Genomic DNA, 113557 nt, shown 5'->3' with positions numbered 1-113557 from the left:
CGGAACGTCAAGGCCCTGGCGGTCGCCGGCCGGCTGGCGATCATCGGGCTGCAGGGCGGCGTGAAGGCCGAGCTCAACCTCGCCGCCCTGATCTCCAAGCGCGCCGCGATCACCGGCACCGGACTGCGGGCCCGCCCGGTGAGCGAGAAGTCGGCCATCGTCGCCGCCGTCCGGGAGCACGTCTGGCCGCTGATCGGCAACGGCCAGGTCCGCCCGATCGTGGACCGCACCCTGCCGATGGCGGAGGCCGCCGAGGCGCACCGTGTCCTGGACGCGAGCAGCCACTTCGGCAAGGTCATCCTGGCCGTCTGAGGGCCCGCCGCCCGTCGCTTCCGGGGGCCCGAGCGCCCCTCGCCCCTCCCCGTGCCGGCCGGTCCCCCGGCGGACCGGCCCGAGATGCCGCGGTTCACCCGCCGTGTGACGCTGGGCACGTCACTCGACGGCTCGGCACGGGAGGGGCACCGTGGTCGCTCCAGGATTCCGTACGCGCATCGCCACAAGTCTGCTGGTGGTCGCCGCCGCCCTGCCCGTCTCCATGATTGCCGGCCCTGCGCTGGCCGTGGACCACAAGGCCACCCCGGCCGCCCGCCCCGACGAGTCCCTCGACGCCTACACGGCGGACCTCCCCCTGTCCGCGGAGCGTCTGGCGCGGCTGTACCCCGACCTTCCCGGCCTGCCCGACCGGCTGCCGGACCTTCCCGGCACCGACGGCCTCCGGGACCTGCCGGACCGCCTGCTCCGCCTCACCGGCGCCCTGTCCGGCTTCGCGCACCATCACGCCGGCGCGTTCCCCCACGTCCCGCGGCACCCGCACCGGCATCACCCGTTCGGTCCCTCCTTCCTCTGGCGCGCGGACCCCTTCCCGGACCCCGACGACAGCGTGCTGGACGACTACGCGGACGCGGACACCTCCGAGCCGTCCGAGGCGCCGAGCCCCCCGGCCACGGACCCCGTACAGCTGCCGCCCAGCCGCCCCGCGCCGAGGCCGCACCACAGCGCTCCCTCGGCCGCGCCGAAGCCGCACCGGGCCCCGCCCGACACGGCGCCGCCGTCCCCCTCGCTTCCCCGCGATCTCGCAGAAGGCCCCGCCCCGAGTCCGCATGGGCAGGCGCCGTCGCCCGCTCCCCGGCCGAAGCCCGACAGCACCGTGGCCGGTCCGGATCCGGCGGCCGGCCCCTACGCCCTCGACGCTCCGGGGGCCCGGGTCGAGCGGGTGCTCCCGATGGGGGCCGGGATGGCGCTCACCGGCCTGGGGCTCGCCTTCCTCGGCCTTCGGCTGCGCCGTCGCTGAGGCCCGTTTCACGTGAAACGAAGAGCCGGTGTTTCACGTGAAACGAGCGGAGGGCGCGGTTTCCCGTGAAACAGCCGGGATTGAGCCCGGATTCAGCCCAGACTCTGCGGTTTCACGTGAAACAACACGCGGTGAAGACCGGGGTCCCAGCAGGCGCCCCCTTCGGAAGCGCCGCGATGATCCGCTGTTCCTGAAAGGGTGGATCACCTTCTGACAGGGGCACCACCGTTCTGGAGTTGCCGTACGAGAGAATGGCGGCATGGATATGCCGATGAACGAACGGTCGCAGGAGAACCAGCACGTCCTGGTAGTCGGCCCGGACGGCATGGCGCTCGGCAGCGCCGGCTCCGGTGGCGGGGACGAGGGCGAGGAGCCCCGTGAGATTCCGGTGACGGACATGGTCGAACAGCCTGCGAAGGTCATGCGCATCGGCAGCATGATCAAGCAGCTGCTGGAAGAGGTGAAGGCCGCCCCCCTCGACGAGGCGAGCCGGGTGCGCCTCAAGGAGATCCACGCCAGCTCGGTCAAGGAGCTGGAGGACGGGCTGGCGCCCGAGCTGGTCGAGGAGCTGGAGCGGCTCTCGCTGCCCTTCACCGATGAGTCGGTGCCGACCGAGGCCGAGCTGCGGATCGCCCAGGCCCAGCTGGTCGGCTGGCTGGAGGGGCTTTTCCACGGTATCCAGACCGCGCTCTTCGCCCAGCAGATGGCCGCCCGGGCCCAGCTGGAGCAGATGCGCCGCGCACTGCCGCCCGGCGCCCCCATGGAGGGCCACCCGGAGCAGCCTGGTGACGGCGGCGCCCGCTCGGGCCCGTACCTCTGATCGTGGCGCAACGCCCGTAACGGCCGGAGGGGCCGGCACGCGAACTGCGTGCCGGCCCCTCCGCTGTCAGGGCGTCGCTGACTTCAGTTGCCGTGGCCCGACGAGATGGTCAGCTCGATGGTGTCGTTGCTGCGGGGGTCCCACCAGCTGACGGCCGCCGGGGTCTGATCCGTCACGGAGTTCTTGGCCCAGAGCGCGTTGTTCTCTTCCCTGACGATCTTGTATCGCCAGCCGGCGGCCCTGATGCACGCCTCGACCGACTCCAGGTTCTTGAACTTGAAGTCGGGGAAGAGGACCTTGCCCTTCTGGGAGTAGCTCGGCGTCGGGTTGGTGCACTCGGTGCTCTGGATCGTCGCCGTCTTGTCCTCCGGCCGCACGCTGGCGGTGGGCGACGGGGAGTAGGAGTACGTCGGGCCGCCGCTGCCGCCACCGTCGTCGCTCCCGGCGCTCAGACCGATCCCGATCGCGATCGCGGTCACCACGATCACGCCCACCACCGCCGAGACGATGATCACCGGGCCGTTGTTCTTCCGCGGCCGGGCCGGCGGCATCGAGCCCGTCACCGGCGCGGGCGGCCCGGGGAAGGTCGGCGGCGGGGCCTGGAAGCCGCCGCCGGCGAACGGCGCGGGCGTGGGCGCCGGGCCCGGTGCGGGCGTCGGGTAGGCGTTGTTCACCGGCGGCGGCGTCGAGGGGCCGAAGGCCGCCTGCGTCGGCTGGTACGGCTGCTGGACGTTCGGCGGCGCCGGGGTCTGCGGGTTGCCGGAGGCGGTGGGGAACACCGCGGAGGAGACCGAGGCGCCGCTGGTGCGGGCCCGCGGCCCCTCGCTGATGATCAGCGGCGTCGCCCCGGACTGCCCGGACCCGGCGATCCGCAGGCACTCGTCCCGCATCGCCTCGGCGGTGGGGAACCGTTCGTTGGGGTTCTTCTTCAGCGCGCGGGCCACCAGCGCGTCCACCGCCGGCGGCAGCGAGCGGTTGATGCTCGACGGGACCGGCGGCTCTTCCTGGACGTGGGCGTAGGCGATGGCCAGCGGGGAGTCCGCGTCGAACGGCAGCTGACCGGTGAGCAGCTCGAAGAGCATGATGCCGACCGAGTACAGGTCGGAGCGGGCGTCCACACCGCGGCCCAGCGCCTGCTCGGGCGAGAGGTACTGCGGGGTGCCGACGACCATGCCGGTCTGCGTCATCGAGGTCACGCCGGACTGCATGGCGCGTGCGATGCCGAAGTCCATGACCTTGACGACGTTGCGCTTGGTCATCATGACGTTGCCGGGCTTGATGTCCCGGTGGACCAGGCCCATCTCGTGGCTCGCCTCCAGGGCGGCGAGCACGTCGGCGGTGATTTTCAGCGCCTTTTCCGTCGGCATCGCGCCGTGCTGGGCGATGTCGCCGTCGAGCACGGAACGCAGCGGCTGGCCGGAGACGTACTCCATGATGATGTACGGCACCATGCCGCCGTCGAGTTCGTCCTCGCCGGAGTCGAAGACCGAGACGATGTTGGTGTGCGTGAGCTTCGCCACTGACTGCGCCTCGCGCCGGAAGCGCTCGCGGAACGCCTGCTCGCGGCCCAGCTCGGTGTGCAGTGTCTTGATCGCGACCTCGCGGTCCAGCACCGAGTCGTAGGCGAGGTGCACCGACGCCATGCCGCCGGCACCAAGAAGATCACGAAGCTGGTAACGTCCACCGCCGACCGAACGGCCCTCGAATTGGCCCTGAGCGCCGTCCTGGCTCATCGTTCCGCTTCCCCCTGGGCGTACAGCCCTATGTCCAGCGATCAAAATCCAGATTTCCGCAGCCAAGTCTGCCCCAGGCCGCGGACACGTCAAGCCGTGTGCCCGTTCCGTGACCAGATGTGCAAGATCCGGTCACGGCCGTCAGGGTTCCGCACTCCCGGTCACCCCGGGTGAACTTGCGACTCTTGGTAAGAGGAAGGTTTGATGGCCGGTCCACCACGGACCGGTGGGTGCCGCAGAACCTGTAGCGTGCTCTAGCGAAGACCGAGACCTTACCGCTGTAACGCGGATCGATTCGACGGCGAGGACCGATGGCACCGACGCAGAGCCCCCAGGGGCCGTCCGATCCTGACGCCAACAGCTCCAGTGTCCCGGACGCACCGGAGATGTGGGGCAACGGCGGGCTGGTCGGTGACGGCCGCTACCGGCTGACGCGCCGGCTGGGTCGGGGCGGCATGGCGGAGGTGTTCGCCGCCGAGGACGTGCGCCTGGGCCGCACCGTCGCCGTGAAGCTGCTGCGCGCCGACCTCGCCGAGGACCCGGTGTCCAAGGCCCGCTTCACCCGCGAGGCACAGTCCGTGGCCGGTCTGAACCACCACGCGGTGGTCGCCGTCTACGACTCGGGCGAGGACTTCGTCGGCGGCAACACCGTGCCGTACATCGTGATGGAGCTGGTCGAGGGCCACACCATCCGCGATCTGCTGCTGAACGCCGAGGCCCCGCCGCCGGACCAGGCGCTGATCATCGTCTCCGGGGTGCTGGAGGCGCTGGCCTACAGCCACCAGCACGGCATCGTGCACCGGGACATCAAGCCCGCGAACGTGATCATCACCAACAGCGGCGCCGTGAAGGTGATGGACTTCGGCATCGCCCGCGCCCTGCACGGCGCGCAGTCGACCATGACGCAGACCGGCATGGTCATGGGCACCCCGCAGTACCTCTCCCCGGAGCAGGCGCTCGGCAAGACCGTCGACACCCGCTCCGACCTCTACGCCACCGGCTGCCTGCTGTACGAACTCCTCGCGCAGCGGCCGCCATTCACCGGCGAGACCCCGCTCTCGGTCGTCTACCAGCACGTCCAGGACATGCCGGTGCCGCCCTCCCAGGTCGCCGATGCGGTGCCGCCGGAGCTGGACGGCCTGGTCATGCGGTCGCTGGCCAAGGACCCCGACGACCGCTTCCAGACCGCCGAGGAGATGCGCGGCCTGGTCCAGTACTCGCTGCAGATGCTGCACGAGCAGGGCGGCCACACCGGCACCTGGAACACCGGCCCGGTCGCGCTGCCCGAGGGCGGGCACACGATGGCCCTGCGCGGCGGGGTCGCCGAGACCACCGCGCTCTCCCACCCCGACGCCGGGCAGACCACGGCGCAGCCGATGCTGACGCCCGGTGTGCGGGACGACGACGGCGGTTTCGAGGGCGGATACCGCCAGGCCAAGGGCGGCCGCGGCAAGGTGTGGCTGATCGCCGTGCTGGCGCTGATCGCGATCGGCGTGGGCGTGGCCTTCGCGCTGCAGAACAAGACCGGCCCCGAGCACCGGCCCAAGACACCGGTCTCGCAGTCCCCCTCGCCGTCGAAGTCCGACGAGACCACCGAGCCGCCGACCGACGAGCCGACCACCCCGGAGACCTACCCGGGCGGCAGCAGCGGCGGCGGGAACACCTACACCCGCCGGCCGAGCCACGAGCCCAGCACCCCGCCGTCGTCCGAGCCGCCCAGCTCGCAGCCGCCGACCTCGCAGCCGCCGACCGGCTCCACCGGTGGCAAGACCGACGGCGGCACCACCGACGGCGGGACGACGGGCGGCGGGACGACCGACGGCGGCACCACCGACGGGGGCACCACCGACGGCGGCACCACCAACGGCGGGACCAACACCGGCGGTACGAACACGGGCGGTACGAACACCGGCGGCACGTCCACCGGCTCCAACACCGGTGGCAGCACGCCGCTGGGCGGCGCGACCGGAGGCTGACCGGAAGCCCGCGGGCGGGGCCGGAGCCTCGCCCGCGTCAGCCGGTGAACGCCCTCCGCACGGCGGGGTAGGTGCGGGTCCACCACACCGCCAGCGCGGCCGCCGCGGGGAACTGCGGATCGGTGCGCCGGTCGCCGAGCCGGTAGCGCCAGGCGAGCATCCAGAAGTCGTTCAGCCGCTCCCACCAGACCCGGTGCACGGCCGCGGCCAGCTCCTCGGCACCGGCTCCGCACACCCCGCGGTAGGCGCTCGCGTACGCGGCGACCTTCGCCAGGTCCAGCGTCCCGCAGGGGCGGACGAAGAAGATCGCGGCGGCGCGTACCGCCTCCTCGGCGCGGGGCTGGACGCCCAGCCGGTCCCAGTCGACGATCGCGGCCGGCTCGGAGCCGCGGTAGAGCACGTTCAGCGGATGGAAGTCGCCGTGCACCCAGCCCGCCGCGGGCTCGGCGCCAGGTGCCGGGCGGCGGTGCGCCTGCCGCTCCAGCAGGGCCCGGCGCTCCAGGAGGCGGTGCTCGGCGAGCTCATCGAAGCTGGTGCGCGGCCGGGCGCCGCGGGCCAGCGCCAGCAGTTCGTCGATCGTCTCGAAGGTCCGCTCGGGGTCGGCGGCGGTGTCCGTGCCAGGTGGCCGCGGCGGCGCCGGCTCGTCGGCCATGACCCGCTCCAACGTGGTGTGGACGCGCCCGAGCAGGGCGCCCAGCCGCCGGGACTGACCGGTGGTCAGCTCCCCGCCGGTCCGGTGCCGCCCCTCGATCCAGGGGTGCAGGGCGTAGCAGCGGCCGTCCAGCACGGTGAAGGTCCGGCCGCCGGCCCCGGTGACGGGCGGGACGACCGGCAGGCCGAGGCCGGCGAGGCGGCGGGTGGCGCGGTGCTGGCGGGCGAGGGCGGTGCGGTCGCCGTCGAGGTGGTGTTTGAGGAAGTAGCGGCCGCGGGTGGTGGCGAGGAAGTAGCCGTGGTTGAGCAGTCCCTCGGCGACGGGCTCGCAGGACAGCGGTGCCCCGGCGCTGTCGTAGTGGCGCAGCAGGGATCCGAGGGTGTCGCGGTCGGGCGTCGTCGCCGACCGGACTACAGATGAGCGCAGCACGCGCCAGATGTTAGATCAACGTCGCCCAGTGGAGCGGGTGTCCCGGAAAGCCTTACAGAGGGTGTGCATATCCGAAGACCGGGACATCCGTGAGGTGATGCAGCGTCACGAACTCCGGCTCGATCCGCAGGAAGACCGGGTCGTACGGCTCCCCGTCGGCCAGCCGTGGGGTGCGGCCGAACAGCGCCCGCTCGGCCGGGGTGGGCTCGATGACCCGGGCGGTGCCGGTGAACTGCACGGACCAGGTGTCCTGGGCACCGCAGTTGACGTTGTCCGCCTCGTACGCGACGACGCTGCCGTCCAGCGCCCGGTGGTAGTCGTAGCCGCGGTGCAGCCGCAGGATGACGCGGTCGTCGACGACGAGGTGCCGGGTGACGGTGGTGAAGGGGAGTGCCCGCCGGCTGGCCGACACCCGGCCGTAGGGGGTCCTGCTCAGCAGCTCGATGGCGCGGAAGACGTCGGTGGGCATGGACACACCCTGCCCGTTCGGCGCGGCGCCGGATAGGGACGGCCGCCCCCCGGTGGGTGGGACGTTGGTCCCTGTCCTGCCGCGGAACAACCACCTCCACGGCCGGGACCAGGGGTTTTCCGTCGTGTCAGCGCCTTTCGGCCTGCATGCGGGCGACATAGGCGGCGGCCTGCGAACGGCGTTCCATGCCGAGCTTGGAAAGCAGGCTGGAGACGTAATTCTTGATCGTCTTTTCGGCGAGATGGAGTCGTTCGCCGATGACGCGGTTGGTCAGTCCCTCGCCGATCAGATCGAGGATCTTGCGTTCCTGCTCGGTGAGGCCGGCCAGCCGGTCGTCGCCCTTCGCGGCGTTGCCGTCGCGGAGCCGTTCCAGGACCCGGGCGGTGGCCACCGGGTCGAGCAGCGACTTCCCGGCCGCCACGTCGCGGACCGCGGAGAGCAGTTCGCTGCCCCGGATCGCCTTGAGGACATAACCGGACGCACCGGCCATGATCGCGTCGAACAGGGCCTCGTCATCGGCGAACGAGGTGAGCATCAGGCATTTGATGTCCTCGTTCTGCGAGCGGATCTCGCGGCACACCTCGACGCCGCTGCCGTCCGGGAGCCGGACGTCCAGTACGGCCACGTCCGGACGCGTCGCAGGGATCCTGACCAGGGCATCGGCCGCGGTGCCGGCCTCGCCGACGACCTCGATGTCCTCCTCGACCGACAGCATTTCGTGGACGCCCCGCCGTACCACTTCGTGGTCATCGAGCAGGAAAACAGTGATTTTTCCGTCTTCGCGCACCTCTCCAGTCTCACACATCAACTCTTCCCGTGCTCCAGGTCACCGATATAACGTGCCGTTGTCCCGGCGGCCTGCAACGCTGTGACCAGGAGTTGTTCCCAGCCTTCGCGTTTTACTTGGAAATCCAAGCAAAATCGCAGGTCAGCGCCATTTCCACTTCGGCTTTGACAATGGGTAACGTGCAATGAGCAGGCCACTCCGGGGCGCTTTGTTCCACCCGGATCCGGCCGCGTTCGCACACACCCCGTGCGCCGTATCGGATACCGGGTGAGCCGCAAACGGCCACCGGCGGACCCCGGGGGCCGGACAGACGGAGGAGCAGCACGTGACCGTGGAAGGCACTGCCGAGCGGAAAACCGCCCGCGGCGGCAGCAAGCGCACCACCGCCAAAAAGGCGTCGCCGGCGAAAAAGGAGACGCAGTCCAGGGCCAGGAACAGCGCCCGGCCGGACCAGGCGGAGCAGGACGAGCTCGTACAACTGCTGACCCCGGAAGGGAAGCGGGTCGAGCACCCGGAATACGCGATCGATCTTTCTCCCGAGGAACTGCGCGGGCTTTACCGCGACATGGTGCTGACCCGGCGGTTCGACGCCGAGGCCACCACTCTCCAGCGCCAGGGAGAACTGGGCCTGTGGGCCTCGCTGCTCGGCCAGGAAGCCGCCCAGATCGGCTCGGGCCGTGCGCTGCGCGACGACGACTACGTCTTCCCCACCTACCGGGAGCACGGCGTGGCCTGGTGCCGCGGCGTCGACCCGACGAACCTGCTGGGGATGTTCCGCGGTGTCAACAACGGCGGTTGGGACCCCAACAGCAACAACTTCCACCTCTACACCATCGTCATCGGCTCGCAGACGCTGCACGCGACCGGTTACGCGATGGGCGTGCAGAAGGACGGCGCGGATTCCGCGGTCATCGCGTATTTCGGCGACGGCGCCTCCAGCCAGGGCGATGTCGCCGAGTCCTTCACCTTCTCCGCGGTCTACAACGCCCCGGTCGTCTTCTTCTGCCAGAACAACCAGTGGGCGATTTCCGAGCCCACCGAGAAGCAGACCCGCGTCCCCCTCTACCAGCGCGCCCAGGGCTTCGGCTTCCCCGGCGTACGGGTCGACGGCAACGACGTCCTGGCCTGCCTGGCGGTGACCAAGGCGGCGCTGGAGCGGGCGCGCACGGGCCAAGGCCCCACGCTCGTCGAGGCGTTCACCTACCGCATGGGCGCCCACACCACCTCCGACGACCCGACGCGCTACCGCGCCGACGAGGAGCGGCTGGCCTGGGAGGCCAAGGACCCGATCCTGCGGCTGCGGAAGTACCTGGAGGCCGAGGGGATCGCCGACGACGCGTTCCTCGCGGCGATCGACGAGGAGAGCGAGACCCTGGGCAAGCGGGTCCGCGACGCGGTACGGGCGATGCCCGACCCGGACCATCTGGCGATCTTCGAGAACGTCTACGCCGACGGGCACGCGCTCGTCGACGAGGAGCGCGCGCAGTTCGCCGCCTACCAGGCGTCCTTCGCCGACGCCGACGCCGCCGCGGAGGGGAACTGACCATGGCCGTCCACGAGAAGATCACCATCGCCAAGGCGATCAACGCATCGCTGCGGGCCTCCATGGAGGCCGACCCCAAGGTCCTCGTCATGGGCGAGGACGTCGGCAAGCTCGGCGGCGTCTTCCGGGTCACCGACGGGCTCCAGAAGGACTTCGGCGAGGACCGGGTGATCGACACCCCGCTCGCCGAGTCCGGCATCGTCGGTACCGCGATCGGTCTGGCCCTGCGCGGCTACCGCCCGGTCGTGGAGATCCAGTTCGACGGTTTCGTCTTCCCCGCCTACGACCAGATCGTCACGCAGCTCGCGAAGATGCACGCGCGGGCGCTCGGCAAGGTCAAGATGCCGGTCGTCATCCGCATCCCGTACGGGGGCGGCATCGGCGCCGTCGAGCACCACTCCGAGTCCCCGGAGTCGCTGTTCGCGCATGTCGCGGGCCTCAAGATCGTCACGCCCTCGAACTCCTCCGACGCCTACTGGATGCTCCAGCAGGCCATCGCCGGCGACGACCCGGTCATCTACTTCGAGCCCAAGCGCCGCTACCACGACAAGTCGCGGCTGGACACCGAGTCGATCCCGGACCCGCTGCACAGGGCCCGGGTCACCCGGACCGGTTCCGATCTCACGCTGGTCGGCTACGGCCCGATGGTGAAGGTCTGCGAGGACGTTGCCAAGGTCGCCGCCGAGGAGGGCAAGTCGGTCGAGGTCGTCGACCTGCGCTCGATCTCCCCGATCGACTTCGACACCGTGCAGTCCTCGGTCGAGAAGACCGGCCGGCTGGTCGTGGTCCACGAGGCGCCGGTCTTCTTCGGCTCCGGTGCGGAGATCGCGGCCCGGATCACCGAGCGCTGCTTCTACCACCTGGAGGCACCCGTGCTGCGGGTCGGCGGCTTCCACGCCCCCTACCCGCCGTCCAGGCTGGAGGACGAGTACCTTCCGGGGCTGGACCGGGTGCTCGACGCCGTTGACCGCGCGCTGGCGTACTGAGGGCTGAGGAGAGTCGTGACCATGACTGCAGGGACCGCCGGCGCCGCGAACACGCAGCGCATCCGCGAGTTCAAGATGCCCGACGTGGGCGAGGGGCTCACCGAGGCCGAGATCCTCAAGTGGTACGTCCAGCCCGGTGACACCGTCACCGACGGCCAGGTCGTGTGCGAGGTCGAGACCGCCAAGGCCGCCGTCGAACTCCCCATCCCCTACGACGGGGTGGTGCACACGCTGAACTTCGACGAGGGCACCACCGTCGACGTCGGCACCGTGATCATCTCGGTCGACACCGACCCCGGCGCCGGGCCCGTCCAGGTGCCGCCCGCGGAGGCCGCGGAGGCCGCGGCGACCGCCGCGGACGCCGAGGAGGACGCCGAGCCGCAGGGCCGGCAGGCGGTGCTGGTCGGCTACGGCGCCGCGCCGTCCTCGACCAAGCGCCGGGCGCGCAGGCCGCAGCCGGTGCCCGCACAGCCGGAGCCGGTGACCACCGGGCTCCAGGCGGAGCTGAACGGGCGGACCGCGCCGGCGCCGGCCGCCACCCCGGTCGCCGTTCCGGCGCCGCCCGTGGTGCCCGCCGCCTCGGCCCCGGTCGGCGAACGCCCGCTGGCCAAGCCCCCGGTCCGCAAGCTCGCCAAGGACCTGGGCATCGACCTGGCGACGGTCGCCCCGACCGGGCCGGGCGGCGTCATCACCCGTGACGACGTCCACGCGGCCGCCGCACCGGCCGAGGCGCCGGCCGTCGCCCCCGCCGCACCCGAGGCGGGCGTCCCGGCGGCGGCCCCCGTCGTCGCCTTCGACGCCGCCCGCGAGCGCCGGGTACCGGTCAAGGGCGTGCGCAAGGCCACCGCCCAGGCGATGGTCGCCAGCGCCTTCACCGCGCCGCACGTCACGGAGTTCATCACCGTCGACGTGACCCGCACGATGAAGCTCGTCCAGGAGCTGAAGCAGGACCCGGACCTGGCCGGGCTGCGGATCAACCCGCTGCTGCTGGTCGCCAAGGCGTTCCTGGTCGCCATCAGGCGGCACCCGGAGGTCAACGCCGCCTGGGACGAGGCGAATCAGGAGATCGTCTACAAGGACTACATCAACCTCGGCATCGCCGCGGCCACCCCGCGCGGGCTGATCGTCCCGAACATCAAGGACGCGGGCGTCAAGACGCTTCCGCAACTCGCCACCGAGCTGGCCGAGTTGGTGGCGACGGCCCGCGAGGGCAAGACCTCTCCGGCAGCGATGGCCGGTGGCACGGTCACCATCACCAACGTCGGCGTCTTCGGCGTCGACACCGGTACGCCGATCCTCAACCCGGGGGAGTCGGCCATCCTCGCCTTCGGCGCGATCAAGCTCCAGCCGTGGGTCCACAAGGGCAAGGTCAAGCCGCGCCAGGTCACCACCCTCGCGCTCTCCTTCGATCACCGTCTGATCGACGGCGAGTTGGGCTCCAAGCTGCTCGCGGACATCGCGGCGGTCCTGGAGCGGCCCAAGCGGCTGATCACCTGGGCGTGAGCCGCCGGGACTGACCGGCCGGGCCGAGCCCGTCACGGCAGCGGGGGCGGTGTTTCACGTGAAACGGTCGGTGCGTTTCACGTGAAACACCGCCCCTTGTCGTTGCTCAGCCCCGGACGAGCTCGACCGCGCGGCTGAAGTGCGCCAGCGGGCCGGTCGGTGCGGACGGGTCGGCCTGTGCGGCGGCGCTACGGGTCAGTGCGGCGCCCGCCCAGACCGCGGCGACGATCAGGGCCAGCACGGCGGCATTGCGGGCGCGGCGGCCGGTGTGCGTCCTGGACTGCATGGTCAACTCCCCTTGTGCGGTAGGCCGTATCGGCTCCGTGCCTCCATTCACCCACGGATTCCGGCCCGTTCCGTACGCGTCAGGTACGGACTCGCGTACACCTTGAGTCGGACCCGGGATCCCCCTCGGGTCCCCCTGCCGACCGGGGCGGGCGCCGGACGGGAATGGGTTTGCCGCCGCGGCCCCGGCTGTTTACGGTCGGCGGAATGAACAGTCACACGGTCATCCGGCGCTACCGCGACGCAGATCAGGACGCGGTGTGCGACCTGTGGTCCAGGGCGTCGCAGCAGGCGCATCCGTTCATCGAGGGGGAAGGCGAAGGGGAGCGGGCCCGGCTCCTCCGCGAGGTGTATCTCGCCCGCGCGGAGAACTGGGTCGCCGAGCGCGACGGGGTCGTCACCGGACTGCTCGGGCTGCTGGGTGTCGGCGGTGGCGGTGACCGCGCCGTCGAGATCGGCGGGCTGTTCGTGGCGCCCGAGGCGCAGGGCGGTGGCATCGGCCGGGAACTGTTGGAGCACGCGGCCGCGCGGTACGGCGCGCTGACCCTGGAGGTCTTCGAGGAGAACGCCCGTGCCCGGCGGTTCTACGCGCACCTGGGCTTCACCGAGGGTGGGCGGCGGATCGACGACCGGACCGGGCACCCGCTGCTCACCATGGAGCGCGAGGCGCCGCTGCGGTCGGTCTCCTGGCTGCATGTGCGCGCCGGACGGCTGCTGAGCGTGCGGACGCGGGGCAACGACACCTTCTACCTCCCCGGCGGCAAGTACGAGCCGGGGGAGACCGCGCGCCAGGCGCTCTCCCGGGAGCTCTCCGAGGAACTCGGGCTGCGGATCGCCGCCGAAGAACTGTCGGAGGCGTTCGTCGTCCACGACGTCGCGCACGGCAAGAACGGCCGCCGGCTCCACATGACCTGCTTCACCGGCGGCCCCCAGGACATCGAGCCGGCGCCCGGCCGGGAGATCGCCGAGTACGCGTGGTTCGACCGCGCGGAGTCCTTCGAGCGCTGCGCGCCCGCCCATCGCCAGGTCGTGGACCGCCTGGTCGCGCAGGGGCGGATGACGGCCTGAACACAGGGCGGCCGGTGGCTCGATGTGAGCCCCAGCCGCCTCCATAACGCCCCTACCAGGACAAACACCCCTGAGATCGTCCGCATCGCGGAATGGTGTACCGCCCACCGATCTGTTGTATCTATCCTGTGTGCATGCCCTCAGCGCCCACGCCCGCCGCCCCCACAAGGGAGACCGGCACCGCTTCCGCCAAACAGCCGCCAGCCGCCGAGCGGGTCTACACCCACATCAAGGACGCCGTCCTGGAGCGCCGCTACGAGGGCGGGATGCTGCTCACCGAAGGGGAGCTCGCCGAGGCCGTGGGGGTCTCCCGCACCCCCGTGCGCGAGGCCCTGCTGCGACTGGAGGTCGAAGGGCTGATCAGGCTCTACCCGAAGAAGGGCGCGCTGGTCCTGCCGGTCTCCGCGCAGGAGATCGCCGACGTCGTCGAGACCCGGCTGCTGGTGGAGAAGCACGCGGCGGCCAAGGCCGTGCCCGCCACCGAGGCGCTGGTCGGCGAGCTGGCCGAGCTGGTGGAGACCATGCGCGAGCAGGCCGCGGCGGGCGACCTGGCCGCCGTGTCGGTCACCGACCGCGCCTTCCACGCCGCCATCGTGCGCAGCGCCGGCAACCAGATCCTCGACCGCCTCTACGAGCAACTGCGCGACCGACAGCTGCGGATGGGCGTCGCGGTGATGCACGCCCACCCCGACCGGATCGCCAAGAACATCGCCGAGCACACCGAAATCCTGGAGGCGCTGCGGGCCGGTGACGCCGAGGCCGCCACCGACGCCGTGCAGCGGCACGTCAGCTGGGTCCGCAATCTCGCGCAGGGGGACGAGCGATGAGTGGCAGTGCCGACGGCGTCGCCGGCAGCAGCAGTTCCATCGGCGGCGGCACAGGCTCCGGCGGCGCCCGGCTGCTGCCCTCGGACCCGCCCGGCGGCCGGAAGGCGATGGCCGTCTGGGGCATCGGCGTCGCGGTCTACTTCGTCGCGATCACCTACCGCACCAGCCTCGGCGTGGCCGGCCTGGACGCCGCGCACCGCTTCCACATCAACGCCTCCGCGCTCTCCACCTTCTCCATCCTCCAGCTGCTGGTCTACGCGGGGATGCAGATACCCGTCGGTCTGCTGGTCGACCGGCTGGGCGCGAAGAAGGTCCTGGCGCTGGGCGTGATCCTGTACACGGCCGGGCAGTTCGGCTTCGCGTTCTCGGACTCGTACGCCATGGCGCTCGGCTCACGGGCGCTGCTGGGCTGCGGCGACGCGATGACGTTCATCAGCGTGCTGCGGCTGGGCTCCCGGTGGTTCCCGGCCCGCCGTGGCCCGATGATCGCGCAGATCGCCGCCCTGGTCGGGATGGCGGGCAACCTCATCTCCACGCTCGTCCTGGCCCGGCTGCTGCACACCTTCGGCTGGACGACGACCTTCGCCGGCAGCGCCCTTGGCGGGATCGCCGTGCTGGTCCTGCTGCTGCTCTTCCTCAAGGACCACCCGGAGGGCTTCGCCCCGCCGGCCGCGCCCCGCGAGCACGGCGGCGCGGCGTTCGTCCGCCGGCAGATCACCGACGCCTGGCGCGAGCCCGGCACCCGGCTGGGCATGTGGGTGCACTTCACCACGCAGTTTCCGGCGATGGTCTTCCTGCTGCTGTGGGGCCTGCCGTTCCTCGTGGAGGCCCAGGGCCTCTCCCGTGGCACGGCCGGCGAGCTGCTGACCCTCGTCGTGCTCTCCAACATGGCCGTGGGCCTGGTCTACGGGCAGGTCATCGCCCGCCACCACCCGGCCCGTATGCCGCTGGCGCTGGGCACTGTCGTGGCGACCGCCCTGCTGTGGGCGCTCACCCTGAGCTGGCCCGCCGCGCACGCGCCCATGGCGCTGCTGATCGTGCTCTGCGCGGTGCTGGGCGCCTGCGGCCCCGCTTCGATGATCGGCTTCGACTTCGCCCGGCCGGCCAACCCGCCGGAGCGCCAGGGCACCGCGTCCGGCATCGTCAACATGGGCGGTTTCACCGCCTCGATGACCACCCTGCTCGCCGTCGGCGTCCTCCTCGACGCCACCGGCGACAACTACCGGATCGCCTTCGCCTCGGTCTTCGTGCTGGAGGCGCTCGGCGTCACCCAGATCCTGCGGCTGCGCAGCCGGGCGGCCCGGCGCGAGCGGGAGCGGCTGGTCGTCAGCAGGGTCGAGGCTGTGCACGTCCCGGCCTGAGAGCGGCCGGTGCCCATGCCGCCTCCGGCGCATGCGCCTCGGGGCGGCACCCCGGCATCGGTATCGGCGTCGACATCGGCGAAGACTGTCGGCATCGGCGAAGGCTTCGGTTTCACGTGAAACAGCGATCCGGTCGGCTACGGCGTCACCGCGAAGTTGTCGAGGATGGCCTGGGCCAGCTCCCGGTCACCGTCGATCTTGATCTGCTCGGCGACGGCAGCCGGCCGGACCCGGCCGCAGGCCAGCTGGTGGAAGGCGTCCCAGTCCATCGCCAGCGTCACCGTCGGCCCCAGTGAGACGCTGCCGTCGACGGTGGCCTTGCCCTCGTCGTCGACCCGCACGGTGCGCATGAACTCCATCGAGCCGCTGATGTCGAAGACCACCGCCGAACGGGCCGGCGCCTTGGCCCGGTTGGTGACGATGCCGGGCAGGACCCGTACCAGCAGATCGCGGGTCACCAGCGCGCCGGGCGAGTCGAGGTTGCCGGGCTTGCCGAGCGCACGGCGCAGGTCCTGCTCGTGTGCCCAGACGTCGAACGCCCGCTGTTCCAGGACGAATTCGAGGGGGCGCTCCTCGCCGAGCGGACTGCGCACCACGCTGTCCGGCTGGCGGGTCTCGTTCCGCAGCTGCCGGGAACGCCGGATGACGGTGTATTCGAGCTCGCTGAGCATCTCCGGCGCGGTGTGGTGCCGGCGGACGTCGACCTGGACCTCCATCCGGCGGGCCGATTCGGTGCGCACGTGGTAGAGATCGCGCGGCAGCGTGTGGATCGGCCGGGGGTCGCCCAGCATCTCGCATTCCAGGCCGATGACATGGGAGACGATGTCGCGTACGGACCAACCTGGGAGGTCCGTCGCCCTGTTCCACTCCCCCTCGACGAGCGGTGTCACCAGCTCGGTTATCGCTTCTATGGAGTGAGTCCAGGCATCGATGGAGGACTGAAGGCTGGGATGGACGGTCACGGGACCCCTCGAACGGTTCGTACGCGGGCTGCTGTCTGGCAGTTAAGTTACGCTGCGCACGGGCACCCCGGCAGTGCTTTCGGGTGACCATCGTAGGTGGATGTTCGACGGCGGGGCCGCTCGAAAGCGTTGCCGGTGGTACTGTGCGCGATTCGCCGCTCCCGACGGGCGCTGAGCCGGCGGTACCGGCCAATTCCCGCCCGTTCCGGTGGATTTGACCGGTAGGTCGTGCTCTTCCTCAGTCGTCCTCCCGTTCCCGCTCGGCCATCCGGATCACGGACACCGCCACGGCGATCAGCAGCGCCGGGTCCGCGTCGTCCCGGATGACGTTGACCCCGTAGGTGTCGCGGACGGTCAGCCAGCGCCGGGAGATCTCGGCGAGCAGCTCGCCGTCGTACTCGATCGCGAACTCCCGGTCCAGGAGCTTGCCGCTGACGTCCAGTTCGGTGCCGTCGACCAGCTCGACGCGGTAGTGGTGGCGCAGCAGGGACAGCCGCTTGCGCTTGATCGTGGCCAGCGGCTGGTCGTCCCGCTCGATGGTCATCGTGTCGCGGATGCTGAACATCTTCTTGCGGATGGTGATCAGGACCCGCCGCTCGGTGTCCTTGAGCTCGAAGGTCTCCCGCAGCCGCAGCGCCTTCCCGTCCACCAGGAAGGCGTGCCGGCCGTGATCGTCGTCGACCCAGTAGTCCTCACCGATGCCGAAGATCCGGTCGTGCACGAAGTACTTGCGGGAGCGGGAGGAGTGCTCCCCGTGGGATTGCAGCATGGGTGACGTGTTCCCCATGCCCCCTGCGGAATGCGTGCGCACCGGAGTGACGTTGAATGTCCACATGGCTTCACGTGCGCGCGTCCGGGCCCCCGAGCTGACCGGCAAGGGCGGCTGGCTCAACACCGGCGGAAACGACCTCACCCTGTCCGACCTGCGAGGACGCATTGTCATCCTCGATTTCTGGACGTTCTGCTGTGTGAACTGTCTGCACGTTCTGGACGAGCTGCGGGAGCTGGAGGAGCGCCACCGCGACTCGGTCGTGATCATCGGCGTGCACTCTCCGAAGTTCGTCCACGAGGCCGAGCACCAGGCCGTCGTCGACGCCGTCGAGCGGTACGGCGTCGAGCACCCCGTCCTGGACGACCCCGAGCTGGCCACGTGGAAGCAGTACGCGGTGCGGGCCTGGCCGACGCTGGTGGTGATCGACCCCGAGGGCTATGTCGTGGCCCAGCACGCGGGCGAGGGCCACGCGCACGCCATCGAGAGCCTCGTCGAGGAGCTGATCGCCGAGCACGGCGCGAAGGGCACGCTGCGGCGCGGCGACGGCCCCTACGTACCGCCGGAGCCGGCCGCCACCGACCTCCGCTTCCCCGGCAAGGCGGTGCGACTGCCCGGCGGCACCTTCCTGGTCTCCGACACCACCCGGCACCAGCTGGTGGAGCTGGCGGCCGACGGCGAGCGGGTGCTGCGCCGGATCGGCAGCGGCGAGCGCGGGCTGGGCCCGGACTCCTTCAACGAACCGCAGGGTCTGGCGCTGCTGCCCGACGGCAGGGTCGCCGTCGCGGACACCGTCAACCACGCCATCCGGGTCCTCGACCCCGCGACCGGAGCCCTGGAGACGGTGGCCGGCACCGGGCGGCAGTGGTGGCAGGGTTCGCCGACCTCCGGCCCGGCGCGCGAGGTGGACCTCTCCTCGCCGTGGGATCTCGCCTGGTGGCAGGACCGGCTGTGGATCGCGATGGCCGGCGTCCACCAGATCTGGACCTACGACCCGGCCGACGGCACGGTGGCGGTGGCCGCCGGCACCACCAACGAGGGCCTGGTCGACGGCCCCGCCGCGGAGGCGTGGTTCGCCCAGCCCTCCGGGCTCGCGGCGGGCGGCGACCGGCTGTGGATCGCCGACTCCGAGACCAGCGCGGTCCGCTGGATCGAGCGGGCGGCGAACGGCGACCCGGACGCCCCGGCCGACGGCCATGTGGTCCGCACGGCCGTCGGCACCGGACTCTTCGACTTCGGGCACCGCGACGGCGCCGCCGAGCAGGCCCTGCTCCAGCACCCGCTGGGCGTGACCGCGCTGCCCGACGGCTCGGTCGCCGTCGCCGACACCTACAACCACGCGCTGCGCCGCTACGACCCGGCGAGCGGCGAGGTGACGACGCTCGCGACCGATCTGCGGGAGCCCTCCGCGGCGGTCTTGGCCGACGGCGACATCGTGGTGGTGGAGTCCGCTCGGCACCGGCTGACCCGTCTTCGCCTTCCCGAGGAGGCGGTCCGCGTCGAGTCGGTGGCCCACCGCACCCAGCGCGCCGCCACCGACATCGCCCCTGGCACGCTCCGGCTGGACGTGGTCTTCCAGGCCCCGGCCGGCCAGAAGCTCGACACCCGCTACGGGCCCTCGACGCGGCTGCTGGTCAGCGCCACACCGCCGGAACTCCTCGCCGAGGGGGCGGGCGCGGGCACCGATCTGGCGCGGGACCTGGTCCTCGCGGACGGGGTGACCGAGGGCGTGCTGCATGTCTCGGCGATGGCCGCGTCCTGCGACGACGCTCCGGACATCGAGTACCCGGCCTGCCATGTGCACCAGCAGGACTGGGGCGTCCCGGTCCGGATCACCGCGGACGGCGAGGCCCGCCTGGGTCTCGTGCTGGCGGGGCTGGACGCCGAGTAGCCCCGGCCGAGGCAGCGTCCGACGACTGCGAACGGCCGGCGTACGGGCGGGAGTTATCCGACGCCGGCTTCCAGCTTGGCGCCGGAGAGGCTGCTGTTCCAGTTGGTGACCTTGCTCTGCCCGACGGAGATCGTGTCGTGCTTCGCCACGAAGTCGTAGACCACGGGCTCGTCGGTGGTCGGGGACTCCGAGGAGCGGCGCATGAACTGGACGGCCACGTTCTTCTGCTGGGTGCCCCGGGCCGCGGGGCTGGTGATCGGGATGACCGCGTAGGCGGTGCTGTGCGGGCGGAGGGTCACGACGTGGCCCGAACCCGGCTTCACCATCGGCAGCGGCGTCTTCGCCTGGTTGAACGACAGCAGCGGCGCGTTGTAGAGCGTGCAGCTCAGCGTGCTGGAGGAGTTCCGGTACCGCACGGTCACATACCCCTTGGGCCCCGCCTGCTGGCTGAAGTCGAGCCGGGAGGTGGTGAGGTTGCAGTTGGGCACATGGCGGTTGGCCGCCGCGCCCGCGCCCACTCCCGCCGCGGCGCCACCACCGATGATCTTGCGCTTCTTGCTCTTGGAGGACGAGGACGACGAGCTCTTCTTCGACTTCGACGAGGTGTTGTTGCAGCCTGTCAGGGCGAGCGAGCCGGCCAGGCCGAGCGCGAGCGCGGCGTACGCGGCAGAGCGGCGGCGGGTGCGTCGTGCGGTCATGGAAGGTTCCCCCAGAGAGGTACTGCGGACAGCGGGGCGGCTACGTCATGGCACGGCCACGATAGCGACCGCCGCCGGGAAGGCCAGGGCCGGTCCGTTCCGCACGGCCCAGCGCTCGTCTTTCCCCGACGCCGCCCGCCAAACCCGGCCTTCAGCGGTTTCCGCAGTGGGGCAGCGGGTCGTCGAGCTGTTCCGGCCGGACGCGGATGCCCGGCAGCCAGGCCGGACCGCTGCCGTGCTCGACCCGGAACCAGATGCTGCTGTGCCCGCCCACCTCGTCGGTGACGGTGATCCCGTCGGCGATCTTGCAGACGGCGTGCAGCAGGTCACCGTGCCAGACGTGGCCCACGACGTTGGGCCGCCGGTAGGGCGCATAGGGATCGCGCGCCAGCCCGAGCGCGCAGTAGTCGGTACGGCTCTGCCGGCAGACCCGTTCGACGTTGTTCACGGTGACCTGGGCGGGGCCGGTCGCCGGGCCCGGGCTCGCCGCGGACGGGCCCCGGCCGTCGCCGCCCCCGTCCGCCCGGCCTTCGGGACCGGAGCCGGTCAGCGCCAGGGCGGCGAACGCGGCCCCGGCGAGGACGGCGGCGGTACCGAGCCCGGCGAGCATCAGGCGCAGCCGGCGCCGCCGGGGCGGGCGGTCCCCGGGTTCCGCGCCGACCGGTTCGGCCTGTTCCGGCGGCTCTTCGGCATCTTGTCCCGCCGCGGTGCGTGGCGTCGCGGCGGGCGCCGGCGCGTCGTCCGCCGCCTCCTGGGCCCGGTGCAGCAGCTCCACCAGCGTGGGCAGCCGGTCCTCGCCGGTGAAGGAGAGCTTGCACCACTGCACCAGCAGCCGTTCGTCGGGCAGGCTCTGCCCGCGCAGATACCGCGAGAGGGACGAGCGGCTGGCCGGGAGCCGTCCCGCCAACTCCTGGAGGCTGTGACCCAGTTCGCCGTGCATCCGGCGGAGCGCGGAGACGAAGTCGCGTACGGGGCCGGAGAGTTCGGCGGGGAGCGGGGCCAGTGGTTTGCGGCGGATGTTCGTGGCGTGGTTCTCATGGCCAGGCACGTCTCGCATTCCAGCACAGTGGCCATGCGCGTGCGAGGGGCACTTCCGCTCCCCTGTGACGGAAGTGCCCCTCGTTACCGGATCCGGAACGAACACGGACCGTTCGGTGACGTTTCACGTGAAACAGCGCGCCGCCCGCTCCGCGGATTCCGTGGCCCGGACCCGCCGGAAGGACCGGCCGCCGTCCACGTCGTTCAGTCGCCGAACGCCACGGGCCGGTAGGGCTTGAACTCGCTGTCGCCGCCCGGCAGTCCGTAGGTCAGGCTCCGGTGGTCGGTGCCATGGTCGCCGCGCTGTTCGAAGGCGGTGTACGAGGAGTGCGCGGCGTTGTTCCACTTCTCGAAGATGACGACATGCCGGTTGTTGTTGTCGCCCGTGGCGTCGATGAGCAGGTCCCCGCCCCGCAGCCCGCCGAGCGATACGGGCCGGGTGAGGTTGCGGTCGGTGGCCAGCCCCACGGTGTTGGTGCCCGGCGCCGGCAGCTTGAGGGCCATCGACACATAGCCGGAGCAGTCCTGCCGGTAGCCGTCCTTCCAGACCTTGGCCTGGCTGTACGGGACCTGCGCGCCGTTGTCGGCGGTCAGCCAGGTGGCGGCGCGCGCCAGCATCTCCTGGCGCGAGGTGCCCGGCTGCTGCGGCGGCGGACCGCCCTGGACGGGTATCCCCGGCAGCCGGTCCTGCGGTATGTCCACCGCGACCACGGTGAGGAAGCCGCTGAACGGTCGGGTGAGGTGGGCCATGAAGGTCGAGAAGGCGCTGCCCTCGCACACCCGGTGGCCGGTGTCGACCTGGTAGTCGGCGGTGATCCGGTCCCGTCCTGGCCCGGCGGTGTCGATCATCCCGACGGAGGGGGAGTGCGTGTCGGTGGTGGTGTGCACCACCCAACGGGTGCCCCAGGTAGGGAAGTCGGCGGCCGCGGCCTGCTGGGCCCCGGGCGTGGCGCCGTGCGCGACCCCGGCGATCCCGCCGGCGGCGAGACCGGCCGCGGCGGCCACCGGAACCACCCGGCGCAGCAGGGTCCGACGGGCCGCGGCCCCTCCGGGCTTCACGGAGTTTGTCCCTTCCCCTGCTTGCGTGGTGCCGTGTTCTTCCATGCCCGGTGCCCTCCGCGCCCTCGGTTCCTGTGCCGCTGGCGTGATCGGCTCGCGGCGACGGAGACCATGGTGGGGCGGTCTGCGGCCGGGCGGCCGCCATTCTCCGCACCGTGGGACGTACTTCCTCTCCCGAAAGCCTTTGACCTGCGGAAATGTGCTGGAGGGCGGGCGATTTCGGGACACCGGCAAGGGCCGCGTGGGACATGACGGGACAGCGCCGGCAGGAGAAAGGGCGCCCGCGGGGGAGTTGCGGGCGCCCTGCTTCGGGGGACCGCCGTCGGGCGGCGGTCCGGATTACCAGGAGGCGGCGGTGCTCGGGTCCGTCTGCCAGTACGAGACCCGCGCGTTGTCGTCGAGGTACGCCGAGCCGCCGGGCAGCGCCACCGTCGCCGGGCCGCCGACGCTCCCCTGGCCGTCCCGGCCGGCGAGGTAGACGGACAGCGAGGTCGCCTTGCGGCCGTGCTCGCCCCCGTCGGCGCCGGACAGCAGCACCCCGGCGTAGCCGGACTCCCCCGGCGCCAGGGTGACCACCGCCTGCGGCTTGCTGTCCGGCATCTCGGCCAGCGGCGCCTGGGCGTCGTCGAACCGCAGGTAGGGGTAGGCGTAGAGATCGCAGGTGGCGCCGGAGGTGTTGGTCGCCTGCAGCAGCAGATGGTTGATCGGGCGGGTCAGCGGCTTCGCCACGATGCGGATCCTGGCGGCGTCGCAGGCGGTCCGCCGGGCACCGGAGCCCTGGCCCTTGCCGGCGCCGGGCCGGCCCGCACCGCCCGTGGAGGCGTGCTTTCCGCCGCCGGCCGCGCTCTCGGTGACGACGGTGCCGCCCTTGCCCGCCGAACCGCCGTCACCCTTCTCCGCCGAGCCGCCGTCGCCCTTCCCGGCGTGCGCATTGTTGGCCGCCGGGTCCTCGGAGTCCTGCGGAGCCGGGTTGAACGGCTTGGCGTCGCTGGTCTTGAGCGGGTTGTCCTGGCCGCAGGCGGTGAGGGTGAGCGCGGCGAGGGCGGTCAGCCCGGCCGCGGCGAGCCGCAGCGTACGACGGCGGGCCGTGCGGGCGGGACGGGCGGCGGTGGCGTCGGTGCGTGGCATATCCGGTCTCCCCCGGTCGGCGGAGGCTGGGGAGCGCTCCGCGGTCCGGCCCGGTGTGGTCGGCCCGGCCCGGTCTGTCCTGTGGTCTGTCACAAGACTGCCGAGCGCCGCTGCCGTCCGACTAACGCCTGCCTAACGCCCGCCCCGGGCGGTGGCGGCGCTCAGCCGGCCCCACCGCCCGGGCCACCGGGCTCCGTTCCGTCGCCGCTCTCCCCCCGACGTGCGCCGTCCCCGCCCTCGTCCCGGGCGAACAGCTGGGTCAGGGTGCTGATGGTGTAGACATCGGTGGCCTCCTCGTCCACCAGGTGCATATCCGCGAGCCGTTCGAGCGCATCCTGGGTGCGTTCCTGGTCGTACCCGGCGAGCGCCGCGGCCGCCGACGCGTTGAGATGGCCATCGGGACTGTTCGCCAACGTCCGGAGCAGCCGCGCGTCGTCCGCGGACAGCCGGGCGACGGACATCCGCAGCGCCGCCGCGATCCCGGTGTCCTCCGCCGACAGCAGCGCCAGTCGCCGCCGCTCGTCGCGCAGCGCCGAGGCCAGCCTGGCCAGCCGCCAGCGCGGTCGGGCGGTCAGCTGCGCGGCCGCGGCCCGCAGCGCCAGCGGCAACCCGTCGCACAGGTCCACCAGTTCCCGGGCCGCGGCCGGGTCCTCCGCGACCCGCTCCGACCCGAGCATGGCCCCGAGCAGCGCCACGCCCTCCTCGTGGCCGAGGGCCTGGAGGCCCACCGGCCGGGCACAGTCCGTGGCCACCAGTCCGTCCAGCCGGCTGCGGCTGGTGACGACCGTGGCGCAGTGCGGGCCACCGGGCAGCAGCGGCCGCACCTGCGCCGAACTCCGTGCGTTGTCCAGCACGACCAGCAGCCGGCGGTCGGCTACCAGCGAGCGGAACAGCGCCGAGGCGGCCTGGGCGGAGTTGGGCACCCGCTCCGGCGGTGTCCCGAGCGCCTGCAGGAAGTCGCGCAGGACCTCGGCCGGTGCCGCCTCGTCGCCCTCGCCGAAGCCGCGCAGATCGGCGAAGAGCTGCCCGTCGGGGAAGGCACCCGCGTGCAGATGCGCCCACTGCACGGCGCAGGCGGTTTTGCCGACCCCGGCGGGGCCCGCGACCACCGCCAGCGGGCTCTCCCCGGTCGTACGGTCCGCCAACGCCTCGGTCAGGGCGTTCAGTTGGCCCTCGCGTCCCAGGAAGCGGGCGGGGGGCCGGGGCAGCAGCCGCGGTGCCGTACCGGCCTTGCCGCGGACGGGCTCCGCCCCCGTCGCCGTGCCCGACCGCCCTTCATCGGCGGACGGCGCGTCGCTGCGATGTTTCACGTGAAACGCGGGCTCGTCGGCCGGAGCGCCCTTGCCGCCGCGTGCCGGCTCCGCGGGCTTCCGGCCCCGGTCCGTGGCCTCCGCCCGCAGGATCTCCTCGTACGCCGCACGCAGCCGCTCACCCGGATCGACGCCCAGCTCCTCGCTGAGCAGCCGCCGGGTGCGGTGGTACCACTCCAGCGCGTCGGACTGCCGTCCCGTCCGGAACAGCGCCCGCATCAGCGCGGCGATCAGTCCCTCCCGCAGCGGGTGGTTGACGGCCGCGGAGTACAGCAGGGCCGCGGCCTGTTCCTGCTCGCCGAGCGCGCCGTAGGCCCGGGCGAGCGCCTCGACCGCGGAGAGCCGGCGCTCCTCCAGAGCGTGCGCGGCGGCCGCGAAGGGCGGGCTGGTGACCGTGCCGGTCAGCGCGGGCCCGCGCCACAGCCCCAGCGCCTCGCGCAGCAGCGGCACCGCATCGCCCGGTGCGGCCTCCGGACGGGCCAGCGCGACCAGCTCACCGAACCGGTGGGCGTCGATCAGCTCCTCCGGAAGCCGCAGCAGATAGGCCGAGCCGTGGGTGGCCAGCTCGATGCCGTACGCCTCTGCGCCGCCCGCGGCCAGCGTGGCGCGCAGCCGCGAGACATGTCCCTGCACGACCGTGCGGGCGTGCTCGGGTGGTTCGTCCTCCCACAAGGAGTCGATCAACTGCTCCAGTGGGACGGTCGTGTTGGGCTGCAGAAGCAGCAGTGCCAGCACACTGCGCCGTTTCGCGGGCCCGAGCGGCAGCTCCCCGGAACCGCTCGTCACGGAGATCGGGCCGAGCAGCGAGAATTCCAACTCAGCTCTCCAGGAAGGCCGTCAGGGCGTTCGCCAACAGGTACGGGTCCTGGGCGCCGCACAGTTCGCGGGCCGAGTGCATGGACAGGATCGCGACGCCGATGTCCACGGTCTGGATGCCGTGCCGGGCGGCGGTGATCGGGCCGATCGTGGTGCCGCACGGCATCGAGTTGTGCGACACGAAGGACTGCCACGGCACACCGGCCCGTTCGCAGGCCGCGGCGAACACCGCCCGGCCGCTGCCATCGGTGGCGTACCGCTGGTTGACGTTGACCTTGAGGATCGGCCCGCCGTTGGGCATCGGGTGGTGTCCCGGCTCGTGCCGGTCGCTGTAGTTGGGGTGCACGGCGTGCCCGGTGTCCGACGACAGGCAGATGGTGCCGGCGAAGGCCCGCGCCCGGTCCTCGTAGGTGCCGCCGCGGGCGAAGACCGAACGCTCCAGCACCGTGCCGAGCAGCGGGCCGTCCGCGCCGGTGTCCGACTGGCTGCCGTTCTCCTCGTGGTCGAAGGCGGCGAGGACCGGGATGCTGGTGAGCCGGCTGCCGGCGGTGGCCGCGGCGGCGAGCGCGGCCGTACCGGCGTGCACGGACAGCAGGTTGTCCATCCGTGGCCCGGCGACCAGTTCGCGGTCGCGGCCGAGATAGGCGGGTGGTTCCACGCTGTGCACCATCAGATCCCAGCCCTTGATCTCCGTGGCCGGGACGCCGATCTCCTCCGCGATGAACGCGATCAGATCGCCCTCGGCGACCTCGCCCAGCCCCCAGATCGGCGTCATATGGCGCTGCTTGTCGAGTTTGAGACCGTCGGTGTTCACCGACCGGTCCAGGTGCACGGCCAACTGCGGCACCCGCAGCAGCGGCCGGTCCACGTTGACCAGCCGGTTGCCGCCGCCGCTCAGCGTCACCCGGCCGCTGAGCCCCAGGTCGCGGTCGAGCCAGGTGTTGAGGAGCGTCCCGCCGTAGATCTCGACGGCGATCTGCCGCCAGCCGCGGGAACCGGTGTCCGGGATCGGTTTGACGCGGAGGTTGGGAGAGTCGGTGTGCGCCCCGACGATGCGGTACGGGGTCGCAGGCGTTGCGCCCTCGGGCACGTACCAGGCGATGATCGCGCCGCCGCGCAGCACATAGCGTCCGCCGCTCCGGTCGTCCCAGGCATCGGTCTCCGCCACCTGCCGGAAGCCGGCCTTCTCCAGCCGCTCCGCCGCGTTCGCCACCGCGTGGTACGGCGACGGGCTGGCGGCGAGGAAGGACATCAGGTCGTCGGTGTGGCCGCGGTCGAAGCGGGCGGAGTTGGTCATGGATTCAGCATAAGGAGCCAACTCCGCTCTTCCGCGTGCCCATGGGGGGCGACTCCATTGCCTTCCGGCCACGATTTCCCCAACGCGGAGCGGATGTGCCGCCGGAGCGCGCGATTCCCCGTCCCACTCGGCCGCACGCGCCTCGCCGGACTCGTCCGCCTCGGTCGCCCCGGCACGACGGCGCCCGCCTCCCCGGGGGAAGAGAGGCGGGCACCTTCAGTGTGGGCAGTGATTCTGAGAGGTTTGTGAGAACGCCGTGACGGTCCGGGAACAGCTCCCGGACCGTCAGGACTCAGCGGAGGCTCAGAACGCGGCCTCGTCGAGCTCCATCAGGGACTGGTCGATGGACTCGGCCAGCGTGCGCTGGAGCGCCACGCCCGGCAGGACGTTCTGCGCGAAGAACTTCGCCGCGGCGATCTTGCCCTCGTAGAACGGCTTGTCCTTCGACGACGCGTCGGCCAGCTTCGCGGCGGCCACCGCGGCGCCCTTCAGGAGCAGGTAGCCGACGACGACGTCACCGGAGGCCATCAGGAGGCGGGTGGTGTTCAGACCGACCTTGTAGATGGACTTGACGTCCTGCTCCGTGGCGGCGAGATCGGTCAGCATGGCGCCGACGATCGCCTCCAGGGCCTCGGCGGCCTTGGCCAGCTCACCGCGGGCCTGCTCCAGTTCGGCGCCGCCCTCGCCGTCGGCCAGGAACGCCTTGATGGTCCCGGCCAGCTCGGTCAGCGCGGCGCCCTGGTTGCGGACGATCTTCCGGAAGAAGAAGTCCTGGCCCTGGATGGCGGTGGTGCCCTCGTAGAGGGTGTCGATCTTGGAGTCCCGGATGTACTGCTCGATCGGGTACTCCTGGAGGTAGCCGGAGCCGCCGAAGGTCTGCAGCGACTGGGCCAGCTGCTCGTAGGACCGCTCCGAGCCGTAGCCCTTGACGATCGGCAGCAGGAGGTCGTTCAGCGCGTGCGCGGCGGAGGCGTCCTCGCCCGCGGCCTCCTTGACGAGGATCTCGTCCTGGACGGTGGCGGTGTAGAGCACCAGGGCGCGCATGCCCTCGGCGTACGCCTTCTGCGTCATCAGGGAGCGGCGCACGTCGGGGTGGTGGGTGATGGTGACGCGCGGGGCGGCCTTGTCCGTGAACGCCGCCAGGTCCGCGCCCTGCACGCGCTCCTTGGCGTACTCCAGGGCGTTGAGGTAGCCGGTCGAGAGGGTGGCTATGGCCTTGGTGCCGACCATCATCCGCGCGAACTCGATGATCCGGAACATCTGGCGGATGCCGTCGTGCTTCTCGCCGATGAGCCAGCCCTTGGCGGGGTGGCGGTCGCCGAAGGTCATCTCGCAGGTGTTGGACGCCTTCAGGCCCATCTTGTGCTCGACGTTGGTGGCGTAGACGCCGTTGCGCTCGCCCAGCTCACCGGTCTCGAAGTCGAACTCGTACTTCGGCACGAGGAAGAGGGAGAGGCCCTTGGTGCCGGGGCCGTGGCCCTCGGGGCGGGCGAGGACGTAGTGGAGGATGTTCTCCGCCATGTCGTGCTCACCGGAGGTGATGAAGCGCTTCACACCCTCGATGTGCCAGGAGCCGTCCTCCTGCTTGACCGCCTTGGTGCGGCCGGCGCCCACGTCCGAACCCGCGTCGGGCTCGGTCAGCACCATGGTGGAGCCCCAGCCCTTCTCCGTGGCGACCTTGGCGATGTGCTTCTGCTGCTCCGTGCCCTCCTCGAAGAGCACGCCCGCAAAGGCCGGGCCGGAGGCGTACATCCACACGGCGGGGTTCGAGCCCAGGATGGACTCGGCGAAGGCCCACAGCAGGGAACGCGGCGTCGTGGTGCCGCCGATCTCCTCCGGGATGCCCAGCCGCCACCACTCGGCGTCCATGTACGCCTGGTAGCTCTTCTTGAAGGTGTCCGGCACCGGCGCGGTGTTGGTGTCCGGGTCGAAGACCGGGGGGTTCCGGTCGGCGTCGGCGTAGGAATCGGCCAGCTCGTTCTCCGAGAGACGGGCGATCTCGGAGAGCACGCTCTTGGCGGTGTCGACGTCCATCTCCGCGAACGGTCCGGTGCCGTACACGCTGTCACGGCCGAACACCTCGAAGAGGTTGAACTCGATGTCGCGGAGATTCGACTTGTAGTGCCCCATGGGTACGGCTCCGTAAGGGTTCGGGAGGGCCTCTGTACGAGGAAGACCTCGACGCGAGGAAGGGACCTCGATACGCAATACCAGCAAGTAGCTCCGATGATGCTACCCACCGGTAATAAGAAGCAACCCCTTACGGCCGATCTGTGACGAGCGTCCCCCCGCACCGGCCCGAATCAGTACGCTGTGGCGCATGTACGGCTACGACCAGAACGCGGGTGCCGGCCAGCAGTACGGAGCGCCGCCCCCGCCGCAGCAACCGGCCCCCGGGGGCTACGGCGAGCAGCCGCTGTATCCCGAGCCGTCCCCGCCCTCGCTCGCCGACGCGGTGCGGGCCTTCACGACCGGTTCGATGTCGGCCGAGGACTTCCAGGGCATCTTCTCGACCTCCAAGGTCTACTGCCCGCGCGGTGACAACCCCGGCTTCCTGGCGCTGCACAACACCCAGCAGCCGGTGATCCCGATGTTCACCTCGCTCAAGGAGCTGCGCCGGTACGCGGGCAAGGAGTCCAAGTACTTCGTGATCACCGGTGCCGAGGTGCTCGACCTGCTGCCGACCGGCTACGGCTTCGTCCTCGACATGGAGGGCGACCACCGGATGGTCTTCGACGCCAAGGCCGTGGAGCAGATGGTCGACTTCGCGATGCGCCGGATGTACGGCTAGCCGCCCTTGCGTCACGCCGGCTGGCGGTGACTACGGGGTGAGCCGCCGCGTCCGCCCCTCTCCTCGCCGGCTCGCCCTTTCTTCCTCTTCCTCTCGCTGACCTGCGGGCATGTCCGTCGGGTCGATACGGGAATGCCGCACGCCTTGCCAGTTGTTCAGCTTTCAACTAACTTGTTTGAAGCGCGAACGACCGAGGAGGCCGTCATGCCCGCTGTGACCGTAGAGAATCCGCTGACCCTGCCGAGGGCGGCCGCACCCGCCGGGGCGCGCACCCGGCCCGTGCTGGCCGTCACCACCGCCCCGAGCGGCTTCGAGGGCGAGGGCTTCCCGGTGCGTCGCGCCTTCGCCGGGATCGCCTACAAGTACCTCGACCCGTTCATCATGATGGATCAGATGGGCGAGGTGGAGTACGCGCCCGGAGAGCCCAAGGGCACGCCCTGGCACCCGCACCGCGGCTTCGAGACCGTGACGTATCTGATCGACGGCACGTTCGTGCACCGTGACTCCCACGGCGGCGGCGGGGTCATCAACGACGGCGACACCCAGTGGATGACGGCGGGCTCCGGCCTGCTGCACATCGAGGCGCCGCCGGAGTCGCTGGTCATGTCGGGCGGCCTCTTCCACGGCCTCCAGCTGTGGGTGAACCTCCCGAAGAGCGACAAGATGATGGCGCCGCGCTACCAGGACATCGGCGGCGGCAGGGTCAAGCTGCTGACCTCCGCCGACGGCGGTGCGCTGCTGCGGCTGATCGCCGGCGACCTCGACGGCCACCAGGGGCCGGGCATCACCCACACACCCATCACGATGGCGCATGTGACGGTGAACCCGGGGGCCGAGGTGACGCTGCCCTGGCGCGCGGACTTCAACGGTCTCGCCTACGCCCTGGCCGGAAGCGGCACGGCCGGCGCTGAGGGCCGCCCGTTCCACATGGGGCAGGCGGTCGTTTTCGGCGAGGGGGACGCCCTCACGATCCGGGCCGACGAGAGTCAGGAGTCGCGCAGCCCGAACTTCGAGGTGGTGCTGCTGGGTGGGCTCCCGATCCGTGAGCCGATGATGCACTACGGCCCGTTCGTGATGAACACCCACGCCGAACTGGCCCAAGCCTTCGAGGACTTCCAGGCCGGCCGGCTGGGAACGATTCCCGCCGACGCGCTTTGAGCGGCCGCCGAAGGCGGGATCGCGGGGGCGGTGTTTCACGTGAAACACCGCCCCCGCACCCATGTTTCACGTGAAACACCGCGGTGGGGGCCGAGCCTCGAACCGTGAGGAGAGCCTGCAATACCCGTCAACAGCCGCTCTGCCGTGGTGGACTGTCCGGGTGCGAAACGACTCGGATCAAGACCGGAGCGGCGCCGAGCCCGGCCGGCCGCCGCACCCCCCGCTGCTCCCGATCGAGGCCCGCCGTGCCGCGGCGTGGTGCGCGGCCGGGCTGCTGGTCGCGGCGGTGGTGGCCCTCGGGGTGTGGCTCTGCGTCGAGCTGAGCGCCGCGGTCACACCCGTCCTGCTGGCGCTGCTCGGCAGCGGGCTGCTCGGTCCGGTGTACCGGCGGCTGGTGAAGATGCGGTTCAACCGTTCACTGGCGGCCGGGCTGACCTGCGCCCTGCTGGTGATCGTGGTCGGTGGCGCCGGCTACGTCGTGGTCAGCGCCCTGGTCGACACCGGGGACCAGATCGTCACCTCGCTCAAGAGCGCGGCGGAGGACCTGACCAAGCACTTCGGCGTGGCCGGGAACTCGCTCAGCGATCTCGCCACGAACGCCAAGACGCTGGTCACCAAGTTCGGCAGCACCGCGGCCTCCGGACTGCTGGCCGGAGTCAGCATCGTGGGGCAGTTCATCGCCGCGGCGGTGCTGGCCCTGCTGCTGACGTTCTTCTTCCTGCGCGACTCGGACAAGGCGGTCCGCGCGCTGCACGACTGGGCGCCGCGCAACTCGGCCCCGCAGCTGGAACGGATGGCCCGCCGCGGCTTCCAGTCCATCGAGGGCTTCATGCGCGGCACCACCTTCATTGCGCTGATCGACGCCGTCTGCATCACCGTCGGCCTGCTCGTCCTGCAGGTCCCCGGGGCGCTCGGCCTGGGTGCGCTGGTCTTCGTCGGCGCCTACATCCCCTACCTCGGCGCCTTCATCTCGGGCGCGGTGGCGATCCTGGTGGCGTTCGCGGACCGGGGCCTTGTGATCGCGCTCTGGGCGCTCGGGGTGGTCCTCGCCGTCCAGGTGCTGGAGGGCCACGTCCTCCAGCCGATGATCCAGAGCCGTACGGTGCAGATGCACCCGGCGGTCGTCATGCTGGCGATCACCGCCGGTGCGAGCGTCGCCGGGATCCTCGGCATGCTGCTGTCCGTCCCGCTCACCGCGGCCGTCTCCGGCGTCCTGCACGAACTGCGCAAGCACTACGCGGCCGGCTCGGATACGGACTCCTCGGGGCCCGGCGACGCCGCGCCGGGCGGCTCCCCCGCCGCCCCGGCATCCTCGTAGAGCTCGAACCACGTCGACTTCCCGTCCCCGCGCGGGTCCACGCCCCATGTCCCGGCCAGCAGTTCCAGCAGCACCAGCCCCCGCCCGGAGGACGCCAGCTCACCGGGTCGGCGGCGGTGCGGCAGTTCGTCGCTGCCGTCGGCGACCTCGACCCGGAGACGCCGGGAACCGTGCTCACCGGCGACCTCGGCCACCAGCAGTGCGTCCCCGTCGGTGTGCGTCAGCACATTGGTGACGATCTCGGAGACCAGCAGCGCCGCGGAGTCCACCTGGTCCGGGTCGCGCCAGTCGTGCAGCACGTCGCGGATCTGGCGGCGGGCCGCGGCGATCCGCTCGGGCTCCGCCTGGGCGACGGAGAACACGGTGCGCCGCCCGGGCCGCGGTGTCGGCCGGTCCCCGGCGTCCACGCCGCAGCCGGCGCTCTCGCGGGAGAGCAGCAGCAGTGCGATGTCGTCCTCGCGGCGATCCACCAGCGGTCCGGTGGTGTGGTGCGACGACGGGCCGTGCACCGCCTGGACCAGGGCGTCGGCCAGCTGCTCCAGGCTTTCCCCGGGTCCCTCGTCCGTGCCGGTGGCGTGCGTCTCGAAGACCTCGCGCAGCCGTCCCCAGCCGGTCTCCAGGTCGTGCCCGCCGGTCTCGATCAGCCCGTCGGTGCACACCAGCATCGTCTCGCCCGGCTCCAGCACGATCCGGGTGGTGGGGTAGTCGCTGTCCGGGTCGATGCCCAGGGGCAGCCCGCCCGACGTGGGCCGGACGATCACCGCGCCGTCGGCCATCCGGATCGCCGGATCGGGGTGGCCGGCCCGTGCCACGTCCAGCAGCCCGGTGGCCGGGTCCACCTCGATGTAGAGGCAGGTCGCGAAGCGCTGGTCCTCGCCCTTGCCGTGGAACTCGGTCTCGTTGATGCCGGCCAGGAAACGGGAGGCCCGGGAGAGCACCGCGTCGGGGTGGTGGCCCTCGGAGGCATAGGCGCGCAGCGCGATCCGCAACTGCCCCATCAGGCCCGCGGCCCGTACGTCATGCCCCTGGACATCCCCGATGACCAGCGCGATCCGCCCGGACGGCAGCGGGATCATGTCGTACCAGTCCCCGCCGACCTCCAGCCCGCCACCGGTCGGCACATAGCGGGCCGCGACTGCCATCCCGGGGATGTCCGGCTGCACCGTCGGCATCATGCTCCGCTGGAGCCCCACGGCCAGCTCGTGCTGCGATTCCTGCACCCCGGCCCTGGCCAGCGCCTGGGCCAGCATCCGGGCGACGGTGGTCAGTACCGAGCGCTCGTCCGGGGTGAAGGCGACCGGTTCGGCGAACCCGGCCATCCATGCGCCGATCGTCCGGCCCGCGTTCACCAGCGGCAGATATGCCCAGGACGTGTACGCGAAGCGGGCGGCCAGGGGCCAGGTGGCCGGGTAGCGGCGCTGGTATTCCTCCCGGGCGGGCAGGTAGATGGCCCGTCCGGTGCGCACCACCTCGGCGGCCGGGTAGTCGGTCTCCAGCAGCATCTCGGAGTACGGCAGCCCGTCGTCCGGGAGGTGGCCGTGGTGGCCGATCACCGTGAGCCGGTCGCCCTGGATGCCGAAGACCGCCAGCCCGTCCGGCATGAAGCCCGGCATGGAGAGCCCGGCCGCGACCCGCAGCACCTCGGCCGTGGACCGCGCCTCGGCCAGCGCCCGGCCCGCGTCCAGCAGGAACGCCTCCCGCGAGCGCCGCCAGTCGCCGGTGACCGGGGCCCGTGCCGCCGAGGTGCCGGGCTGGGGCGCGGCCACCTCCTGGACCGTGCCGACCAGCTCGAAGTCGCCGTTGACGATCCGGGGCCGGGAGCGGGAGCGGACGGTGCGCAGCACCTGCCCGCGCTCGTCCACAATGCGCAGCCGGGCCTCGGCGAGCGTCCCCTCGGAGACCGCGAGCTGCACGACACCGTTGACCTCGGCGAAGTCGACGGGATGAAAACGGGAGCGCACCGCGGCCTCGGTGAGGACGGCCGGCTCGGCGGGAAGGCCCAGCAGCCGGGCCGCTTCGGCGTCGAGGCTCACCCGGCCGGATGTGTTGTCCCAGCGCCACAGGCCGGTCGCGACGGCGGCCAGGAGATCCTTGGTGCGCATTGCATCACTTTAGGTGGGTTTGACGTGACCCGACCAGCATGCCGGGCGTGACCATCGTCGCAGCCCGAGGGCCCGCTTTCACGCCGAGGCGACGCTGATGGGTATATGTCAACCAGCTCGTCGGGCCCGGGCGGTAACCTGGAGCGGTTATGCCACTCCTGGGGTGGCCTTTCGGGTGAGCCACAAGGCGATCGATCGGGCGCGCGAGCCTGCTATCTCCCTTTCCCGCCCGTCAGCTCCCCACCTCGACTCGCGACGACTTGGATGAGCGATGCATCGGTACCGGTCCCATAACTGCGGCGAGCTCCGAGCCGCGGACGTCGACACCGACGTCCGTCTCAGCGGCTGGCTGCACAATCGACGTGACCTGGGCGGCATCCTCTTCATCGATCTGCGCGACCACTACGGCCTCGTGCAGCTCGTCGCCCGTCCCGGCACGCCGGCCAACGAGGTCCTCGGCTCGCTGACCAAGGAGACCGTCGTCCGCGTCGACGGCAAGGTCAGCGCCCGCGGCGCGGACAACGTCAACCCCGACCTGCCGACCGGCGAGATCGAGATCGAGGTCACCGAGGTCGAGGTCCTCGGTGCCGCCGAGCAGATCCCGTTCACCATCAACGCCGAGGACGGCGTCAACGAGGAGAAGCGCCTGGAGTACCGCTTCCTCGACCTGCGCCGCGAGCGCATGCACCGCAACATCATGCTGCGCACGGCCGTGATCTCCGCGATCCGGCACAAGATGGTGGCCCTCGGCTTCAACGAGATGGCGACCCCGATCCTGTCCGCGACCTCCCCCGAGGGCGCCCGCGACTTCCTGGTCCCGTCCCGTCTGCACGCCGGCAGGTTCTACGCGCTGCCGCAGGCCCCGCAGCAGTTCAAGCAGCTGCTGATGATCGCCGGCTTCGACCGCTACTTCCAGATCGCGCCCTGCTTCCGTGACGAGGACGCCCGCGCGGACCGCTCGCCGGGCGAGTTCTACCAGCTCGACATCGAGATGAGCTTCGTCGAGCAGGAGGACGTCTTCCGGCCCGTCGAGAAGCTGATGACCGAGCTCTTCACCGAGTTCGGCGACGGCCGCACGGTCACCTCCCCCTTCCCGCGCATCCCGTTCCGCGAGGCGATGCTCAAGTACGGCTCCGACAAGCCGGACCTGCGCGCCGAGCTGGAACTGGTCGATGTCTCCGACGTCTTCGCGCAGTCCGGCTTCAAGGCGTTCGCCGGCAAGCACGTCCGCGCGCTGGCCGTGCCGGACACCGCCGACCAGCCGCGGAAGTTCTTCGACCAGCTGGGCGAGTTCGCCGTCGCCCAGGGTGCCAAGGGCCTGGCCTGGGTCCGCGTCGGCGAGGAGAACGCGCTCGCCGGCCCGATCGCCAAGTTCCTCACCGACGATGACGTCAAGGCGCTGGTCGCGGCCCTCGACCTGAAGCCCGGTCACGCCGTCTTCTTCGGCGCCGGCGACTTCGACGAGGTCTCCAAGATCATGGGCGCGGTGCGCGTCGAGGCCGCCAAGCGCGCCGGCCACTTCGTCGAGAACGAGTTCCGCTTCTGCTGGATCGTCGACTTCCCGATGTTCGAGCGCGACGCGGACACCGGCAAGATCGAGTTCTCCCACAACCCGTTCTCCATGCCGCAGGGCGGCCTGGAAGCGCTGCAGACCAAGGACCCGCTGGACATCCTCGCCTGGCAGTACGACATCGTCTGCAACGGCACCGAGCTGTCCTCCGGCGCCATCCGGAACCACGAGCCGGACGTCATGTACAAGGCGTTCGAGATCGCCGGTTACGACAAGGAGACCGTCGAGGCCGAGTTCGGCGGCATGCTCCGCGCCTTCAAGTTCGGCGCCCCGCCGCACGGCGGCATCGCCCCGGGCGTCGACCGGATCGTGATGCTGCTGGCCGACGAGCCCAACATCCGCGAGACCATCGCCTTCCCGCTCAACGGCAACGCCCAGGACCTGCTGATGGGCGCCCCGTCCGAGGTCGACGAGGCCCGCCTGAAGGAACTGCACCTGAGCATCCGCACCGGCCCGGCGAAGCCGACGCCGTACAAGCCGACCAAGTAGCACGGCAGGCAGGGCCCGGGATCGCAGGCGCGGTCCCGGGCCCTCGCGCATTCTGCGCTGGGGCACCTCCTCGGCCCTCAAGGGCCTTGGGGGACTTCGCCCACCGGTCCCACGACGAGGGCGCCCCCGGACCGACCGGTCCAGGGGCGCCCTCGTGCGGTTTTCAGGTGTGCGCGGCGGGCCTCAGCCCTCGTCGCCGCCGAACCGCTCGCGGTACGCCGCCAGGTCGTCCTCGGTGATCTTGGCGAAGAGCACCGGCGGCACCGTGAACGGCGTCCCGGCGGGCACGGACGCCAGCGCCCTGGCCTCCTCCTGCGAGACCCACGCGGCGGTGTCGCCTTCCAGCGCGAACGCGCCCCGCATGGCCTTCGCCGACGCCGGGATGAACGGCTCGGAGACCACCGCGTAGAGGTGGATGAGGTTCATCGCGGTCCGCAGCGTCAGCGCCGCCGCGTCCTTGTCCGTCTTGATCTCCAGCCAGGGGGCCTTCTCCTCCAGGTAGGAGTTGCCCGCGCTCCACAGGGCGCGCAGCGAGGCCGCCGCCTTGCGGAACTGCAGCGCCTCCATGTGGCCCTCGTACTCCGCGAGCAGCCCGGCGATCTCCTCGCCCAGCTTCTGCTCGGCGGCCCCGGCCTCGGCGCCGGCCGGCACCTCGTCGCCGAACCGCTTCCGCGAGAACGAGAGCACCCGGTTGACGAAGTTGCCGAGGGTGTCGGCCAGGTCCTTGTTGACCGAGGACGAGAACAGCTCCCAGGTGAAGGAGGTGTCGTCGGACTCCGGGGCGTGCGCCATCAGGAAGTAGCGCCAGTAGTCGGCCGGCAGCAGCTCCAGTGCCGCATCGGTGAAGATGCCGCGCTGCTGCGACGTGGAGAACTTCCCGCCGTAGTAGTTGAGCCAGTTGAACGCCTTGAGGAAGTCGACCTTCTTCCACGGCTCGCGGGTGCCCAGCTGGGTCGCCGGGAACATCACGCTGTGGAAAGGCACGTTGTCCTTGGCCATGAACTCCGTGTAGCGGACGTCGTCGGCCTCGTACCACCAGGACTTCCAGTCGCGCTCCTCCGGCGCCTGGTCCGCCCACTCCTTCGTCGAGCCGATGTACTCGATCGGGGCGTCGAACCACACATAGAAGACCTTGCCCTCGGCGGCCAGCTCCGGCCACACATCGGCCGGCACCGGCACGCCCCAGTCCAGGTCGCGGGTGATCGCCCGGTCCTGGAGGCCCTCGGTCAGCCACTTGTGGGCGATGGACGACGCCAGGGTCGGCCACTCCTTGCTGCCGTTGCCCTCCAGCCAGCCCTCGACCTCGTGCTGGAGCTTCGCCTGGAGCAGGAAGAGGTGCTTGGTCTCGCGCACCTCCAGATCACCACTGCCGCTGATCGCCGAGCGGGCGTCGATCAGGTCCGTCGGGTCCAGGACGCGGGTGCAGTTCTCGCACTGGTCGCCGCGGGCCTTGTCGTAGCCGCAGTGCGGGCAGGTGCCGACGATGTAGCGGTCGGGCAGGAAGCGGCCGTCGGCGTTGGAGTAGACCTGGCGGACGGCGCGCTCTTCGATGAAGCCGTTCTCGTGCAGCTTGCGCGCGAAGTGCTGGGTCAGCTCGACGTTCTCCCGCGACGAGCTCCGGCCGAAGTGGTCGAACTGCAAACCGAAGCCGTCGTAGATCGCCTTCTGCTTGTCGTGCTGTTCGGCGCAGAACGTGGCGACGGACTGGCCCGCGTCCTTCGCCGCCAGCTCGGCGGGCGTGCCGTGCTCGTCGGTCGCGCAGATGTAGAGGACGTCGTGACCGCGCTGCCGCAGGTACCGGGCGTAGACATCGGCCGGGAGCATGGACCCCACCATGTTGCCCAGGTGCTTGATCCCGTTGATGTACGGAAGGGCGCTGGTGATGAGGTGTCGAGCCATTGCCGGCTGCTCCCAAGTCGCTACGGTGAGTGATGATTTGCTTTACGCAACGTCAATATCGTACTGGACAGGGTAGGTCGCCCCGCCCGAGTATTTTCGGGCCCCGGGGCGGCCTGCGGGCGGCGGCTCGCCCGCTCTGTTTCACGTGAAACGTGCCCTGCGCCCTTCTCGTCCCTCGCCGCGCGCCTGGCCTGTGCTTCCGCTCTGTTTCACGTGAAACCGTCCCTGCCGGGAGGCGCGCAGAAAAGCAGGCCGCGGCCGGACTCGATCGGTCCGGCCGCGGCCTTGGGGTACGAGGCGAAGTGGCTCAGCTGTCCTTGAGGACCTTGGCGGCGCGGGCCTCGGCCAGCCACTCGGGGAACTCGACCATCAGCTGCTGGTAGAGCTCGTCGTGGGAGAGGCCGCGGGGGTCGCGACCGGCGTGGAAGAAGCCGGCGTTGTCGACGGCGCGCTTCTCCGGGACGGTCAGGTCGTCGAGCTTGCGGAGGAAGTCGAAGCCCTTGGCGTCGGGGTCGCCGAAGCCGATGAACTGCCAGAAGATCGGCAGGTCGGCCGCCTCGCACAGGGCCCGCTCTGCGGCCGGCTTGGAGGTCGGCGCGCCGTCGGTCTGGAAGATGACGAAGGCGGGGTGGGCGGAGCCCGACGCCTTGTAGTGCTTGACGACGGCCTCGATGGCCCAGTGGTAGTTGGTGCGGCCCATGTGACCGAGGCCGGAGTGCAGCTCCTCGATGCGGCCCTCATGGTTGGCGAGGTCCAGGTCGGCGGTGCCGTCCACATCGGTGGAGAAGAACACGACCGGGACGGTGGCCTTGTCGTCGAGGTGAGCGGAGAGGGCCAGGGCCTGCTCGGCGAGGTGCTGGACCGTGCCGTCCTTGTAGTAGTTGCGCATCGAGCCGGAGCGGTCGAGAACGAGGTAGACGGTGGCGCGCTGGTCGGTGAGCTGGTGCTTCTCCAGCGTGGCCCGTGCGGCGTCGTAGAGGGGGAGAAGGGCCGGGGCGGTGGCTGCGACCGGGTTGGTCGCGCGGGGAGCGGGGGCCTCGCTCGTCTCGGCGGTCTCGGCGGTCTCGGCGGTCTCGGCGGCCTCCGCGGCCTCGGCGACCGGAGCCGGTTCGGGGGCCGGTGCGGGCGCTGCCTCGTCGTCGGAGCCGGCGACTTCTGCCGTGTTGGGGACGGGGTTGTCGAATGCCTGGCTGACCAGGTCGGCGGCGCAGGAGGAGGTCGCCGGTTCGGTGCCGGCAGGGGCCTCGACTTCGGCTTCGGGCTCCGACGCGGTCTCGTCCTTGGCCGCGGGCCGGCCGTCGAGCCCCTCGGAGGCGGCCGCCTCGTCCTTCTCGTCCTTCTCTTCCTTGCGCGTTTCCTCGTGGGCCGCCGTGCCCTGGTCCTTCGCGGTCTCCGGGCCCTCGTCGGCGGCCTTCGTGCCGGCGCTCTCGTCGGCGTCCTCGGGGCGGGCCACGTCGGTGTCGGTCGTCGGGTTCGTCGCCTCAGGGGCGGGCGCGGTCTCGTCCCGTACCGGGGTCTCGGCCCGTGCGGGCGCCTCCTCCTTCGCCGTGGGCTCCGGTGAGCGCTCAACCGGGCCGCCCTGTGCGGGCACCGAAGCCGTGGCCGGAGCCGGCACGGGCGTCGGTTCGGCGTGCTCGGCGGGTGCCGTGCGGGCGGCCGGGACCTCGGCTTCGGGGGCCGCGGTGGCCGGTGCCGGGGTGGCTTCCTCGCGAGCCTCCGGGATGGTTGCCGATTCCGGCTTGTCGGCGCTCTTCCGGGCCGCCTTGGAGCGACCGAAAGCGTTGCGCAGCAGACTCCGAATGCCCATCGGCTGACCTCTCTTGCGTGTGGTGGGTGCGGCGAATGTCCGTGAAGCGCGGACATGTCCCTGACCAGGACGGATACGTAAGAGTAGCGGTCGGCACCGGCTTGATCGTGGGAACCCGCGCCTCGCATGGTGGGCCATACGGGGATGTTGAGCGGGGATCTGGTTTCGGGTGGCGCGTCGCCGGACCGGAAAGGGACGGCCGGTCGGCGGAAATGGTGCGCGCGGTCTTTACGGAAAAGCCCGATTGATCGCCGGAAAAGAGGGCGGTGTGACCGTTTGTATGGCGGGGCTTGGCCCCATACCGGGTGGGGAAGTTGCGTATGGGGTGCCCAAAGTGACGGATAGCGAAATTGTCGGGGATGTCGCTCCAGGGATGCGGTCCTGAGTCTCTTCAATGTCAACTGATGAGACACCGAGGCAAGTTCGGATCGGTGTGCAGGGTGGCGGCAGTGTCGTCGAGGCCAACCCCCGGGCTGATGAGGACGTCTTGTCGCCAGTTGTTCATCGGCGCTTCGTTTCACGTGAAACATCCGCGTGGTTCCGTCGGTTGTGACGGACCCTCCGGCCCCTCCCGCGTGCATCACGTGGGGGAAACGAACAGGCAAGAGCTCGGTAAGAAGTAAGTCGCGCAGGTATCCGATTCACGGATGCGCCCGTCTTCTCCGGTGACCATTGTCCTGAGCCGCCCGTTGTGCCTCGGGGGGCGGCCGGTGAGAAGGCAAGAACCCTTTCGAGGGTGACGGGAGATGTGGGCGCATGGGGCTGACCAGTCAGTCGCTCGAAATCACGGTGATCGTGCTGGCGGTGGTCTGCGTTGCCGCGACGGTCTGGCTCTGGCCCCGGCTGGCGCGCAACGGGTGGCGCCACGTGCTGGGGAGGTTGGTGGCCATCCTGGTCACCCAGGTGTCGATCGTGTCCGCGCTGGCACTCGCCGTGAACGCGAACTTCGAGTTCTACGGCAACTGGGACGAATTGCTGGGCAACAACGACCAGGCCCCGGCGTCGGTGAGCCAGGGTGACGGGCAGTACGCCACGGTCGGCAACATCAAGGGCGGACTGATCCAGCCCGCCGGCCCCCAGGGGCTCGACCGGGTGACCGGACTGCCGAAGGGCCCGGCCGACAAGGTGGGCAAGGTCGAGTCCGTACGGATCATCGGCCGCCGTACCCGGGCCATCAACCCGGGCTTCGTGTATCTGCCACCGCAGTACTTCCAGCAGCAGTTCCACCGGCAGCGGTTCCCCGTCATGGTCGTCATCAGCGGCTACCCGGGCGGCATCATGAACCTCGCGCAGCATCTCCAGATCCCGCAGAACGCGGGCCGGTTGATCTCGCAGGGCAAGATGCAGCCGACCGTGATCGTGATGGTGCGGCCGACGATCGCGCCGCCGCGCGACACCGAGTGTGTGGACGTGCCGGGCGGCCCGCAGGCCGAGACGTTCTTCACCAAGGACCTGCCGGACGCCATGAAGTCGGCCTACCGGGTGGGCCATGACCCCAGCGCCTGGGGCGCGTTCGGATACTCGTCCGGCGGCACCTGCTCACTCCAGCTGGCGATGCGCAACCCGAATGCGTACACCTCGGCGGTCTCCCTCTCCGGCGACTACTCGATCAAGGACGACCTCACCACCGGCAGCCTCTTCGGCCCCGGTCCGGCCGGTGCCCAGCGTCAGCGCGAGCACGATCTGCTGTGGCGGATGGAGAACCTGCCCGCGCCGCAGATCTCCGCGCTGGTGGCCAGCAGCCGCCAGGGCGAGTCGGACTACGGCGACACCATGAAGTTCCTCCACGCGGCGAAGTCGCCGATGCGGGTCGACTCGATCATCCTGCCCCGCGGCAGCCACCAGTTCGGGACCTGGCGGCGGGAGGTCGTACCGGCCCTGGAGTGGCAGAGCCAGCAGCTGACCTTCCCGCAGGACACCGAGCCGAACAAGCCGGCGCCGGGTCCGACGAAGGGCGCGTCCAAGGGTCAGGCGCCCGCCGACGAGCGGTCCCACAAGCGGGTGGAGGCCGAGCGCCCTCAGGGCTGAGACGCGCGCCGTAAGGGTGGAAGCACGGGGAAGGGGGCACCGGACCGATCCGGTGCCCCCTTCCCCGTACGACCGCTTCCCCGGGTGACGACGCCGTTCCGGTCGCCGGCCGGCTTCGCCCGCGCCCGACGGTCCGGCTCACGGCCGGTAGACCATCCCCGGCTCCGGCTTCGCCGGGGAGAGCAGCTGGGACACGGTGACGACCGTGTAGCCGCGCTTCTTGAGCTCCTTGAGGATGCCGGGGACGGCCGGCACGGTGCCCTTGTAGATGTCGTGCAGCAGGATGACGCCGTCGCGCTCGGTCTGGTCGAGCACCCGCTTGGTGATCAGGGCCGAGTCGGTGGTCTCGTAGTCCTTGGCGGTCACGCTCCACAGGACCTGGGCCAGGCCGAGCTCCTTGCTGATCCGGGAGACCTCGCGGTCGGTCCTGCCCTGCGGCGGCCGCATCAGGGTGGGCGTCTTGCCGGTGATCCTGTGGACCTCGTCCTGGACGCGGGACAGCTCGCGCTTGACCTCGTCCGGCTTGATGTCCGTGAGGATCTGGTGGGACCAGGTGTGGTTGGCCAGCTCATGGCCCTCGGCGTCGATCCGCTTCACCTCGGCGGGGCGCTCGGCGATGTGGTTCTTGCCGAGCATGAAGAACGTGGCATGGGCCTTGTTCTCCTTGAGGATGTCCAGCAGCCGGTTGGTGTTCTCGCTCGGGCCCGCGTCGAAGGTCAGCGCCACGCACTTGGCCTTGCGGCAGTCGACGGCACCGCTGCCCGCCTCGCCGGCCTTGGCGTCCTTGGCCTTGACGTCGGCCGCCGGTGCGTCGGCCCGTGCGTCGGCCGGAGCGGTGACGTCGTACGAGGCGCAGCCGCTGAGCGCCAGGGCCAGGGACGCGGCCGTGAGCAGCCCGGCTATGGATGAGCGGCGGGCCGCGGATATCTGCTTCGGCATCTGAGGTCTTTCCTGTTCGCTGTGGCTGGCTGGCTGCTGTGGCGTTCTCGGCGGTTCTTCCTCGGCCCCCTTCGCTCGGGGTGCCGCCCGGGAGCGTCCGCGGCCGGAATTCCGGGCCTGGCGCAGCGGACGCGGACCAGCTCATGACCGGCGCGCCGACCGTCTGCCGAACGGACGCCAGAGACTATACACATGACGTACACACTGTGTGTATAGAGGGTGGGGTCCCGTGAGGCGGCGACAGCCCGATCGGGTGCGCCCGGCGCGACACCCCGCCGCGCCCGCGGTGGACTGTTGCTGTGACCGCCCCGCCGGACGACTGCCTGGCCCACAACGACTGGATCTGCGGCGACTACCTGAGCACCCGCCGCCAGATCCTGCTCGACGCGGTCGGCCAGCACGTGCAGCTGACGGTGGTCTCGGTGGGGCTCGGGCTGGTGATCGCCTTCCCGCTGGCCCTGCTGGCCCGCCGCCGGCGCTGGACGCTCGGGCCGGTGCTCGGCCTGACCACCGTCGTCTACACGATTCCGTCGCTGGCGATGTTCTCGCTGCTGCTGCCGGTCTACGGGCTCTCCGCCACCCTCGTCGTGGTCGGCCTCGCCCTCTACTCCCTCACCCTGCTGGTCCGGAACATCCTCGCCGGACTGGACGGCGTCCCGGCCGGCGCCAAGGAGGCCGCCCGCGGCATGGGCTACGGCCCGATGCGGCAACTGCTGACCGTGGAACTGCCGCTGGCGGTGCCCGCCGCCATGGCCGGTCTGCGCATCGCCACGGTCTCCGCGGTCGCCCTGACCACCGTCGGCGCGATCGTCGGGTACGGCGGATTGGGCAACCTCATCTACGCGGGCATGAACGCCTACTTCAAGGCGCAGGTGCTCACCGCGTCCGTCCTCTGCGTGCTCATCGCGGTCGCCTTCGACCTGCTGCTGCTCGGCGTGGAACGGCTGCTCACCCCGTGGCGGCGGGCGGGGCGGAGCCCGCGGCCGGCCCGCCGGAGCAGACCGCTCGCCGCCTCCGGACGGCGGACATGAGCACCCCCGCCGCGGTCTGGGCCTGGCTGACCACCGCCGCCAACTGGTCCGGCGAGAACGGCATCTGGCACCGGCTCGCCCAGCACGCCGCGCTCACCTTCGCCTGCCTGGTCCTCAGCGCCCTGATCGCCCTGCCGATCGCGCTCACCCTGGGCCACCTGGGCCGCGGTGGCGCGCTCGCGGTCAACCTGGCCAACGTCGGCCGGGCGGTGCCGACCTTCGCGGTCCTCGTCCTGCTCCTGCTGACCCCGATCGGGCGGAACGGCCAGTGGCCGACGGTCATCGCGCTGGTGCTGTTCGCCGTGCCGCCGCTGCTGACCAACGCCTATGTCGGCATGCGCGAGGTGGACCAGGACGTGGTCCGGGCCGCCCGGGGCATGGGGATGACCGGGACGCAACTGGTGTGGCGGGTGGAGGCGCCGCTCGCTCTGCCGCTGGTGCTGACCGGGGTGCGGATCGCCGCCGTGCAGCTCGTCGCCACCGCCACACTGGCCGCGCTGGTGGGCGGCGGCGGACTCGGCCGCATCATCACCGCCGGCTTCAACCTCGCCAGCACCCCGCAGGTGGTGGCCGGTGCGGTGGTGGTCGCGGTGTTCGCGCTGCTCATGGAGGCGGTGTTCGAGCTGGTGCAGCGGTTCGCGCCGGCCCGGGCGCGCGGGCGGCACCGGTGAGGGCGCGCCGCACGGCTCCGCTGCGCGCGGTCCGTGGCGCACCGGGCGCACTTGCCGTCCTGGCCGCGCTGACCGGCCTCGTCTCGTGCACCGGCGGGCCCTCGCTGGAGCACCGCGGTGCGGTCACCGCCTCGCCCGGCGACAGCCGCGACCTCGCCATCGGCTCGGCCGGCTTCACCGAGAGCGAGCTGCTCGCCCAGATGTACGCGGCGCTGCTCCGCCGGGCCGGCTACCGCACCCGCGTCCTCACCGTCGGCAACCGCGAGCTGTACGAACCCGCGCTGGAGGCCGGCCAGATCGACGTCGTCCCGGAATTCGCCGCCACCTTCGCGGACTGGCTCAACGCCAAGGAGCACGGCCCCGAGGCCGCCCCAGTCGCCTCCCCCGACCTGACCACCACCATGGCCGCACTGCGCCGGCTCGCCGCCCCGCGCGGCCTGACCGTGCTCCCGGCGGGCCGGGCCGTCGACCAGAACGCCTTCGCGGTGCGCGCCTCCTACGCCGCCGAACACCGGCTGCGCACCCTCAGCGACCTTGGCCGCGCCGGGCTCCCGGTGCGGCTGGCGGCGGGCGACGAGTGCGTCCAGCGGCCGTTCTGCGCACCGGGACTGCGGAAGACGTACGGCATCGACGTCACCGCCGTGGACCCCAAGGGCGTCGGCACCACGCCCGCGAAACAGGCCGTCCAGAACGGCCAGGACCAGATGGTGCTGACCACCAGCACGGACGCCACACTCGACCAGTTCGGACTGGTGGTCCTCGCCGACGACCGGAAACTCCAGAACGCCGACTACGTCGTCCCCGTCGTCAACCGCGCCAGGGCCGGAGGCGCCCGCCCGGCCGCCGCACTGGACCGCCTCAACCGCGTACTGACCACCGAAGACCTGGCCCACCTCAACGAACAGGTCGACAGCTGGCGCCGGCTCGCCTCGGACGTGGCCCACAACTACCTCGTGTCCAAGGGGCTGTTGAAGAAGAGCTGACGACGCCCGAGCGACGTTTCACGTGAAACACCGCTCCCTCGGCGTCGTTTCACGTGAAACACCACGCCCGCGCCCTGTGTCCCGCCTCATTCCGTCGGGACCGAATCCACCTCCGGCCGCCCCCGCGACACGTCCCGCTGCTCCGGCGCGATGGTGCGGCGCAGCGCCTCGTGCAGAGCCGTCGGGGTCAGCACGCCCAGAAACCGCCGGCCGTCCAGGACCGCGATCCAGCCGGCGTCGTGCTTGAGCATCTCGCTGAACGCCGCCTTGAGGGTCCCGGCCGCCGGGATCCACGCCTCCATCCGCCGGGCGTGGTCGGCAACGGTCCCCCCTGCGCCCGCCAGGCTCTCGGTGCCCACCCAGCCGTGCAGCGCTCCGTCGGCGTCCAGCACCACCGCCCAGCGCGCGCCCTCGGCCCGCAGCCGGGACACCGCGTCCGCGGCCGGCTCGGCGAGCCGGGCGAACGGCGGACGCTCCAGGTCCTCGCGGTCGATGGGGGTGACCGAGAGCTGCTTCAACGCCCGGTCTGCGCCGACGAATTCGGCGACATAGGGAGTGGCGGGGGCGCCGAGCACCCGCGCCGGGGTGTCGAACTGCTCGATCCGGCCGGCACCGTAGACCGCGATCCGGTCGCCGAGCCGGATGGCCTCCTCGATGTCGTGGGTGACCAGCAGCACCGTCTTGTGCATGGTGGCCTGGAGCCGCAGGAACTCCGTCTGGAGGCGGTCCCGGACGACCGGGTCAACGGCACCGAAGGGCTCGTCCATCAGCAGCACCGGTGGATCGGCCGCCAGCGCCCGGGCCACCCCGACCCGCTGGCGCTGCCCGCCGGACAACTGGTCGGGATAGCGCGAACCGTAGACGCCGGGGTCCAGGCCGACCAGGTCCAGGAGTTCGGCGGCCCGCTCGCGCGCCCTGGCCTTCTTCCAACCGGTCAGGAACGGCACGGTCGCGGTGTTGTCGAGGACGGTGCGGTGAGGGAAGAGGCCGGTCTGCTGGATGACATAGCCGATCCGGCGGCGGAGCCGGACCGGATCGACACCGGAGACATCCGCGCCGTCGACGAGGATCCGGCCGCTGGTGGGGTCGATGAGCCGGTTCACCATCATCATGGTCGTCGTCTTGCCGCACCCGGACGGTCCGACGAGGGTGATCAGCTCACCCTCGTCGACCTCGAAGGACAGATCGTCGACGGCGGTGGTCCCGTCGGGGTAGCGCTTGGTGACCGACTCGAACCGGATCATTGCGCCATTGAATCCCGCGGCCCCGCACCGGTCCCGTCATGCGGGCAATCGAGTGGGGAAAGTGAACGGCGACGGGGGCCGTACGAGTTGCTTCCGGGGCACCTCCTCCCGTCCTGCCGCGCCGGGCCCGACCGCCGTGCTTACGATCCACCCGGCCGCCTCCTCGAAAGGGTGGAAGGAAACGCCACATGAGAGCCGTAGCAGTCAACGCCTTCGGTGCAGACCCGCAGCTCATGGAGTTGCCGCAGCCTGAACCGGGGCCCGGCGAGGTCCTGGTGCGGCTGGCCGCCGCCGGGCTCAACCCCGTGGACTGGAAGCTCGCCGACGGCGCGTTCGGGGATGCCGTCCAGGCAGCCTTTCCCCTGGTTCTGGGCACGGACGGGGCGGGCGAAGTGGTCGCGGTCGGCAGCGGCATCCGGCGGTTCACCGTGGGCGACCCGGTGTTCGGCCAGTTCCAGCTCCCGGAGCGGGGCGGTGGTTCGTACGCCGAGTTCGCCGTGGCCAAGGAGGATGCCGTCGCGCTGGCCGCCCGCAGCGTCACCTATGCGACCTCAGCTGCCGTGCCCACGGCCGGGATGACCGCGTACAACCTGGTGGAGGAGACCCGGATCGGCGAGGGCCGGCGGGTGCTGATCGTCGGCGCGACCGGCGGGGTCGGCACCTTCGTCACCCAGCTCGCGGCCGGCCGCGGCGCCGAGGTGATCGCCACCGCCCGCCCGTCCAAGGCGGAGTTGATGCGCACGCTGGGCGCCGCGGAGACCGTCGACCACACCGCGGGCCCGGTCGCGGACCAGGTGCTGTCCGCCCACTCGGACGGGGTGGACGTGCTGATCGACATGACCAGCGACGCCAAGGGGTTCGTCGAGCTGACCCGGACCGTACGGGACGGCGGGGTGGCGGTCTCGTTGATCGGCTCGGCCGATGCCGATGTGCTCACCGAGCACAATCTGCGCGGCTTCAACTTCGTCAATCGCCCCTCCCCGCAGCTCCTGGAGATCCTCGCGGGGCACCTCGACGCGGGCCGCCTCACCGTCCTCGTGGGCCTCGAAGTCCCGCTGGAGGAGGCCCCGGAGGCGCTGGCGGCCAGCCGCACCGGGCGGGCGCAGGGGAAGACCGTCCTGGCGATCTGAGCACGGCCCGCCTCGGCCACCGGGCGGGCCGTTGCCATGGGCCGCCGGCCCGCTGTGCGGGGCATGCCCGCCAGGTCCGCTCCGAGTCGCTACCGGCGCGGCCGGCCGCCGACGGCGCGGTACCGACGGTCCGCGGCCGACCGGCGGCGCAGGCGGTCCGCGGCCGGCGGACCCGCCGCGGCGAGGGCGGCGGTGGCGGCCGCGGCGCCGATCGCCGTCCACACACCGGAGCGCAAGGGGGCGGTCAGGGCGGCCGTGTAGGCGTCGGCGGCCGGACGGGAGACCGCGGCGGGCAGCGCGTCCAGGAGCCGGCTGCGGACCGACGCCAGGGCCGCCGCCAGAAGGGCACAGGCCACCGCGCAGCCGGCCGCGGTGCGGATCAGCGCCCGCCGCCGGCGTCGGCTCAGCAGCAGGCCGCCCAGGAGGCAGAGCGCGGAGGCGGGCGGCAGCAGCAGCGCTCCGCGGCGCGCAGCCTGGAAGCCGGCCCGGAGCCGGGGCACCTCGGGGGACTTCAGCAGGACGATCGAGACGCCGGTGGGCGGCACCTTGCGGACGATGTCGAGGCCCAGCCCGTTGCCGGACAACTGGTGCCGGACCTGCTCGATGACAGGGGAGAGGTCGAGGGTGACGGGGGCGTCGCCGGATGCCGCCAGCGTGCCGTCCAGGGCCCGGTGGGCGGTGCGGTGCACCCCGGTCCAGACGGTGGGGAAGGTCCGGCCGGTGACGACCTGACGGACCTGTTTGTCGACGAACTCGCGGATGCCACGGCTGAACTTCCGCCGCAGCGCGGGTCGTTCGGCGCGGGGGACCGCCTTGAGCAGGCCGTCGAGCCGGACATGGGGCATCACGCCGTTGGTGACGTCGTCGACGATGGCTTTCTGGACGGCGGGGTCCCGGGCGAGCGGGGCGACGGCGGCCACATAGCGGTCGGTGTCGGTGAGTTCGGTGCGGGCCCAGACGGTGACGAGGCTCAGCGGCAGCAGCAGCGTTCCGAGTACCAGCAGTGCTGCACCGGCCGGCGGGCGGCCGCGGCGCCTGCGTCGGGGCGGGCAGCGTGCCGGCGCCGGCCGGCCGTCTGCGCGTGCGGGTGCACTCGCTGACATGCGTCCCGGTCCCTCCTGAAAGCGGCGATGGCTGCCACGCTCCAGGCAAGTCGGTACGGCGGCCGGGCGCGAGCGGGGCCGGTTCCAACGGGTGACCGGCGGCCCGGCGGCGGGCGGGTCAGTGGCGGTGCGGGCCCGGCCGGTGCACGGGGCCGTGGGAGTCGTCGCAGTGGCCGCCGGAGGGCTGTTCGGGACCGGGACCGGGGCCGAGCGTCAGCACCTCGTCCTCGTCCTGTTCGCCGAGGTGGTCGACCTGGAGGGTGGCATGGGTGATGCCGTACTCGCCGCGCAGCAGCTCCTGGAGGTTGCGGCGGACCTTGTGGCAGTCGCCGCCCGGCGCGACCAGGATGTGCGCGGACAGCGCGGGCTGCCCCGAGGTGATCTGCCAGATGTGCAGGTCGTGCACCTCGACGACCTGGTCGGCGGCGACGAGATGGTCGCCCAGTGCGTCCGGGTCGATCCCGGCGGGCGCGGCCTCCATGAAGATCCGCCCGGACTCCCGCACCAACCCCGTACCGGCCTTCAGCATCAGCGCGACGACGACGAGCGAGGCGATCGCGTCGGCCCGCTCGAAGCCCGTGGTCAGCACGATGAAGCCGGAGATCGCGGTGGCGATGAAGCCGAACAGATCGGTGAGGATGTGCTGGTAGGCGCCCTCGACGTTCAGGCTGGAGCGGTTCGCCTTCGACAGGAACCAGGTGCAGATCAGATTGATCACGACACCGGACAGCGCGGTGATCACCACCAGCCCGCCGGTGACCGCGGGCGGGGAGATCAGTCGCTGCACCGCCTCGTAGGCCAGCCAGACGGAGAGCACCAGCAGCGTGATGCCGTTGGCCTGCGCGGAGAGGATCTCGGCGCGCTTGAGGCCGTAGGTGTAGCCGCCCCGCGCGGGCTTCGCGGCCAGCCGCATCGCGACCAGGGCCAGCACGATCGAGACCGCGTCGGTGAGCATATGGGCGGCGTCCGAGATCAGCGCCAGCGACTGGGCCAGGACACCGATGACGACCTCGACCGCCATGTAGGCGGTGAGCAGGATGAGCGCGGCCCGCAGCCAGCGCCGGTCGGCGTCCGGGGACACGGCATGGGTGTGGTTGTGCGCATGGCTGTGCCCACTGTGGGCGTGCTCGGTCATGGGCGCGCTCCTTTCCGGCTCCACCTTGCTCCTCGCAGCGAAGCAAACCGCACTTCGGCAAAAGATCCAAAGGCTGCACCGGTGACCGTTGTCATTACCGTCCAACGGGCTATCGCGCCTGGTCAGAGAGGTGCGGGTGCGAAGCGTACGGACCGGATCGGCCGGGCCAGTCGGGCCGGTCGGGCGCCCCACCCGTCGTTTCACGTGAAACGACGGGTTTCACGTGGAACAGGGCCGGGTGCCCGACGTCCTCAGGCGGCCCGTGGTGAGCGGGTGAGGAAAGTGGGCAGCGCGCGGATCCCCCTCGCGCGCTGCCCGGTCAATGGCCGTACCGCCGGGGTACGGCAGTCCGAAGTCCCGCGGGACCTTGTCGAGGCACTCGCCGGCGGTGTCGCCCAGGGTGTCGGCGGCGATGTGCTCGGCCGGGTGGTGCACGCCGTACAGCGGCTGCCCCGGACAGTAATAGCAACCAGGCGCAAACCATGCGCAAGAGGGCCGGGGCGGGCGCACCGGGACGTGCCGGGGCACGCGGCCCTCCCCGGGACCCGGGGCCGCACGGCCGGTCAGTAGAGTTCGGCACCCGTCCCCCGGACGCTCCGACCTCCGTTTCGTCCCTTCGCGCCCCGAGGTGCCCGCCGTGACTCCCCCGCTTCCGCTCTCCGTCGTAGGTATCGGGGCCGACGGCTGGGACGGGCTGTCGCCGGCCGCGCGGCGGGAGCTGGGCGCGGCCGAGGTGCTGATCGGCGGGGCACGGCAGTTGGCGCTGCTGCCCGCGGAGTGCGTGGGCGAACGGGTGCCGTGGCCCTCGCCCCTGCGACCGGCCGTGCCCGGGCTGCTCGCCGCGCACGCCGGACGGCGGGTGTGTGTGCTGGCCAGTGGGGACCCGATGTTCCACGGGATCGGGCGGACGCTGACCGAGGTGATGGCGGCGGACGCCGCGGTGCGGCGGCCGCTGCGGGTGGTACCGCATCCGTCCTCCGTGGCGTACGCCTGCGCCCGGCTGGGCTGGGCCGTTGAGGACACCGAGGTCGTCACGCTCGTCGGGCGGCCCGCGGAGAACCTGGTGCGGGCGCTGTACGACAGGCGGCGGGTGCTGGTGCTGTCGGCCGGCGCCGGGACGCCCGCCGAGGTGGCGGGGCTGCTGCGGGACCGCGGCTTCGGGCCGAGCCGGATGCGGGTACTGGAACAACTCGGCGGCGCACGCGAGCGGATCGCCGAGGGCACCGCGGCGGGCTGGGACGTGCCGCCCGGCGACCCGCTCAACGTGATCGCGCTGGACTGCGTCCGGGCGCCGGACGCGCTGAGGCTGCCGGTCGTGCCCGGCCTCCCCGACGACGCCTACGAGCACGACGGCCAGCTGACCAAGCGTCATGTCAGGGCCGCCACGCTGGCCGCGCTCGCCCCCGGGCCCGGCGAACTCCTCTGGGACATCGGCGGCGGCTCCGGCTCCATCGCCGTCGAATGGCTGCGCGCGCACCGCAGTTGCCGGGCGGTCAGTGTCGAACGGGACGCCGAGCGGGCGGCCCGGATCGGCCGCAACGCGCGGGCGCTCGGCGTGCCGGCGCTGCGTGTGGTGCACGGCGCCGCGCCCGCCGCGCTGGCCGGACTGCCGACGCCGGACGCGGTGTTCATCGGCGGCGGCCTGACCGCCCCCGGGCTGCTGGACGCCTGCTGGGACGCGCTGCCCCCGGGCGGCCGGCTCGTCGCGAACACCGTGACGCTGGAGTCGGAGGCGCTGCTGACCGAGCGGTACCGGCGCCATGGCGGCGAGTTGGTGCGGCTCGCGGTCGCCCACGCGGTGCCGGTCGGCGGCTTCACGGGCTGGCGGCAGGCCATGCCCGTCACCCAGTGGTCGGCGGTGAAGCCCGCACGGCGCGGCCCGCAGGAGGACGCCGCGCCGACCCGCTCCCAGGACCCCTCGTAACCCCTCCCAGGAGACCGACAGCCATGACCGTCTACTTCATCGGCGCGGGCCCCGGCGCCGCCGACCTGATCACCCTGCGCGGCGCCCGCACCCTCGCCGCCTGCGGGGTGTGCCTCTATGCGGGCAGCTTGGTGCCGCGTGAACTGCTCGCCGAGTGCCCGCCGGGGGCCCGGCTGGTCGACACCGCGCAGCTGGACCTGGACGCGATCACGGCGGAGCTGGTCCGGGCCCACGACGAGGGCCAGGACGTCGCCCGGCTGCACTCCGGCGACCCGTCCGTCTTCAGCGCGGTGGCCGAGCAGATGCGCCGTCTGGACGCGGCGGGGGTGCCGTACGAGGTCGTGCCCGGTGTGCCCGCGTTCGCCGCGGCGGCGGCCGCCCTCAAGCGCGAACTGACGGTGCCCACCGTCGGGCAGACGGTCATCCTCACCCGTGTCGCGCAGCGCGCGACGCCGATGCCTGACGGTGAGGATCTGGCCACCCTGGGCCGCAGTGGCGCGCTGCTGGTGCTGCACCTCGCCGCGATGTACGTGGACCGGATCGTGGACGAACTGCTGCCGCACTACGGCGCCGACTGCCCGGCCGCGGTCGTGGCGATGGCCTCCCGTCCCGACGAACTCGTCCTGCGTGGCACGCTCGGTGACATCGCCGCTCAGGTGAAGGCCGCGGGCGTGGTGCGGACCGCGGTGATCATGGTCGGCCGCACGCTGGGCGCCGAGCAGTTCCGCGACAGCCACCTCTACTCGCCGGAGCGCGAGCGGCCGCACGCACCGTGCGACGGCGGTGCCTGAGAGGCCGTCAATGTCGGCGTGCACTGGGCCTGTCCGGCTGAATTGTATGACCGCATCGGGGTGAAAGTCCGTTTTTCTGATCCCGGAGGCCGGTAAGGAAGCTGCGACACACATGGGGGGCCGACGCAAAGGAGCACGCCAGGATGCGTACCAGAATGGCCGCCACCGCGGTGGTCGCCGCGACCGTGCTGACCCTCACCGGCAGCACCGTCGCCAGCGCCAGCGGCAAGGACACCCCGCGCCGCTCGAAGGACAGCCCCATCAAGATGGCCGCCTGTGCCCTGGGCAGCGCGCTGGGCGCGCTGACCGGCGGGGACGACAGCTGCCTGCGCGACCGGATGGAACGCGCCCGCAGGGAGGCGCGTCGCGAGGCGATGGAGCGCGAGGGCCTCACCGAGCACCGGAGGGCCCACCGTGCCGAAGGTGCCGAGGACATGGGGCGTGCCGACGACATGGGCCGCCAGGACGAGATGGGGCGCGAGGAGGGGATGAACCGCGGCGAGTATCTGCCGCGGATGTGACGACGGGTGGCACGGCAGGGCGTCGGATCCCGGCTGTTCGGCGGGGCGCGTTTCACGTGAAACATCCGACGCCGGTCGCGCCAGGGCCTGTCGTCGCCCTCCCGTCGACCGTCCGAAGGGCGTGCAGGGCGCCGAACGCCAGGCGGGCGCCTGACGACAGGCCCTAGGGCGCTTCTGACGGATCTCCGCGGCGTCACGGCGCCTGGCACGCACTCTCGCAGCGTTGCCGAAATGTCTCCATAGCTCCGCTATGAAGCCATCCCGGCGCCTTGCGAGAGCACGCACCAGACGCCGCTCCTTCCTCCACGGAGATCCGTCAGAAGCGCCCTAGCTCGCCGGCCCCCGTGGCTCTGCTCGTCCCACCACCAGTCCCGCCCGGTCGATGCAGATGACGTCGACCGCGACCGGAGCTCCTCGCAGCACGGCCAGGGATGCGTCCCGGGCCGTGACCGCCACCAGGTCGCCGAGCGGAACGCCGGCCGCCGCGCACAACTGGAGTGCGGCGAGGCCGGTGTTCGCCTCGGCCACCGCCTGCGCCAGCGTCTCGTCGGCGCCGCCCTGCCGGGCCAGTTCGGCCAGGAAGCCCTTGTCCACCTGGGACCGTGCCGAGTGCAGATCCAGGTGTCCGGCCGCCAGTTTGGACAGCTTGGCGAAACCGCCGCAGATCGTCAGCCGGTCGACGGGATGGCGGCGGATGTACTTGAGCACCGCCCCCGCGAAGTCCCCCATGTCCAGCAGGGCGTCTTCGGGCAGGTGGTGCAGCGCGACGACGACCTTTTCCGACGTCGAGCCCGTGCATCCCGCGACATGCCGCCGGCCGGCGGCGCGTGCCACGTCCACCCCGCGCCGGATCGAGTCGATCCACGCGGAGCAGGAGTACGGCACGACGATCCCGGTCGTCCCCAGGATCGACAGGCCGCCCAGGATGCCGAGGCGCGGATTCCAGGTGCTGCGCGCGATCTCCTCGCCGTGATCGACCGAGACCTCGATCTCGACGTCTGCGGTCGCCCCGCCGCCCCTGTGCGCCTGCGCGACGTGCGTCAGATGCTCCCGGATCATCTGCCGGGGGACGGGGTTGATGGCCGGTTCGCCGACGTCCAGCGGCAGTCCGGGGCGGGTGACCGTCCCCACGCCGGGCCCCGCCCTGAACATCACTCCGCTCCCGGCCGGCAGCGCCCGTACCGTGGCCCGCACCAGTGCCCCGTGCGTCACATCGGGATCGTCACCGGCGTCCTTCACCACCCCGGCCATGGCGGTGGCCGGTCCCGCCCCGGCGGTGGTCAGTTCCTCCACCGCGAGCGCGAAGGACGGCGTCTGCCCCTTCGGCAGCGTGATCGTCACCGGGTCCGGGAACTCCCCGCTCAGGAGCGCCGTGTACGCGGCCGTGCCGGCCGCCGTGGCGCAGGCGCCGGTCGTCCACCCGTGCCGCAGCCCGGTGTGCGCGAGCTGGGCGCTCCGCCCTCCCGTACCCTTCGGTTGCGCTTCACCCACGGAGGAACCCGCCGCTCATGCCGTCTTCACCCGTCCACGACCCCGTCCGCCATCTGCTGGTCCTCGGCGGCACCACGGAGGCCCGACGGCTGGCCGCGGCCCTGGCCGAGGAGCCCGGGGTGCGGGTGACGTCCTCGCTGGCCGGCCGGGTGGCGGCGCCGCGGCTGCCCGCCGGGGAGGTGCGCATCGGCGGGTTCGGCGGCCCCGAGGGCCTCGCCCGCTGGCTGCGCGAGCACGCGGTGGACGCGCTCATCGACGCCACCCATCCTTTCGCCGGGACGATCAGTTTCCACGCGGCCCAGGCCGCCGCCACCGCCCATGTTCCCCTGCTGGCCCTCCGCCGGCCCGGCTGGGTCGCACGACCCGGTGACGTCTGGCACCCGGTTCCCTCGCTCGACGCGGCCGCCACGGCCCTGCCCGCGCTCGGCAGCCGGGTCTTCCTCACCACCGGCCGGATGGGCCTGGCCCACTTCGCCCATCTCACGGACCTGTGGTTCCTGGTCCGCTCGGTGGACGCCCCCGAGCCCCCGCACCCGCCCCGGATGACCACCGTCCTGGACCGCGGCCCGTTCACCCTCGACGGCGAACGGGAGCTGCTGCGCCGCCACCGCATCGACGTCCTGGTGACCAAAGACAGCGGCGCCGCGGCGACCGCCCCCAAGCTGGCCGCCGCGCGGGAGGCCGGGGTGCCCGTGGTGGTCGTCCAGCGGCCGCCGGTCCCCGAGGGCGTCCCGGTGGCCGACGAGCCGGGCGCGGCCGTGGACTGGGTGCGGGCGCTCCTCGGCTGACGCCGCACGGGCCGTCAGCGTTCCGGGTACCTCCGCGGCGTCCAGACCGTCTCCGTTCCGTCGTCGCGCCGCACCCGCCGGGTCAGGGACGAGCCGACGAGCAGGATCGTGCGCATGTCGACCTGGGCGGGATCGAGGTCGATGAGCGGGACGGTGCGCAGTGACTCCTCGGGGCCGCCGATGTCGCGGGCGAGCATGACCGGGGTGTCCGGTGCGCGGTGTTCCAGGAGGACGTCCCGGGCCTTGCCGACCTGCCAGGTGCGGCTGCGGGAACCGGGGTTGTAGAGCGCCAGCGCCAGGTCGGCGGAGGCCGCGGCGCGCAGCCGCTCGGCGATCACCTCCCAGGGCTTGAGCCGGTCGGAGAGCGAGATCACCGCATAGTCGTGGCCCAGCGGCGCACCGGCCCGGGCGGCGGCGGCGTTGGCGGCCGTGACGCCCGGCAGGACCCGTACCGGCACGGCCCGGTAGGGCTCCTCCGACGCCACTTCGAGGACCGCGGTGGCCATGGCGAAGATGCCGGGATCACCGCCGGAGACCACCGCGACCCGGCGGCCGCGGCGGGCCAACTCCAGGGCGAACTCGGCGCGTTCGGACTCGACCTTGTTGTCCGAGGGGTGCCGGCGCTGGCCCGGCCGCACCGGGACGCGGTCCAGGTACGTGGTGTAGCCGACGAGGTCGTCGGCGGCGGCCAGCGCGCCGCGGGACTCCGGGGTGAGCCAGCGCGGACCGGCCGGCCCGGTGCCGACCACGACCACTTCACCGTGCTCGTCGGCGGCCGGCTCCGGCTCCCCGGCGGCGGAGGCGATGCGGCTCGGCACGACGGCGACGGAGAAGTACGGCACGGTGTCGGCGTCGACGTCGGCCAGCGCGCCGGTGCGCTCCCCGGCCATGGTGGCGCGCTCGACATAGCGGGCCTCCGCCATCCGGCCGGAGCGCTCCAGGGCCCGGCGGACGCTGGGGAAGGTGCGCCCCAGCTTCATCACGACCGCGGAGTCGGCGGCGCTCAGACGCGCCGTCAGCTCCTCCTCGGGCAGGGTGCCGGGGAGGACGGTCAGCACCTCGTCGGCCTCGGTGAGCGGGGTGCCCAGGCGGGCCGCGGCGGCGCTGACGGAAGTGACGCCGGGCACGACCTCGGTCGGGTAGCGGTGCGCCAGCCGCTTGTGCATGTGCTGGTAGGAGCCGTAGAAGAACGGATCGCCCTCGGAGATCACCGCGACGGTGCGGCCGGCGTCGAGATGGGCGGCCAGCCGCGCCGCCGCCGCCTCGTAGAACTCGTCGAGAGCCCCGCGGTAGCCGCCGGGGTGGTCGGTCGACTCGGTGGTGACCGGGTAGACGAGGGCTTCCTCGATGTGGTCCGGGCGGATGTGCCCGGCGGCGATGGACCGTGCGATGGAGCGTCCGTGCCGGGCGCTGTGGTACGCCACCACATCCGCCCCGGCGATGATCTCCACCGCCCGCACGGTCATCAGGGACGGGTCGCCGGGGCCGAGGCCGACGCCGTAGAGGCGGCCGGTGGACCGCTCCGGGGAGGGCGCGGCCGGCTGGTCCGCCGCACCGCTGCTGGCCTGCTGCTCGCTCACGCTCACTCTTCCTCGCTCGCCAGGGCGTTGATCGCGGCGGCGGCCATGGCACTGCCGCCGCGCCGCCCGCGCACCACGATGTGGTCCAGCTTCGACCGGTGGTCGATCAGCGCGTCCTTGGACTCGGCCGCGCCTATGAAACCGACGGGGATACCGAGGACCGCGGCGGGCCGCGGCGCGCCTTCCTCGATCATTTCCAGGAACCGGAAGAGTGCGGTGGGGGCATTGCCGAAGGCGACCACGGCGCCCTCCATGCGGTCCCGCCACAGTTCGAGGGCGGCGGCGCTGCGGGTGGTGCCCATCCGCGCGGCCAGCTCCGGGACGGACGGATCGCCGAGAGTGCACAGCACCTCGTTGTCGGCGGGCAGCCGCTTCCGGGTCACTCCGCTGGCCACCATGGTGGCGTCGCACAGGATCGGTGCGCCGGCGCGCAGCGCGGCACGGGCACTCGCCACCACCCCCGGGGTGAAGGCCAGGTCGCGGACGAGATCGACCATGCCGCAGGCGTGGATCATCCGGACCGCGACCCGGCTGACGTCGGCGGGCAGGCCGGAGAGGTCCGCCTCGGCGCGGATGGTGGCGAAGGACTGGCGGTAGATCGCCGCCCCGTCCTTTTCGTAGTCGAACGCGGTCACTGGGGCCTCGGGTTGGTGGGTTGAGGGGTGGAAGGAGAGGGAGCGGGGGCAGACGGCGGAGCGCCGGGCGGGGGCGGTGTTTCACGTGAAACCGGCGCCGGTGCGGCCGTTTCACGTGAAACGGTTCCGGCCCGGGGTGTTTCACGTGAAACCGGCGGTGGTGGAGGGCAGTTGGGGCCTACGGCGGTGGTGCGGTAGCCCTCGGCCGTCGCCAGCGCATCGATCCAGGCGCCATGCGGATGGCCGCAGCGCCGTTCGCAGCCCGACCAGTGGACGGGTAGCCCGACGGGCACTTCGGAGCCGTCCGCCGGGACGGGCCGGCCCGCGGAGAGCGCGGCGGCCGCATCGCTCCGCACGTCCCGGCGGGACTTGGCGCAGCCGGGCAGGCCCGTGCAGGCGGTGACCCGGCGCCAGGGGGAGTCGGGGTCGGTGACCAGTCCGGCGGCGGCGAGGTCGGTCAGCCGCCGGGCGGCCAGGGCGGTGGGCAGGCCGGGGACGACGATGCCGCGCCAGGGCGTGAGGCGCAGCGCGCCGTGGCCGTCGTCGTCGGCGATCCCGGCCAGCAGCCGCCACTGGGCCACGGACAGACGGCCGAGCGGCGCCAGGACCACGATGGCGCGGCGGCCGTCGGGCCCCTCGACCGCGCCGGGGGCGGTGGCATCGGCGTACGGCACGACCGGACCCGGGTCGGAGGGGTCCGCGTACTCCGCGGTGATGCCCGCGGCCCGCAGCGCGCGCGCCACTTCCCGGGCGGTCAGCGGCCGCGCGGCGGGCAGTTCGCGGACCCGCCAGGCACCGTTGCCGCGCTCCGCGGCGGCGGCCAGGAAGACCTCGGCGGCCGTCAGCGCCGCCCGCGGGACGTCGTCCGCCGCGATCCGCAGCACCGCCCGCTCGTCGCCGACCCGCAGCAGCGCCCCGTACCCGGACGCGGCGCCCGGCGCATACGCGGTGTCCGCCGGGGCCCGCCGGGCGGATTCTGCGAGCAAGGTCACATCGCCGCCCAGGCCCGCCACATCGCCCCGTCCGTCGTCCAGGACGAACAGGAAACGGCCCGAGAGCGCCCTCGCCGGCTCGCTCGCGCACAGCAGCGCGTCCAGGCTCCGGGCCCACAACCGCACGTCGGAGGGGGTGTGCCGGTCCAGCCCTGCCAGCGGCGAGGCCAGCACATTGCGGATCCGCTCATGGCGGACGGACGGCAGCAGCCCGGCGTCGGCGAGCAGAGCGGTCAGATCCTGCCCGCAGTCGTCGGGCAGACCGCGGAGTTCGACGTTGCCGCGGGAGGTGAGCGAGAGACGGCCGTCGCCGAGGCGGTCCGCGGCGTCCGCCAGCGCGTGGGCCTGGCGCACCGTCAAGTCCCCGGCGGGCAGCCGCACTCGGGCCAGGCTGCCGTCGGCGGCGGAGTGCAGCCGCAGCGCTCCCGGGCAGGCGTCACCGCGGTCCCGTACCGGCGGTCCGGGCCGGTCGGGGCGGGGTGCGGGGGTGGGCGGCATGGCGGCGAGCATACCTACGTCGGCGGTGCCCGGAACGGGGGGCGAGGCGTCGTGCGGGGCAGCTGCCAAGGCCCGCTCCCGCGGCCCGGCGGCAGCCCTTACTATGCAGGTCGGCGAGTCGGCTGACCCGCCGGACGCCAGCGACGGCGCCAAGGGAGGAAGCCCGGTGAGAATCCGGCGCGGTCCCGCCACTGTGAACCCGGCCACCACCGGGTGAGCCAGGAACTCCCGCCGTCCATACGACCACCCGGGGCGTGGACACCCCGAGGAAGGGCTGCGCCGTGATTCTGCTGCTGTCGACCTCCGACACCGACCTGCTCAGCGCACGAGCGGCCACCGGCCCCGTGCCGTACCGGCTCGCCAACCCCGCCCGCCTCGACGTCGCCGAACTCCCCGGACTGCTGGAGGACACCGACCTCGTCGTCGTCCGCCTCCTCGGCGGCCTCCGCGCCTGGGAGGACGGCCTGGACGTGCTGCTGGCCGCGGACCAGCACCGCCCGGTCGTCGTGCTCACCGGCGAACAGGCCCCCGACGCCCAGCTCATGGAGGCGTCCACGGTCCCCGTCGGCACCGCCGCCGAGGCGCACGCCTACCTCGCACACGGCGGCCCGGCCAACCTCTCCCAGCTGGCCCGCTTCCTCAGCGACACCGTCCTGCTCACCGGCCACGGCTTCGAGCCGCCCGCGGCCGCGCCGTCCTGGGGCCCGCTGGAGCGCGCCGCGACGGAGGCGGCCGGCCCGACGGTGGCGGTGCTCTACTACCGCGCCCACCACATGAGCGGCAACACCCGCTTCGTCCACGACCTGTGCGACCAGATCGAGCGCGCCGGTGGCCGCCCGCTGCCGCGGTACGTCGCCTCGCTGCGGTCCCCCGAGCCGGAGCTGATCGAGGAGCTGCGCGCGGCCGACGCCATCGTCACCACCGTGCTCGCCGCGGGCGGCACCAGGCCCGCCGAGGCGTCCGCCGGCGGCGACGAGGAGTCCTGGGACGCGGGGGCGCTGGCCGCCCTGGACGTGCCGATCCTCCAGGCGCTCTGCCTGACCGGTTCGCGCGCCGCCTGGGAGGAGAACGACGAGGGCCTCTCCCCGCTCGACGCCGCCTCGCAGATCGCCGTGCCGGAGTTCGACGGGCGGCTGATCACCGTGCCGTTCTCCTTCAAGGAGATCGACGCGGACGGCCTCCCGGTCTACGTCGCCGACGCCGAGCGGGCCGCCCGGGTCGCCGGGATCGCCGTCCGGCACGCCCGGCTCCGGCACATCCCGGCCGCCGAGAAGCGGCTGGCGCTGGTGCTCTCCGCCTACCCCACCAAGCACTCCCGGATCGGCAACGCGGTCGGCCTGGACACCCCGGCCAGCGCCGTCGAGCTGCTGCGCCGCCTCCAAGCCGAGGGCTACGACTTCGGCGACGAGCCGGTGCCCGGCCTCGCGTCCGGCGACGGCGACGAGCTGATCTACGCCCTCATCGAGGCCGGCGGCCACGACCAGGAATGGCTGACCGAGGAGCAGTTGGCCCGCAACCCGGTCCGCATCCCCGCCGCCGACTACCGCCGCTGGTACGCCACGCTGCCGCAGGAACTGCGCGAGTCCGTCGAGGCGCACTGGGGCCCGCCGCCCGGCGAGATGTTCGTCGACCGCAGCCGGAACCCCGAGGGCGACATCGTGCTGGCCGCCCTGCGCCGCGGCAATCTGCTGATCCTCATCCAGCCGCCGCGCGGCTTCGGCGAGAACCCGATCGCGATCTACCACGACCCCGATCTGCCGCCGTCCCACCACTACTTGGCGGCCTACCGCTGGATCGCCGCGCCCGCCGCCGACGGCGGGTTCGGCGCCGATGCCATGGTCCACCTCGGCAAGCACGGCAACCTGGAGTGGCTGCCCGGCAAGAACGCCGGACTCTCCGCCGCCTGCGGCCCGGACGCGGCGCTCGGCGACCTCCCGCTCGTCTACCCGTTCCTGGTCAACGACCCGGGCGAGGGCACCCAGGCCAAGCGCCGGGTGCACGCCACCCTCGTCGACCACCTCGTCCCGCCGATGGCCCGCGCCGACTCCTACGGCGACATCGCGCGCCTGGAGCAGCTGCTCGACGAGTACGCCGCGATCTCCTCGATGGACCCGGCCAAACTGCCCGCCATCCGCGCGCAGATCTGGACCCTCATCCAGGCCGCCAAGCTCGACCACGACCTGGGCCTGGAGGAGCGCCCCGACGACGACGGCTTCGACGACTTCCTGCTGCACGTCGACGGCTGGCTCTGCGAGGTCAAGGACGCGCAGATCCGCGACGGCCTGCACGTGCTGGGCGCCGCTCCGGCCGGTGAGGCCCGGGTCAACCTCGTCCTGGCCATCCTGCGCGCCCGGCAGATCTGGGGCGGCACCGCCGCACTGCCCGGACTCCGGGAGGCGCTCGGCCTGGACGAGTCCGCCGCGACCCGCACCGCCGCCGACGACGCCGAGGCCGTGGCCCGCGGCCTCGTCCAGGCCATGGAGGACGCGGACTGGGACCCCACCGCGGTGGCCCGGGTCGCCGCGGGGCACCCGGCGGCGGTCGCCGACATCCTCGACTTCGCCGCCCGGCAGGTCGTCCCGCGGCTGGCCGCCACCACCGACGAACTCGACCACGCCCTGCACGCCCTGAACGGCGGCTTCGTCCCGGCCGGCCCGTCCGGCTCGCCGCTGCGTGGCCTGGTCAACGTCCTGCCGACCGGCCGCAACTTCTACTCCGTCGACCCCAAGGCCGTGCCGTCGCGGCTCGCCTGGGAGACCGGGCAGGCGCTCGCCGACTCGCTGCTCGACCGCTACCGCGACGACAACGGCGACTGGCCGGAGTCGGTGGGCCTGTCCCTGTGGGGCACCAGCGCGATGCGCACCTCCGGCGACGACGTCGCGGAGGCGCTGGCGCTGCTGGGCGTCCGCCCCGTGTGGGACGACGCCTCGCGCCGGGTGACGGGCCTGGAGGCCATCTCGCTCGACGAGCTGGGCCGCCCCCGCATCGATGTCACCCTGCGCATCAGCGGCTTCTTCCGCGACGCGTTCCCGCACGTCATCGGGCTGCTCGACGACGCGGTCCGGCTCGCCGCCGGTCTCGACGAGCCGGCCGACCGCAACTTCGTCCGGGCCCACGCCCAGGCGGACCTCGCCGCGCACGGCGACGAACGCCGCGCCACCACCCGGATCTTCGGCTCCCGCCCCGGCACGTACGGCGCGGGCCTGCTCCAGCTCATCGACTCCCGCGACTGGCGCACCGACGCCGACCTCGCCGAGGTCTACACCGTCTGGGGCGGCTACGCCTACGGGCGCGGGCTGGAGGGCCGCCCGGCCCGTGAGGAGATGGAGACCGCCTACCAGCGCATCGCGGTGGCCGCCAAGAACACCGACACCCGCGAACACGACATCGCCGACTCCGACGACTACTTCCAGTACCACGGCGGCATGGTCGCCACCGTCAAGGCGCTCAAGGGCAAGGCCCCCGAGGCGTACATCGGCGACTCGACCCGCCCCGAGACCGTCCGCACCAGGACGCTGGTGGAGGAGACCTCCCGGGTCTTCCGGGCCCGTGTGGTCAACCCCCGCTGGATCGAGGCGATGCGCCGCCACGGCTACAAGGGCGCCTTTGAACTCGCCGCCACCGTGGACTACTTGTTCGGTTACGACGCCACGACCGGTGTCGTCGCCGACTGGATGTACGACAAGCTCGCCCAGACCTATGTCCTCGACCCGGAGAACCGCGCGTTCCTCCAGGAGGCCAACCCCTGGGCGCTGCACGGCATCGCCGAACGCCTCCTGGAGGCGGAGTCCCGCGGCATGTGGGAGAAGCCGGACGCCGAGACGCTGGCGGCGCTGCGGGAGGCGTTCCTGGAGACCGAGGGCGAGCTGGAGGGCGAGGACTGAGCGGCGCGAAGAGCGCGCGGTGGGGCGGTGTTTCACGTGAAACACCGCCTCCGCCTCCCCGCCCGCTTCGAGCCCGGGACCCTCAACCCCTCGGCCACTCCAGCCGTTTGGCGAAGTGCAGCCACGCGGCCAGGACCACCAGGACCGCGGTCGCCCCGCCCAGCGTCATCACCGCCGCGGGGGAGGTCCGGTCCACCACCAGCCCGCCGGCCAGCGCGCCGAGCGACAGCGTCGCCTGGAACGACGCGGTGAAGAGCACCGACGCCGCCTCGGGCGCACCCGGTGCCGCCTTGGCGAACCAGGTCTGCGAGGCGACCGGCACCGCCCCGTACGCGACGCCCCAGACCACCAGCAGCGCCAGCGCACCGGCCGGCCCGCGGCCCAGGACCGGCAGCAGCAGCGTGGCGAGCGCCAGCAGCCCGGCCGCGGCCCCGAAGACCGTGCGCGGACGCCGCGCCACCACGGCACCGCCGGCGAAGTTCCCCACCACCCCCGCGACGCCGTAGACCAGCAGGAACACCGTCACCGTCCCCGCCGACGCGACATGGGCGGTCCGCTCCAGGAACGGCGTCACATAGGTGTACGCGCCGAAGTGCGCCAGCACGATCAGAAACGTCATCAGCAGCGCGAAGCGGGTGTGCACTGTGCGCAGTACCGCGCGCAGCACCGCCGGGCGGGTGGCGCGGACCGCCGGCAGCGGCGGCAGCACCAGGGCGGTCAGCACCAGCACCGCCACCGCCAGCGCGCCGACCGCGGCACAGGCCGTACGCCAGCCGGCCAGGTCGCCGAGGAAGGTCCCGGCGGGCACCCCGACCACCGAGCCCAGCGGCACCGCGGAGAAGACCACCGCGGTGGCCCGGCCGGCCGACTCCGCCGGCACCAGCCGCTGGGCGAGCCCGACCCCGATCGACCAGAAACCGCCGATCACCACCCCGACCAGGACCCGCGACAGCAGCACCAGCCAGTAGGCCGGCGCGACCGCGGCCAGGAGGTTCGCCAGCGCCAGCAGGGCGACGCACGCGCAGAGCATCAGCCGCCGGTCGACCCGCGCGGTGGCCAGGGTCACCGTCGGTGCGGCGCCCGCGGCGAGGAGGCCGGGGAGCGTCATCATCAGCCCCGCGGTGCCGTCGGAGACCCCGAAGTCGCCCCCGATCCGCGTCAGCAGGCCGATCGGCAGGATCTCGCTGGTGACGATGGTGAAGATGCCCAGCGTCACGGCGAGCACGGCGAGCCGGCTCTTGAGGGGCGAACGGCCCGCCGGGGCCGGGAGTGTCGCGGGCCCGGAGCCCTGGCGGGTCGTCATGTCCGGCCGGGGTCCGGAGGGGGTGGGCGCGGTGCTGTCGATGGTCGTCATGCCGTCCGTCCTGAGAGGCGACCGTTGCGGTGCCCTCAGTCCAGCAGCCGCCGTCCCCGAGGTCCGGCGGCTTTCCGACGTGGTGGTTCCCCCCCGACCGGGCGCTGTTCGGGCGGCGCCCGGCCGGGCTCAGCCGCCGGCCGTCGCCACGTGGATCGCCCCGTTGCTGGTGGTCAGCTCCAGCCGGTAGCGGCCCGCCGGATCGTTGCGGACCCCGATCTGCTTGCCGCCGTTGTCGGTCCGGGCGGAGACCTGGTAGCGGGCGTCCGGCACGGTGACCGTGACCGCTCCGTTGGACGACTCCGCGCGGACGTCCTGCGCCCTGGTCGCGGTGAGCTCGATCTCGCCGTTGGAGGTCTCGGCCTTGATGCCGTCGCCCGCGAGGCCCCGCCCGGTGATCGCGCCGTCGGTGCTGTGGACGTCCACCGCGCCGGACACCCCGTCCAGGTCGATCGCGCCGTTGCTGGTGGTCACCCGCGCCGAGGCCACCTTGGACAGGCTCAGCGCGCCGTTGGAGGTCTCGCCGGTCACCGGGACCGTACCGGGCAGGTCCACCGTGTACGTCACCGAGCAGCCGTCGCCGCAGCCGCCGAGCACTAGGGTCCCGCCCTCGACGCGGTGCGTCGGTCCCTGCGGCCGGTCGCCCCGGTAGGTGACCTTGCGGTGCACGCCGACCGTGCTGCCGCCCTTGCCGCCGTGCACCGTCACGCCGCCGTCGGTCGTGTCCACCCGCACCGACGTGATCTTCTGCGACACCGTGGCGTCGTCGGAGAAGGTCTCGCCGACCACCAGCCCGCACGCGCCGAGCGTCAGTATCCCGGCCGCGGCCAGTGCCACCGCCCCGGTGAAGCGGACGTGCCTGTGCATGAAATCCCCCCGGAATCCGGTCCGTTCACGGCTCCGGGCGGATGCCCGTCGCCCCTGGCAGAGCCCGTGCCACGGCCCGCCGGCCGCCCGCTCCGGGCCCACTGCCCGACCTTAGGCAGCCCGCGGCCCGCCCGGCCATGGGGCTAACCCCCGCTTCCCGCCCGGGGACCGCCTCCGGGTGCGGCCCCCGGGCGCCGGTGCGACGCTGAGAGGTGGGGAGTGATCCGCTGCGGCAGGAGGAGGCTTCCGGTGAGCGGCACGGGTATGCGTGGCAACGCGAAGGTGTGGAACACCGAGATCAGCATCGTCGAGTCCGGCAGCGAGGTGCGGGCCGAGGCCCGGCTGCGGGGCAAGGAGGGCGGGCAGATCGTCGGCGAGGGGTCCGCCCGGTGCAATCCGGCGGACGAGAACGTCCCCGCCATCGGGGACGAGTTGGCGGTGGCGCGGGCGCTGGCGGACCTCAGCCACCAGCTGCTCAGCCGCGCCGCACACGACATCGAGGTGCACACCGCCCGCCCCGTCGAGCGGCTGCACGCCTGACGGGCCGGCGGCGCGGCGCCCGGGCGGACGGCACCGGCCCGCCCGGGCGCAGCCTCGTCAGCTGTCCTTCGCCGAGAAGTCCGGCCCGAGCGTGAGCGTCACCGCGCCCGGTGCCGCCTGCGCCGACTCCTCCGCCTTGGTGCCGGGCAGCCGCGCGGCGAGCACCTCCGCCTGGGTCTTCAGACCGGGCGGGTAGCTGATGGTGGTGTTGCCGGTGGACGTGCCGTTGGCGGTGGAGAGGACGGTGAAGCCGAGCCCGCGCAGCTTCCGGGCGCCTTCCGCGGCGAGGCCGGGAGTGCCGGCGCCGTTGAGCACCCGCACCCGGACCGAGTGCGCGGTCACCGGGTTCTTCTCCGCCTCCGCGAACTTCTTCTTCCCCTCGGCGCCGATCTCCCGGTCGTGGGCGAGGTCGCTGAACAGCTCGCTCGCCTGCGGGTACTGCCAGATCACGTTGGCCTTGTCGGTGGGGACGTCGGCCTCGCGCGGATAGGTCGGGACGGTGAGGAAGGTGAGGTGGTCCGAGGGGATGTCCTTGACCGTCGACGCGAGGTCGTACAGCTGCTTGAGGTCGGCCAGGTCCTTGTCCGTGCTGAGGGACTTGGTGGCCGAGTCCAGGAAGCCGTAGAGGGCGGTCGGGCTGGTCAGCTTGGACTGGGCCTTGGTCGCGAGCGCCTTCATGAACTCCTGCTGGCGGCCGATCCGGCCGAGGTCGGAGCCGTCGCCGACGCTGTAGCGGGTGCGGACGTAGCCGAGCGCCTTCTCGTCGGTGACGTTCTGGCAGCCGGCGTCCATGTCGAGGTGGGCCTTCTTGTCGTGGATGGCGTGCTTGGGGCAGACCTCGATGCCGCCCAGCGCGTTGACCATGCCCTTGAAGCCCTGGAAGTCGACCGAGACGAAGTGGTCGATACGCAGTCCGGTGTTCTTCTCGATGGTCTTGATGCTGCACGCCGCCGCGTTGCCGACGTTGCCGCTGAGCCCGCCGATGCTGAACGCCTCGTTGATCTTGAAGTGGTGCGGTGCGGACTGCGCGCCGTTGCCCTTGTCGCACGCCGGGATCGCCACCCAGGAGTCGCGCGGGAAGGACACCGCGGTGGCCCACTTGTGGTCGGCGGAGATGTGCAGCACCATCAGCGTGTCCGACTGCATGGTGGTCAGCCCGCTGCCGTACTTCCCGCCGGTGCCCGCTCGGCTGTCGGAGCCGACGACCAGGATGTTCTTCGAGCCGGGGCTGAGGTTGACCGGCCGGTCGCCGCCCAGCGTGCTGCCCAGGTCGGCGCCGTGGATGTTGCCGTTCAGGTGCTGGTACACCCACACACCGGCACCGGTCGTGCCCAGCAGGAGCACGCCGACCACCCCGCCGGTCCAGGCCACGATCCGGCCGCGCCGGGTCATCCGGGCCTTCCCGGCTTTGCCGGAACCGCCGGCCCGCCGCCGCTCGGCACGGCCGCCCGCGGCACGCTCGCCGTCCGCCACCGGAGCCCGTCCGCCCCGGTCGCCCCGTCGGGCCCCCTGCCTGTGCGTCGTCCTGTCATGCACGCCGATGGCCCTTCTGGTCCTTCTGGAGTCGGTCTTGCTGCGGTGAGAGGTGTGGGGGTACGGGGGAGCGCACGGCGCCGGCGGGCGGCGGTGCCGGCCGGGGGCCGCGGCGCGGCGGACCGCCGCGGAGAGTCAGATGCCCTCGGTGGGCAGCAGCCGTACGGACTCCGGGTCGTAGCGCAGCCACTGCGGGCGACCGCCGCCGGGCAAGGTGCGCAGCAGGCACCACTGTTCGCCCTCGTCGTCCGTCCACCAGGCGCTGATCCGGCCCAATGCCCAGGCGCCGTCGGGATATTGGACCTCGACCGGTTGGTAGACCCATCGCACCTCCGCCTCAGGAGGCGGGCTGTCCCAGGTCAGGGGTCCGCACCTCGTCGCCATCTCCCCCTCCGGCAGCGCCCGTTGCGCCTGTCGGGCGCAACCCTACCGATAACTTCTACAACGCTGTAGAAGTTCGTTGCTGTGCTCCGGGTCACAAAAAGATATCCGTCGCGTGGCGCACTGGAGAGTCCGGGGTCAGTGTGCCCTCACCAGGGCGTCGCCGCCTTCAGAACGAGGAACAGAGCTACCGCCGCGTTCAGCGAGGAGAGCGCGGAGGCCGCGGTGCCCGCCGCCGCGACCAGCGCGGCCAGCCCCGCCGGGGTCAGCGCCGGCGGCCAGGTGCGCGCCGACGGCACCGGCCCGAGCAGCGCCGCCACCCGCCGCGGCACCGGCCCCGGTTCGGGCGACGCGAACTGCGCCACCACCGGGTACGGCGCCGGCCGCGAGATCAGCGCGGCCTTCCCCACCGCGCGGGCGGTCAGCCGCCGGTCGCCGACCGCCCCCGCCGCCTCCTCGTCCGCCCAGCGCTCGGCGCTGAAGGCGACCGCGGAACGCAGCGGCAGCAGCAGCGGGTTGACGCACCCGGCCAGCCGCACGGCCAGCAGATAGCGGTGGTGACCGGCCTGCAGATGCGCCCGCTCATGGGCGAACAGGGCGCGCCGCTCGTCGTCGTCCAGGCTGCGCAGCATCCCCCGGGACACCGCGATCCGCCCGGGCCGGGCCGGCCGCCCCGGCCGCGCACCGGTGCCCGGCACGGCGTAGGCGTACGGTTCGTCGTCCGGCAGCACCACCGGGTCGGCGCCGGCCGGCAGCACCTCCAGCGCGCGGTGCGCCCGCTCCCGGATCCGGTGGTCCCGGCGCAGCGCGACACCGCACACCACGAGCGCGGCGGACAGCGCGAAGATCGCTGCGACCCCGGCCACCTCGGCGTACGGCACCGCGGCCCGCACCTCCGGGTCCGACCAGCCGTCCGGCAGCGGATTTCCGGGTAGTTGGGCGGTCCCGACGACCACCAGCAGCCCCAGGCAGAGCGTGCTGCACACGCCGAGGACCACGGCCAGCACGGTCAGCAGCCGGGTGGTGACCCGGGGGTGGAGGTGCTGCTCCGCGAGCCGGGCGATCGGCAGCGCGGTCAGCGGCAGGACGAGCGGCAGGAAGACGAAGACGCCCACCGGTCACCCTCCGCGTGCTTCGTCCGAGGCGTCCGAGCGGCCCGCCCCGGGGTCGGCGCCCGGGGCTCTGCCGTCGTCCTCGGCGCGGGCCAGGAGGCTGCGCAGCACCTCCTCGTCGTGGGCCGAGAGGGCCGAGACGAAGCTGGTCAGCACGGCGTCCCGGTCCGGTTCGCCGTCCAGGACGCGGCGCATCCGCAGCGCGGCGAGCCCGGCCTCGTCGGCCGCCGGCGTCCAGGCGTAGGCCCGGCCGGCGCGTTCGCGGGTGACCGCCCCCTTGGCGTGCAGACGGGACAGGATCGTCATCACGGTGGTGTAGGCGAGGTCGCCGCCGAGCCGCTCCTGCACCCAGGCCGCGGTGGCCGGGCCGGGCGCGTGGTGCAGCGCGGCCAGCACCTGCGCCTCCAGCTGGCCCTGGCCGCGCCGGGCCCGGTCCCGCCCGTTGCCGCCGAGGGCCTTGCCGAAGGGTGTTGCGCCCATGTCGTCGCCTCCCGTCGCACCGGGCGCCCCGCGGGCCGGGACGCCGAGGCATTTTACGGCGGCGGCCGGCGCTTCCCGGGGTCGCTGCACGGAGTGCGCCCGCCTGCGCCGCATTCCGCCGGCTTACTTCTACACTCCTGTAGTTTTTCTGCCAGGTCCTGGTTCACCGCCGGGGACCGGCAATGGCAACCGGCCCGGCCAATCATCTGGAGGGAAGCCATGGGAGTCTCACTGGCCAAAGGCGGCAACGTCTCGCTGACGAAGGAGGCACCCGGCCTGTCCGCGGTATCGGTCGGTCTCGGCTGGGACGTACGGACGACCACCGGTGCCGACTACGACCTCGACGCCAGTGCCCTGCTGTGCACCGACGCCGGCAAGGTCGCCTCGGACCGGCACTTCGTCTTCTACAACAACCTCACCAGCCCCGACGGTTCCGTGCAGCACACCGGCGACAACCTGACCGGCGAGGGCGAGGGCGACGACGAGACCATCAACATCGCCCTGAACGGCGTCCCGGCGGAGATCACGAAGATCGTCTTCCCGGTCTCCATCCACGAGGCGCACAGCCGCGGCCAGAACTTCGGCCAGGTGCGCAACGCCTACATCCGCGTCGTCAACCAGGAAGGCGGCGCCGAACTGGCCCGCTACGACCTGACCGAGGACGCCTCGACCGAGACCGCGATGGTCTTCGGCGAGCTCTACCGTCACAACGGCGAGTGGAAGTTCCGCGCCGTGGGCCAGGGGTACGCCTCGGGGCTGGCGGGCATCGCGGCGGACTTCGGCGTCAACGTCTGACGTGGTGCGGGCGGGGGTTTCACGTGAAACCCCCGCCCGCAGCCGCGCGTTCAGAGATCGAACTCGGCGGGGGAGATCCCCAGCGCGAAGCACACCTCGCGCACCACGGCACGCTCGGTCGGGTCGAAGTCGCCGTCCGCGCCGCCGATGACGATGCCGATCTGCAGCACCGCCCGCGCCTCCACCGGCTTCTTCTTGACCTTCCCGATCTCCTGCATGAGCGCGACCTTGCCGAAGTCGAAGTCGGCGGCGAGCTTGTCCAGGCAGCCCTCGAAACGGAGCCGGAGGTCGTCCGCCGGGAAGTTCTGGAGCACCTCGTTGGTGGCGATCAGCTGCGCCACCCGCCGCCGCTCCGACGGGTCGACGACGCCGTCCGCGGCGGCTACCAGCGCGCACATCGCCATGCTCGCATCGCGGAAGGCACCGCTCTTGAGGTCGTTCTTCCTGGCGACGAGCTGGCTCTGCATCGTCTGCGCGGAGTCCTTGATCCGGTCCCACAACGCCATGTGAATCTCCTCGGCTGGTCGTGCGGCGAGCATGCGGAGGGCGGGCCCTGGGCATGCTTCAGGCATGCGTTTGGTCATGCGTAAGTAAAATCTACAGCCCTGTAGAAGGCGTGCGGATGCCACCCCCTGCCGTCATGGCCACCTTTGGCGCGATATGCCGCCTGCGCCCGGAGTACGGTGGAAAAACCACCGTAAAGCGATGTGTTTCCGACGATGCCCGGGGTGCCCCGGTCAGGGACGGCCCGGGGGTATGCGGGTGAGCGCCATGCAGACCTTCTTGTCCGTGCTCGTGCTGCTGGCCCTGATCTTGCTGGGCGTGCTGTTCCTCATCCGGGTCAACGACCAGACGGTCGGGCGCCCCTCCCCGCACCGCTACACGCACCTGAAGGAGTCGTTCCAGCGGCGGCTGCACAGACACCCGCACGGCGCCGCCCCGGGGCCGCACACGACGGGCCCGCCATCTTCCCGGGAGCCGGACGACCGCCGGTGACCCCCGCCGCCCGTCGCGTCAGGAGCGCCGTATGACCACCGCCCCCGAGGACCGCTCCCCGCACCCCCGCCCCGCACGGCATCCCGCACCGCCACCGGTCGCCCGCCTGGCCATCGCCCCGCACGGCGAGGTGACCCGGCGGCTGGACGGGGCGTGGTGGCCGCACTCCACCGACCTCGTCGCCGAACTCCCCGACCTCCTCGCCGCGTTGCCCTTCGACTGGCCGCGGATCACCCATGCCACGGTGAACGGCTCCGGCTGGCCCGCGCTGCCCGGCCACATCCTCGTCGCCGGCCATGTCGTCCGGCTGCGCCGCACCACCAACCGCCCCGGCCCGGACACCCTCTGCCTGGTCTCCGCCGGCGTCGGCCGCTGGGACCTGCTGATCCTCCCGCCCGCGACCCCCGAACCCGACGCGGTCCGCACGATGGCGGAGATGGCCCGGACCGGAACACCGACACCGGCCTGAGGGCGCGCCGCACGCGCAGGACGGCAGCCCGGCCCGCCCCCGCCTCCCGATGACCGGCATACCCCGGCGATCCGGTGCGCGCATCCGCAGACCCCGCTCCGACGCCCCCGCAACCGCGCGGCCCCGGCCGTCCCGATCCCGCTGCGGCCTGCGCCTTTCCGCGTCCGGTTACTGCACATGAGTGGTGTTCATCAGAAGAACGCCGTTCCAGCGGCGTCGGTCCGCGATTCCTCCCATTGCGTACTCATCATAAGAAAACGCAACAGAAGGGACGCGTGGATCCCGCTGAGGGGTCCCGACCGAAAGCGAGGAATCATGGCTGCGAACAAGGTCATGCAGTTCTGGGCGGTTTGCCTGGCCGTACTCGGCAAGCTGCTGGCGTCACTGGGTGTCTCCCCCGCCGCCTCCGCGGCCCGCCGGGAGGCCGCGATCTACGAGCGGACCCTGGGCAGCACCGCCCCGGGCACCGACGGCCCCGACGCGGCGAGCGGCGCCGAACCCGAACATGATCCGGGGCCACTGCCACCCGCCGCGAGGACGGCCAAGCCCTTCGTACCCGCCGCGCGCACCGCTCCCCGCTACGGCGAGGACGGCTCCGTCCGTCGCAGTGTCCCGCTCCCGACCCTGCCGCCGACCATCAAGCAGCGCATCCGGGCCGAGGCGCACGGCGCCTCCCCGACCGCACGCATCAACCGCGGCAACCGTGGCCAGTCGCTCGCCGGCGTCGCCTCCGGCGCCGAGGCGTACTTCGGCACCGCCCCGGTCCAGCCGACCATTCCGGCGGCCCGCCGCCGCGAGCGCACCACCGCCCGTGCCGCCTGAGCCGGATCCGCGCACGCATGCGCCGACCGCACGGCACACCACCCGGCCCGCCACCGCACAGCGGCCGCACCACGACAACGGGCACGCCAGCAGCAAGCACCACGCTGCATGAGCACCACGCCGACGAGCATGATGACGCCAAGCATGAGAGCGACCGGCCGACCTGACACCGGAGCCGGGTTCGGAGCACCACACGATCCGGAGCAGTACCCGAGCAGTATCCACAGACTTTGAGGTGACGCAGCGTCCGACGTCGAGCAGGGCGAGACCCCGCCGCCGGGCACGAGAGGCCACCGCAGGAACCGCAGGGCACTCTGCGGGCATCCGCTGGTTTCACGTGAAACAGCGTTGGAAGAGGGTCGTTCGCGTTCGACGGGTCGGCGACCATGTCGTCGGGACGGGGCACACACCGCTGCACGCCGGGCCACGCGGGCCCGCCGCTGTGTGGCGCACAGGCGGTAGCAGCGCGACGTTGTCGCGTTCCGTCAGGCCGAAGCCGTCCGAACGGGCGGCGCTTTGGCATGCAGGGGGCGAGCGGTGCGGGGCCCGGGCCGCTATTTCGTGGTCTTCTTCCCCAGGCTCAGTACGGCGAAGAGCGCCTCCGCGCCGCCGACGATCGCCAGGACCAGCCCGATCTTGTGCAGCGAGACGACCGGCGTCTCAACTTCCTTGGTGGTGAGCCACAGGATGACGCCCACGATCGCCAGCAGAATGCCGCCGGCAATGCCCTTCATGAATTCCCACCCCTTGTCGTCGAAGCAGCCGAGGCCGCCGATGCGGTGTCGGTCGACCGGACCAGTCTCGCGTCCGCTTCGGGCGGAGGGATCGTCCGCAGGTAGGCATTGGCCGGGCGTCGCCTGTCACTTTCTATGTACGCCGTGGGGTGTCCCCGTGCAGCGGGAAACACCCGTCAACCAGCCAAAATTGACGTCGCAACATCCGCGCATTCCTCCCGTCGGGGATCCGCGCGGGTGAAAAACCATCCGCATGGCTCACCTGGACCTGCCGTGTGCCACGGCTGCGGGTTACCTGGTGCCTGCCCCTCAGTCGTGGCGCGCACGATGTCGCGACGCCGCTGGAGCATGCAGGAGGAAGTGCCATGCCGTCGCCACTCGCCGGACGCACCGCCGGACCGATTCCGTCCGCGCTGCTGGGACTGCTCTCCCTTGTGATGGCCGCCGCGGGCCCCGCGGCGGCCGACCCTTCACCACCGTCGGCGTCGGGCACCGACTGGGACCAGATCGCCGCCTGTGAGAGCAGCGGCGACTGGCACATCAACACCGGCAACGGTTACCACGGCGGCCTACAGATCTCGCCGGCCACCTGGCGCGCCTACGGCGGCGAGCGCTACGCGCCGCGTGCCGACCTGGCCACCCGTGACGAGCAGATCGCCATCGGCGAGCGGATCGTCCAGGACCGCGGCCTGTCGCCCTGGCCCAACTGCGGCCGCCTGTCCGGCTCGTCCGGTGACCGTGGCCTGCACGCCCGTCCCACGTCCCCCTCGCTCACGGCCCGGGCTGGCACCTATGTCGTCCGCCTCGGCGACCACCTCGCCGCCATCGCCCGCCAGATGCACACCCCCGGTGGCGCGGAGGCCCTTTACGCCCTCAACAAGGCCCGCCTTCCCGAAGGACCCGACCATATTTTTCCCGGGCAGATTCTGCGTGTGGAGGACTGAGGAAGGCGAAGGGTCCGTCACGGTGAATCCGGGTGGTCGGTCAGAGTGAACGCGGAAGACCGGCCGCCCTTCAGGCTTGGTCGATGTGAGGACTGCCGGTAGCAAGACTGCGGGTTTACCAACCGCGAGGGGCAGGACCACACTGTGAAGAGATTGAGTCCCAAGAAGATGGCGATCGCGGGCCTTTTCGGCCTGCTCCTGGTCGGTAACGGCGTAACGCCGGCCATGGCCTCGGCTTGGGGGGACGGTCCGTTCAATGCGAACGGAGACACCTTCAACAAATTCATCGCCACGTTCGAGTGCGAGGGCCGGGCGCGCTACTGCATCAACGGCCCGGTCAACAGCGGCAACATCAAGAACGCCCAGAACGTGGGGATCAACGGGAGTCCCAGCTCCAGCGGAACCCCGACGAGTAACAGCGGATCCAACAACTCCGGTTCCACCGGCAGTGGTTCGTCGTCGGGCAGCTCCAACAAGCAGCAGCTGCGTGTCGACGACGACGGCGGGGCCAGCGTGCACCTGTGAGCTGACGGCACAGTGCCGACACATGCCTCAGGCCCCGGAATTCCGGGGCCTGAGGAATTTTCCGGGCGTCCGGAAGAGTTCCGGACGCCCGGCTCAGGGCAGGACCTTGAGGATCTTCGAAATGTCGTTCCGGCTGCCGCTCTCCGAGCCGGTGGCGGAATTGAGGCTGTTGGTGGAACCGGCGGCCGTCTCGATGTTTCCGCTGTTCACCGGGTTGCCGCGGTTGAGGTAGTTGTTGCTGTTCTTGCTGTTGCCGCTGTGGACCGGCCCGTTGACGCACGGATGCGGCGACTTCCGTTGCGGCGAACGGTAGTTGAAATCGGCGAGGCGGTTGTCGCACATCACGCCGGAAATCATGCCGGTGATGGTGCCGACGTCGGCACCCGCCACCGCGGAGAGCAGGGAATTGTCCGGAGGGGTCTGTGCCTGTGCGACTCCGGTGCTGAACAGCACCAGACCGCATGCCCCGGCGACGGTTCCCGCCTGCACTAGTCTTTTCACGACGCTCCTTGCGTGATCGGCCTGCTGGTCGCAGACGTATCGTCCTGCGGTTTTCCACCGCCGCCGCTGACAACCCGCAGGGATTCCAAACGCTCGTGAGCCATATTCAGCCGGGTGGCCCAACGTCCCGGCGGGCCCCCGGCCGGCGTCGGTGCGGGCGGGGGAAAACCCCACCACGACCCGGCGGGCCGCCGGATGGGCGGGCGCGAGCGGCCCAACGAGCCTTGTGTCATGACGAGTTACAGGGGGCGGAAGGCCCAGAGGGTGTTGCTGCTGGGGCTGTCGGGGCTGATGGCCGCGGCGACGCTGAGCGCCGCGGTGCCGGGCGCCCGGGCGGCGGACCGGGGCCGGAAGAACGGCGCGGCACCGGCACCGCGGCTGGTGTGGCGGCCCTGCGAGCGCCCCGGTGGGCCGGCCGGGCAGGAGTGCGCCGAGCTGCCGGTGCCGCTGAACTACCGCGACCCGGCGGGACCGCGGATCACGCTGGCGGTGAGCCGGGTGCGCCACCCGCTCACCGTCGGGATGCCGGCGAACGTCACGCCCTGTGCGTTCTGGAAGGACCGGCCGGCCGACGAGCCGGTGCGCATCAGCGACCGGGGGCCGGCCGACGTCCTGATGATCCAGAACCTCCGGGATCCGTCGACGCCCTACTTCGGGGCGCGGAAGATGCGGACGGCGCTCGGGCAGCGGGCCCGCATGGTGACCCTCGACCACGGCGGGCACGGGGCGTACCTGGCGAACGGGAACGCCTGCGGGGACCGGACGGTGACCGGCTACCTGCGGGACGGCCGGTGGCCGCAGGCGGATGTGTCCTGCCCGAAGTAGGAGGGGCCGGGCCGCCGGTGGAGGCGGCCCGGCGGCAGGCGTCGGGCCGCCCGGCGGTCACCCCAGCGCGTGCCCCGTGGTGGCGTCCACGTGGTCGGGGACCTCCTCGTGCCGGTCGCCGACCGTCGACGTCCCGGTGGGCTCGAAGAGCAGCAGCGAGGCGCCGGACGGGGCGGACGGCTTGTGCTCGATGCCCCGCGGGACGGTGAACACGGCGCCCTTGGGCAGCCGGACGGTGCGCTCCCCGGCCTCCTCGCGCAGCGAGATCAGCAACTCCCCCTCCAGCACCAGGAAGAACTCGTCGGTGTCGTCATGGGCGTGCCACAGGTGGTCGCCGGCGACCTTGGCGACCCGGACGTCGTAGTCGTTGACCTGGGTGACGATCCGGGGGCTCCACAGGGTGTCGAAGGAGGCCAGCGCGGCGCCGAGTTCCAGGGGCTGATCTGCGTGTGTGCTCATGATCCGATCCTGGCCCGCCCCGCCCGGCCGCCGTGAGTGCTAGAAATCGCATATGCCGCAACGATCCTCGCAACCGGATCGGATACCGGGCCGCGCAGCGGGCCGCCCCGACCGCCCGCACCGCGTCGTCGCCGTCGTCGACGAGAACACCAACCCCTTTGAAGTCGGCTGCGCGATCGAGGTGTTCGGCCTCAAGCGTCCCGAAATCGGCCGCCCGCTCTACGACTTCGCGCTCTGCGCGCCGGAGCCGCGGACCGCGATGCGCGACGGCTTCTTCACCCTCACCGGCGTCGCCGACCTGACGGCCACCGACACCGCGGACACCGTGATCGTCCCCCACCGGCCCGATGTCGAGGTGCCCCGCCGGCCCGCCCTGCTCGACGCCATCCGCCGCGCCCACGCCCGCGGCGCGCGGCTGATCAGCTTCTGCACGGGCGCCTTCACCCTCGCCGAGGCGGGCGTCCTCGACGGCCGCCGGGCCACCACCCACTGGCAGTGGGCCGACCGCTTCCGGACCCGCTTCCCCGGCGTCCACCTGGAACCCGATGTGCTGTTCGTGGACGACGGCGACCTCCTCACCGCGGCGGGCAGCGCGGCCGCGCTCGACCTGGGGCTGCATGTGGTCCGCCGCGACCACGGCGCGGAGATCGCCAACGCGGTCAGCCGCCGGCTGGTCTTCGCCGCCCACCGGGACGGCGGCCAGCGGCAGTTCGTGGAACGCCCGGTGCCCCGCATCCCGGACGCCTCGCTCGCCCCGCTCCTGGCCTGGACCCAGGAGCGCCTGGACACCCCGCTCACGGTGGCCGATCTGGCCGCCCGCGCCGCCGTCAGCCCCGCCACCCTCCACCGCCGCTTCCGCACCGAACTGGGCACCACCCCGCTGGCCTGGCTCACCGGCGAACGGATCGCCCTGGCCTGCCGGTTGATCGAACGCGGCGAGACCCGTCTCGACGTGGTCGCCCGCCGCAGCGGCCTGGGCACGGCGGCCCATCTGCGCGCCCTGATGCACCGCGAGACCGGCCTGACGCCGTCCGCCTACCGCCGCCGCTTCGGCCCGGACGCGGGCGACGGCGCACCGTTTCACGTGAAACACCGTGTTTCACGTGAAACCCCGCCCGCCGCCCGCCCGGCCGCCTCACCCACCGGCCCCTAACCTGGGAAAAGGAAGCCGGTGCGCGTCGATGACCGCTGAACCCGTCACCCTCGCACTCTGCGGCGATGTGATGCTCGGCCGCGGAGTCGATCAGATCCTGCCCTTTCCCGGCGACCCCGAGCTGCGCGAGCCCTACGTCCAGGACGCCCGGATCTACGTCGGGCTGGCCGAGGCGGTCAACGGCTCGGTCCACCGCCCGGTCGCCTTCCGCTACCCCTGGGGCGACGCCCTGGCCGCCCTCGACGCCGCCGCGCCCGCGGCCCGGGTGCTCAACCTGGAGACCTCCGTCACCCGGCACGGCACCTTCGCCCCCGGCCGGGAGATCCACTACCGGATGCACCCGGCGAACCTTCCCTGCCTGGCCGCCGCCCGCCCCGACGTCTGCGTCCTCTCCAACAACCACGTCCTGGACTTCGGCCGCGAGGGGCTGGCCGAGACCCTGCGGAGCCTGGCAGCGGTGGGCCTGCGCACGGCGGGCGCGGGCAACGACGCGGAGGCGGCCCGCCGCCCCGCGGTCGTCCATCTGCCCGGCGGCCACCGCCTGCTCGTCGCCGCCCTCGGCATGCCGTCCAGCGGCATCCCCCGCACCTGGGCCGCGACCGCCCGGCACAGCGGCGTCCACTGGGCGGACGGCCCCTCGCCGGAGACCGCCGCCGCGGTGGGCGCCCAGCTGCGCGCCCGGAAGCGGGCCGGCGACCTGGCCATGGTCTCGGTGCACTGGGGCTCCAACTGGGGCTATGGCGTCCCCCGCGCCCAGACCGCTTTCGCGCACGCCCTGATCGACGCCGGCGCGGACCTCGTCCACGGTCACTCGTCGCACCACCCGCGCCCCGTGGAGCTGTACGCGGGCAAGCTCATCCTCCACGGATGCGGCGACTTCATCGACGACTACGAGGGCATCACCGGCTACGAGCGCTACCGCGACGATCTGCGACCGCTCTACCTCCCGGCCCTGGAGCCCGGCACCGGCCGCCTGCGGGAACTGCGGATCGTCCCCTTCCAGAGCCACCGGATGCGGCTGCGCCACGCCTCGGCCGAGGACGCCCGCTGGCTCGGCGCCCTGCTGGACCGCCTCGCCGACGGCTTCGCCCCCGGCACCCTGACCACCGACCCGGCCCCCGAGCTGCACCTCCGCCCGGCCTGACCGGCGCCGCCGCACCCGTACGGCCCGTGGGGGCCCGTCCTACTCCGCCGCGTCCGCCACCGCCGCGGCCAGCGCCAGCACCCGCCGTGCCTCCTCCACATGGAGGTTCTCGATCATCCGGCCGTCCACGGTGACCACCCCGCGGCCCTCCCGGCCCGCGGCCTCGAACGCATCGATGATCTTCCGTGCCCGGGCCACCTCCGCCTCGGCCGGCGCGAACGCCCGGTTGCACGGCTCGATCTGCGACGGATGGATCAGCGTCTTGCCGTCGAACCCGAACTGCCGGCCCTGGACGCACTCCGCCTCGAACCCGGCGAGGTCCTTGACGTCGTTGAACACCCCGTCCAGGATCGCCTTCCCCGCCTCCCGGGCCGCCAGCAGCGCCAGCGACAGCCCGGTCAGCAGCGGCGCCCGGCCCGGTACGTGCGCGGCGTGCAGCTCCTTCGCCAGGTCGTTCGTGCCCATCACCAGCACCGTCAGCCGCTCGCTCGCGCCCGCCACCGCACGGGCGTCCAGCATCGCCCGCGGCGTCTCCACCATCGCCCAGATCGCCGTGCGGTCCGGCGCACCGGCCGCCTCCAGCCGCTTCTCGACCTCCCGCACGGTCTGTGCGGACTCCACCTTCGGCACCACCACCGCGTCCGGACCGGCTTGCGCCGCGGCCCGCAGATCGTCCGCGAACCACTGCGTCCCCGGCCCGTTGACGCGGATCGTCACCTCCCGGCGGCCGTACGCGCCGCCGGCCACCGCCGCCGCGACCCGCTCCCGCGCCGCCTCCTTGGCGTCCGGGGCGACCGCGTCCTCCAGATCGAGGATCAGCCCGTCCGCCGGCAGCGACGCCGCCTTCTGCAGCGCCCGCTCGTTGGCGCCCGGCATGTACAGCACCGACCGCCGGGCCCGCACGCTTCCCTGTCCTTCGCCCGTCGCACCCATGGACCTACTCCGCTCCCTCGCCGCTCGCCGCCGCATACGCCGCGCCCAGCGCCGGGTCCCGGGCCACCAGCGCCTCGGCCAGCTCCACCACCACCCGGCACTGCTTGAACGTGGCGTCGTCCTGCATCTTCCCGTCGATCATCACCGCACCGGTGCCGTCGCCCATCTCCGCGATGACCCGGCGCGCCCAGGCGACCTCCGCAGGCGCCGGCGAGAACACCTTCTTCGCGATGCCGATCTGCACCGGGTGCAGGCTCCACGCCCCCACACAGCCCAGCAGGAACGCGTTGCGGAACTGGTCTTCGCACGCCACGGTGTCCTTGATGTCGCCGAACGGCCCGTAGTACGGCAGGATCCCGTGCGCCGCGCAGGCGTCCACCATCCGCGCGATCGTGTAGTGCCACAGGTCCTGCTGGAACACCGCCCGCGGCGCGTCCGCCGCCCCCGGAACGGGGTCCTCCCGGACGAGGTAGCCGGGGTGGCCGCCGCCCACCCGCGTCGTCTTCATCCGCCGGCTCGCCGCCAGGTCCGCCGGCCCCAGCGACATCCCCTGCATCCGCGGGCTGGCCCCGGCGATCTCCTCCACGTTGGCGACCCCGCGCGGCGTCTCCAGGATCGCGTGCAGCAGGATCGGCCGCCGCACCCCGGCCTTCGCCTCCAACTGCGCCACCAGCCGGTCGACATAGTGGATGTCCTCGGCGCCCTCGACCTTCGGCACCATGATCACGTCCAGCTTGTCGCCGATCTCGGTGACCAGCGTCAGCAGGTCGTCCAGCGCCCACGGCGAGTCCAGGCTGTTGATCCGGGTCCACAGCTGCGTCTCGCCGAAGTCGGTCGCGCGGGCGATCTCGACCAGCCCGTTCCGCGCCGCCTCCTTGCGGTCCGCGGGGACCGCGTCCTCCAGGTTCCCCAGCAGCACATCGACGTCCGGCGCGATGTCCGGCACCTTGGCCGCCATCCGCGGATTGCCCGGATCGAAGAAGTGGATCATCCGTGACGGTCGGAACGGCACCTCCCGCACCGGTTCCGGAGCCCCGACGGCCAACGGACGGAAAAAGTCCTTCGGAGAGCGCACGCTGCCTCCCAGTCGCACCGATCACCCGGCCCGGAGCCGGCCAACGGCGCACACTCTAGGCCCGCGACCCCCGGCTTGTTACCGCGCAGTACGTGTGCCGTTGATCACGGACCGCGAAGGGATCAACGGGCCGCGCCGGCGCAGCCCGGGCCCCGCCCGCACCGGCCGCCCGCGATAAATCCGTTGACGCCCCCGGACGGCCCTTGTTGACTTGAAGCCCACGGGCCCTGGCTCCGTGACGCTTTTCCCGATCCTTCCCGATCCGTTCTTGATCCGTTCCGCGATCCGTCTCCTCCGGGCGCAGCCCTGTCCACTCCGGGCGCAGCCCTAGAAATGGGTGTTTATGTTCCGGCCCGCGCCGAGTGCGCCTCGTCGCACCGCGTAACCGTCCGCCTCTTCCGCCGCCCGTCCCGCGGCCGCTGCCGGACGTCCCGTCGCCGGTGCCCCTCCCCATCGAGGCCGCTCGGCCTGCTCTTGCTGTCATGACCCACTTCTCAGCAAGGAGCTCCGGGTGTCCCACCCGACCAACCCCGCGAACGCCCACCGCACCACCCACACCACCCCCAAGACCCACCACGCTCACCACACTCACAACGCGCTGAAGATCGACACCTTCGCCTGCGCCTGGTGCGGTCTGACCGTCTCCGCGTACGCCGCCGACGGCGCCCGGCGCAACCACTGCCCCTCGTGCCTGCACTCCCAGCACGTCCTCGACCACGTCGAAGGCGGCCCCAGCACGTGCCACGGCCGGATGTCCCCGATCGCCATCGCCGTGCTGCGCACCGGCGACTGGCGGATCGTCCACCGCTGCGTACGCTGCGACGAGCTGACCTCCCACCCCGTCTGCACCGACGACAACCAGCTCGTCCTCATGCGGATGGCGGTCCGGCCACTCGCCCAACCGCCGTTCCCGCTCGAAGCGTTCGGCACCCTCTGACCCGCCCGGAAGGAGGGAACGCACCATGCCACGACGCACCAACACACCCGACCGCGCCCGCCCGCGCCGCCCCCAGCGGCACAAATCCGTCCTCCGTGAACGGGACCTGGACGGCCACCGTGCCGACGCCTTCCGCTGCGCGGGCTGCCGGCTCGACGTGCCGGTGACCGCCCCGGGCACCGCCCACCGCAACCACTGCCCGAACTGCCTGACCAGCCGCCACCTGGACGACCGGACCCCCGGCGACCGCGCCGCGGACTGCCGCGGCCGCATGGAGGCCGTCGGCATGTCCGTTCGGCCGGACGGCGAATGGCTGCTCATCCACCAGTGCCTGACCTGCGCCCGCCTCAGCGCCAACCGCATCGCCGGCGACGACAACCCCCTGGCCCTGGTCCACCTCGCCCTCAAACCCCTCCGCGACCCCACCCTCACCACCCGGGCCCTGCTCGCCCTGTGACCACCCCGGGGCCGTGCCGGCCACGGCCCCGGGGCCCTCAACTCCCCACCCACACCCAAGAACCCGCCCGACCCCCATGCCAAAATCAGCGCGTGCAGATCGGGATGCTGGGTCCACTAGAGGTGCGCACGGACGACGGCGGCCTGGCCGAGGTGCCCGGCGCGCGGTTGCGCGGGCTGCTGAGCGCGCTCGCGCTCCGGCCGGGGCAGGTGGTCCCGAAGGCGGCGCTCGTCGACTGGATCTGGGGGGAGCACCCGCCCGCCGAGGCGGCCAACGCCCTCCAGCGCCTGGTCTCCCGGCTGCGGAAGGCGCTGCCGGCCGGGGTGGTCGAGGGGCGGCCGGACGGCTACCGGCTGACGCTGGCGGCCGACGCCGTCGACGCCGTGCGGTTCGAACGCCTCGTCGCCGCGGGCCGGGCCCGTACCGAGGACACCTCCCGGCGGGCGCGGCTGCTGGGCGAGGCCCTCGACCTGTGGCGCGGCGCGGCCATGCAGGATGCCGGCCCGCAGGACAGCGCCGCGTTCGACGCCGCGGCCGGCCGGCTGGAGGCGCTGCGCCTGACCGCCACGGAGGAGCGGGCCGACGCGGAGATCGCCCTCGGGCGCGGTGCGGAGCGGGTCGCGGAGCTGACCGACCTGGTGGCCGCGCACCCGGTGCGGGAACGGCTCGTCGCCGCGCTGATGCGCGCCCTGGCCGCGGCCGGCCGGGACAGCGAGGCGCTGCTGGTGTATCAGCGCGCGCGGGAGGCCCTGGCCGACGCGCTGGGCGCCGACCCCTCGCCGGAGCTGGCCGCGTTGCACGTCGCGCTGTTGCGCGGCGAGTTGGGGCGCGGCGAACCGGGGCGGGGGGAGGCGGGCCGCCGCACCAATCTGCGCGCCGAGCTGACCACCTTCGTCGGCCGGGACACCGAGGTCACCGCGGTCCGCGAGCTGCTGGCCGAGCACCGGCTCACCACCGTGACCGGGCCGGGCGGCTCGGGGAAGACCAGGCTGGCCACCGAGACCGCGCGCACGCTGCTCGGCGAACTGCCGGACGGTGCCTGGCTGGTGGAGCTCGCCGCCCTCGGCGCGGACGGCGATGTGGGCGATGTCGCGCAGTCGGCGCTCGCCGGGCTCGGCCTCCGGGACGCCCTGCTCGGCGGGGCCCCGAACGCGGAGCCGACGGCCCGGCTCGTCGCCGCGGTCCGCGAGCGGGAGGCGCTGCTGATCCTGGACAACTGCGAGCATGTGATCGAGTCCGCGGCGGCCTTCGCCCACCGGGTGCTCGGGGAGTGCCGGCGGCTGCGGATCCTGGCGACGAGCCGGGAACCGCTCGGGATCACCGGTGAGGCGCTGTGGCCGGTCGAGCCGCTGGCCCTGCCGGCGGGCGACGCCGGCCCGGACGAGAGCGCGGCCGCCCCCGCCGTCCGGCTGCTGCGGGACCGGGCCGGGGCGGTCCGCCGGGATCTGCCGGCCGACGCCCGCACGCTGGCGACGATGGTGCGCGTCTGCCGGGCGCTGGACGGGATGCCACTGGCGATCGAACTGGCCGCGGCCCGGTTGCGCACCCTGTCCGTCGACCAGCTCGCGGGCCGGCTCGACGACCGGTTCCGCCTGCTGACCGGCGGCAGTCGGACCGCGCTGCCCCGGCACCGGACGCTGCGCGCGGCGGTCGACTGGAGCTGGGAGCTGCTCTCCGACGCCGAGCGGGCGGTGCTGCGCAGGCTCTCGGTGTTCGCCGGCGGGGCGAGCCTGGAGGCGGCCGAACGCGTCTGCGCCGGCGGCGCGGTCGAGTCGGAGCAGACGCTCGAACTGCTCACCGCACTGACCGAGAAGTCGCTGCTGCGCGCCGAGGGCGGCACCGTCCCGCGCTACCGCATGATCGGCACGATCCGGGAGTACGCCGGGCACCGGCTCGCTGAAGCGGGGGAAGCGGAGCCGGCGCGCCACGCGCATCTCGCGTACTTCACCGAACTCGCCGAGACCGCGGAGCCGCACCTGCGCCGCGCCGGTCAACTGCACTGGCTGGCCACGCTGGAGGCCGAGCACGACAACATCGGCGCGGCGATGCGCGGCGCCCTCGCGGCCGGCGAGGCACCGGCGGCGATGCGGCTGGCGGCGGGCGCGGGCTGGTACTGGTGGCTCAGCGGCCGCAAGACCGAGGGCCTGGAACTGGTCACCGCCGCCACCAGGACGCCCGGCGACACGTCCGACGACGTCCGGGCCACGGTGTACGCCCTGGTCGTGCTGTTCCTGAACTCCGGGTGGGGTGACGAGCACAGCGCCGCGGAGTGGATCCACCGGGCGTACGAACTCAGCCTGCGCAGCCGGCACCGCCACCCGCTGCTGGGGTTCGTCGCCCCGTTGGAGCGCATGCTCCGGGCGCCGGACGCGTTCCTGTCCGCCTTCGAGCCGCTGCTGGACGACGAGGACCCCTGGGCCCGCGCACTCGCCCGGCTGCACCTGGGCAAGATGCGGATCGTGCTCGGCCGGGAGGGGCGGGAGGCGGACGCGTACCTGGAGGCGGCGCTCGCCGAGTTCCGGGCGCTCGGCGAACGGTTCGGGATCTCGTTCGCGCTGACCGAACTGGCGGACCGGAGCGCCGTGCGGGGCGAGTTGGCCGCCGCGTGCGCGCACTACGAGCGGGCGATCGCGGCCGTCACCGAGATCGGCGCCACCGAGGACCTCATCGGCATGTGGTCGCGGCAGGCGCGCCTGCACCGGCTGCGGGGCGACGAGGACGCCGCCGCGGCCGCCGTCGCCGAGGCGGAGCGGTGCGCGGAGCGGGTCACCTGGCCGAACGCGCTGGCCCAGCTGGCCCTCGTGAAGGCGGAACTCGCCCGGTGGGACGGCGACACCGAGGAGGCGTGCCGCCAACTCGACCTCGCCACCGCCGCGTTGGGAGCCGAGGCGGAACGGGCCAGCGCCCGCGCGGCCACCCACGACCTGCTCGGCTACCTCACCGGCGACCTCGACGCGTCCCGGGCGCACCGCGCGGCGGCCTGCGCGGCGGCGGCCGAGGCCGGCCACGCGCCGCTGATCGCGCAGGTGCTCGTCGGCGTCGCGGACCTGGCCCTGCGCCGCGACGAGCACGAGCAGGCCGCCCGGCTGCTCGCGGCGAGCGCGCGGGTCCGCGGACTGTGGGACCGCTCCCACCCGGACGCCGCCCGGATCGAGCACACCGCGCGGCACCGCCTCGGCGACGCACGCTTCACCGAACTGTCCCGGCAGACCACACGGACCGACTGGCCCCGGCTCGCCGAGGCCACGCTCACCCCCTGAACGGGCCGACCCCGACAACCCCTTGAGCGCCGTGTCAGAAGTGGTGTCAGCCCCATGACCGCCCGGTGACCGCGCGGTGTCAGGGCGCCGGGCGAGCGTGGCGGGCGTCATCACTCCAGCGAGCGCGGCCGCGGGGCCGCGGAAAGCCGAGGAATCATGCAATCGCCCTCCAGGGCCACCCGAAACCACCGGGCCCGCACGCCGCGGCGCGGCCGACGAGCGGCGGTCGCGGCGCTGGCCGGCACGCTGCTGGCCGGGGCGGCCGCGTACGGGGTGGCCTCCGCGGCCGACGGGACCCGGCCGGCGCCCGCCGCCCGGCAGGACCGCCCGGAGCTGCAAAAGGCCCTCCAGGAGATAGCCGCCTCCGGTTTCTCCGGGGTGCAGCTGCGCGTGCACGACCAGCGGGGCGACTGGGCCGGCAGCGCCGGGGTCGCCGAGCTGGGCGGCACCGCGAAGCCGCCGACGAACGGGCGGTTCCGGATCGGCAGCACCACCAAGACCTTCACCGCGACCGTGGTGCTGCAACTGGTCGCCGAGGGCCGGATCGGACTGGACAAGCCGGCCGCCGGCTACCTCCCCGCACTCGGGCTGGACCGGCGGATCACCGTCCGGATGCTGCTGCAGCACACCAGCGGCCTGATCGAGTACACCGGCGACAAGTACGCCGACGGGAAGACCGTCAAGGGCATCCCCTGGTCGGGCAAGGAGTGGGTGGCGAAGCGCTTCCACACCTACCGGCCGGAGGAGCTGGTCCGGTTCGCGGTGTCCAAGCCGCTCAAGGCCGCGCCGGGGACGGCCTGGAGCTATGCGAACACCAACTACGTGGTGGCCAGGCTGCTGATCGAGAAGGTCACCGGCCACTCGTACGCCGACGAGGTCGGGCGGCGCATCCTGCGGCCGCTCGGGATGCGCGACACCGTGGTCCCGGGCACCTCGCCGGAGATCCCCGGACCGCACGCCCACGGCTACTACCGCTACGAGGAGGCCGGCCACCCGAAGACGGTCGACATCACCCGCCAGAACCCCTCCTGGGTCTCCAGCGGCGGCGAGATCATCTCGACCACCGAGGACCTCCGGACGTTCGTCTCCGCGCTGATGCGCGGAAAGCTCCTCCCGGCCCCGCTGCTGGCCGAGATGCGCAGGCCCCACCCGACCCCCGACCCGAAGAGCGGCTACGGCCTCGGCCTGTTCGTCCAGAACGCGGGCCCGCACTGCGGCGGCACCCTCTTCACCCACGACGGCCACGTCCAGGGCTACGCGACGCTGATGTACAGCACCCCCGACGGCAGCCGCACCCTGGAGGCGTCGTTCACCTACGCGGAGGACGCCGCCCAGTCCCTGGCCGCGGCGTACCAGAAGGCGGTACAGACCCTCACCACGACGGAGTTCTGCCACAAGTAACCCGCCCCGCACGCTCCGCGTGGCGGCGGGGCCGGCATGCGGGGCGCCGCTAGGTTCTCGATGCATGAGCCCTGCTTCTCTCCCCGCGCGGGCGGCTGTCCGGAGGCTGCTGACCGCCGTGGTCGTCGCGGTCGTGTTCCCGGCGCTGGGCAGCGCGCCCGCCACCGGGCAGGGCGTCGACGCAGCAGCCGCGAAGAGGCTGTACGGAAGCGCCCTTCGCAGAATGCCCACGTCCCGAGCGTTGGTCGCGCTGACCTTCAATGCGGCGTGGGACGAGGACGGGCTCGGCACCGTCCTGAAAGTGCTGCGGCAGCACAGGGCCCCGGCCACCTTCTTCCTCACCGGCCACTTCGCCGAGCGCCACCCCGCTGCCGCACAGGCGATCGCGGACGCCGGGCACGGGATCGGCAACCACTCACACAGCCATCCGCCCTTCGGCCGGCTCACCCGTCGGGAGAGAAGGCAGGAGATCACCCTCGCCGACGAGGCGATCCGCAAGGCAACCGGCAGGGCGCCGCTGCCGTTCTTCCGCTTCCCCTACGGGGACACCACCGCCCGGCAGATCGCCGAGGTCAACGCGCTCGGGTTCGCCGACATCGAGTGGACCACCGACACCAACGGATATCGGGGAACGGCCGGCGGCATGACCACGCAGAAGGCGGTCAAGCGTGCCCTCGACGCCCTCAAGCCGGGCGAGATCATCCAGATGCACGTCGGCTCCCTCGACGGGCAGGGCCCGGTCCTCGACGCCGAGGCCCTGCCGCAGATCATCGACGCTGTCCATGCCCGCGGCTACGAGATCACGGACCTACGCACTCTGCTGACCACAGGCCCGCGCTGAGCCCACCATCCCGAGCAGAGCCACCGAGGGCCCCGGGGCGCCGTCGGGCGGGGTGACGGTTTCGGTCGATTCCGTGTGGCGCGGAGCTCTCAGAGGTCGGGCATCAAGGGTGGGAACGGTCATGGGCATGGAAGATTCAGCCAGTTCGGTACATGTGTGCGAAGCGTAATCCTTGTCCGGATGGGTGGTGGGTTCCAGGATTTGGGGGCCCGCCGGGGTTCGCCCGGTACGGGCCGTCATCGACCTGGCGGAGGGGTTCAGGCGGCGATACAGCCGGCCGTAGCTGCGAACTGTGCTGCGAGACAAATGAGTTAGGCCCATCGAACCCGCCCGTGGGGATGCCGATCGTCGGCATCGATCCGAAAACCCATCCATCCGGATCCCCGTTGTGACGCCATGGCGGACGCGGGACGAATGACAAGGTGATGTCGGGTGCATCTGAGCCCTCATGAGCAGGAAAAGATGCTCGTTTACGTGGCGGCCGACGTGGCGGCGAAACGCCGGGCGGACGGCGTGAAGCTCAACTATCCCGAGGTGATCGCGCTGATCAGCGTGCACATCATGGAGGGAGCGCGACGCGGGACGCCGGTGTTGGAGCTGGCCGAGTCCGGAGCCAGGCTGTTCACCTCCGAGGAATTGATGGAGGGCGTCTTCGAGATGGTCACCGACTTGCAGGTGGAGGCGACTTTCCCCGACGGCAGCAAGCTCTGCACCATCCGCAAGCTGGTGGAGCGCAACCTCGTGGACTTGCCTGGCCCCGATCCCGATCCCGATTCCGATCCGTGCCCGGTGGCCGAGGGAGAGTGACCGTGATTCCTGGAGAGATCGAGTTCAACGGCCCCGACATCGTCATCAACGCGGGCAGGCCGGTGACGATGCTGAACGTGAAGAACATCGGGGACCGGCCCATTCAGGTCGGCTCGCACTACCACTTCGCGGAAGTCAATCCCCACCTGGAATTCCGCCTCGACGGGGAGCCCGTACCGCATACCGCGGCGCGTGGACTGCGGCTGCACATCAAGGCGGGCACCTCGGTGCGCTTCGAGACCAACTGCGACGACGACGTCCCTCTCGTGCCGCTCGCGGGCAACAGAGTGGTGCCGGGGCTGCGCGGCGAAACCAGGGGACCGGTGGACGGCAACGGGAATCGGGGGCAGGACGATGAGTGAGCGCTCCGAGTACACCGGGGCGATCTCCCGCCAGGAGTACGCCGGCCTGTTCGGCCCGACGACCGGCGACCGCATCCGGCTCGCCGACACCAACCTGTGGATCGAGATCGAAGAGGACCGTTCCGGCGGGCCGGGCCTGGCCGGAGAGGAGGTGGTCTTCGGCGGCGGAAAGGTCATCCGCGAGTCGATGGGGCAGTCGTTGCGCACCCGCAAGGAGGGGGCGCCCGACGCCGTCATCACCGGCGTGGTGGTCGTCGACCACTGGGGCGTCATCAAGGCCGACGTCGGTCTGCGCGAAGGAAAGATCGTCGCCCTGGGCAAGGCGGGCAACCCCGACATCATGGACGGCGTCCATCCCGACCTCGTCATCGGACCCGAAACCGAGATCATCGCGGGCAACGGCAAGATCCTTACGGCGGGCGCGGTGGACACACACGTGCACTTCGTCGACCCGCAGGTCGTCCCCGAGGCACTGGGGTCCGGTGTCACCACCCTCATCGGCGGCGGGACCGGCCCGGCCGAGGGAAGCAAGGCCACCACCGTCACCCCCGGGGCCTGGTACCTGGCCCGGATGTTCGAGGCGCTGGACGCCTACCCCGTGAACATCGGCCTGACCGGCAAGGGCAGTACGGTCAACGAGGAGTCGATGCGTGACCAACTGCGTGCCGGAGCCTTCGGGTTCAAGATCCACGAGGACTGGGGCGCCACCCCCGCCGCCATCGACGCCGCGCTACGGGTGTGCGACGAGAGCGGAGCCCAACTGGCCCTGCACGCCGACTCGTTGAACGAGGCGGGCTACGTGGGCAGCACTCTGGACGCGATCGACGGCCGGGGCATTCACGTGTACCACGCCGAGGGTGCCGGTGGCGGGCATGCCCCGGACATCATCACGGTGGCTTCCCACGCCCATGTGCTGCCGTCCTCGACCAACCCGAGCGTCCCGTACACGTTCAACACCCAAGAAGAGCACCTCGACATGCTGATGGTCGCCCACCACCTCAATCCGAACGTCGTGGAGGACCTGGCCTTCGCGCACTCGCGGATCCGGCCGACCACCATGCTCGCCGAGGACATCCTGCACGACCTGGGCGCGATGTCGATGACGTCCTCGGACGCACAGGCGATGGGCCGGGCGGGCGAGACGATCCTGCGTACCTGGCAGCTCGCGCACGTGATGAAGGAACGCCGCGGCGCCCTGCCCGGTGACGACAGGGCCGACAACCACCGGGTCCGGCGCTACCTCGCCAAATACACCATCAATCCCGCGATCACCCACGGCGTCGGCAACCGGATCGGGTCGGTGGAGAAGGGGAAGCTCGCCGATCTGGTGCTGTGGGAGCCGAAGTTCTTCGGGGTCAGGCCGCACCTGGTCATCAAGGGCGGGCAGATCGCGTACGCGCAGCTGGGCGATGCCAACGCCTCCATCCCCACGCCTCAGCCCGTCCTGCCACGCCCCGTCTATGGCGCGGTCGGCCGGGCCCCGGCATCTCTCTCCTTCAACTTCGTGACACAGATGGCGCTGGACGACGGGCTGGCGGAGCGGCTCGGCGTGGCCAAACCGTTCCGCGTGATCGAGAGCACCCGGTCGCTCACCAAGGCGGACATGAAGGAGAACGCCGAGACGCCCCACATCGAGGTCGACCCCGACTCGTTCAAGGTCACCATCGACGGCGAGGACGTGGAGCAGATGTGCCCGGAGGACGAAATCAAGGAACTCCCGCTGACCCAGCGTTACTTCCTCGTCTGATGGGTGCCGCGCTGCCGAATGACGCGCGTCCGCCGAGCGGTCACCGCAGGGCGGGCACGACGAGCCGGGGCGCGCTGCTGGTGCTGGCCGACGGCCGGTTTCCCGCCGGAGGCCATGCGCACTCGGGCGGGGCCGAGCCCGCCGTGCGGGCGGGGCGCATCAAGGACGCCGAGTCGCTGGAGGCGTTCTGCCGCGGACGGCTGCACACCGCCGGCCTGGTCGCCGCGGGGCTCGCCGCCGCGGCCGCGGCGGGCTGCGACCCGCTGGCGCTGGACGAGGCGGCCGACGCGCGGACGCCCGTACCGGCGCTGCGGCACACGGCGCGGCGGCTGGGGCGGCAGATGATGCGGGCCGCCCTCGCCACCTGGCCCTCGGCCGAGCTGACCGAGCTGGCCGCGGCCCGCCCGCGCGGCGCCCACCAGCCCGTCGTCCTGGGCCTGGCGGCCCGGTCCGCCGGCCTGACACCGCTGGACGCCGCCTACGCGGTCGCCTACGAGAACGTCAGCGGCCCGGCCACCGCCACCGTCCGCCTGCTCAGCCTCGACCCCTTCGACGCCACCGCAGTCCTGGCTCGCCTCGCCGCCGACCTCGACCACATCGCCACCCGTGCCGAGGAGGCCGCCCAACGCGTCCTCCTGGAGGGAACCGACGCGCTGCCCGCCGCCTCGGCACCCCTGCTGGACATCACCGCGGAAGCGCACGCCGCCTGGCCCGTACGCCTCTTCGCCTCCTGACCGAACACCCCCACCCCGCGCCACAGGAGCCCGTCATGCACCTCGACCACGCACAGACCTTCCCCGAGCGCCACACCTACGGCGCCGCCGACCCGGTACGCCCCGACGGCACCCGCCGCGCCCTGCGCATCGGCCTGGGCGGCCCGGTCGGCACCGGCAAGACCGCCACCGTCGCCGCCCTGTGCCGGGAGCTGCGCGACGAGCTGTCCCTCGCCGTCGTCACCAACGACATCTACACCCGCGAGGACGCCGAGTTCCTGCTGCGCGAGGCGGTACTGCCGGCTGAGCGGATCAAGGCGGTGGAGACCGGCGCCTGCCCGCACACCGCCATCCGCGACGACATCTCCGCCAACCTCGAAGCCGTCGAGGACCTGGAGGACGNGCTCGCTGCCGAGGGCGCCGGCCCGCTCGACCTGATCCTGGTCGAGTCCGGCGGCGACAACCTCACCGCGACNTTCTCCAAGGGCCTGGTCGACGCCCAGATCTTCGTCATCGACACCGCCGGCGGCGACGACATCCCGCGCAAGGGCGGCCCCGGCGTCACCACCGCCGACCTGCTCGTCGTCAACAAGACCGACCTCGCCCCCTACGTAGGCGTCGACCTCGAGGCCATGGCCCGCGACGCCAAGGCCCAGCGCGGCGACCTGCCCGTCGCCTTCACCGCCCTGAAGCAGCCCGGCGGCGTCGAGCCGGTGGCCACGTGGGTCCGGGCGCGGCTGGCGGACTGGACCGCGGCCCAGGCATGACCCGCACCCTTCCCCGCCCCACCGCACCGCAGGCCGCCGCCCTCCCGGCGGGCGGCCTGCGGGCCACCGCCCGCATCGCGGCACGGGCCGACGCCCGGGGGGTCAGCCGGCTGCCCGTCCTGGACGGCGGCGGCCCGTTCGCGCTCCGCCGCGTCCAGTCGCACGCCGACCAGGCCCGGGTCTGCCTCATCGGGGCGATGAGCGCCCCGCTCGGCGGCGACCGGCTGCGCATCGAGGCCACCGCCGAGGCGGGCACCTCGCTGCGGATCACCGCGGCCGCCGCAACCGTCGCGCTGCCCGGCCGGACCGGCGACCTCGCCACCTACGACGTCCATCTGACGGTCGGCGACGGCGCGTTGCTGGAGTGGCTCCCGGAGCCGCTGATCTCCGCCGAGGGCAGCGACCTGCGGATGACCACCACCATCGACCTCGCCCCCACCGCCCGGCTGGTGTTCCGCGAGGAGCAGGTCCTCGGCCGCGCCGGCGAGCACACCGGTGCCCTCCGCAGCCGCCTGACGCTCCGTCAGGGCGGTCGTACGCTGCTCGACCAGGAGACCGCCTACGGGCCCGGAGCGCCCGGCTGGGACACCTCCGCGGTCCTCGGCGGCCACCGCGCCGTGGGGCAACTCCTGCTCGCAGGGCCGGAATTCGGTGACAAGCCGGCCGAGGTCCGGCTGCTCGGTGGCACGGCCGGCGACGGCGCGGGCCAGGGTGTCCTGGCCCCGCTTGCCGGGCCCGCCGCGCTGGCCACCGCGGTCGCCCCGGACGGCCTGACGCTGCGGCGGCTGCTGGACGCCGCCGCGGCCGGCTGAGGAGGCTCACACCTCCAGTTCGGCCTCCAGGCGGGCGAGGCGGTGGCGCGCCAGCGCGAGGTTGGCGCGCTTGCGGTCCAGCACCAGATACAGGAAGAGACCGCTGCCGTTCTTGCCCGTCACCGGCCGGATGATGTGGTACTGCGAGGTCAGGGTGATCAGCATGTCCTCGATGGCGCCCTGGAGTTCGAGCATCTCCATCGTGCGCAATTTGGCGCGCACCACGTCGGTGTTCCCGGCCGCCGCCACATTGAGATCGAAGCTCTGGGGATCGCCCAGGGTGGCCAGCGCCATTCCGCTGGTGTAATCGACCAGGGCGACACCTATCGCGCCCTCGATCGTCGACATCGCTTCACCGAGTGCGTTTTCCATCTGTGCCATGAGGGGTCGGGCCTTTCCGTGGATGCGTTGAATTCGCCGAGTCGACCGAATTCGCGGGATATGTGGGCGGATGTGTTGGCTTGGTGGGATTCTTGGTCAGAGGGATTGCTCCTGGGTCGCCGACCAGACGACCAGACGCCCGGCCGGTCAGCCCGCCGGCCGGGCGTCGAGCAGCGCCGCGATCCGGGCGGCGGTCCGCCGAGCCTGGAGGTGAAGCCGCCCGACATTGGTGTCCGGGCCCGCGACGGCGGTGAGCACGGCGCGGTTCCCGGCCGCGTACGCCGCGATATAGCCGCGGCTGCCGCGCGTCAGGGATTCCTCGAACCCGCCCTGCCCGGTGGCGTCGGTCAGGCGTTTGGCGACGCCGATCGCCGCGGCGGTGAGCGCGGCCAGTCCGTCGGGCTCGATATCCGGCAGATCGTGGGCGATCACCATGCCGTCCGCGCTCGCCACCATTCCGCCGTGCAGATGCCGTATGTGATCGCGTAACGCGAGCAGTTCGTCCCGTACCCCGGACGTGATCGCCTCGGTCTCGCTCGTCATCGGTCTTTCGACGCTCCTTTTCCTGGCACGTATTCCGAACACGTGCCTCATGGCCGGGATTCGCAAGGGTTCACAGGTTCTCCTCCAGTGCGGTGCGCAGACGGACGAGGAGGGCGACGTCCGGGTCGGTGGTTTCCAGGGCGCCCGGCTCCGGCAGATGCCACACCGGCGCGCCCGCCGCGGCCTTGCGCGTACGCCGCCCGGCCGGGACGGCCCCGGGGCGCCGCCGCGGCAGCGCCGCCGGCGGGGGCAGGCGCACCCGCCCGGCCGCGGCCAGGCGCCGCACCTCCAGCAGCGTCAGGAACGCCGACTGGCCCAGGGCGTGGGCGAGTTCGCCGGGTGTGCGGACGCCGTCGGCGTGCGCCAGCAGCCACCGCTGGCGGCCGGTGAGCGGCGGGCGTCCCGGGTGCTCCGGCGGCAGCGGGACGACCGGCGCGCCGTCCACCGCCGCCCAGGCATCCAGCCCGTCGAGCCGGGCCCGCAGGCGGGCCACCGCCGCCAGCAGCGACGCGGCGCCGACCGGGCGGATCACGCCCAGCCAGTGCGCGTCGCCCCGTGCGAAGGAGGTGGCCCCGGGCTGGGCCGGCAGGACGAAGCAGGCCGCGTCGAGCAGCGCGGCGAGCTGGCAGAGCTCCAGCTCGCCGCGGGTCAGCCAGCCCTGCTGGAGGAGGAACTGGCCGCCGCGGTGGCGCGCTCCCGCGGTGTGCTCGGCCCGCCGCCAGTGCTCCGCGGGCAGCCGTCCGGCGGTGGCGAGCCGGGCGCCGACGCCGGGGGCCGCCGGGCACTCGACGCAGTAGACCTCGCCCTCGTGGAGGTAGACGCAGCCGGCCGGGCCCCGCAGCGCACCGGTGGCGCGCTCGGCGGCGTACCGGTCGAGCGGGCCGGGCCGGCGCTCGCCGCCCGAGTCGCGGCCCGAACGGGAAGGTGACATCCGGTTCATGACGGGGCGTCAGTCCGTCGCCAGCTCCGCGGCGAGTTCCCGCAGCCGTAGTCGGGCGATGGCGAGATTGGCCTGCGCCCGGTCCAGCCAGAGGTGGAGACAGGTCCGGCTGTCGAAGGCGGTGGGCACCAGGCGGATCAGGTGGTAGCTGCTGCCCGCCGTGATGATGAGGTCCTCCAGTGGCTCCCCGTCGCCGCCCGTGGTGTCGAACGTGGCGTTGCGGGTCACCGCCTGGACGACCTCGGCGGTGTCCGCGGCGGCCGCCTCGTGGTCGCCATGCGGGGCCCGGCCGGCCGTCCCCAGGGTCAGGCCGCTGGTCCAGTCGGTCAGCCCGGCCCCCAGGACTCCGGGTATCCCCATCGCACGGGCCAACACCTGGTCGATACCGGGCACCTGACGACTCCCTCCGGCGGGCACGCTGCACGGCGCAGCACACGGGCACAACACGGAGGCCCTCCCACGTGGCGGTGCGTGGGAGAGCCTGCACGGAAGGTTACTGAAGCCGGTGGGGCCGGCACCGGCATATGCGCGAGGCCAAGGGCAATTGACCTGTTCTCGCCCCTCCACGGCCCGTTGTCGGCGCTCTGTTGACCACGCCGCCGCACAACTCCGCGCTCCCTACAGCTTGGTAAAGAAAGTGCTGCCGAACCTGTTCAAGTGCGGTCCTCACACGACAGGATCGCCCTGTACCGCTGTGATCATCGCCGCCACGGGCGGCGCACCAAACTGGGGGATCGACCACGTGAGACGAACAGTAGCGCTCGGCGCCGCCGGCACCTTGATGACCGGTGCGCTGCTCGCCGGCGCGATAGCCGCGCCCGCCACCGCCGGTGAGCGGCGGCCCGCCGGCACGGCCGAGGCCCGCGGCGTCGCGCTCGCCGCCGCCCGTGCCGCCAAGGCCGGCATCAACTGGCAGGACTGCCCCGCCGACTGGGGGCTGAAGGCCCCGATCCAGTGCGGCTTTGTCACCGTCCCGCTCGACTACGCCAAGCCCGACGGCCGCACCCTCAAGCTCGCCGTCGACCGTGCCGTCGCCACCGGCGGCAAGCAGGAGCACCAGGGTGCCCTTCTCTACAACCCCGGCGGGCCCGGCGGTTCGGGCATGCGCTTCCCGGCCCGCGTCACCACCAAGAACCCGCTGTGGGCCAAGACCGCCCGGGCGTACGACTTCGTGGGCTTCGACCCCCGGGGCGTGGGCCACTCCGCACCGATCTCCTGCCAGGACCCGCAGGAGTTCACCAAGGCACCCAAGGCCGACCCGGTGCCGTCCGGCGAGGCCGACAAGCGCGCCCAGCGCAAGCTCGCGTACGCGTACGCCCAGGGCTGCCTGGAGCGCACCGGCCGCGCGATGCTGTCGCAGATGACCACGGCCAACACCGCCCGCGACATGGATGTGATCCGCGCCGCGCTCGGCCAGCCGAAGCTCAACTACCTCGGCGTCTCCTACGGCACCTACCTGGGCGCCGTCTACGCCACGCTCTTCCCGGGCCACGTCCGCCGGATGCTCGTCGACAGCGTCACCAACCCCTCGCACGCGAAGGTCTGGTACCAGGCCAACCTCGACCAGGACACCGCCTTCGAGACCCGCTGGGGCGACTGGAAGAAGTGGGTCGCCGAGAACGACGCCGCCTACCACCTCGGCAACACCCCGCAGAAGGTCGAGGCGGCCTGGGAGCAGCTGCGCGCCACCGCCAAGCAGCACCCCATCGGCGGCGTGGTCGGCCCCGCCGAACTCATCGCCTTCTTCCAGAAGGCGCCGTACTACGACAGCTCGTGGGCCGAGGTCGCCCAGGTCTGGAGCGCCTACGCCGCCGGCGACAGCAAGCCGCTGATCGACAACGCCGGTCCGCACCCGGACAACAAGGTCGCCAACGCCCAGGCGGAGAACGGCAACGCGGTCTACACCGCCGTCGAGTGCACCGACGTCAAGTGGCCCACCGACTGGCGCAAGTGGGACCGCGACAACACCCGCATCGACCGCCGGGCACCGTTCATGACCTGGTCCAACGCCTGGATGAACCTGCCCTGCGCCAGCTGGCCGGTCAAGCAGCAGACCCCGGTCGAGGTCAGGACCGGCAAGGGCCTGCCGCCGGTGCTGATCGTGCAGAGCACCCGTGACGCGGCGACCCCGTACGGCGGCGCCGTCGAGCTGCACAAGCGGTTCGCGGGCTCCCGCCTGATCACCGAGCGGGACGCCGGTTCGCACGGCGTCACCGGCCTGGTCAACCCGTGCATCAACAACCGCGTCGACGCGTACTTCCTGAAGGGCACCACGGACCCGAAGGACGTCGTCTGCGGGCCGCACGCCACGCCCGTCCCGGAGAAGCAGAAGGCCGGGGCCGCCGGCTGAACCACCGCCGGGGCGGCCGGGAGCGGAACCTCCCGACCGCCCCGGCCCATCTCGGCGTCCCCGCTCAGCCCGCGATCGGCTCGACCCGCGGCTCCGCGATCGCCGTGTAGTCCTCGGTCGCCAGCGCCAGCGAACGGTCCAGCCGCGCCGCGTTGAAGTAGATCTCCGGATGCGCCAGCAGCGCCGGATCCACGATCAGCTCCAGCTCCTCGTCGAAGGAGAACGGCAGGATCGTCCCACTGACGCTCCCCGCCAGCCGCTCCGCCACCTCCGGCGTCGCGAACCCCGCGTACGAGCCGCCCAGCAGCGCCTTCACCGCCCCCAGATCCACCCGCCGGTCGCCCGGCACCACCGCCAGCACATACCGCTTGCTCTTCTTGCCCAGCTTCACCATCACCACGATGCACTTGGCGGCCTGCTCGATCGCGTTCCCGCGCAGCGCGCTGACCGCCTCCGTGGCCCCCTCCTCGGCATGCTCGTGGACCCGGTAGCGCGCCCCGCGCTCGTCCAGCAGGCCGATCAGCCTGGCGTAGGTCTCGTACTCGGTCTCGTACTCGGTCTCGTGCTCGCTCACGGGCGCCGCCCCTGTATCCCAACGATCATGAAGAGCACCGTATGCGTCGGCCACCGCGCGGCGCGAGCGGTTATCCGGCGCCCGGCCCGCCGGCGCGGCTGCTGCCGTGCCCCCGCCGTCCCTGTGCCCGGGCCTCCGTGGCGTACGGCCGGATCATGCCAGGTCACAGGGGACGACCAGGGCCGTCAGGGTAGGCGCGGAAGCCGCCGTCCCTGACCGTGCCGTACCGGCCCGGCCCCACCGGGCCCGGGCATCCGCGGGGCCGTACGGGCGACCGCCCGGCGTGCCCGCTTGTGCACCGGCGCGCGGGGGAGTGGCCTGGGGGCCGGGCGCCGTCCGCCGTCCAGGCACCCGGCCCCCGGGCCACCGCCCCGAGCGTTCCAGGAGACCCCGATGCCCGTGAGCCGCCGACGCCGAACCCCCCGTACCGCCTTGGCGGCGAGCGTGACCGTGGCGCTGTGCACCGCACTCGGCGCGGCGGCAGCGGCCCGCGCCGCCGAACCGGACCCGTCCGAGGGCATGTTCCTGACGGTGTCCGGCGCCGGCGACACCTGGATCCGCGGACTGCACCTCACCTGCCCGGACACCCGCGGCAGCCATCCGCACGGCGCCGCCGCCTGCCACCAGCTGGCCGCCGCCCACGGCGACCCGAGGAAGCTGCGGGGCGACCCGCACGTCTGCACCCGGGAGTACGACCCGGTCACCGTCACCGCCTCCGGCAGCTGGCGGGGCAGGCTCGTCGACTGGCAGCGGGAGTACCCCAACGCGTGCGCGATGGACGCCGCCACCGGCGCCGTCTTCCGCTTCTGACGCTGGCCCGCCCGGCTCCGCCTGCTCAGATCCGCTGCGCCGCCACCACCCCGGCCGTCAACAGCGCCAGCACCACCCACAGGAACCACACCCAGCCGTTGGCGCCCAGCGCCACGGTGTAGACGGTCGCCGCCACCAGCCCGCACACCGTGCACACGGCCATCGCCCTGGCAGATCCGGGCATACCCGCAACCTCCTCGCGGCGGCGGCCGCCGGCACAACGCCGCGGGCCGCGGCCAGGGAACCATCGTCCCCGGCCGCGGCCCGCACCGCCAGACGACCGGCTCACCGCCCCCGGGCGTTGAGCGAGGCCAGATAGGCGTTGTAGTCGGCCAGGTCCCTGTCGCCGTTCCGCTCCGCGGCCCGGTCCGAGCGCGCCGACTGGCGCTCCTCGGACTTGTACCACTGGTAGACGAGCGCGATCAGCACCACCACCGACGGGATCTCGCTGAACGCCCAGGCGATGCCGCCGGCCGCCTGCTGGTCGCCCAGCGCCTCGACGCCCAGCGAGGCCGGCGGGTGCAGGAAGGTGTCCACCATCGGCTCGGACGCCATCATCAGCGCGATCCCGAAGAACGCGTGGAACGGCATCCCGGCAAACAGCTCCAGCATCCGCATCACGTACCCCGGCCGGTGCGGCCCCGGGTCCACGCCCATGATCGGCCAGAAGAAGACCAGACCCACCGCCAGGAAGTGCACCATCATCCCGATGTGCCCGGCCCGGGACTGCATCAGGAAGTCGAACAGCGGGGTGAAGTACAGCGCGTAGAGGCTCGCGATGAACAGCGGGATGGTGAACGCCGGGTGCGTGATGACCCGCATGTAGCGGCTGTGCAGCAGCGCCACCAGCAGCTCGCGCGGGCCCTTGCGGCCGCGCCCGGCGGCCGGCAGGGCGCGCAGTGCCAGCGTCACCGGCCCGCCGAGCAGCAGCAGGATCGGCGAGAGCATGCTGATGATCATGTGCTGGACCATGTGGACGCTGAACATCACCATGCCGTAGTCGTTCAGCTGGGTGCACATCGTCACCGCCACCGTCAGCACGCCCAGCACCCAGGCGACGACCCGGCCCATCGGCCACGCGTCCCCGCGGCGCCGCAGCCGGACCACCGCCCAGCCGTACAGCAGCAGCGCCAGCAGGCAGCCGACGAGGAAGAACGCGTCACCGCCGAACGCGAGGCCCCGCCCCAGCGTGAACGGCGGCAGATCCATGTTCATGCCGTCCATGCCGTGCCCGCTGTGATGCATCCGCTCGCTCCTGATTCGTACCAATGCTCCGGCGACAAGCGTAGAGGCGCCCCCGGCCGGTGGAGCGGCCGGGGGCGCCTATACGGACGCGCGTCCCCGAGGAGACTACGGACGGATCACAGCACGCACTCGGCCTCGTCGTAGCGCTCGGCGGGCACCGTCTTCAGGCTCGCCACCGCCTCGGCGAGCGGCACCAGCGTGATGTCCGTGCCGCGCAGCGCGGTCATCATCCCGAACTCCCCGCGGTGCGCGGCCTCCACCGCGTGCCAGCCGAAGCGGGTGGCCAGCACCCGGTCGTACGCGGTGGGCGTACCGCCGCGCTGGACGTGGCCGAGGATGACCGGACGGGCCTCCTTGCCGAGCCGCCGCTCCAGCTCCACCGACAGCTGACGGGCGACCCCGGCGAACCGCTCGTGCCCGTAGATGTCGGTGCCGCCCTCGTCGAAGGCCATGGTGCCCTCGCGCGGCTTGGCGCCCTCGGCGACCACCACGATCGCGAACTTCTTGCCGGCCTCGAACCGTTCGCCGACCCGCGCCGTCAGCTCCTCGATGTCGAACGGCCGCTCCGGCACCACGATCGCGTGCGCGCCGGCCGCCATCCCCGAGTGCAGCGCGATCCAGCCGGTGTGCCGCCCCATCACCTCGACGATCATCACCCGCTGATGCGACTCCGCGGTGGTCTTGAGCCGGTCCAGCGCCTCGGTCGCCACCCCCATCGCGGTGTCGAAGCCGAACGTCACGTCGGTGGCGGCGATGTCGTTGTCGATGGTCTTCGGCACGCCGACGATCGGCAGCCCGGCGTCCGACAGCAGCCGCGCCGCCTTCAGCGTGCCCTCGCCGCCGATCGGGATGATCGCGTCCAGCCCCAGCTCGGCGACATGGCCGCGGGCCCGCTCGACGCCGTCCCGCAGATGGGCGGGCTGCACCCGCGAAGAACCGAGGATGGTGCCGCCGCGGGCGAGGATGCCGCCGACGGCGTCCAGGTCGAGCTTGCGGTAATCGCACTCCAGCAGGCCCTTCCAGCCGTCCTTGAAGCCGATCACCTCGTCCCCGTGGTCGGCGGTGGCGCGGTGGACGACGGACCGGATGACGGCGTTCAGACCGGGGCAGTCGCCCCCGGAGGTGAGGACACCAATACGCATTGCTCGTAGAAACCCATCGCAACTCAACCGGATGCCCGGACCCCGTCGTCCGGTTGGATGGCCCTCAGCCTACAAGCGCACGGCGCCCCGGCACACGAGCGCCCGCAGTGCGGACACATACGCACGGAAAACGGCCGGATCCGGGCCGTGGGGCCCCGATCCGGCCGTCTGTGCGCAGGCCGTCAGGCGCTCTGCGTCGCCGCCGCGATCCGCTCCTGGCGCAGCGCCTCGTACCACCGGTCGTCGGCCGGCGGCAGCGCGTTGACGTCCAGTGCCAGCTTGATCAGCATGTCCGCGATATGCGGGTTGCGGGCCATCACCGGGCCGTGCATGTACGTCCCGAAGACGGTGTCGTTCCACGCGCCCTCGTAGCCGTCGCCGACGCCGTTGCCGTTGCCGAACCGGACCTTGGCGAACGGCCGGGCCCGCTGGCCCAGGTGCGTCACGCCCTGGTGGTTCTCGAAGCCGGTCAGCGGCGGCAGCCCCAGCTGTGTGTCGATGTCGGCCAGTACGTCGCCGACGCACCGCGCGCCCTCGCCGCGGGTGCTGACCACGTCGAGCAGCCCCAGGCCCTGCTGCCGCTCGCCGAGGTCGTTGATGAACTCGTGGCCCAGGATCTGGTAGCCGGCGCACACCGAGAAGACGATCGCGCCGTTGGAGACCGCGCGGTCCAGACCGCCGTCGCGGATCAGCCGCTCGGCCGCCAGCCGCTGCGGCCGGTCCTCGCCGCCGCCGATCAGGTAGATGTCCCCGGAGGTGGGGATCTGCTGGTCGGACCGGACGTCCAGGCGCTGGACGTCCAGGCCGCGCTGGCGCGCCCGCCGCTCCACCACCAGGACGTTGCCCTGGTCGCCGTAGGTGCTCAGCAGGTCCGGGTAGATCCACACCACGCGGAGGCTGTTGTCACTCATGCTCGCTCGTCCTTGTCCGTGTCGTCCGTGGACCGCACTCAGTTGCCCACGCGGCGGCGCAGGTCCTGGAAGGCCGTGTAGTTGGCGATGACCTCGATCCGCCCGGCCGGTGCCAGCTGCACGGCCTCGTCGAGGGTCTCGCACACCTGGAAGTCGAGCCCGGCGACCTCCAGGCGCACCGCCAGGTCCAGCCTGCGGTCGCCCAGCACGAAGATCGGGTGCCCGGCCAGCCGGGTGTAGTCCACGTCCCACAGCCAGGACGTGTCGGTGCCGTCCGCACCGCGGGCGTTCACCGACATGATCACCGGGGTCGGCGGCCCGTCGATCAGCGAGAAGGTCTCCAGCCAGCCGGCCGGGTTCTTGGCCAGCAGCAGGCGCAGCTCGCGCTCCTGGAAGGAGACCACGTCATAGCGGCCGGCCACGGCCTGCACCGAGAACATGCGCTCCAGGGCGACCTGCGGCGGCACCCCGAAGGCGGCCGCGACCGCGGCGGAGGTGGTGGCGTTGGCCTTGTTGGCGCGCCCCGGCAGCTGGAGCTTGATCGGCCAGGCGCTGCCGTGCGGGTCCAGGACGTGGTCGCCGGAGAGCGCCCAGCTGGGCGTCGGCCGGCGGAAACCGCACTCGGCGCAGAACCAGTCGTCGCCCGGCCGCTGCATCACACCGCCGCACGAGGGGCAGGACCAGGCGTCGTCCTTCCACTCCTGGCCGGCGGCGACCCAGACCACGTTGGCGGACGACGAGGCCGCCCACACGATCAGCGGGTCGTCGGCGTTGGCGATGATCAGCGCCTTGGAGCCGGACAGGCCCTCCCGCCAGCGCTCGGCCAGCATCCGGGTCTCGGCGGCCCGGTCGAGCTGGTCCCGGGAGAGGTTCAGCAGCGCTATGGCCCTGGGCGTGACGTCCCGGGCCACCGTGGCGAGGTACTTCTCGTCCACCTCGATGACGCCGAACTTGGCGTCCGAGCCGCCGGCCAGCGCCGAGGTGATGCCCGCGGGCATGTTGGCGCCCAGCGCGTTGGACACCACCGGGCCGCTGGCCCGCAGTGCCTCGGCGATCAGCCGGGTGGTGGTCGTCTTGCCGTTCGTGGCGGACACCAGGACCACGTCCAGGTGCCTGGCCAGCGAGGCCAGCAGGTCGGGGTCGAGCTTGAGCGCCACCCGGCCGCCGATCACCGATCCGCTGCCGCGGCCCGCCGCCCGCGACACCGCTGCCGCGGCCTTGCCGGCCGTCACCGCCAGCTTGGCCCGCGGCGACAGCGGCTCCGTGTTGCCTGCCATCGTCCTAGTTCCTCCTTGCATCCGGCGCACTCCTGCCCTGGGCTGCCGGGAGATTGCGCCTCCTCCGCGGTCGCCGACCGGCCGGAGGCTTCGGTCGGGGATCAGCCTATCGAGATCCGGCGCCCGGCCCGAACTCCGCCACCTGTGTGACGCCCTCCGGAATGCCCGCCCGTACCCTGGGCCCATGCGCCACCGCACCATCCCCGGCAGCTCCGGCCGCCCCCGCCCGCTGCGCCTGTACGGCGATCCGGTCCTCACCCGCCCCTGTGCGGAGGTCACCGCCTTCGACGGCGAACTGGCCGCGCTGGTCGAGGACATGTTCGCGACGATGTACGCCGCGAACGGCGTGGGACTGGCCGCCAACCAGGTCGGCGTCCCGCTGCGGGTGTTCGTCTACGACTGCCCCGACGACGAGGAGCGCCGGCACCTGGGGCACCTGGTCAATCCCCGGCTCGTCGAGGCGGACGGGCCGGTGGTCCGCGGGCCGGAGGGCTGTCTCTCGCTGCCCGGTATCGAGGCGGGCACCCCGCGTCACGACCATGCCGTGGTGAGCGGGTTCGACCTCACCGGCGCCCCGGTGACGGTGACCGGCACCGGGTTCTTCGCCCGCTGTCTCCAGCACGAGTGCGACCACCTCGGCGGCGGCCTCTACGTCGACCGCCTCACCGGCCTGCGCCGCCGCCGCGCGCTGCGCGCCGCGGCCCGGGCCCCGTGGGCGGCGGCGTCGGACGACCGGGCGGCGACACCGGCCTGACGCCGCCCGCGCGCTCGTGGGAAACCGCGGCCGTCGGTTCAGAAACCGGGGCCGTCAGCGAGGTCCGCGACGGCGGCCAGCCGGCCCCACAGCAGATCCGTGAGGTGGCCCACCAACTGCTCGCGGGAGCAGGGGCGTTCACGCAGCCACCAGTCGCCGGCCGCGTGCATCATGCCGACGATGCCGTGCCCCCACACCCGGGCCCGCTCCTCGCCGTCCGGCCCCAGGTCGAGCCGTTCGGAGATGACCTTGGCCAGTTCCTCGCCGAGCCGGCGCAGCAGGGGAGCGGAGTGCCGGCCGACGTCGAAGCCGGACTCCGAGGGGATGTCCTCGTCGGCGGGGTGCATCAGGAAGCGGTAGACCTGCGGCCGGGCCTCGATGGCGGCCAGATACGCGTCGAGGGTGGCCTCGACCCGCTCCCGGCGCAGGGCCTGGGCGTCCAGGGCGGCCCGGAGGTTGGCCAGCAGGGCGTCGGTGTGCCGGACGGCCAGGGCGCGGTAGAGGCCGCCCTTGTCGCCGAAGTGCCGGTAGAGGATCGGCTTGGTGATCCCGGCCTCGGCGGCGATCGCGTTCATCGACGCGCCCGGGCCGTCGCGCAGCACGATGCGTTCGGCCGCCTCCAGTAGTTCCCGCCGTCTGCGCTCTGCCGCGGACTGTTGCCGGTCGCCCCCGTCGGTGCCGGGCTGCTCCGTGCCGCTCTGTCCGGTGCTGTCGATGCTGTCCATGGTCGTGCTCCCCACCCTTGTGAATCCGTGGCGCTCGCGCAACGTAACACCCGGACTCGCCGAGCCCCGAACTCCGCGGCCAAATCGGCGTCCGGGAGGAGTTGACAGCCATTACCGGCGAGTAACACACTCTGGTTACCGGAAGTAACGGCCGGCCGTACGCACCACTGGAGGGGACATGGCCGAGTTCACCATGGAACTCAACGACGAGCAGAAGGAAGTCCGTGACTGGATTCACGGCTTCGCCGCGGATGTCATGCGCCCCGCCGCCGCCGAGTGGGACGAGCGCGAGGAGACCCCCTGGCCGGTGATCCAGGAGGCCGCCAAGATCGGCCTGTACTCCCTCGACTTCTACGCCCAGCAGTTCTTCGACCCCACCGGCCTCGGCATCCCGATGACCATGGAGGAGCTGTTCTGGGGCGACGCCGGCATCGCGCTGTCCATCGTGGGCACCGGCCTCGCCGCCGTCGGCGTCCTGGCCAACGGCACCGAGGAACAGATCGGCACCTGGGTCCCGCAGATGTACGGCGACGCCAGTGACGTCAAGGTCGCCGCCTTCTGCTCCTCCGAGCCGGACGCCGGCTCCGACGTCGCCTCGATGCGCACCCGCGCCGTCTACGACGAGGCCAAGGACGAGTGGGTGCTCAACGGCACCAAGACCTGGGCCACCAACGGTGGCATCGCGGGCGTCCACGTCGTGGTCGCGGTGGTCGACGCGGAGCTGGGTTCCAAGGGTCACGCCTCCTTCATCGTCCCGCCGAACACCCCCGGCCTCTCCCAGGGCCAGAAGTTCAAGAAGCACGGCATCCGCGCCTCGCACACCGCCGAGGTCGTGCTGGAGAACGTCCGGGTCCCCGGCCACTGCCTGCTCGGCGGCAAGGACAAGCTCGACGAGCGGCTGGCCCGCGCCCGTGAGCGCGCCAAGGGCGGTGAGCGCCTGAAGAACGCCGCGATGGCCACCTTCGAGGCGTCCCGCCCGGCCGTCGGCGCGATGGCCGTGGGCACCGCCCGCGCGGCGTACGAGGAGGCCCTGGAGTACGCGAAGACCCGCGAGCAGTTCGGCCGCCCGATCATCGACAACCAGGGCGTGGCCTTCCAACTCGCCGATATGCGCACCCAGATCGACGCCGCCCGCCTCCTGGTCTGGCGCGCCTCCTGGATGGCCACCGCGGGCAAGAAGTTCGAGCACGCCGAGGGCTCGATGTCCAAGCTCTTCGCCAGCGAGACCGCCAAGAAGGTCACCGCCCAGGCGATCCAGATACTCGGCGGCAACGGCTTCACCCGCGAGTACCCGGTCGAGCGCATGCACCGCGACGCCGCCATCTACACCATCTTCGAAGGCACCAGCGAAATCCAACGCCTGGTCATCGCCCGCACGCTGTCGGGAATGCCCATCCGCTGACGGGGATTCCCCTGCAAGACGCCCACAGATTGCGGTGACACGAGAAGGGCCCCACCCAATCGAGAGCGGGGCCGGGGCCCGCTCAGCTCGTCTTGTCCGGAATCCGAGTCCCAGGCAGAAGCCCTCGGGGCCGTCCTCCCCGGGGTGCCATGGAGTGGTCAGGCGCGTGCCGCCGGGACGGCGGATTTCCGCTGCCACGGACTCGACCGCGAAACGACCGTAGCCTTGCCCTTGCTCGCCAGCTGCGATCCCATCGCGACGTCCAGGTTTTCCGCGGTGATCTTCTCCAGGCGGAGTGTGCTCGTCATGCAGAATCCATAGGCTGCTCGACCAAGTGAACTGCGACGTGCGTCATCGGGCGCCAGAGGAGGACTCCTCGTGGGTTACTTGTACATCGTCGTCTTCGCCTGGTTTCTCTACCTCGTGCCCGCGATCTTCTTGTGCAGGAAAGTGGCTCAGAAGACGACGGCGAAGATGGGGTGGACATTTGCCTTTGGGTTGATTGGATTCCCCGTCGTCCTGCTGGTCGTCGGCGGCGTGATCGAAGCTCAAGGGGCCGCTGGCTGAGTGTCATTGCCACGCGGCACGCAACCTCTCCTTTCCCGCACCTCAGGACCTGCCGCCGTACGATCACCGTCGCCGCCGCCCGTGGCGGGACCATGCACATCGCCATCGCCGCGCTGGAGACAGCAGACTTCAGACTTCCCATGGCGAGCCGACCGGAAAAGTCTGGCCGCCGGCTGGACTTCTCACGAAGGTCCAGCCGGCGGCCTAGAGTTTCGACTGCGGGTCGAGCCGACTCCCGCGATGTGTCCCTACGAGGCCGTCAGGCTCTCGGTTCGGACTGTGTAGTTGATGCTGGGCCGCGGTGCCATTTGCTGCTGCTGTCCCCCGCCTTGGTTACCTTCCTTGTTCTCCGAGCATCCGCACTGCTGTGCGTCGCCGCTCTTCTCTTCGTTGGCCGGTCTGGTCTCCGGGCCTCTGGTCTCCGGGCCTCTGCCCTCGGAGCCTCTGCCCTCAGAGCCTCCGCCCCTGCCTTCCTCGCCGCCCTTGCTTTCCTCGCCACCCTTGCTTTCCTTGGGGAAGTCGGCGGTGTTGTTGCAGCCCACGGACGAGCCCATGGTGGTGTTCTGCGCACCCGCGGAGCCCTCGCCGTTGAGCAGGTTTCCGCCCAGACCGTTCGCGATCCCGACCTCGCCGAGGACGTCCACGTTCGCGTCGTGCGACCTGCACTGGCTGCCCTGCTTGATGTCGAGGTCGGTGCCGCCCTTCTCGCCGTGGGCGTAGGCGGTGCCGGCGCCGAGGAAGCCGAAGCTGCCGAGGACGACGGCCATGAGGGCAGTCTTCTGAAGCTTGCGCATTTCTTCTCCGGTGGTCGACGGATGCAATCCGTAATAAAGCGACTTCTTACAGTCACAAGAGGCTAATACGAGATATGTTGCAAATGTTCGGCGGCGCGCCGGATTCAGGTCCGTCGCGAACGGGTGGTTGTGCCACGGCAGTCGCAGGATCGCCGCCCCAACGGCCCAATAAGAAGTTAAGCGTTGATCATTTGAGATGGCCTATAAGCGGTTTCAGCTTGGCAGTTGAACGTCGCGCTGCTCCCAACGAATTACTTGTGTGCTCGCAAGCTCTGAAGCCTCCGATTCGTCGGGGGCTTTTTGCGTGCTCGATCTGGAGGTGTGCGCGTGCGTCTCGTCGCGACCCTGCCGGAGGACCTGGTCTTCGCTCACGAAGCAGCGGGCCAACTGGAGTCCCGCGGCAAGTGATTCGCCACGCCATTCGGACTTGCGTCCGCTAGCCCGGTATCCGTGTCGGGGCGTTCCGCCGCACCTACGGTGAGCTGAAAGAGTCGCTGTCGGCGAAGCCGTCCCAGGTCGGCTATGCCAGTGTGCTGGGTACCGCACGGAACGGAACCGCGTACGAACTTCGCTTCTCTGACGGTGCGTTGCTGGTGATCCGCTACGCCGAATCCGTCAAGGATGCGCGCAGGCGGCAGGGCGGCTGGTACCAGCTCCTCGTATTCGACGAACTCACACCGACCCGCCAGACGTCGTCGTGTCTTTGGAGCCCCGCCTCGGTACGTCGATGCCACCACCACGAACGGCACACGGTTGCCCTTATGGCGCTCCCCGGATCGTGGCGTCGGTACGGTGGGCATCGACTGGGGGCACACCGCACCGTGGGCGGTCGTGTGGATCGCTGTCGACGGGGACTCGGCTACGAACTGTGCGAGAACACCCCTCCAGCAGGGCAGCGAGGAGTACCTCGAGTCGGAGAAGTCCCGACTCGGGCTGCGTGACTGGGCCGCCGCCGGATGCGAAGGACGCCGCCCGGGCTGGCCTTGATGGTTGCCATACTCGCCATCATCGCCGCCCAATGACCTGCAGCTTTTATCGCTGGGAGAGCTGAGGGCGCCCCTCGCGATCTCCCTGTGGAACCAGTGGACAGTGCCGCTCATGCTTCGGTGACACGAGCCTGCTGATCATCAACCTTCGTAATCCAGTGATACACGACAGTAATCAGGGTGAATGTGCAGCTCAGAGCGGCATTTCTGGAGGGTGCGTCGAGCGGAGGCACCGCGACGCCGTCATCTACGCCATCTTCGAAGGCGCCAGCGAGATTCGGCGGGTGGTCATCGCCCGGATGCTGTCGGGATGCCGATCGGCTGACGGGGGATTCCCGCTGGTCCGCATAATCGCGCCACCTTGGGAGGCGTCGCTCCTTATGGGGTGGCGCCTTTCGTGCGCGGTTTCACGGCGGTTTCGTGAACTGCTCGCGAACTCCTTCGCGAACCGCTTCACGAGCTGCTCAGGAACCGTTTCGTGCGCCGTTTTGTGAACGGAGAAGGGTCGATATCCGGGTTGGAGAATCGCGGCGTCGCGGAGTGTCGTCGCGCACCTTACGTCGGATGGCGTCGGCCCGCCACCGGTCGCACGAGGCCAAACCGCCGAGCGGGTGAATCGTGGCGTGATGACCGGGGATTGGTGGCATGAATTTCCACGTCCTAGCGACCCCGACGATATTTCGGAGCACAGCATGCGTATGCGCACCGCGCTCACCGCCGCCGCACTTGTGTGTTCGGCCGCCTTCCTTGGTTCCGCCGGCACCGCCGTCGCTGACGACGAATGGGGCGGCGTGATGAATGCGTCCACCATGAACTTCCAGGACGTCAACAACGACAACGCCGGCAATCGCTGGGCTTTCGGCGACGATGGCTCAGATCACGGCGAGCACCACGGCGACCAGGGCAAGGAAGGCAAGGGGGGCAAGGAAGCCAAGGATGGCAAGGAAGCCAAGGGTGGTGGCAAGGAAGGAAAGGGCCACTCGGAGATCGCTCCGGAGGAGACCCAGTAAACCCTCGCGACCCCGCCCCTCCTTCGGCCCCTACGGCGAAGGAGGGGCGGGGCATTTCCGCTGTCCGGGTATCGGCGCGAATACCGGCCCGGCGGTATGCAAACCGGAATCTCAATTCGGGTGCGGCGCCGGGGCGCGGCAGGCGGATGTGATTTCCGCGGTGTCCCGTAGAAAGGCCGGATTTCGGCGAGCAGGCCGTCCTCGACGGTGATCCTCTGGAGGGTGGGGAAGGCGAGTTCCCGGCCGCTGGCCCGCGCCCGGGCGCGGAGGTGGGTGAGGACGACCGTGGTCGGTCCGGTGGCGAGGAACTCCTGCGACACCATGGCGAACGACTCCCACGTCCGGCTCACCGCGAGGAAGAACCGCTTGTTGCCCTCATGGCCGCACCAGGTGCCGCCATAGGGCAGGGCGGCGGCTTGGTGCAGGACGACATCGGGTGCGAAGTAGAGCGCCAGAGGGGCGAACGAAGCCTTGCCGGGGCCGCCGGCGGCCCGGCCAGGTATGCGGCGTCGGCCGCGTACATCCCGGTCAGCACGGAGAGCGAGTCCGTCGCGCGGGCGTCGGTCTTGGCGCCAGTCTTGCCGTCAGTCAGCCTGCTGGGCCCGGGCATTGCCGGCCGGCGGGCAGCGGACATCGCGTCGGCCTGCGGGAACGTGTCGCGGTGGGGCGTGGCGGCCGGAGAGCGGGGCCGGGCGAGTGCCCTGGCCCGTCTCCGGCGTCTGCTCAGTCCCGGCCGTCGCGCGGGGCGAAGTGCAGCAGCCGGTCGGCTTCCCGCTGGGTCTCCTGTGCGGCACGGCGGCTCTCGGCGACCACGTCGCCGTGTTTCGAGACCAGGCTCTCGTAGATCGGTGAACCGCTCGCCGGGGCGGGCGCGGGGGCTGGGACGGGGGCGGGCATCGGTCACTCCTGAAAATCGGTTAGACAACGGCGGCAGCCGGGTACGGCGCGCGCCGGCGCCCGACTACCCAACCACGTCGAGCCCATCCCTCGCCTCGTATGTGATCAGTTCCACGTCCAGTCGGTGAGACGGCAATGCCTGAGAGGCGGGCACGGCTCCCGGGGGTATCGGGGCGTTCGCCAGCGTTTTTCGCGTTACGTCGGGTCTGTGCGTCGGCAGTGCTGACGCAGCGTCAATTCTCGGCCGAGGGACGGGCGTCGGGGTGGGTGCGCCGGTCCGCCCTCTCTTGGGTCCCCTCTATCGAGTCGCGGTGTGCCCTGCTCTGCGCGCCGTGTGCGGGGTGATCTTCCGGTGGGCGGCTCCGTACGTCCCGGGTGGCGTCCCGTGGCGAGCTCGCACCGAAAACACCCCTTGACGGGCCGAGGGACTCGCTCTACGTTCCCTTCCATAAAGCAAAACATTAATTCCATGATACGGAATTGGCGCGCCGACCGCTCCGGTCGGACATGCCCGTGACAGGTCGACGCAGGAGTACTCGATGCCTCGAATGACAGCCGCCCGCGCTGCGGTGGAGATCCTCAAGCGCGAGGGCGTGACCAACGCCTTCGGAGTGCCGGGCGCGGCGATCAACCCCTTCTACGCGGCGCTCAAGGCCGCGGGCGGGATCGACCACACGCTGGCGCGCCACGTCGAGGGCGCCTCGCACATGGCCGAGGGCTACACCCGTACCCGCCCGGGCAACATCGGCGTCTGCATCGGCACCTCGGGACCGGCCGGCACGGACATGATCACCGGCCTGTACTCCGCCACCGGCGACTCCATCCCGATCCTCTGCATCACCGGCCAGGCCCCCACCGCGGTGATCCAGAAGGAGGACTTCCAGGCCGTCGACATCGCCGCGATCGCCAAGCCGGTCGCCAAGGCCGCCACCACGGTCATGGAGGCCGCCCAGGTCCCCGGCGTCTTCCAGCAGGCGTTCCACCTGATGCGTTCCGGCCGGCCCGGCCCGGTCCTGATCGACCTGCCGATCGACGTCCAGCTCACCGAGATCGACTTCGACCCGGAGACCTACGAGCCGCTGCCCGCCTTCAAGCCGGCCGCGACCCGGGCCCAGATCGAGAAGGCGATCGCGCTCCTCAACGAGTCCGAGCGCCCGCTGATCGTCGCCGGCGGCGGCATCATCAACGCCGACGCGGCCGACCTGCTGGTCGAGTTCGCCGAGCTGACCGGCACCCCGGTCGTCCCGACCCTGATGGGCTGGGGCATCGTCCCCGACGACCACGAGCTGAACGCCGGCATGGTCGGCCTCCAGACCTCGCACCGCTACGGCAACGCGAACTTCCTGGAGTCCGACTTCGTCCTCGGCATCGGCAACCGCTGGGCCAACCGGCACACCGGCAAGCTGGACCTGTACACCCAGGGCCGGAAGTTCGTCCACGTCGACATCGAGCCGACCCAGATCGGCAAGATCTTCGCCCCGGACTACGGCATCGCCTCGGACGCCAAGGCCGCCCTGGAGCTGTTCATCGAGGTGGCCCAGGAGCTGAAGGCCGCCGGCGAGCTGCCCGACCGCAGCGCCTGGGCCGCCTCCACCCAGGAGCGCAAGGCCCAACTCCAGCGCCGTACCCACTTCGACAACATCCCGATGAAGCCGCAGCGCGTCTACGAGGAGATGAACAAGGCGTTCGGCCCGGAGACCCGCTACGTCACCACCATCGGCCTCTCCCAGATCGCCGGCGCGCAGATGCTGCACGTCTACCGGCCGCGTCACTGGATCAACTGCGGCCAGGCCGGCCCGCTCGGCTGGACCATCCCGGCCGCCCTCGGCGTCGCCAAGGCCGACCCGGAGACCCCGGTCGTCGCGCTCTCCGGCGACTACGACTTCCAGTTCATGATCGAGGAGCTGGCGGTCGGCGCCCAGCACAAGATCCCCTACGTCCATGTGCTGGTGAACAACGCCTACCTGGGTCTGATCCGCCAGGCGCAGCGCAACTTCGACATCAACTTCCAGGTCAACCTGGAGTTTGAGAACATCAACTCGCCGGAGCTGGGCGTCTACGGCGTGGACCACGTCAAGGTCGCCGAGGGCCTGGGCTGCAAGGCGATCCGGGTCACCGACCCCAGTCAGCTGGGCGCCGCCTTCGAGAAGGCGAAGAAGCTGGCCGCCGAACACCGCGTCCCGGTCGTCGTCGAGGCGATCCTGGAGCGGATCACCAACATCTCCATGGCCGCCGCGGAGATCGACAAGGTCAACGAGTGGGAAGAGGTCGCGACCGAGCCCGGCCACGCGCCCACCGCGATCAAGCCGCTCAAGGTCTGACGCCCGGCGACCGGCCCAGTGCCGAGTCCTTCGGCTGGCTGCCGCCCCGGCGCCTGCGTCCCTCCCCTTGTGAAAGAGGCTTTCGATGAGCAATCTCCCCAAGATCGCGTGGATCGGGCTGGGCATCATGGGTTCGCCCATGTCCGAGAACCTGATCAAGGCCGGTTACGAGGTGACCGGCTACACCCTGGAGGCCGACAAGCTCCAGCGNCTGGCCGCCGCCGGCGGCACCGCGGCGCCCTCGATCGCCNAGGCGGTGCGGGANGCCGACGTGATCGTCACCATGGTCCCCGCCTCCCCCCAGGTCGAGGCCATCGCCTACGGACCCGACGGGATCNTCGCGAACGCCAAGCGGGGNGCGCTGCTGATCGACATGTCCTCGATCACCCCGCAGACCTCCATCGACCTGGCCCAGAACGCCGCCGAAAAGGGCATCCGGGTCCTGGACGCACCGGTCTCCGGCGGCGAGGCCGGCGCCGTCGAAGCCGTCCTGTCCATCATGGTCGGCGGCCACCAGGACGACTTCGACGCCGCCCAGCCGATCCTCCAGACACTGGGCAAGACCATCGTGCTGTGCGGACCGCACGGCTCCGGCCAGACCGTCAAGGCCGCCAACCAGCTCATCGTCGCCGTCAACATCCAAGCCTGCGCCGAGGCCGTGGTCTTCCTGGAGAAGTCCGGCGTCGACCTGCCCGCCGCCCTCGACGTCCTCAACGGCGGCCTGGCCGGCTCCACCGTCCTGACCCGCAAGAGGGCCAACTTCCTCAACCGCGACTTCAAGCCCGGCTTCCGCATCGACCTGCACCACAAGGACATGGGCATCGCCACCGACGCCGCCCGCACCGTCGGCGCCGCCCTGCCCCTCGGCTCCGTCGTCGCCACCCTCGTCGCCTCCCTGCGCGCCCAGGGCGACGGCGGCCTCGACCACTCCGCCCTCCTCCGCGGCGTCGAACGCCTCTCCGGATACGACCTCAAGGACTGA

103 protein-coding genes, 4 pseudogenes and 1 riboswitch (1 of these 108 cut by a window edge) are annotated in these 113557 nt (G+C 72.0%); of the genes and pseudogenes, 54 read left to right on the top strand and 53 right to left on the bottom strand.

The window, feature by feature from the left end; all coding sequences use genetic code 11:
- From B073_RS0112895 to B073_RS0112885, 3 genes are all read left to right on the top strand, one after another.
- On the top strand, positions 1-312 hold the 3' end of the coding sequence (locus tag B073_RS0112895; RefSeq protein ID WP_018538512.1) for an NAD(P)H-quinone oxidoreductase. 666 nt of this gene lie to the left of the window's left edge; only the last 312 of its 978 coding nucleotides appear in the window; its start codon lies off the left edge, out of view; it ends in the stop codon at positions 310-312.
- 151 nt (positions 313-463) lie between these two features.
- Entirely contained in the window at positions 464-1291 is an 828-nt protein-coding gene (locus tag B073_RS0112890; protein WP_158690122.1) for a hypothetical protein, read from the top strand.
- Positions 1292-1550: 259 nt separating this feature from the next.
- The gene (locus B073_RS0112885) at positions 1551-2111 is read left to right on the top strand and encodes a bacterial proteasome activator family protein (protein WP_026247324.1); all 561 of its coding nucleotides are present in this window, start codon (positions 1551-1553) and stop codon (positions 2109-2111) included.
- 83 nt (positions 2112-2194) lie between these two features.
- Here B073_RS0112885 and B073_RS0112880 read toward each other — a convergent pair whose 3' ends face one another.
- A complete protein-coding gene (locus B073_RS0112880) occupies positions 2195-3844 on the bottom strand; it encodes a protein kinase domain-containing protein (RefSeq protein WP_026247323.1) in 1650 nt (549 codons plus the stop codon).
- 311 nt (positions 3845-4155) lie between these two features.
- On the opposite strand from B073_RS0112880, the gene B073_RS39925 reads away from it, so the two are divergent.
- A complete protein-coding gene (locus tag B073_RS39925) occupies positions 4156-5820 on the top strand; it encodes a protein kinase domain-containing protein (protein ID WP_037811572.1) in 1665 nt (554 codons plus the stop codon).
- Positions 5821-5857: 37 nt separating this feature from the next.
- On the opposite strand, the gene B073_RS0112870 is transcribed toward B073_RS39925, so the two are convergent.
- From B073_RS0112870 to B073_RS0112860, 3 genes are all read right to left on the bottom strand, one after another.
- A complete protein-coding gene (locus tag B073_RS0112870; RefSeq protein WP_018538508.1) occupies positions 5858-6901 on the bottom strand; it encodes a phosphotransferase in 1044 nt (347 codons plus the stop codon).
- A 52-nt stretch (positions 6902-6953) separates the two neighbouring features.
- Positions 6954-7370 carry a pyridoxamine 5'-phosphate oxidase family protein gene (locus tag B073_RS0112865; RefSeq protein ID WP_018538507.1) on the bottom strand — a complete coding sequence of 139 codons (417 nt, stop codon included), beginning with the start codon at positions 7368-7370 and terminating at the stop codon, positions 6954-6956.
- Positions 7371-7497: 127 nt separating this feature from the next.
- Positions 7498-8157 (bottom strand): response regulator, encoded by a 660-nt coding sequence (locus B073_RS0112860; RefSeq protein ID WP_026247322.1) that lies wholly within the window; start codon positions 8155-8157, stop codon positions 7498-7500.
- Between the two features lie 325 nt (positions 8158-8482).
- Here B073_RS0112860 and pdhA point away from each other — a divergent pair, with 325 nt between their 5' ends.
- Genes pdhA through B073_RS48755 form a run of 3 tightly spaced genes read left to right on the top strand, consistent with a single transcriptional unit; the run spans position 8483 to position 12189 of the window.
- On the top strand, positions 8483-9700 hold the full coding sequence (pdhA, locus tag B073_RS0112855) for a pyruvate dehydrogenase (acetyl-transferring) E1 component subunit alpha (RefSeq protein ID WP_018538505.1): 1218 nt from the start codon (positions 8483-8485) through the stop codon (positions 9698-9700).
- Positions 9701-9702: 2 nt separating this feature from the next.
- Positions 9703-10686: an alpha-ketoacid dehydrogenase subunit beta gene (locus B073_RS0112850; RefSeq protein WP_018538504.1), complete on the top strand. Its 984-nt coding sequence runs from the start codon at positions 9703-9705 to the stop codon at positions 10684-10686.
- A 21-nt stretch (positions 10687-10707) separates the two neighbouring features.
- Entirely contained in the window at positions 10708-12189 is a 1482-nt protein-coding gene (locus tag B073_RS48755) for a dihydrolipoamide acetyltransferase family protein (RefSeq protein ID WP_018538503.1), read from the top strand.
- Positions 12190-12295: 106 nt separating this feature from the next.
- Here B073_RS48755 and B073_RS0112840 read toward each other — a convergent pair whose 3' ends face one another.
- A complete protein-coding gene (locus B073_RS0112840; protein WP_018538502.1) occupies positions 12296-12475 on the bottom strand; it encodes a hypothetical protein in 180 nt (59 codons plus the stop codon).
- A 206-nt stretch (positions 12476-12681) separates the two neighbouring features.
- Here B073_RS0112840 and B073_RS0112835 point away from each other — a divergent pair, with 206 nt between their 5' ends.
- From B073_RS0112835 to B073_RS0112825, 3 genes are all read left to right on the top strand, one after another.
- Positions 12682-13542: a GNAT family N-acetyltransferase gene (locus tag B073_RS0112835; RefSeq protein ID WP_018538501.1), complete on the top strand. Its 861-nt coding sequence runs from the start codon at positions 12682-12684 to the stop codon at positions 13540-13542.
- Positions 13543-13676: 134 nt separating this feature from the next.
- Positions 13677-14369, top strand: a complete 693-nt coding sequence (locus B073_RS0112830) for a GntR family transcriptional regulator (RefSeq protein ID WP_018538500.1) — start codon at positions 13677-13679, stop codon at positions 14367-14369.
- A 107-nt stretch (positions 14370-14476) separates the two neighbouring features.
- Positions 14477-15730: an MFS transporter gene (locus B073_RS0112825; RefSeq protein ID WP_037811597.1), complete on the top strand. Its 1254-nt coding sequence runs from the start codon at positions 14477-14479 to the stop codon at positions 15728-15730.
- Between the two features lie 137 nt (positions 15731-15867).
- Here B073_RS0112825 and B073_RS0112820 read toward each other — a convergent pair whose 3' ends face one another.
- Both B073_RS0112820 and B073_RS0112815 read right to left on the bottom strand, forming a co-directional pair.
- On the bottom strand, positions 15868-16692 hold the full coding sequence (locus B073_RS0112820; RefSeq protein ID WP_026247320.1) for a maleylpyruvate isomerase family mycothiol-dependent enzyme: 825 nt from the start codon (positions 16690-16692) through the stop codon (positions 15868-15870).
- 238 nt (positions 16693-16930) lie between these two features.
- Complete coding sequence (locus B073_RS0112815) at positions 16931-17461, bottom strand: LURP-one-related/scramblase family protein (RefSeq protein ID WP_018538497.1); 531 nt, start codon at positions 17459-17461, stop codon at positions 16931-16933.
- Between the two features lie 64 nt (positions 17462-17525).
- On the opposite strand from B073_RS0112815, the gene B073_RS0112810 reads away from it, so the two are divergent.
- Complete coding sequence (locus tag B073_RS0112810; RefSeq protein ID WP_018538496.1) at positions 17526-19352, top strand: NHL domain-containing thioredoxin family protein; 1827 nt, start codon at positions 17526-17528, stop codon at positions 19350-19352.
- 53 nt (positions 19353-19405) lie between these two features.
- Here B073_RS0112810 and B073_RS0112805 read toward each other — a convergent pair whose 3' ends face one another.
- The 7 genes from B073_RS0112805 to B073_RS0112775 all read right to left on the bottom strand — a co-directional run bounded on the left by B073_RS0112805 (position 19406) and on the right by B073_RS0112775 (position 28828).
- Positions 19406-20050, bottom strand: coding sequence for a DUF4232 domain-containing protein (locus B073_RS0112805; RefSeq protein ID WP_018538495.1), 645 nt, complete (start codon positions 20048-20050; stop codon positions 19406-19408).
- Positions 20051-20201: 151 nt separating this feature from the next.
- Positions 20202-21107: a helix-turn-helix domain-containing protein gene (locus B073_RS0112800; protein WP_026247318.1), complete on the bottom strand. Its 906-nt coding sequence runs from the start codon at positions 21105-21107 to the stop codon at positions 20202-20204.
- A gap of 185 nt (positions 21108-21292) precedes the next feature.
- Entirely contained in the window at positions 21293-22147 is an 855-nt protein-coding gene (locus tag B073_RS0112795; protein WP_018538493.1) for a hypothetical protein, read from the bottom strand.
- A gap of 339 nt (positions 22148-22486) precedes the next feature.
- On the bottom strand, positions 22487-23275 hold the full coding sequence (locus B073_RS0112790; RefSeq protein WP_018538492.1) for a DUF4232 domain-containing protein: 789 nt from the start codon (positions 23273-23275) through the stop codon (positions 22487-22489).
- Positions 23276-23436: 161 nt separating this feature from the next.
- A complete protein-coding gene (locus B073_RS0112785) occupies positions 23437-25401 on the bottom strand; it encodes an AfsR/SARP family transcriptional regulator (protein ID WP_018538491.1) in 1965 nt (654 codons plus the stop codon).
- A gap of 1 nt (position 25402) precedes the next feature.
- Positions 25403-26698 carry a M18 family aminopeptidase gene (locus B073_RS0112780; RefSeq protein ID WP_018538490.1) on the bottom strand — a complete coding sequence of 432 codons (1296 nt, stop codon included), beginning with the start codon at positions 26696-26698 and terminating at the stop codon, positions 25403-25405.
- 303 nt (positions 26699-27001) lie between these two features.
- Entirely contained in the window at positions 27002-28828 is a 1827-nt protein-coding gene (locus B073_RS0112775; RefSeq protein WP_018538489.1) for an acyl-CoA dehydrogenase, read from the bottom strand.
- A 190-nt stretch (positions 28829-29018) separates the two neighbouring features.
- On the opposite strand from B073_RS0112775, the gene B073_RS0112770 reads away from it, so the two are divergent.
- The 3 genes from B073_RS0112770 (at position 29019) to B073_RS0112760 (ending at position 31965) form a co-directional block, all read left to right on the top strand.
- A complete protein-coding gene (locus B073_RS0112770; RefSeq protein ID WP_016571781.1) occupies positions 29019-29489 on the top strand; it encodes an SseB family protein in 471 nt (156 codons plus the stop codon).
- 204 nt (positions 29490-29693) lie between these two features.
- Positions 29694-30647, top strand: a complete 954-nt coding sequence (locus B073_RS0112765) for a pirin family protein (RefSeq protein ID WP_018538488.1) — start codon at positions 29694-29696, stop codon at positions 30645-30647.
- A 160-nt stretch (positions 30648-30807) separates the two neighbouring features.
- Positions 30808-31965, top strand: a complete 1158-nt coding sequence (locus tag B073_RS0112760; RefSeq protein WP_018538487.1) for an AI-2E family transporter — start codon at positions 30808-30810, stop codon at positions 31963-31965.
- Here the strand turns inward: B073_RS0112760 and B073_RS0112755 are convergent.
- Positions 31881-34067 carry an ATP-binding SpoIIE family protein phosphatase gene (locus B073_RS0112755; RefSeq protein ID WP_018538486.1) on the bottom strand — a complete coding sequence of 729 codons (2187 nt, stop codon included), beginning with the start codon at positions 34065-34067 and terminating at the stop codon, positions 31881-31883. The genes B073_RS0112760 and B073_RS0112755 overlap by 85 nt on opposite strands.
- 271 nt (positions 34068-34338) lie before the next feature.
- On the opposite strand from B073_RS0112755, the gene aspS reads away from it, so the two are divergent.
- Positions 34339-36126, top strand: a complete 1788-nt coding sequence (aspS, locus tag B073_RS0112750) for an aspartate--tRNA ligase (RefSeq protein WP_018538485.1) — start codon at positions 34339-34341, stop codon at positions 36124-36126.
- A gap of 183 nt (positions 36127-36309) precedes the next feature.
- Here the strand turns inward: aspS and metG are convergent, their stop codons facing one another.
- The gene (gene metG / locus B073_RS0112745; protein ID WP_018538484.1) at positions 36310-38025 is read right to left on the bottom strand and encodes a methionine--tRNA ligase; all 1716 of its coding nucleotides are present in this window, start codon (positions 38023-38025) and stop codon (positions 36310-36312) included.
- 307 nt (positions 38026-38332) lie between these two features.
- Positions 38333-39832: a vWA domain-containing protein gene (locus B073_RS0112740; RefSeq protein ID WP_018538483.1), complete on the bottom strand. Its 1500-nt coding sequence runs from the start codon at positions 39830-39832 to the stop codon at positions 38333-38335.
- 756 nt (positions 39833-40588) lie between these two features.
- On the opposite strand from B073_RS0112740, the gene B073_RS0112735 reads away from it, so the two are divergent.
- Positions 40589-41860: an alpha/beta hydrolase gene (locus tag B073_RS0112735; protein WP_018538482.1), complete on the top strand. Its 1272-nt coding sequence runs from the start codon at positions 40589-40591 to the stop codon at positions 41858-41860.
- 138 nt (positions 41861-41998) lie between these two features.
- Here B073_RS0112735 and B073_RS0112730 read toward each other — a convergent pair whose 3' ends face one another.
- Positions 41999-42799, bottom strand: a complete 801-nt coding sequence (locus B073_RS0112730; protein ID WP_018538481.1) for a polysaccharide deacetylase family protein — start codon at positions 42797-42799, stop codon at positions 41999-42001.
- A gap of 299 nt (positions 42800-43098) precedes the next feature.
- On the opposite strand from B073_RS0112730, the gene B073_RS0112725 reads away from it, so the two are divergent.
- Genes B073_RS0112725 through B073_RS0112715 form a run of 3 tightly spaced genes read left to right on the top strand, consistent with a single transcriptional unit; the run spans position 43099 to position 45484 of the window.
- A complete protein-coding gene (locus tag B073_RS0112725) occupies positions 43099-43830 on the top strand; it encodes an ABC transporter permease (protein ID WP_018538480.1) in 732 nt (243 codons plus the stop codon).
- Positions 43827-44501, top strand: a complete 675-nt coding sequence (locus tag B073_RS0112720) for an ABC transporter permease (RefSeq protein ID WP_026247316.1) — start codon at positions 43827-43829, stop codon at positions 44499-44501. The genes B073_RS0112725 and B073_RS0112720 overlap by 4 nt, the downstream gene beginning before the upstream one ends.
- Complete coding sequence (locus B073_RS0112715; RefSeq protein WP_018538478.1) at positions 44498-45484, top strand: glycine betaine ABC transporter substrate-binding protein; 987 nt, start codon at positions 44498-44500, stop codon at positions 45482-45484. Before B073_RS0112720 ends, B073_RS0112715 begins: the two co-directional genes overlap by 4 nt.
- An 86-nt stretch (positions 45485-45570) precedes the next feature.
- On the opposite strand, the gene B073_RS0112710 is transcribed toward B073_RS0112715, so the two are convergent.
- Entirely contained in the window at positions 45571-46728 is a 1158-nt protein-coding gene (locus B073_RS0112710; RefSeq protein WP_018538477.1) for an ABC transporter ATP-binding protein, read from the bottom strand.
- A gap of 188 nt (positions 46729-46916) precedes the next feature.
- On the opposite strand from B073_RS0112710, the gene B073_RS0112705 reads away from it, so the two are divergent.
- Entirely contained in the window at positions 46917-47858 is a 942-nt protein-coding gene (locus B073_RS0112705; RefSeq protein WP_018538476.1) for an NADP-dependent oxidoreductase, read from the top strand.
- An 89-nt stretch (positions 47859-47947) separates the two neighbouring features.
- Here the strand turns inward: B073_RS0112705 and B073_RS39920 are convergent, their stop codons facing one another.
- From B073_RS39920 to B073_RS0112690, 3 genes and pseudogenes are all read right to left on the bottom strand, one after another.
- Positions 47948-48961, bottom strand: coding sequence for a hypothetical protein (locus B073_RS39920; protein WP_018538475.1), 1014 nt, complete (start codon positions 48959-48961; stop codon positions 47948-47950).
- 118 nt (positions 48962-49079) lie between these two features.
- The gene (locus B073_RS0112695) at positions 49080-50096 is read right to left on the bottom strand and encodes a cation diffusion facilitator family transporter (protein ID WP_018538474.1); all 1017 of its coding nucleotides are present in this window, start codon (positions 50094-50096) and stop codon (positions 49080-49082) included.
- A gap of 258 nt (positions 50097-50354) precedes the next feature.
- A pseudogene (locus B073_RS0112690) lies at positions 50355-50573 on the bottom strand (tRNA (adenosine(37)-N6)-threonylcarbamoyltransferase complex transferase subunit TsaD); the annotation flags it as partial.
- 160 nt (positions 50574-50733) lie between these two features.
- Here B073_RS0112690 and B073_RS0112685 point away from each other — a divergent pair.
- The 3 genes from B073_RS0112685 to B073_RS0112675 all read left to right on the top strand — a co-directional run bounded on the left by B073_RS0112685 (position 50734) and on the right by B073_RS0112675 (position 53332).
- On the top strand, positions 50734-52020 hold the full coding sequence (locus B073_RS0112685) for a bifunctional cobalt-precorrin-7 (C(5))-methyltransferase/cobalt-precorrin-6B (C(15))-methyltransferase (protein WP_018538472.1): 1287 nt from the start codon (positions 50734-50736) through the stop codon (positions 52018-52020).
- Positions 52021-52043: 23 nt separating this feature from the next.
- Complete coding sequence (cobM, locus tag B073_RS0112680; RefSeq protein WP_018538471.1) at positions 52044-52811, top strand: precorrin-4 C(11)-methyltransferase; 768 nt, start codon at positions 52044-52046, stop codon at positions 52809-52811.
- A gap of 143 nt (positions 52812-52954) precedes the next feature.
- Positions 52955-53332, top strand: coding sequence for a hypothetical protein (locus tag B073_RS0112675; protein WP_234025069.1), 378 nt, complete (start codon positions 52955-52957; stop codon positions 53330-53332).
- Between the two features lie 327 nt (positions 53333-53659).
- On the opposite strand, the gene B073_RS0112670 is transcribed toward B073_RS0112675, so the two are convergent.
- Complete coding sequence (locus tag B073_RS0112670) at positions 53660-54823, bottom strand: cobalt-precorrin-5B (C(1))-methyltransferase (RefSeq protein ID WP_018538469.1); 1164 nt, start codon at positions 54821-54823, stop codon at positions 53660-53662.
- Positions 54824-54840: 17 nt separating this feature from the next.
- On the opposite strand from B073_RS0112670, the gene B073_RS0112665 reads away from it, so the two are divergent.
- Positions 54841-55611 (top strand): cobalt-precorrin-6A reductase, encoded by a 771-nt coding sequence (locus B073_RS0112665; RefSeq protein WP_018538468.1) that lies wholly within the window; start codon positions 54841-54843, stop codon positions 55609-55611.
- Positions 55612-55625: 14 nt separating this feature from the next.
- Here the strand turns inward: B073_RS0112665 and B073_RS0112660 are convergent, their stop codons facing one another.
- From B073_RS0112660 to cobG, 3 genes are read right to left on the bottom strand one after another with little or no spacing between them, the layout of a single operon-like run.
- Positions 55626-57191 carry a precorrin-2 C(20)-methyltransferase gene (locus tag B073_RS0112660; RefSeq protein WP_078508000.1) on the bottom strand — a complete coding sequence of 522 codons (1566 nt, stop codon included), beginning with the start codon at positions 57189-57191 and terminating at the stop codon, positions 55626-55628.
- Between the two features lie 2 nt (positions 57192-57193).
- Positions 57194-57826 (bottom strand): precorrin-8X methylmutase, encoded by a 633-nt coding sequence (locus B073_RS0112655; protein ID WP_018538466.1) that lies wholly within the window; start codon positions 57824-57826, stop codon positions 57194-57196.
- Positions 57823-59328: a precorrin-3B synthase gene (gene cobG, locus B073_RS39915; RefSeq protein WP_018538465.1), complete on the bottom strand. Its 1506-nt coding sequence runs from the start codon at positions 59326-59328 to the stop codon at positions 57823-57825. Before cobG ends, B073_RS0112655 begins: the two co-directional genes overlap by 4 nt.
- A gap of 84 nt (positions 59329-59412) precedes the next feature.
- Positions 59413-59565, top strand: a riboswitch (cobalamin riboswitch).
- A gap of 32 nt (positions 59566-59597) precedes the next feature.
- Between cobG and cobN the strand changes: the two genes are divergently transcribed.
- The gene (gene cobN / locus B073_RS0112645; RefSeq protein ID WP_018538464.1) at positions 59598-63200 is read left to right on the top strand and encodes a cobaltochelatase subunit CobN; all 3603 of its coding nucleotides are present in this window, start codon (positions 59598-59600) and stop codon (positions 63198-63200) included.
- Between the two features lie 82 nt (positions 63201-63282).
- Here the strand turns inward: cobN and B073_RS0112640 are convergent, their stop codons facing one another.
- A complete protein-coding gene (locus B073_RS0112640; protein ID WP_018538463.1) occupies positions 63283-64554 on the bottom strand; it encodes an MFS transporter in 1272 nt (423 codons plus the stop codon).
- A gap of 129 nt (positions 64555-64683) precedes the next feature.
- The gene (locus B073_RS0112635) at positions 64684-65421 is read right to left on the bottom strand and encodes a DUF4097 family beta strand repeat-containing protein (protein WP_018538462.1); all 738 of its coding nucleotides are present in this window, start codon (positions 65419-65421) and stop codon (positions 64684-64686) included.
- A gap of 264 nt (positions 65422-65685) precedes the next feature.
- On the opposite strand from B073_RS0112635, the gene B073_RS0112630 reads away from it, so the two are divergent.
- Positions 65686-65961: a DUF1876 domain-containing protein gene (locus B073_RS0112630; RefSeq protein WP_018538461.1), complete on the top strand. Its 276-nt coding sequence runs from the start codon at positions 65686-65688 to the stop codon at positions 65959-65961.
- Between the two features lie 57 nt (positions 65962-66018).
- Here the strand turns inward: B073_RS0112630 and B073_RS0112625 are convergent, their stop codons facing one another.
- From B073_RS0112625 to B073_RS39910, 4 genes are all read right to left on the bottom strand, one after another.
- On the bottom strand, positions 66019-67353 hold the full coding sequence (locus B073_RS0112625; RefSeq protein WP_051093996.1) for an LCP family protein: 1335 nt from the start codon (positions 67351-67353) through the stop codon (positions 66019-66021).
- 276 nt (positions 67354-67629) lie between these two features.
- A complete protein-coding gene (locus B073_RS0112620) occupies positions 67630-67878 on the bottom strand; it encodes a hypothetical protein (RefSeq protein WP_202487723.1) in 249 nt (82 codons plus the stop codon).
- 146 nt (positions 67879-68024) lie between these two features.
- Positions 68025-68990, bottom strand: a complete 966-nt coding sequence (locus B073_RS0112615; RefSeq protein ID WP_018538458.1) for a M56 family metallopeptidase — start codon at positions 68988-68990, stop codon at positions 68025-68027.
- A gap of 3 nt (positions 68991-68993) precedes the next feature.
- On the bottom strand, positions 68994-69467 hold the full coding sequence (locus tag B073_RS39910; RefSeq protein WP_018538457.1) for a BlaI/MecI/CopY family transcriptional regulator: 474 nt from the start codon (positions 69465-69467) through the stop codon (positions 68994-68996).
- A 219-nt stretch (positions 69468-69686) separates the two neighbouring features.
- Here B073_RS39910 and B073_RS0112605 point away from each other — a divergent pair, with 219 nt between their 5' ends.
- Entirely contained in the window at positions 69687-70262 is a 576-nt protein-coding gene (locus B073_RS0112605; RefSeq protein ID WP_018538456.1) for a TerD family protein, read from the top strand.
- 50 nt (positions 70263-70312) lie between these two features.
- Here the strand turns inward: B073_RS0112605 and B073_RS0112600 are convergent, their stop codons facing one another.
- Complete coding sequence (locus B073_RS0112600) at positions 70313-70768, bottom strand: tellurite resistance TerB family protein (protein ID WP_018538455.1); 456 nt, start codon at positions 70766-70768, stop codon at positions 70313-70315.
- Positions 70769-71033: 265 nt separating this feature from the next.
- Between B073_RS0112600 and B073_RS0112595 the strand changes: the two genes are divergently transcribed.
- From B073_RS0112595 to B073_RS0112585, 3 genes are all read left to right on the top strand, one after another.
- Positions 71034-71258 carry a hypothetical protein gene (locus B073_RS0112595; protein ID WP_234025068.1) on the top strand — a complete coding sequence of 75 codons (225 nt, stop codon included), beginning with the start codon at positions 71034-71036 and terminating at the stop codon, positions 71256-71258.
- A gap of 31 nt (positions 71259-71289) precedes the next feature.
- Complete coding sequence (locus B073_RS0112590) at positions 71290-71727, top strand: DUF5994 family protein (protein WP_018538453.1); 438 nt, start codon at positions 71290-71292, stop codon at positions 71725-71727.
- Between the two features lie 315 nt (positions 71728-72042).
- Positions 72043-72549, top strand: coding sequence for a DUF6344 domain-containing protein (locus tag B073_RS0112585; RefSeq protein ID WP_018538452.1), 507 nt, complete (start codon positions 72043-72045; stop codon positions 72547-72549).
- A gap of 554 nt (positions 72550-73103) precedes the next feature.
- Here B073_RS0112585 and B073_RS0112580 read toward each other — a convergent pair.
- On the bottom strand, positions 73104-73283 hold the full coding sequence (locus B073_RS0112580) for a DUF5708 family protein (RefSeq protein WP_018538451.1): 180 nt from the start codon (positions 73281-73283) through the stop codon (positions 73104-73106).
- Between the two features lie 365 nt (positions 73284-73648).
- On the opposite strand from B073_RS0112580, the gene B073_RS0112575 reads away from it, so the two are divergent.
- Together B073_RS0112575 and B073_RS0112570 are read left to right on the top strand one after the other, a co-directional pair.
- Positions 73649-74227 carry a transglycosylase family protein gene (locus B073_RS0112575; protein ID WP_018538450.1) on the top strand — a complete coding sequence of 193 codons (579 nt, stop codon included), beginning with the start codon at positions 73649-73651 and terminating at the stop codon, positions 74225-74227.
- A gap of 144 nt (positions 74228-74371) precedes the next feature.
- Positions 74372-74752, top strand: coding sequence for a hypothetical protein (locus tag B073_RS0112570; RefSeq protein ID WP_234025067.1), 381 nt, complete (start codon positions 74372-74374; stop codon positions 74750-74752).
- A 93-nt stretch (positions 74753-74845) separates the two neighbouring features.
- On the opposite strand, the gene B073_RS0112565 is transcribed toward B073_RS0112570, so the two are convergent.
- Complete coding sequence (locus B073_RS0112565) at positions 74846-75253, bottom strand: hypothetical protein (protein WP_026247313.1); 408 nt, start codon at positions 75251-75253, stop codon at positions 74846-74848.
- A gap of 231 nt (positions 75254-75484) precedes the next feature.
- Here B073_RS0112565 and B073_RS49275 point away from each other — a divergent pair, with 231 nt between their 5' ends.
- The gene (locus tag B073_RS49275; RefSeq protein WP_420706437.1) at positions 75485-76078 is read left to right on the top strand and encodes an alpha/beta hydrolase; all 594 of its coding nucleotides are present in this window, start codon (positions 75485-75487) and stop codon (positions 76076-76078) included.
- A 57-nt stretch (positions 76079-76135) separates the two neighbouring features.
- Here the strand turns inward: B073_RS49275 and B073_RS0112555 are convergent, their stop codons facing one another.
- Positions 76136-76537 (bottom strand): cupin domain-containing protein, encoded by a 402-nt coding sequence (locus B073_RS0112555; RefSeq protein ID WP_018538446.1) that lies wholly within the window; start codon positions 76535-76537, stop codon positions 76136-76138.
- 52 nt (positions 76538-76589) lie between these two features.
- Here B073_RS0112555 and B073_RS0112550 point away from each other — a divergent pair, with 52 nt between their 5' ends.
- Both B073_RS0112550 and B073_RS0112545 read left to right on the top strand, forming a co-directional pair.
- Entirely contained in the window at positions 76590-77690 is a 1101-nt protein-coding gene (locus B073_RS0112550) for a helix-turn-helix domain-containing protein (RefSeq protein WP_018538445.1), read from the top strand.
- A gap of 28 nt (positions 77691-77718) precedes the next feature.
- Entirely contained in the window at positions 77719-78834 is a 1116-nt protein-coding gene (locus tag B073_RS0112545) for a CapA family protein (RefSeq protein ID WP_018538444.1), read from the top strand.
- Between the two features lie 39 nt (positions 78835-78873).
- Here the strand turns inward: B073_RS0112545 and B073_RS0112540 are convergent, their stop codons facing one another.
- Entirely contained in the window at positions 78874-79767 is an 894-nt protein-coding gene (locus tag B073_RS0112540; protein WP_026247312.1) for an HpcH/HpaI aldolase/citrate lyase family protein, read from the bottom strand.
- 4 nt (positions 79768-79771) lie between these two features.
- Positions 79772-80842 (bottom strand): HpcH/HpaI aldolase/citrate lyase family protein, encoded by a 1071-nt coding sequence (locus B073_RS0112535; protein ID WP_026247311.1) that lies wholly within the window; start codon positions 80840-80842, stop codon positions 79772-79774.
- A 598-nt stretch (positions 80843-81440) separates the two neighbouring features.
- Here B073_RS0112535 and B073_RS0112530 point away from each other — a divergent pair.
- From B073_RS0112530 to B073_RS0112480, 11 genes and pseudogenes are all read left to right on the top strand, one after another.
- The gene (locus B073_RS0112530; protein WP_051093995.1) at positions 81441-81779 is read left to right on the top strand and encodes an RNHCP domain-containing protein; all 339 of its coding nucleotides are present in this window, start codon (positions 81441-81443) and stop codon (positions 81777-81779) included.
- A 25-nt stretch (positions 81780-81804) separates the two neighbouring features.
- A complete protein-coding gene (locus B073_RS0112525; protein WP_018538440.1) occupies positions 81805-82236 on the top strand; it encodes an RNHCP domain-containing protein in 432 nt (143 codons plus the stop codon).
- Between the two features lie 92 nt (positions 82237-82328).
- The gene (locus B073_RS0112520) at positions 82329-85496 is read left to right on the top strand and encodes a BTAD domain-containing putative transcriptional regulator (RefSeq protein ID WP_026247310.1); all 3168 of its coding nucleotides are present in this window, start codon (positions 82329-82331) and stop codon (positions 85494-85496) included.
- A gap of 156 nt (positions 85497-85652) precedes the next feature.
- Positions 85653-86897 carry a serine hydrolase domain-containing protein gene (locus tag B073_RS0112515; protein WP_018538438.1) on the top strand — a complete coding sequence of 415 codons (1245 nt, stop codon included), beginning with the start codon at positions 85653-85655 and terminating at the stop codon, positions 86895-86897.
- A 64-nt stretch (positions 86898-86961) separates the two neighbouring features.
- Positions 86962-87738, top strand: a complete 777-nt coding sequence (locus B073_RS0112510) for a polysaccharide deacetylase family protein (protein WP_063740875.1) — start codon at positions 86962-86964, stop codon at positions 87736-87738.
- A 432-nt stretch (positions 87739-88170) separates the two neighbouring features.
- A pseudogene (gene ureA, locus B073_RS39905) lies at positions 88171-88461 on the top strand (urease subunit gamma); the annotation flags it as partial.
- 86 nt (positions 88462-88547) lie between these two features.
- Positions 88548-88907: an urease subunit beta gene (gene ureB, locus B073_RS0112500; RefSeq protein WP_026247309.1), complete on the top strand. Its 360-nt coding sequence runs from the start codon at positions 88548-88550 to the stop codon at positions 88905-88907.
- Positions 88900-90654 (top strand): urease subunit alpha, encoded by a 1755-nt coding sequence (locus tag B073_RS0112495; protein WP_018538434.1) that lies wholly within the window; start codon positions 88900-88902, stop codon positions 90652-90654. Before ureB ends, B073_RS0112495 begins: the two co-directional genes overlap by 8 nt.
- Entirely contained in the window at positions 90654-91388 is a 735-nt protein-coding gene (locus tag B073_RS0112490) for an urease accessory protein UreF (protein WP_018538433.1), read from the top strand. The genes B073_RS0112495 and B073_RS0112490 overlap by 1 nt, the downstream gene beginning before the upstream one ends.
- A gap of 35 nt (positions 91389-91423) precedes the next feature.
- Positions 91424-92134, top strand: coding sequence for an urease accessory protein UreG (gene ureG, locus B073_RS0112485; protein ID WP_018538432.1), 711 nt, complete (start codon positions 91424-91426; stop codon positions 92132-92134).
- Positions 92131-92946 (top strand): urease accessory protein UreD, encoded by an 816-nt coding sequence (locus B073_RS0112480; RefSeq protein WP_026247307.1) that lies wholly within the window; start codon positions 92131-92133, stop codon positions 92944-92946. The genes ureG and B073_RS0112480 overlap by 4 nt, the downstream gene beginning before the upstream one ends.
- Positions 92947-92952: 6 nt before the next feature.
- Here the strand turns inward: B073_RS0112480 and B073_RS0112475 are convergent, their stop codons facing one another.
- From B073_RS0112475 to B073_RS0112460, 4 genes are all read right to left on the bottom strand, one after another.
- On the bottom strand, positions 92953-93327 hold the full coding sequence (locus B073_RS0112475) for a hypothetical protein (protein ID WP_018538430.1): 375 nt from the start codon (positions 93325-93327) through the stop codon (positions 92953-92955).
- A gap of 147 nt (positions 93328-93474) precedes the next feature.
- Positions 93475-93870, bottom strand: coding sequence for a roadblock/LC7 domain-containing protein (locus B073_RS0112470; protein WP_018538429.1), 396 nt, complete (start codon positions 93868-93870; stop codon positions 93475-93477).
- Positions 93871-93940: 70 nt separating this feature from the next.
- Complete coding sequence (locus B073_RS0112465) at positions 93941-94801, bottom strand: hypothetical protein (protein ID WP_106731839.1); 861 nt, start codon at positions 94799-94801, stop codon at positions 93941-93943.
- Positions 94802-94819: 18 nt separating this feature from the next.
- Positions 94820-95203, bottom strand: a complete 384-nt coding sequence (locus B073_RS0112460; RefSeq protein ID WP_018538427.1) for a hypothetical protein — start codon at positions 95201-95203, stop codon at positions 94820-94822.
- Positions 95204-95591: 388 nt separating this feature from the next.
- Between B073_RS0112460 and B073_RS0112455 the strand changes: the two genes are divergently transcribed.
- Positions 95592-97160 (top strand): alpha/beta hydrolase, encoded by a 1569-nt coding sequence (locus B073_RS0112455; protein WP_018538426.1) that lies wholly within the window; start codon positions 95592-95594, stop codon positions 97158-97160.
- Between the two features lie 64 nt (positions 97161-97224).
- Here B073_RS0112455 and B073_RS0112450 read toward each other — a convergent pair whose 3' ends face one another.
- Complete coding sequence (locus B073_RS0112450; protein WP_018538425.1) at positions 97225-97734, bottom strand: YbaK/EbsC family protein; 510 nt, start codon at positions 97732-97734, stop codon at positions 97225-97227.
- A 393-nt stretch (positions 97735-98127) separates the two neighbouring features.
- On the opposite strand from B073_RS0112450, the gene B073_RS0112445 reads away from it, so the two are divergent.
- A complete protein-coding gene (locus tag B073_RS0112445) occupies positions 98128-98544 on the top strand; it encodes an SSI family serine proteinase inhibitor (RefSeq protein ID WP_018538424.1) in 417 nt (138 codons plus the stop codon).
- A gap of 25 nt (positions 98545-98569) precedes the next feature.
- Here B073_RS0112445 and B073_RS47135 read toward each other — a convergent pair whose 3' ends face one another.
- The 5 genes from B073_RS47135 to B073_RS0112420 form a co-directional block, all read right to left on the bottom strand.
- The gene (locus B073_RS47135; protein ID WP_026247305.1) at positions 98570-98728 is read right to left on the bottom strand and encodes a hypothetical protein; all 159 of its coding nucleotides are present in this window, start codon (positions 98726-98728) and stop codon (positions 98570-98572) included.
- A 101-nt stretch (positions 98729-98829) separates the two neighbouring features.
- Positions 98830-99789 carry a cytochrome c oxidase assembly protein gene (locus tag B073_RS0112435; RefSeq protein ID WP_018538422.1) on the bottom strand — a complete coding sequence of 320 codons (960 nt, stop codon included), beginning with the start codon at positions 99787-99789 and terminating at the stop codon, positions 98830-98832.
- A gap of 116 nt (positions 99790-99905) precedes the next feature.
- Positions 99906-100931 (bottom strand): 6-phosphofructokinase, encoded by a 1026-nt coding sequence (locus B073_RS0112430; protein ID WP_018538421.1) that lies wholly within the window; start codon positions 100929-100931, stop codon positions 99906-99908.
- Between the two features lie 182 nt (positions 100932-101113).
- Complete coding sequence (locus tag B073_RS0112425; protein WP_018538420.1) at positions 101114-101842, bottom strand: type 1 glutamine amidotransferase; 729 nt, start codon at positions 101840-101842, stop codon at positions 101114-101116.
- Positions 101843-101880: 38 nt separating this feature from the next.
- The gene (locus B073_RS0112420; protein WP_018538419.1) at positions 101881-103119 is read right to left on the bottom strand and encodes a MurT ligase domain-containing protein; all 1239 of its coding nucleotides are present in this window, start codon (positions 103117-103119) and stop codon (positions 101881-101883) included.
- Positions 103120-103303: 184 nt separating this feature from the next.
- Between B073_RS0112420 and def the strand changes: the two genes are divergently transcribed.
- The gene (gene def / locus B073_RS0112415; RefSeq protein WP_018538418.1) at positions 103304-103873 is read left to right on the top strand and encodes a peptide deformylase; all 570 of its coding nucleotides are present in this window, start codon (positions 103304-103306) and stop codon (positions 103871-103873) included.
- A gap of 38 nt (positions 103874-103911) precedes the next feature.
- Here def and B073_RS0112410 read toward each other — a convergent pair whose 3' ends face one another.
- Positions 103912-104598 carry a TetR family transcriptional regulator gene (locus B073_RS0112410; protein WP_018538417.1) on the bottom strand — a complete coding sequence of 229 codons (687 nt, stop codon included), beginning with the start codon at positions 104596-104598 and terminating at the stop codon, positions 103912-103914.
- 178 nt (positions 104599-104776) lie between these two features.
- On the opposite strand from B073_RS0112410, the gene B073_RS0112405 reads away from it, so the two are divergent.
- On the top strand, positions 104777-106000 hold the full coding sequence (locus tag B073_RS0112405) for an acyl-CoA dehydrogenase family protein (RefSeq protein WP_018538416.1): 1224 nt from the start codon (positions 104777-104779) through the stop codon (positions 105998-106000).
- Between the two features lie 96 nt (positions 106001-106096).
- Here B073_RS0112405 and B073_RS47780 read toward each other — a convergent pair.
- Positions 106097-106258, bottom strand: a pseudogene (locus tag B073_RS47780) (GNAT family N-acetyltransferase); the annotation flags it as partial.
- Between the two features lie 120 nt (positions 106259-106378).
- Here B073_RS47780 and B073_RS0112395 point away from each other — a divergent pair.
- The gene (locus tag B073_RS0112395) at positions 106379-106567 is read left to right on the top strand and encodes a hypothetical protein (RefSeq protein WP_018538414.1); all 189 of its coding nucleotides are present in this window, start codon (positions 106379-106381) and stop codon (positions 106565-106567) included.
- Between the two features lie 248 nt (positions 106568-106815).
- Here the strand turns inward: B073_RS0112395 and B073_RS47775 are convergent, their stop codons facing one another.
- Positions 106816-107361: a hypothetical protein gene (locus B073_RS47775; protein ID WP_018538413.1), complete on the bottom strand. Its 546-nt coding sequence runs from the start codon at positions 107359-107361 to the stop codon at positions 106816-106818.
- 1684 nt (positions 107362-109045) lie between these two features.
- Between B073_RS47775 and B073_RS0112380 the strand changes: the two genes are divergently transcribed.
- Positions 109046-109357, top strand: coding sequence for a hypothetical protein (locus B073_RS0112380; protein WP_018538412.1), 312 nt, complete (start codon positions 109046-109048; stop codon positions 109355-109357).
- Between the two features lie 242 nt (positions 109358-109599).
- Here the strand turns inward: B073_RS0112380 and B073_RS49030 are convergent.
- Positions 109600-109764 (bottom strand): annotated as a pseudogene (locus B073_RS49030) (nuclear transport factor 2 family protein); the annotation flags it as partial.
- Between the two features lie 316 nt (positions 109765-110080).
- Entirely contained in the window at positions 110081-110254 is a 174-nt protein-coding gene (locus tag B073_RS47125; RefSeq protein ID WP_018538411.1) for a hypothetical protein, read from the bottom strand.
- A gap of 539 nt (positions 110255-110793) precedes the next feature.
- On the opposite strand from B073_RS47125, the gene gcl reads away from it, so the two are divergent.
- Both gcl and B073_RS0112365 read left to right on the top strand, forming a co-directional pair.
- Complete coding sequence (gene gcl / locus B073_RS0112370; protein ID WP_086023784.1) at positions 110794-112575, top strand: glyoxylate carboligase; 1782 nt, start codon at positions 110794-110796, stop codon at positions 112573-112575.
- 85 nt (positions 112576-112660) lie between these two features.
- A complete protein-coding gene (locus tag B073_RS0112365) occupies positions 112661-113557 on the top strand; it encodes a 2-hydroxy-3-oxopropionate reductase (RefSeq protein ID WP_018537604.1) in 897 nt (298 codons plus the stop codon).

Origin of the sequence: Streptomyces sp. MspMP-M5, assembly GCF_000373585.1 — a bacterium.
Classification (GTDB): domain Bacteria; phylum Actinomycetota; class Actinomycetes; order Streptomycetales; family Streptomycetaceae; genus Streptomyces.
This window is presented reverse-complemented; position numbering and strand designations above follow the sequence as displayed.

What these genes read in the sequence shown, in the direction of transcription:
- B073_RS0112885 (WP_026247324.1), top strand. Translation starts at nt 1,551, where the DNA reads ATGGATATGCCGATGAACGAACGGTCGCAGGAGAACCAGCACGTCCTG.
- B073_RS0112880 (WP_026247323.1), bottom strand. Translation starts at nt 3,844, where the DNA reads ATGAGCCAGGACGGCGCTCAGGGCCAATTCGAGGGCCGTTCGGTCGGC.
- B073_RS39925 (WP_037811572.1), top strand. Translation starts at nt 4,156, where the DNA reads ATGGCACCGACGCAGAGCCCCCAGGGGCCGTCCGATCCTGACGCCAAC.
- B073_RS0112865 (WP_018538507.1), bottom strand. Translation starts at nt 7,370, where the DNA reads ATGCCCACCGACGTCTTCCGCGCCATCGAGCTGCTGAGCAGGACCCCC.
- B073_RS0112850 (WP_018538504.1), top strand. Translation starts at nt 9,703, where the DNA reads ATGGCCGTCCACGAGAAGATCACCATCGCCAAGGCGATCAACGCATCG.
- B073_RS48755 (WP_018538503.1), top strand. Translation starts at nt 10,708, where the DNA reads ATGACTGCAGGGACCGCCGGCGCCGCGAACACGCAGCGCATCCGCGAG.
- B073_RS0112840 (WP_018538502.1), bottom strand. Translation starts at nt 12,475, where the DNA reads ATGCAGTCCAGGACGCACACCGGCCGCCGCGCCCGCAATGCCGCCGTG.
- B073_RS0112835 (WP_018538501.1), top strand. Translation starts at nt 12,682, where the DNA reads ATGAACAGTCACACGGTCATCCGGCGCTACCGCGACGCAGATCAGGAC.
- B073_RS0112830 (WP_018538500.1), top strand. Translation starts at nt 13,677, where the DNA reads ATGCCCTCAGCGCCCACGCCCGCCGCCCCCACAAGGGAGACCGGCACC.
- B073_RS0112825 (WP_037811597.1), top strand. Translation starts at nt 14,477, where the DNA reads ATGGCCGTCTGGGGCATCGGCGTCGCGGTCTACTTCGTCGCGATCACC.
- B073_RS0112815 (WP_018538497.1), bottom strand. Translation starts at nt 17,461, where the DNA reads ATGCTGCAATCCCACGGGGAGCACTCCTCCCGCTCCCGCAAGTACTTC.
- B073_RS0112810 (WP_018538496.1), top strand. Translation starts at nt 17,526, where the DNA reads ATGGCTTCACGTGCGCGCGTCCGGGCCCCCGAGCTGACCGGCAAGGGC.
- B073_RS0112805 (WP_018538495.1), bottom strand. Translation starts at nt 20,050, where the DNA reads ATGACCGCACGACGCACCCGCCGCCGCTCTGCCGCGTACGCCGCGCTC.
- B073_RS0112800 (WP_026247318.1), bottom strand. Translation starts at nt 21,107, where the DNA reads ATGCGAGACGTGCCTGGCCATGAGAACCACGCCACGAACATCCGCCGC.
- B073_RS0112790 (WP_018538492.1), bottom strand. Translation starts at nt 23,275, where the DNA reads ATGCCACGCACCGACGCCACCGCCGCCCGTCCCGCCCGCACGGCCCGC.
- B073_RS0112780 (WP_018538490.1), bottom strand. Translation starts at nt 26,698, where the DNA reads ATGACCAACTCCGCCCGCTTCGACCGCGGCCACACCGACGACCTGATG.
- B073_RS0112775 (WP_018538489.1), bottom strand. Translation starts at nt 28,828, where the DNA reads ATGGGGCACTACAAGTCGAATCTCCGCGACATCGAGTTCAACCTCTTC.
- B073_RS0112770 (WP_016571781.1), top strand. Translation starts at nt 29,019, where the DNA reads ATGTACGGCTACGACCAGAACGCGGGTGCCGGCCAGCAGTACGGAGCG.
- B073_RS0112765 (WP_018538488.1), top strand. Translation starts at nt 29,694, where the DNA reads ATGCCCGCTGTGACCGTAGAGAATCCGCTGACCCTGCCGAGGGCGGCC.
- B073_RS0112755 (WP_018538486.1), bottom strand. Translation starts at nt 34,067, where the DNA reads ATGCGCACCAAGGATCTCCTGGCCGCCGTCGCGACCGGCCTGTGGCGC.
- aspS (WP_018538485.1), top strand. Translation starts at nt 34,339, where the DNA reads ATGCATCGGTACCGGTCCCATAACTGCGGCGAGCTCCGAGCCGCGGAC.
- metG (WP_018538484.1), bottom strand. Translation starts at nt 38,025, where the DNA reads ATGGCTCGACACCTCATCACCAGCGCCCTTCCGTACATCAACGGGATC.
- B073_RS0112740 (WP_018538483.1), bottom strand. Translation starts at nt 39,832, where the DNA reads ATGGGCATTCGGAGTCTGCTGCGCAACGCTTTCGGTCGCTCCAAGGCG.
- B073_RS0112735 (WP_018538482.1), top strand. Translation starts at nt 40,589, where the DNA reads ATGGGGCTGACCAGTCAGTCGCTCGAAATCACGGTGATCGTGCTGGCG.
- B073_RS0112730 (WP_018538481.1), bottom strand. Translation starts at nt 42,799, where the DNA reads ATGCCGAAGCAGATATCCGCGGCCCGCCGCTCATCCATAGCCGGGCTG.
- B073_RS0112720 (WP_026247316.1), top strand. Translation starts at nt 43,827, where the DNA reads ATGAGCACCCCCGCCGCGGTCTGGGCCTGGCTGACCACCGCCGCCAAC.
- B073_RS0112710 (WP_018538477.1), bottom strand. Translation starts at nt 46,728, where the DNA reads ATGATCCGGTTCGAGTCGGTCACCAAGCGCTACCCCGACGGGACCACC.
- B073_RS0112705 (WP_018538476.1), top strand. Translation starts at nt 46,917, where the DNA reads ATGAGAGCCGTAGCAGTCAACGCCTTCGGTGCAGACCCGCAGCTCATG.
- B073_RS39920 (WP_018538475.1), bottom strand. Translation starts at nt 48,961, where the DNA reads ATGTCAGCGAGTGCACCCGCACGCGCAGACGGCCGGCCGGCGCCGGCA.
- B073_RS0112695 (WP_018538474.1), bottom strand. Translation starts at nt 50,096, where the DNA reads ATGACCGAGCACGCCCACAGTGGGCACAGCCATGCGCACAACCACACC.
- cobM (WP_018538471.1), top strand. Translation starts at nt 52,044, where the DNA reads ATGACCGTCTACTTCATCGGCGCGGGCCCCGGCGCCGCCGACCTGATC.
- B073_RS0112675 (WP_234025069.1), top strand. Translation starts at nt 52,955, where the DNA reads ATGCGTACCAGAATGGCCGCCACCGCGGTGGTCGCCGCGACCGTGCTG.
- B073_RS0112665 (WP_018538468.1), top strand. Translation starts at nt 54,841, where the DNA reads ATGCCGTCTTCACCCGTCCACGACCCCGTCCGCCATCTGCTGGTCCTC.
- cobG (WP_018538465.1), bottom strand. Translation starts at nt 59,328, where the DNA reads ATGCTCGCCGCCATGCCGCCCACCCCCGCACCCCGCCCCGACCGGCCC.
- B073_RS0112640 (WP_018538463.1), bottom strand. Translation starts at nt 64,554, where the DNA reads ATGACGACCATCGACAGCACCGCGCCCACCCCCTCCGGACCCCGGCCG.
- B073_RS0112635 (WP_018538462.1), bottom strand. Translation starts at nt 65,421, where the DNA reads ATGCACAGGCACGTCCGCTTCACCGGGGCGGTGGCACTGGCCGCGGCC.
- B073_RS0112630 (WP_018538461.1), top strand. Translation starts at nt 65,686, where the DNA reads ATGCGTGGCAACGCGAAGGTGTGGAACACCGAGATCAGCATCGTCGAG.
- B073_RS0112625 (WP_051093996.1), bottom strand. Translation starts at nt 67,353, where the DNA reads ATGACCCGGCGCGGCCGGATCGTGGCCTGGACCGGCGGGGTGGTCGGC.
- B073_RS0112620 (WP_202487723.1), bottom strand. Translation starts at nt 67,878, where the DNA reads ATGGCGACGAGGTGCGGACCCCTGACCTGGGACAGCCCGCCTCCTGAG.
- B073_RS39910 (WP_018538457.1), bottom strand. Translation starts at nt 69,467, where the DNA reads ATGGGCGCAACACCCTTCGGCAAGGCCCTCGGCGGCAACGGGCGGGAC.
- B073_RS0112605 (WP_018538456.1), top strand. Translation starts at nt 69,687, where the DNA reads ATGGGAGTCTCACTGGCCAAAGGCGGCAACGTCTCGCTGACGAAGGAG.
- B073_RS0112600 (WP_018538455.1), bottom strand. Translation starts at nt 70,768, where the DNA reads ATGGCGTTGTGGGACCGGATCAAGGACTCCGCGCAGACGATGCAGAGC.
- B073_RS0112595 (WP_234025068.1), top strand. Translation starts at nt 71,034, where the DNA reads ATGCAGACCTTCTTGTCCGTGCTCGTGCTGCTGGCCCTGATCTTGCTG.
- B073_RS0112590 (WP_018538453.1), top strand. Translation starts at nt 71,290, where the DNA reads ATGACCACCGCCCCCGAGGACCGCTCCCCGCACCCCCGCCCCGCACGG.
- B073_RS0112585 (WP_018538452.1), top strand. Translation starts at nt 72,043, where the DNA reads ATGGCTGCGAACAAGGTCATGCAGTTCTGGGCGGTTTGCCTGGCCGTA.
- B073_RS0112580 (WP_018538451.1), bottom strand. Translation starts at nt 73,283, where the DNA reads ATGAAGGGCATTGCCGGCGGCATTCTGCTGGCGATCGTGGGCGTCATC.
- B073_RS0112575 (WP_018538450.1), top strand. Translation starts at nt 73,649, where the DNA reads ATGCCGTCGCCACTCGCCGGACGCACCGCCGGACCGATTCCGTCCGCG.
- B073_RS49275 (WP_420706437.1), top strand. Translation starts at nt 75,485, where the DNA reads ATGACGAGTTACAGGGGGCGGAAGGCCCAGAGGGTGTTGCTGCTGGGG.
- B073_RS0112555 (WP_018538446.1), bottom strand. Translation starts at nt 76,537, where the DNA reads ATGAGCACACACGCAGATCAGCCCCTGGAACTCGGCGCCGCGCTGGCC.
- B073_RS0112550 (WP_018538445.1), top strand. Translation starts at nt 76,590, where the DNA reads ATGCCGCAACGATCCTCGCAACCGGATCGGATACCGGGCCGCGCAGCG.
- B073_RS0112545 (WP_018538444.1), top strand. Translation starts at nt 77,719, where the DNA reads ATGACCGCTGAACCCGTCACCCTCGCACTCTGCGGCGATGTGATGCTC.
- B073_RS0112540 (WP_026247312.1), bottom strand. Translation starts at nt 79,767, where the DNA reads ATGGGTGCGACGGGCGAAGGACAGGGAAGCGTGCGGGCCCGGCGGTCG.
- B073_RS0112525 (WP_018538440.1), top strand. Translation starts at nt 81,805, where the DNA reads ATGCCACGACGCACCAACACACCCGACCGCGCCCGCCCGCGCCGCCCC.
- B073_RS0112515 (WP_018538438.1), top strand. Translation starts at nt 85,653, where the DNA reads ATGCAATCGCCCTCCAGGGCCACCCGAAACCACCGGGCCCGCACGCCG.
- B073_RS0112510 (WP_063740875.1), top strand. Translation starts at nt 86,962, where the DNA reads ATGAGCCCTGCTTCTCTCCCCGCGCGGGCGGCTGTCCGGAGGCTGCTG.
- B073_RS0112495 (WP_018538434.1), top strand. Translation starts at nt 88,900, where the DNA reads ATGAGTGAGCGCTCCGAGTACACCGGGGCGATCTCCCGCCAGGAGTAC.
- B073_RS0112490 (WP_018538433.1), top strand. Translation starts at nt 90,654, where the DNA reads ATGGGTGCCGCGCTGCCGAATGACGCGCGTCCGCCGAGCGGTCACCGC.
- B073_RS0112480 (WP_026247307.1), top strand. Translation starts at nt 92,131, where the DNA reads ATGACCCGCACCCTTCCCCGCCCCACCGCACCGCAGGCCGCCGCCCTC.
- B073_RS0112475 (WP_018538430.1), bottom strand. Translation starts at nt 93,327, where the DNA reads ATGGCACAGATGGAAAACGCACTCGGTGAAGCGATGTCGACGATCGAG.
- B073_RS0112470 (WP_018538429.1), bottom strand. Translation starts at nt 93,870, where the DNA reads ATGACGAGCGAGACCGAGGCGATCACGTCCGGGGTACGGGACGAACTG.
- B073_RS0112465 (WP_106731839.1), bottom strand. Translation starts at nt 94,801, where the DNA reads ATGTCACCTTCCCGTTCGGGCCGCGACTCGGGCGGCGAGCGCCGGCCC.
- B073_RS0112455 (WP_018538426.1), top strand. Translation starts at nt 95,592, where the DNA reads ATGACCGGTGCGCTGCTCGCCGGCGCGATAGCCGCGCCCGCCACCGCC.
- B073_RS0112445 (WP_018538424.1), top strand. Translation starts at nt 98,128, where the DNA reads ATGCCCGTGAGCCGCCGACGCCGAACCCCCCGTACCGCCTTGGCGGCG.
- B073_RS47135 (WP_026247305.1), bottom strand. Translation starts at nt 98,728, where the DNA reads ATGCCCGGATCTGCCAGGGCGATGGCCGTGTGCACGGTGTGCGGGCTG.
- B073_RS0112435 (WP_018538422.1), bottom strand. Translation starts at nt 99,789, where the DNA reads ATGCATCACAGCGGGCACGGCATGGACGGCATGAACATGGATCTGCCG.
- B073_RS0112430 (WP_018538421.1), bottom strand. Translation starts at nt 100,931, where the DNA reads ATGCGTATTGGTGTCCTCACCTCCGGGGGCGACTGCCCCGGTCTGAAC.
- B073_RS0112425 (WP_018538420.1), bottom strand. Translation starts at nt 101,842, where the DNA reads ATGAGTGACAACAGCCTCCGCGTGGTGTGGATCTACCCGGACCTGCTG.
- B073_RS0112420 (WP_018538419.1), bottom strand. Translation starts at nt 103,119, where the DNA reads ATGGCAGGCAACACGGAGCCGCTGTCGCCGCGGGCCAAGCTGGCGGTG.
- def (WP_018538418.1), top strand. Translation starts at nt 103,304, where the DNA reads ATGCGCCACCGCACCATCCCCGGCAGCTCCGGCCGCCCCCGCCCGCTG.
- B073_RS0112410 (WP_018538417.1), bottom strand. Translation starts at nt 104,598, where the DNA reads ATGGACAGCATCGACAGCACCGGACAGAGCGGCACGGAGCAGCCCGGC.
- B073_RS0112405 (WP_018538416.1), top strand. Translation starts at nt 104,777, where the DNA reads ATGGCCGAGTTCACCATGGAACTCAACGACGAGCAGAAGGAAGTCCGT.
- B073_RS47775 (WP_018538413.1), bottom strand. Translation starts at nt 107,361, where the DNA reads ATGCGCAAGCTTCAGAAGACTGCCCTCATGGCCGTCGTCCTCGGCAGC.
- B073_RS0112380 (WP_018538412.1), top strand. Translation starts at nt 109,046, where the DNA reads ATGCGCACCGCGCTCACCGCCGCCGCACTTGTGTGTTCGGCCGCCTTC.
- B073_RS47125 (WP_018538411.1), bottom strand. Translation starts at nt 110,254, where the DNA reads ATGCCCGCCCCCGTCCCAGCCCCCGCGCCCGCCCCGGCGAGCGGTTCA.
- gcl (WP_086023784.1), top strand. Translation starts at nt 110,794, where the DNA reads ATGCCTCGAATGACAGCCGCCCGCGCTGCGGTGGAGATCCTCAAGCGC.